The following is a 112,957-nucleotide window of genomic DNA, read 5'->3' on the forward strand; positions in this document are numbered from 1 at the left end:
ACAGGGCCCGAACCGGGCCGGAAACAGGCGAAATCCGGACTCGGGCGGCGTCGGGTGGGGTGCCGCCCGACGCTCTGGCGGTCGGGACGCCGTGACGACGCGGTGCGATCCCGATTCGCCGCGGACCGAATGCTGGACGGCGTGTCGCGGGGCACCGCATCCGAACAAAGGGGTGAATGAGCACCTTCCGCCATTATTCGAACATACAGTCCGTTCTCGGGCGCGGCAGATCTCTACCCACAGAAGTTATCCACAGGCTGTTGATAAGATGATTCGCTCGAATGGCGGACACGCACGGGTCTGCGCGCCCTTTCGGGCTCGAAGCCTCCTCCGGACGGGGACGAGCGTCGGCGGTGAAGCCACGAATAGGGCTGACGGCCGGTTATCCGGCGGAATGCGCACGGAAAGCCGACGGAAAGCGGGCGGGCAAACGCTCTGCGTATCGCTCCCGACACTGTCGGGAGCGCACCGGACGGCACCGGGAAACCGGCTGACCCCATTTGCACGAGGCCGAATCGCGCGCTGATCACCCGCCGGTAAACTGACGGCATGACAGGACAAGTTCGCACCGTCGACGGCCGTGTTGCCGGTCGTCGAGGACAGGCGACGCGGCAGAAGCTGCTCGACTGCCTCGGCGAGATGCTCAGCACCTCGCCGTACCGGGACGTCAAGGTCATTGACGTGGCCCGGATGGCGGGCACCTCCCCCGCAACGTTCTACCAGTACTTCCCCGACGTCGAGGGCGCGGTCCTCGAACTCGCCGAGGAAATGGCCAAGGAAGGAGCGAGCCTCACCGATCTGGTCGCGGGACGCTCCTGGATCGGCAAGTCCGGCGCCCTGGCGGCGGAGGAACTGGTCGACGGCTTCCTCTCCTTCTGGCGGAAGAACGACGCGATTCTGCGCGTCGTCGACCTTGGGGCGGCGGAAGGGGACAAGCGGTTCTACAAGATCCGCATGAAGATCCTCAACGCTGTCACCAACTCCCTCACGGATTCCATCAAGGATCTGCAGAGCAAGAACAAGGTCGACAAGGAGGTCAGCCCGGCCGCGATGGCCGGCTCGCTGGTCGCCATGCTGGCCGCCGTCGCCTCGCACCAGAAGGGGTTCACCAGCTGGGGCGTCAAACAGGCCGAGTTGAAGCCGAACCTCGCGCTGCTCGTGCATCTCGGCGTTACCGGGAAGAAGCCCGCCAAGTAACCCGTCGGGGCCCAAGGGGCCCTTGGCTCACGCCATTTGAGGCGTTCCATCTGTCCGTCCTGCCACGTCACGCCCAACGCGGGCGCCGTCCGGTCCTCGGGGGAGGTAGCCGGTACGGCGCCCGCGTTCTCGTGCGGGGGGAGGTGCGGGAAGGTGACGGGTTGGCGGGGATTCAGGCGTGCTCAGGCGGTTTCGGGCCGGGTTCGGTTCCGCCGGGGCCGCGCGGAACGAGGCGGAAGAGCCGTATCTGCCGGTCCACGCGCTCCGCGTAGGACGCGTAGGGCGGCCAGAAACGCAGGACCGCCGTCCAGGCCGCCTCACGCTCGGCGCCTTCGAGGAGCTGGGCGACGACGCGCAGGTCGTTTCCCTTCCAGTTGATCTCCGCGTCCGGGTGCCGGATCAGATTGCTGGTCCACGCGGGGTGGTCGGTCCGCCCGAAGTTGCTGCCGACGAGGATGAACGTGCCGCCGTCCTCGGGCATGCACGCCAGGGGCGTACGGCGCGGCTGTCCGCTCTTCGCACCCGTCGCCGTCAGGACGACACCGGGCAGCATCTGGGCGCTGAGCAGCACCTTTCCCTTGGTCAGCCGGTGCACGACCTTGTCCATGGCCGGGACGACGTACGGCGCGACCTTCGCGAACCCGCGGGTGGACGACACCTTCTGCACGAGCGGCTTCGAACGCTCCATCAGCGACTTCTTCATGCCGCGCTCCCTGCGGTCGTCGACTGGGCGGGGGCGGGCATGGGTTCGGATGCGGGCATGGGTGTGGGTGTGGGTGCGGGTGTGGGAACCGCCGGGCCGAAGAGCCCCGCCCGGTCGGCGGCGCGGGCGCGCAGCAGGTGCACCGGGCCGAAGAGCAGTTCGTCGGACGCGGCGCGCTTGAAGTACAGGTGCGCGTGGTGCTCCCAGGTGAAGCCGACGCCGCCGTGCAGCTGGATCGCCTCGCCCGCGACGGACCGCAGCGCCTCCAGCGCCTGTGCGAGCGCGAGCGGTCCGGCGACCGGCAGCTCGCCCTCGGAAGCGGCGGCCGCCCATGCGGCGTAATACGCGGCGGACCGTGCCGCCTGCACCTGGACGTAGAGGTCGGCGAGCCGGTGCTTGACGGCCTGGAAGGAGCCGACGGGACGTCCGAACTGCTCTCTGACCTGGACGTATTCCACGGTGGAGGCGAGTGCCTGGTCCGCGGCGCCGACCGCCTCCGTCGCCAGCGCGGCGGCGGCGAGTTCACCTGCTCGGGCGAGCGCGGGCCCCGGGTCGGCGGCCTCGTCGCCCCCGAGCGGCACGGCGACGACGTCACGCAGCTCGATCCGGGCCTCGGGGCGGGTCTCGTCGAGCGCGGTGAGGCGGTTGCGTACGACGCCGGCCGCGTCGCCCTCGACGAGGAAGAGCCGGGTGCGGGCGGCCGCGTAGCCGCCGGCGTGGGCGGCGACGAGCAGCAGTCCGGCACTGTGCCCGTCCAGCACCTGGTCGGCCTGCCCGTAGAGCCGCCAGCCCGGCCCGTCCGACTCCTGGCGGGCCTGGATGCCGCCCGCGCGGCCGCCGCCCGCCCAGCTGCCGTCGTTCGGCCCCGTCAGGCCCAGGGCCGTGCCGAGGCCGCCCGGCAGGGCGAGCGCCACCGTGACGGCGCCTGCGGCGATCCTGGGCAGCAGGTCGGCGCGCTGCCGCTCGGTACCGAGGTCGGCGATGAGCGGGGCGGCCAGCACCGCGGTGCTGAGCAGCGGGGACGGCAGCAGCGTGCGGCCGGCCTCCTCGCAGGCCAGCACCAGTTCGGTCGGCCCGCAGCCGGCGCCCCCGTACTCCGTCGGCAGCCCGAGGCCGGGCAGGCCGAGCTGTTCGGCGAGCTGCCGCCACAGAGGCTCGTCGTATCCCGCGGTGGTGCCGACGGCGGCCTTGACCTCGTCCGGCCCGCAGCGTTTCCGCAGCACCTCGCGCAGGGTGCGCCGGATCTCGTCCTGCTCCTCGGTGAACGCGGCATCCATCGGCGGGCTCCTCACAGCTCATCTGACGGTCCGTCATCTTAGGGAGCGGCAGTCCAGATGCACAGGGTCGGGGAGCACCCATTCCCGACCGGGCATGATGTCCGGCATGAGCCAGAACCCCAGCCAGGACCCCCGCCGGAAGTCCGGCCAGAATCCCGCCCCGGGCGACAGGGCCACCGGCCCGAAGCCGCAGCGCCCGCGCGGCACCACGCTGCGCTTCCTCTCCCCCGGCCCCGACACGTCGACGACCCAGCTCAAGGTCTACCTCGGGATCTGGGCCGCGCTGCTGGTCCTGTGGATCAGCGCGCAGTTCTGGATGAGCGACATCTCGGGCTTCCAGCGGGCGCTGTACGTCCTGCTCGCGCTCGTCGCGCTGACGCAGATGTCGTCGGCGGCCGCCCAACTGCGCAAGAGGCACTGAGCCCCCCGGAGCTCACGCACGGAGCGCGGAGCACGGGACACGGAGCGCGGAGCAGGGGGACGCGGGGCACGGGACAGCGCGCGCACCACACCCTCGCCGCATCCACTGTTCCGGGCTTCCGAATCTGATGTACCGTCAGATTTATGGCTGCTGCTGCTCGCAAGGTCGCCGTCGTCGGCGTCGCGCTGTCCGACTGCGGACGGGTCGACGACGCCACCCCGTACGCCCTGCACGCCCAGGCCGCCCGCCGGGCGCTGGCCGACTCCGGACTCGACCGCTCGGTCGTCGACGGGCTCGCCTCGGCCGGCCTCGGGATCCTCGCGCCGGTCGAGGTCGCCGAATACCTCGGCCTGCGCCCCACCTGGGTGGATTCCACCGCCGTGGGCGGCTCCACCTGGGAGGTCATGGCCGCGCACGCCGCCGAGGCGATAGCCGCCGGCCACGCCAATGCCGTGCTGCTCGTCTACGGCTCGACCGCGCGCGCCGACCTCAAGGCGAAGCGGCGCACCGCCAACCTCTCCTTCGGCGCCCGCGGGCCGCTGCAGTTCGAGGTTCCGTACGGCCACACCCTCATCTCCAAGTACGCGATGGCCGCGCGCCGCCACATGCACCAGTACGGCACGACACTGGAGCAGCTCGCCGAGGTCGCCGTACAGGCCCGCGCCAACGCCGCCCGCAACCCCGACGCGATGTACCGCACCCCGATCACCGTCGACGAGGTGCTGTCCGGGCCGACGATCGCCGACCCGTTCACCAAGCTGCACTGCTGCATCCGCTCCGACGGGGGCGGCGCGGTGCTGCTGGCCGCCGAGGAGTACGTGCCGGACACCGCCCGGACCCCCGTCTGGATCCTCGGCTCGGGCACCGCGGTGTCGCACACCGCGATGTCCGAGTGGGAGGACTTCACGGTCTCCCCGGCGGCGGTCTCCGGCCGGATCGCCTTCGAGCGCGCCGGCGTGACCCCCGCCGACATCGACCTCGCCGAGATCTACGACGCCTTCACGTACATGACGCTGGTGACGCTGGAGGACCTCGGCTTCTGCGCCAAGGGCGAAGGCGGCGCCTTCGTCGAGAAGGGGCGGCTCACGATCGACGGCGATCTGCCCGTGAACACCGACGGCGGTGGCCTGTCCGCCTGCCACCCCGGGATGCGCGGCCTGTTCCTGCTCATCGAGGCAGTCCGGCAACTGCGCGGCGAGGCGGGCGACCGGCAGGTGCGCAAGTCCGGCGGGCGGCTGCCGCGGCTGGCCGTCGCCTCCGGAACCGGCGGCTGGTTCTGCTCCTCGGGAACCGTGATCCTCGAGCGCGGATAGGTCGCGGGTGGGACGCGGCTAGGGCCTGTCGTCACCTTCGCACCTTGCCCGGCACGACCCGGCCCGAGCATGCGGGCAACGGCAACCTCGCGGACCGGATGGGTACGCTGGGCCGGTCAGTGGATCTACGGGCGGCCCGGAGAGGGGTATCGCGTGGTCAAGCGGTTCGCCCTGCCCCTGGCCTGCACACTCGTGCTGACCTCCGCCGCGCTGTGGATGCCGTGGGCCGCCTCCTCGCCGCCGGACGGCCGGGGGAGCTGGACGAACCAGGACGCCGCCCGGTTCTGGACCCCCGAGCGGATGGCGAACGCCATGCCGCAGAGCGCTCCGTACGGGTCGGAGGAGCTGCCCGCCCCCAACGCGAACGTCAGCACCACCATCGCCCCGGCCGGCGCCGCCCGGCACATCAGCGGCATTCCGACCGTCGGCGTGCTCTTCTCCGTCGACGAGTCGGCCGAGGCCCATTTCTGCTCGGCGAGCGTGGTCCACAGCCCGTCCCGCAGCCTCGTGCTGACCGCCGCGCACTGCGAGGCGGGCACGGACGTCGTGTTCGTCCCCGACTACGCCAAGGGCGCGAAGGCGCAGCCGTACGGGACCTGGGCCGTCGACCAGGTCTTCACCGACCCCCGCTGGGGCGATTTCGGCACCGGGTCCGACTACGACTTCGCCTTCGCGCGGGTGAAGCGGAACGACCAGGGCAAGAGCATCGAGGACGTCACCGGCGCCAACATCCTGACGCGGACGCCCGGCTGGACCAACAAGGTCACCGTGATCGGCTACCCCGGCGAGGCCTTCGACCCGACGGGCCGGGCGATCAGCTGCACGACGGCCACCTCCCGGCTGTCCGGCATGCGGCAGCTGCAGATGGACTGCGGCGGCTACTACGACGGGACGTCCGGCAGCCCGTGGCTGCTGGACTTCGACCCGAAGACGCGGACCGGGAAGGTCATCGGCCTGGTGGGCGGCCTGGACGGCGGCGGTCCGGACGACAGCGTCTCGTACAGCCCGCTCTTCGAGGACGCCCTCTTCACGCTCTACGGAACGGCCGGCGGCTGACCGGCGGCGTCGACGGGCTTCGCCGGAGCGAAGACGGCTACCGCGACGGCCGGGGCCTCGGCAGCGGCGTCGTCCGTGCGGAAGCGGACCCGCAGCTCCATGCCGATCCGCAGGGCGGACACCTCGCAGTCGACGACCTCCGTCATCATCCGCGGACCCTCGGCGAGATCGACGACCGCGGCGACGTACGGCACCCGGGTTCCGAAGGGCGGCAGGTCGTTGAGGTGGACGACCGACCACGTGTAGAGCGTGGCGCGGCCGCTCGCCTGCTCCCAGCCGACGTCCTCGCTCCAGCAGGACGGGCAGAACTCGCGCGGGTAGTGGTGGGCTGCCCCGCAGGCGGCGCAGCGCCGGATCAGCAGGCGTCCTTCGGTGGCGGCGTCCCAGTACGGCCGGGTGAAGGCGTCGATGTCGGGGAGGTCGAAGCGCTGCGCCGTCACAGGAACAGCCCCCACAGGTTGTCGAGCGACCACGCCTGCCAGCTCATGGCGAAGAGCGCGACGAGCGATATCAGCGCCATCATCGCGTTCTGGCCCTGCTCGGCCCAGTCGTGGATCATCAGGACGAGATAGAGCAGGTTGAGGAGCAGTCCGCCGACGAGCGCCACCGGTGTCAGCAGGCCGACCGTCAGGCCCAGCCCGAGCGCCAGCTCGGCGTACACGACGACGTGTGCCATCAGCTTGGGCCGTGGCGCGACGACCGTGGTGAAGCCGCCGCGCACAAAGCCCCAGCGGTGCTTGTCCGCGACGCTCTTGGCCCAGGCGATGCCCGTTCCGCGCTCGAACCAGCCCTTCTTGTCCTTGTGCCGCCAGCTCTCCAGCCACCACAGACCGAGGCCTATGCGCAGCACGGCGAGCCATTCGGCTCCGGTGAGCCAGATCGTCTGCATGGCGGGCCTCCCTCTCGATATCTGACGGTACGTCAGTTCATCGGATGGAGACAGATCCGCGCAAGAGTCCGGCGCCAAACGCCCTCGGATTGATCGCTGCCGGGACTACTCTCACTCCCACGCCACTGCCACCTTCCGGTACGTCCCTCCGACAGCCCCTCCGACAGGCCCCGGGAGCACCACATGGTCGACCGCCCCACCCCTTCCGTTCCGTCGGGGTCCACCGCGCCTGCCATGCCGACCGCGTCCCCCGACGCGATCGTCATCGGCGCGGGACCCGGCGGCCTCGCCGCGGCGGCGGCGCTGAACCGGCGTGGCGTGCGCACGCTCGTACTGGAGCGGTCGGACGCGGTCGCCGCGTCCTGGCGCGGCCATTACGACCGGCTCCATCTGCACACCACGCGACGGCTGTCCGGCCTGCCCGGCTTCGCCATCCCGCGCGCGTACGGACGCTGGGTCGGTCGCGACGACGTCATCCGCTACCTGGAGCGGTACGCCGCACACCACCGGATCGACGTCGCCACCGGCATCGAGGTGTCCCGGATCGACCGCGTCGACGCCGGCACGGGCACGGGCACGGGCACGGGCACGGGCGAGGGCACGGGCAGCGGTACGTGGCAGCTGCCCGCCACGGGCGGACGCCTGCTCACCGCCTCCGTCGTCGTGGTCGCCACCGGCACCAACCACGTGCCGCACGTCCCGGACTGGCCCGGCCGCGACAGCTTCTCCGGCGAACTGCTGCACGCCGCCCACTACCGCAACGCCGAGCCCTACGCGGGCCGTGACGTCCTCATCATCGGCGTCGGCAACACCGGCGCCGAGATCGCCGTCGACCTCGTCGAGGCGGGCGCCGCCCGCGTGCGGATCGCCGTCCGGACGCCGCCGCACATCCTGCGCCGCACCACCGCCGGCTGGCCCGCCCAGGCCACCGGCATCCTCTGCCGCCGGCTGCCGACCGGGCTCGTCGACCGCATCGCCCCGCACGTGGAACGCCTCAGCGTCCCGGATCTGTCCTCCTTCGGACTCGCCCGCCCCACCACCGGCCTCTACTCCCGCGTCCGCGACGACGGAGCCATCCCGGTGCAGGACGTCGGCCTCATCGACGCGATCCGGGCGCGACGGGTGGAGCCCGTCGCCGCCGTGAAGAGCTTCGACGGTGACAAGGTCGTCCTGGCCGACGGTTCGCGGATCAGCCCGGAGGTCGTCATCGCCGCCACGGGATACCGGCGCGGTCTCGAACCCCTCGTCGGCCACCTGGGCGTCCTCGACGGCAACGGCCGCCCCGTCGTCCACGGCCCGCACACCCCGCCCGGCGCTCCCGGCCTCTACTTCACCGGCTTCACCAACCCCATCAGCGGCATGTTCCGTGAGCTCGCCATCGACGCCCGGCGCATCGCCCGCGCGGCCGCCCGGACCCCCCGGCGGGCGTGACCGCCCCCGCCGACCGCGTCCACCTCGCCAGCCGCGTCCACATCGTCCATCTCGTCAGAGTTTCCGCATATTCCTCCACTCTCCTCCCCGGGCCCCGCGCTGACCTCTTCCGGCCAAAGAAGCCACCGGCGGGGCCCGGCGGCGTCGGTTCGCCCACCCAAAACGCCCTGAATGGCGGCCCGCTCGGCCTCCTTCACATCTTTCACATGCCCGAACTGTTCCTGACAGGTCGTCAGTTCAGTAATCTGACTATGCGTCAGTTCTGTATACCTTCGAGCAGGAGCGGGCGAGACCGATGCTTGGATCGACATACAGCACCCGTAGCCCCGGCCCCGGGCCCGCCGCACGCGGCGCGTCCGACACCGACGTCGGTGGCCGTCCGCTGCACAACACCGTCCCGGACCTCGACCGGTTCTTCCGGCCGGAGACCGTGGCGGTGGTCGGCGCGTCCGACACGGAAGGGCGTCCCAACACCGGCATCACCAGACAGCTCATCGCCTGGTCGCAGCGGGTCGGGGCCCGGCTCTTCCCGGTCAACCCCGGCCGCGAGACCGTCTTCGACCTGCCCTGCTATGCCTCGGTGGCGGATCTGCCGGAGACGGTCGATCTCGCGGTGCTCCTCGTCGGTGATCCCCTTCCCGTCATCGAGCAGTTGGGCGAGGCCAAGGTCCGGTTCGCCGTCGCCTTCGCCTCCGGATTCGCCGAGACGGGCGAGGAGGGCGCCGCCGCACAGGCCCGGCTCGCCGAGGTCGTCGCCGCCTCCGGCATGCGGCTGCTCGGCCCGAACACCAACCTCAACGCCTTCGAGAAGTTCCGCGAGGACCTCACGGGGCCGGCCATCGCCCTGATCACGCAATCCGGTCACCAGGGACGGCCCCTCTACACGCTGCAGGAACTCGGCATCCGGATCAGCCACTGGGCACCGACCGGCAACGAGGCTGACCTCGAAACCGCCGACTTCATCTCGTACTTCTCCGAGCAGCCCGAGGTCGGGGCCATCGCCGCGTATGTGGAAGGGCTCAAGGACGGCCGCTCGTTCACCCTCGCTGCCGACCGCGCGGCCCGCAACAAGGTGCCGGTGGTGATGGTGAAGGTCGGCCGCACCGAGACCGGCGCCCGCATGGCCGCCTCCCACACCGGCAAGCTGACCGGCTCCGACGCCGTCGTCGACGCGGCCCTCAAGCAGTTCGGCGTCATCCGCGTCGACGGACTCGACCAGCTCCAGGACACGGCGACCCTGCTCGCGCGCGCCAAGCCGCCCACGGCCGACGGTGTCGTCGTCTACTCCATATCCGGCGGCACCGGCGCCCACTTCTCCGACCTCGCCACCGCCGCGGGACTCGACATCCCGCTGCTGTCCGACGAGAAGCAGACCGAACTGCACCAGTGGATCCCCGACTACCTCAACGTCGCCAACCCGATCGACAACGGCGGCCACCCCGTGGGCGACTGGCGCGGCCGGAAGATCATCGACGCGATCCTCGCCGACCCGTCCGTCGGCGTGCTCATCTGTCCGATCACCGGCCCATTTCCACCCATGAGCGACAAACTGGCCCAGGATCTGGCCGACGCAGCGGAGAGCACCGACAAGCTGGTGTGCGTGGTGTGGGGCTCGCCGCTCGGCACCGAGGACGCCTATCGCACCACCCTCCTCGGTTCGTCCCGGCTCGCAACCTTCCGCACCTTCGGCAACTGCGTCAGCGCCGTCAAGGCCTACCTCGACCACCACCGCTTCGCCGCCGCCTACCGATCCCCCTTCGACGAGGCCCCCCGCACCCGCTCCTCCTCCGCACGCAAGGCCCAGGCCCTGATGCGCGCGGGCCACCAGCTCAGCGAGCACGCGGCGAAGCAGATGCTGCGGGCGTACGGGATCCGTGTGCCGCGCGAGCAGTTGGTCACCAGCGCGGCCGGCTCCGTCCGCGCCGCCGGCCTCGTCGGCTACCCGGTCGTCATGAAGGCGTCCGGCGCCCAGCTCGGCCACAAGACCGAACTCGGCCTGGTGAAGATCGGACTGACCTCCGCCAGCCAGGTCCGCGACGCCTATCGCGACCTGACGGACATCGCCCGCTACGAGGGTGTGGACCTCGACGGCATCCTCGTCTGCCAGATGGTCGAGCGCGGCGTCGAGATGGTTGTCGGCGTCACCCACGACCCGCTCTTCGGCCCGACCGTCACCGTCGGCCTCGGCGGCGTCCTCGTCGAGATCCTTGCCGACGCCGCCGTCCGCGTGCCCCCGTTCAGCGAGGACACGGCCCGCGACATGCTCGGCGAGCTGCGCGGCCACCGGCTCCTCGAAGGGGTCAGAGGGGCGCCGCCGGCCGACGTCGACGCGCTCGTCGATGTCGTCATGCGGGTGCAGCGGATGGCGATGGAACTCGGCGGCGATCTCTCCGAACTCGACATCAACCCACTGATGGTGCTGCCGCGGGGCCAGGGAGCGGTGGCACTCGACGCCCTCGCGATCTGCCGGTGAGCGGCCCGCGCCGCCCAGGCCGCCCGAGGTGTCCGAGCCGCCCGAACCGTCCGAAGGGCGGGGCGGGCACGGGCCGCGCGGCCGTAACGATCCGCTCGACGGCCGGGCCCGCGCTCCGGCCGGCCCCGCGGTCCGCGTACCGCTCAGCGCCGTGCGCGCAGCCCTCCGTACGACAAGGAGCCACTCCCCCATGACGACCACCCTCCGTGACGATTCCGTTGGTTCCGGTGACTCATTGGTACTGCACGCCACTGACAACGGCGTCTCGTGGATCACTCTCAACCGCCCGGAAGCGATGAACGCCCTCACCTGGGACCAGCGCGAACGCATCATCGCGCTGCTCGACGCGGCCTCCGCCGACCCCGCCGTCCGGGCCGTCGTCATCACCGCCACCGGCCGCGCGTTCTGCGCGGGCGCCGACCTCAGCGGCGGCGCGGCCGCACCCGGTGAGCGCGTCGCGGGTGATGTCGCCCGGACGATCCGGCGCGGCGCGCAGCGCCTCGTCTCCGCCGTCCTGGACTGCGAGAAGCCGGTGATCGCCGGGGTGAACGGCACCGCGGCCGGCATCGGCGCACACCTGGCCTTCGCCTGCGACCTCGTCCTCGCCTCCGACCGCGCGAAGTTCATCGAGGTCTTCGTCCGTCGCGGTCTCGTGCCCGACGGGGGCGGCGCGTACCTGCTGCCGCGGCTCATCGGCCCGCAGCGGGCGAAGGAGCTGATGTTCTTCGGCGACGACCTCCCGGCGCCCGCCGCGGAACGTCTCGGCCTCGTCAACCGCGTCGTCCCCGCCGACGATCTGGAGAAGACGGCCCGCGAATGGGCCGAACGCCTCGCCGCCGGCCCGACCCGTTCCATCGCTCTGACCAAGCAACTGGTCAACGCCTCGCTGGACGCCGACCGCGCGACGGCGTTCGCGGCGGAGGCGGCCGCCCAGGAGATCAACATGACGACGTACGACGCGCAGGACGGCGTCCGCAGCTTCGTGGAGCGCCGGCCCCCGGAGTTCAGAGGGCGGTGAACGGCGGCGGGGGTGCCGCCTGGCCGGGACCCCCGCACAGACCGCCGACGAATTCCCCTTCCCATCTGACGCATCGTCAGGTTCAATGGCTGTTGTGATGGGACACGCAGGGATGGCGGCCACCGCCGTCCGATACCTCAGGTCGGTCGGGGCCGCCACGACGGCGGAGCCCGTGGAACCGCTGCCACGCCCGGACTTGCGGGCCGTGGGGCCGGACGAGCGGGCACCGGTCGATCCGGGGATGTTCCGCAAGGTGCTGGGCACCTTCGCGTCGGGGGTGACGATCGTCACCGCACCCGGTGCGGAAGGTCCGACGGGCTTCGCCTGCCAGTCGTTCGCGTCGTTGTCGCTCGATCCGCCGCTGGTCGCTTTCATGGTGGCGCGCACGTCCACGACCTGGCCGAAGATCGCGCGCGCGGGCGTCTTCTGCGTCAACATCCTCAGCGACGAACAGGGCGCCCTGTGCCGCGGCTTCGCCGTGAGCGGGGCCGACAAGTTCGCGGGGGTCGACTGGACGCCCACGCCCGTCACGGGGTCGCCGCGGCTGGCGGGCATAGCCGCGTGGATCGACTGCACGATCCACGCGGTGCACACCGGCGGCGACCATCTGATCGTCGTCGGACGGGTCGATGAACTCGGCTGCACGGAGCCCGCCGACGCGGACGACGCCACACCCGAGGCCGGACCGCTGCTCTTCTACCGTGGAGGCTTCGGGCGGTTCGCCCGGTAGCTCACGCCGGCACGGCGGCCGTGATCCCCTTCGGCCGTCCCCGCCGGATGACCAGGACCATCAGCGCGGCGACCGCGCACAGCGCGCCCGAGCTGTACCAGACGACGTCATACGAGCCGAAGGCGTCACGCGCGACACCGCCCAGGAAGGCCACGACGGCGGCGCCGATCTGGTGCGCGGCCAGGACCCAGCCGAAGACGATGGCGCTGTCGTCACCGTAGTACTCACGGCAGAGGGCGATGGTCGGCGGAACCGTGGCGACCCAGTCGAGTCCGTAGAACACGATGAAAACGATCATCGGCGGGTGCACGGTGTCGGCCATCAGCTGGGGCAGGAACATCAACGACAGTCCGCGCATCCCGTAGTAGACGGCAAGCAGCCGGCGCGGCTCGAAGCGGTCGGTGAACCAACCGGAGGCGATGGTTCCGGCGATGTCGAAGATCCCAATGACGGCCAGGAGTGACGCCGCCGCCGTGACCGGCATCCCGTGGTCGTGGGCGGAGGGCACGAAGTGCGTCCTGATCAGGCCGTTCGTCGAGGCTCCGCAGATCGCGAATGATCCCGCGAGCAGCCAGAAGGGGCCCGTGCGGGCGGCGACGGACAGCGCCTTGAGCGCACGCCGGGCGGCCCCCCGCGCCGGGATCGGCTTCGGGGTGAACTCCGGCGCCCCGTAGGCCGACAGGCCGACGTCGGCGGGGTGGTCGCGCAGCAGCAGCCAGACGAAGGGGACGACGGCGAGCGCCGAGAGGGCGACGGTCGCGGCGGCGGGCCGCCAGCCGTGCTGCTCGACGATCCAGGAGAGCAGCGGCAGGAAGACCAGCTGTCCGGCCGCGCCGGCCGCCGTCAGGATGCCCGTGACCAGTCCCCGGCGGGTGACGAACCACCGGTTGGCGACGGTGGCGGCGAAGGCGAGCGCCATGCACCCGCTGCCGATGCCGACGAGGATGCCCCAGCAGAGGATCAGCTGCCAGGTCTGCGTCATGAAGATGGTGAGGCCGGCGCCGAGGGCGATCGTGGTGAGCGCGACGGCGACGACGCGGCGGATGCCGAATCGATCCATCAGGGCGGCGGCGAAAGGCGCGGTGATTCCGTACAGCGCGAGATTGATGGAGACGGCGAAGCCGATCATGCCCCGCGACCAGCCGAACTCCGCGTGCAGGGGTTCGATCAGCAGACCCGGCAGGGAGGCGAACGCGGCCGCGCCGATGATCGTCACGAAGGTGACGGCCGCCACGGACCAGGCGCGGTGAACCCTGGACCGGCGGCCGGGGGCGGGCGGGACCGTTGAGGATTCGAGGGCTGCCGGTATCGGATCCTGCGGAGGAGCTTGAGGTGTCTGCGTCACACGGCCAGCTTCGGGCCTGCGGTGATGCGGAGCGAGTGGCCGGATGGCCATGATGTGAAAGGATCGGGCCATGACGCCTTCGGAGGACGCCGCAAGGACGGCCGGCACGGGGGACGAGGCGGCCGGCACACCCGCCCCCACCCCCGCAGGACCGTTTCAGCACCAGGACCGGCACCGGGTGGCGGTCCTGGTCATGCCCGGCGTGATCCCCTTCGAGCTGGGGATCCCCGCCCGGATCTTCGGCGGCGCCCGCACCCAGGAGGGCAGGAAGCTCTACGAGGTCGTGACCTGCTCGGCCGTACCCGGGCTCGTCCAGACCGACGCGGACTTCCCGATCCTCGTCGAGCACGGACCCGAGGTCCTGGAGGCCGCCGACACCGTCGTCGTCCCCGCCACGCACGAGCTCGACGACATCTACGTCTCCGGCCGGCTGAGCGGCCCGCTGGCCGCCGCCTTCGCGCGCATCAGGCCCGGCACCCGCGTCGTGTCGATCTGCACGGGCAGCTACCTGCTGGCCGCCGCCGGCCTGCTGGACGGCCGCCCCGCCACCACCCACTGGGACAGCGCCGATCACTTCCAGCGTCTCTTCCCGCAGGTCAGGGTCGATCCCGACGTCCTGTACATCGACGACGGCGACATCCTCACCTCCGCCGGCGTCGCCTCCGGAATCGATCTCTGCCTGCACATCGTGCGCCGCGACCACGGCACCGCGATCGCGAACGCCGTGGCCCGCCGTACCGTCGTCCCGCCGCACCGCGACGGCGGCCAGGCGCAGTACATCCAACGGCCGCTCCCCGAACCGCAGCTGGCCAGCACCACGGCCGCCCGCGCCTGGGCGCTGGGCCGTCTCGACCAGCCGCTCACCCTGCGCGAACTCGCCGAGCGCGAGTCGATGAGCGTACGGACCTTCACCCGGCGGTTCCGTGAGGAGGTCGGGATCAGCCCCGGGCAGTGGCTCGTGCAGCAGCGCGTCGAGCGCGCCCGCCACCTGCTGGAGTCCAGCGACCTGAGCGTCGACCAGGTCGCGCACCAGGCCGGGTTCGGTACGGCGACGTCCATGCGGCAGCACCTGCACGCGGCGCTGGGCGTCTCACCGTCCGCCTACCGCCGCACCTTCCACGCGGCACCCACCGCCTGAACCCCGCCACACCGCCCGAGGACGGACCCGTCAGAACGTGAGCACCCCCCGTGCCACCCGACCGTGGTGCGCGTCGTCGGCGGCCTTCGCGAAGTCCTCGACGGGGTAGGTCTCCGTGACCAGTTCGTCGAGCAGCAGCCGGCCCTGCCGGTACAGCTCCGCGTAGAGCGCGATGTCGCGCTGGGGGCGGGACGAGCCGTAACGGCAGCCCAGGATCGACTTGTCCAGATACATGGACGACACCAGGAAGCCGGCTTCGGCGTCGACCGGCGGAACACCCAGCAGGACGGCCTGGCCGTGCCGGTCCAGGAGGTCGATGGCCTGGCGGATGAGTTTGACGTTGCCGACGCATTCGAAGGTGTGGTCGGCGCCAGTCGGCAGCAGCTCGCGGACGGCCGCGACGGTGTCGTCCACGGCGGACGCGTCGATGAAGTCGGTGGCGCCGAACTGCCGGGCCACGTCCCCTTTGGCGGGGTTGGCGTCCACGGCGACGATCCGGGTGGCGCCCGCTATCCGGCACCCCTGGAGGACGTTGAGACCGATTCCACCGGTGCCGATGACGACGACCGTGTCACCCCGGTCGACCTTCGCGCGGTTGAGCGCCGCGCCGACGCCTGTCAGGACACCGCAGCCGATCAGTGCGGCGGAGGTGAAGGGGATCTCCTTCGGGATCTTGACCGCCTGGACGGCCTTGACCACGGTCTTCTCCGCGAAGGCCGAGTTCGAGGCGAAGTTGAACAGGTCCTTGCCCTGACGGGAGAAGGGCCTTCCGGGGTAGCCGATCGCCTTGCGGCACATGGTCGGGCGGCCGCGGTCGCACTGCGCGCACGTGCCGCAGTTGGCGAGGGTCGACAGCGATACGTGGTCGCCGGGCTCGACGTGGCTGACCCCGGGGCCGATCGCCTCGACGATGCCGGCACCCTCGTGGCCGAGGACCACGGGGACGGGGAACGGGATCGTGCCGTCGATCACGGAAAGATCGCTGTGGCACAGGCCCGCGGCCTGGATGGCGACCAGCACCTCGCCGGGGCCGGGTCCGCGGACCTCCAGGTCGTCGACCACCTGGGGCTGCTTGCCGTCGAAAATGACACCTCTCATGAACTGTCCTGTTCCCTCAGAGGCCTTCACGTTCAGGAAGGCCAGACGACCGATTGGAGTTCGCTGTACGCGTGCAGTCCGAACGAGCCGCCGTCCCGGCCGACCCCGCTCTCCTTGAAGCCGCCGAACGGCGTCTCCGGGTGGCGCTGAACGGTGTTGATGCCGATGTTGCCGCTGCGCAGTCGGGCGGCCAGGGCCCAGGCACGGCCCGCGTCGTCGGAGAACACGTAGTCGTAGAGCCCGTACGGGGTGCCGTTGGCGATCTCGACGGCCTCGTCCTCGGTGTCGTAGGCGAGGGCGACGACGACCGGGCCGAAGAGCTCCTCCTGGGCGACGGTCATGTCGGGGGTGACGTCGGCGATGAGGGTGGGGGCGACGTAGAAGCCGGGCTTGAGGTCCGGACGCTCCCCGCCGGTGACGACACGGGCGCCCTGGGCGCGGGCGCCGGCGATGTACGCCTCGACGCGATCGCGCTGGGCCGCGCTGATGAGCGGGCCGACGACGGTCGAGTTATCCACAGGGTCCCCGGTGGTCAGCGCTCCGGCGTACTGTGCAAGGGCGGAGATCACCTGCTCGTACTGGTCGCGGTGGACCAGGACGCGGGTGGGCGCCGTGCAGATCTGACCGCTGTGGAAGGCCCAGGTGGAGGCGACCGCCCCGACCGCCGCCTTGAGGACCGCTCCACCCGATTCCGGCAGGACGATCGCCGCACCCTTGCCGCCGAGTTCCATCAGCGTGCGCTTCAGCGTTCGGCCGGACGCTGAAGCGATCGCCTTACCGACCGCCGTCGACCCGGTGAAGCTGATCATGTCGACGTCCGGGTGCGCGACGAGCGCCTCGCCCGCCGCCGCTCCCGAGCCCCCGATCACGTTGAACACGCCGTCGGGCAGGCCTGCCTCCTTGAAGATCTCACCGAGCAGCAGGCAGGTCAGCGGGTCCTGCGGGGCGGGCTTGGCCACCACCGTGTTGCCCATCGCCAGGGCGGGGGCGACCTTTCCCGCGAGGTTCGCGAGCGGGAAGTTGTACGAGGTGACGCAGCCGACGACGCCGACCGGGCGGCGTACGGCGGCGGCGCCGATCAGTCCACCAGGTGCGAGAGGAGAGGCTTTTACGGGTTGCGGAGGAAGCGGGACGACATCGGGCTCGACCGCGCCGCGGGCGTAGCGGCGGAAGCGGTCGGCGGCCGGCGGGAGTTGCAGGGCGGAGGCGACGCGGGCGGTGGCACCCGTCTCGGCCTGGAGGAGGGGGACGAGGTCGGCGGCGCGGGCGGAGATCGCGTCGGCTATCCGGTCGAGGACGGCGGCACGGTCGCGCGGGGCGGTGCGCGACCAGCCGTCGAAGGCGGCGCGGGCCGCCCGGACGGCCGCGTCCACGTCGTCGGCGGTCGCCTCGGGGGCGTGCCCGACGATCTCCTCGGTGGCCGGATTGATGATCGCGTAGTGGCCTTGGGCGGGCTCGTGCCACCGCCCGTCGATCCAGTGCGCGTAGGTCGGGGGTACAGGTCGGCTCATGGCCGCTGCTCCTTCGGGAGGCCGAGCACCCGCTCGGCGATGATGTTGCGCTGGATCTCGTCCGAGCCGCCGTAGATCGTGTCGGCCCGGCTGAAGAGGAACCTCCGCTGCAGCGCGTCGAGTTCGTAGGGCCGGGACGGGGTCCAGGCGGAGGGGCCGGTGGCGGCCTCCGTGCCCCGGACCGCCATGGCCAGTTCGCCGAGCCGCTGGTGCCAGCCGCCCCAGAGCAGCTTGGCGACGCTGGGGGCGCCGGGCGAGTCGGTGCCCAGGGTGCGCAGGGCGTTCCAGCGCATCGTCCTGAGCTCGGCCCACTGGCGGACGATCCGGGCCCGCAGGACGGGTTCGGTGTCGGCGCCGGTGGTCCGGGCGAGGTCGGTGATCTCGCGCAGCTCCTGCTCGAAGCCGATCTGCTGGACGAGCGTGGACACCCCGCGCTCGTAGCCGAGCAGGGACATGGCGACGGTCCAGCCGCCGCCCTCCGTCCCGACGAGGTGTTCGGCGGACGCGCGCGCGTCGTCGAAGAACACCTCGTTGAACTCGGCTTCGCCCGACATCTGGCGGATCGGCCGGACCTCGATCCGGCCGGGCTGGTCCATCGGCACCAGCAGGAAGCTGAGGCCGTGGTGCCGGCGCGAGCCGGGTTCCGTACGGGCCAGGACGAAGCACCAGTCGGCGTCCTGGGCGAGCGACGTCCAGATCTTCTGGCCGGTGATCCGGTAGCCGCCGTCGCTGTCCCGGACCGCTGCGGTGCGGATCCCGGCCAGGTCGGATCCGGCGTCCGGTTCGCTGTACCCCTGGCACCACAGTTCCGCACCACGGGCTATCGGAGGGAGGAAGCGGTCCCGCTGGGCGGGAGTGCCGTGGGCGAGGAGGGTGGGAGCGAGCAGGTTCTCGCCGATGTGGCCGGAGCGGCCGGGGGCGCCGGAGCTCGCGTACTCCTCACCCCAGACCACCTGCTGGGCGAGGGTCGCCCGGCGGTTGCCGTAGTCACCGGTCCAGCCGAGCCCTATCCAGCCGGCCGCGCCGAGGGTGCGCTCCCAGCCCCGCCCGCCCGCCGCCCACCCGTCACGGTGTTCGGCGAGCCAGGCCCGCGCCTGGGCACGGAAGGAGTCGGCCTCCGGGCCGAACGTGAAGTCCACGGATCCTCCGGTCATCGGGTCGGTCATGGAGAGCCGGACGTTCGTCATGCGTCGGGTCGCCTGCGCGCCGAGCCGCTGGGCGTTGGGCGCTAGGCGTTGGGCCGTTCCGCCGCGGCCGCTGCCGCGCGCATGGCCTCCAGTTGTTCGAGCATCGGCATCGGGTCGACGCCGATGGTTCCGGGCAGGACGTCCGCGATGCGCTCCGGCGTCCAGGGCCCGTCGCCCCAGGCCGACCGCAGTTCCCGCGGCTGCGCCCAGACGGCGATCTTCGGTCCGGCGACGGTGTAGACCTGCCCGGTGATGTCGCCGGCGCGATCGGAGAGCAGGAAGACGACCATGGCGGCCACGTCCTCCGGTTCGCCGATCTCCTTCAGCTCCATGGGCACGTTCGCCGACATGCGGGTGCGCGCGACCGGGGCGACGCAGTTCGCCGTCACCCCGTACTTGTTGAGGCCGAGTGCGGCGCTGCGCACCAGCGAGATGATGCCGCCCTTCGCCGACGAGTAGTTCGCCTGCGAGACGCTGCCCTGGTGGTTGCCGCTGGTGAAGCCGATCAGGGTGCCGGCTCCCTGCTTGCGCATCACCGCGGAGGCGGCCCGGAAGACGGTGAAGGTGCCTTTCAGGTGGGTGGCGATGACCGGGTCCCACTCCTCCTCACCCATGTTGAACAGCATCCGTTCGCGCAGGATGCCGGCGACGCACACGACGCCGTCGATGCGCCCGTACGTCTCGACGGCCGTGCTGACGATGCGGGCGCCGCCCGCCATCGTCGACACGTCGTCGGCGACGGCGACGGCCTCGCCACCCGCCGCCTGGATCTCCTTGACGACCGACTCCGCGATCTCGCTCGCCGGCTCGCTCGCACCGTCGATCGAGACGCCGTAGTCGTTGACGACGACCTTCGCCCCCTCGGCGGCGCAGGCGAGCGCCACCGCGCGGCCGATGCCACGCCCGGCACCCGTAACAGCGATGACTTTTCCGGTCAGGAAGTTGCCCACGTCCCGCCCCTTCTCATGGTTTCTGACGGACCGTTAGATTCTAGGAGTGAGTACACACCCCAGCACAAGCCCTACGACCAGGAGGCCGCTGTGACGCTTCCCGCCGAGTTCCACGACATCGCCAAACGGATCAACAACTGGGGGCGGTGGGGCGAGGGCGACGAGATCGGCACGCTGAACCTGATCACCGACGAAGTGGTGCGCGTCGCGGCCGGGACCGTACGCAGTGGCCGGCGCGTCCCGCTGGCCCTGCCGCTGCAGCAGGACGGGGTGCAGACCGGCATGATCCCCGGCCGGGTCAACCCGCTGCGCACGATGGTCGCGCTCAACCTGGAGATATTCGGCCCGGGGACCATCGCCACCAGCGACGACGCCGTGACGATGGGCTTGCAGGCGGCCACCCACTGGGACGGTCTGACCCACGTCTCGCACTCCGGGAAGATCTACAACGGCCGCCCGGCCGACTCCGTCACCGCGCACGGCGGCGCCGCCTTCAGCGGCATCGAGAAGGTGACGACCCTGGTCTCACGCGGCGTGCTGCTCGACGTCGCCGCCGCCAGAAAGCTGGACCGGCTGCCCGGCGACCACGCGGTCACCCCCGAGGACCTGGAAGCGGCCGAGGAACTCGCGGGCACCACGGTCCGTGCCGGGGACATCGTGCTGGTCCGCACCGGCCAGATGCGCTCCTACCTGGGCGGCGACAAGCACGGCTACGCCTTCCCGTCCCCCGGGCTGTCCATCAGGACGCCGGAGTGGTTCCACGCCCGCGATGTGGCGGCGGTCGCCAACGACACGCTCACCTTCGAGATCTTCCCGCCCGAGATCGAGAACCTCTGGCTGCCCGTGCACGGACTCGATCTCGTGGAGATGGGGATGCTGCAGGGCCAGAACTGGAATCTGGAGGAGTTGTCAGAGGCCTGCGCCGAGGCGGGGCGGTACGAGTTCTTCCTTGATGCCACGCCCGAGCCCTTCGTGGGCGGGGCAGGCAGTCCGGTCGCACCGGTCGCAGTGCTCTAGACGCTTCAGGCTGATCCGCGGGTCCGTACGGGCCCGGTCCCCGAGCGCCCGGTCCATCGCCGTCCGGTCCATCGCGGTCCGGTCCATCGCCGTCCGGTCGACCGCAGTCCGCTCCCTGGTGACCCGGTGCGTCGTGCCCTGGCGCTCGGCGGGCTGCTGGTCGCCGGTCTCCCGGCAGGCGATCCGCTCGGCGCGGTCCACTTCGCACCAGATCCGCTTGCCGCCACCCTCGGGCTGCCAGCCCCACCGGTCGGCCAGCCCGTCCACCAGCTCCAGGCCCCGCCCCCCGGTCTCGTCCCGGTGCGCGTGCCGCGGGGTGGGCGGGCAGTCGCTGGCGTCCGCCACCTCGACCCGGACCGTCGTGTCGGAGGAGTCGGGGAAGAGCATGCGCAGCACGGCCGGACAGCCGGTGTGCACGACCGCGTTCGTCACGAGCTCGGAGATCAGCAGGATCAACGTCTCCGCGAGCGGTTCGTCGGCCCCTATACCGGAGCCCAGGAGCCGTGAGCGCGCCCATCGCCTGGCCCGGCCCACTTCCGCGGGATCAACGCCGACCTCGAGCTGAACCTGAAGCACCTGCACCGCTCACACCATCCGAACCGGCGGACACATCGCCTCGCGCCACGGGAGAGTCACCGTACGTGACGCCCTTGAAGCACAGCATGATTGACCTACAGTCACCACAACAAGCGCTTCGGGCATATTCCAGCGGAAAGGAGTATGCGTACCGCATACTGCGCGAAGCACATCGCGGGCCGTGCGGGGAGGATTCGAACGCCCAGACGTCCCACGTGCGGCGCCCGCCCGGCTCCGCCGGGCGGCGACCACTCGGCGCCTCTGTACCTCTCGCACCCGATGGAGCGTACCCGAGCCGGACGCCGACTCCGGTCCGTCACGAGTAACGCCTAGGACACAACCCGATATCAACGCAGTGTCACCGTGCGCTCACCGGACCTCCCGCGCCGTCACCCGAGGAGTCCCGCCGCCAGCTCCTCCTTCTGGCGCTCCGCTTCCCCGCGTCCCGCGGCGAGCACCCAGGACCGCTTGATGTGGAGGTGTACATCGGCCTCCCACGTGAAGCCCATCCCCCCGAAGACCTGCAGACAGTCCCGTGCGTTGCGCGCCGCCGCGTCGTCGGCGAGCAGCCGCGCCGCGGCCGTCTCGAAGCCGTCGCCGGACACCGCCGCCGCGTAGACGGCGGTACGGGCCATCTCCACCCGCACGAGCATGTCCGCGCACAGGTGTTTCACCGCCTGGAACGCCCCGATCGGCCGCCCGAACTGCTCCCGTTCCCGCGCGTGTTGCACGGCCATCGCCAGAGTCCTGCCCGCGCTGCCCACCTGCTGCGCCGCGGTCAGCAGCGCGGCCTCCCGCCGCAGTGAGGCCACGTCGACGCCGGTACTCCCGCCGGCCCCGCCGTCGAGAGCCCGAGCCCCGCTCAGATCGCTGCCGGGCAGGTGGAGGGGGGTGAGCGGGTCGGCGGAGCGGATCGCCGCGGCCGGGAATCCGTCCGCCGCGAAGAGCCCGGCGCGCGCGGACGAAGCCCCCGGCTCCCCCAGCGCCAGCACGGCGTCCGCGCCGCCCAGGTGCCCGATCGGGGCGGGCGGCAGCGCCAGGGCCACCAGCAGCTCCCCGGCCGCCGCGCCCGCCGCCACCGGCCCGGTCAGATGGGTCGCCGCCAGCTGCGTACCGACCAGCGGACCCGGCAGCAGGACGCGGCCGGCCTCCTCGAGGACGAGCACCGCCTCGGGCAGTCCGAGGCCCACGCCGCCGGCAGCACCCTCCGGCAGCCTGAGCGCGAAGAACCCGGCCTCGCCCAGCTCACGCCACAGCGCCCGGTCGACCACCCGCGGACCGCCCGCGACCCAGCCGTCCCCCGCGTCCACCGCCGCGCGCAGCGCCTCGCGCGGGAACCGCCCGGCGAGCAGCTCCCGCACGCCCGTCCGCAGCGCCTCTTGATCCTCTGTGGGTTGGAAATCCACGGTCAGCCCCCGTTCCCCGGCTCTCAGCCCTTCGGAAGGCCGAGGATGCGCTCGGCCACGATGTTCTTCTGGATCTGCGAGGTGCCGGCCGCGATCGTGTAGGAGAGCGACGACAGCCGCTCCGCCGTCCACGGGTGCCCGGCGTCCTGCGCGAGCGGCCCCAGCACCTCGGCGGCCGCGTCGTACAGCTCCTGCCGGGCGTGCGAGTAGCGCAGCTTGAAGACCGACCCGCCCGTCCCGGGCACGCCCGTGCCGCCCGCCCGCAGCGAGCGCTCCGCCTCGCTGACGTTCCACTGGGTGAGCCGCCACAGGACGGAGAACTCCGCCGCGAGCCGGCCCAGCCTGCGCCGCAGCGCCGGATCGTCCCAGCTGCCGTTCTCCTTCGCGGCGCGCGCGACCTCGCCGAGCACGCGGCGGCAGGCGACGACCTCGCCGACGAAGGCGGTGCCGCGCTCGAAGGAGAGGGTGACCATGGTGACGCGCCAGCCGTCGTTCTCCTCCCCCACCCGGTTGGCGACCGGTACCCGCACCTCGTCGAGGAACATCTCGGCGAACTCCGTCGACCCGGCGAGGGTGCGCAGCGGCCGTACCGTGACGCCCGGGGCGTCCATCGGCATCGCGAGCCAGGAGATGCCGCGGTGCTTGGGCGCCTGCGGATCGGTGCGGACCAGCAGCTCGCACCAGTCCGCGACCTCCGCGTGCGAGGTCCAGATCTTCGAGCCGGTCACCACGTAGGCGTCGCCGTCGCGGACCGCGCGCGTCCGCAGTGAGGCCAGGTCGGAGCCGGCGCCGGGTTCGCTGAACCCCTGGCACCACACGTCGTCGCCGCGCAGCACCGGCGGCAGCCAGCGCCGCCGCTGCTCCTCGGTGCCCTCGGCGGCGATGGTGGGTCCGGCGTGCAGCAACCCCACGAAGTTGGCGCCCACGTAGGGCGCGCCCGCCTTCTCCGTCTCCTCCAGGAAGATCAGGTGCTGCACCGGCGTCGCGCCGCGCCCGCCCGCGTCGACCGGCCAGTGCAGGCCCGCGTACCCGGCGTCGTACAGCGTTCGCTGCCAGCCGGCGTCGTACGCGCGCCGCCCCGGCCAGTCGCGGGGGTCGGGGCGGGGCGGCAGCTTCGGCAGGACGTCGCGGAGCCAGGACCGCAGGCCGGCCCGGAACTCCTCCTGCTCGGCGGTGTACGTCAGATCCACGCGCGCCTCACCTGCCGGCCTTCACGAGCGAGGAGAGGTCGAGCCCCCGGTCGAAGTCGAGGTCGAGCATCCGGATCGCGTTGCCGCGCATGAGCTTGTAGACGGTCTCGTCGTCGATCCCCTTCATGTGGTCCTCGGCGACCGCCTTGGTGTGCGGGAAGGTCGAGTCCACATGCGGGTAGTCCGTCTCGAAGGTCGCGTTGTCCCGTCCGACGACGTCCAGCGACGCGACCCCGTGCTTGTCGCGGAAGAAGCAGCAGAAGATCTGCCGGTAGTAGTACGTCGACGGCGGCTCGGGGATGATGTCGCGCACCCCGCCCCAGGCCCGGTGCTCCTCCCAGACGGTGTCGGCGCGCTCCAGGGCGTACGGGATCCAGCCCATCTGGCCCTCGCTGTAGGCGAGCTTGAGGGTCGGGAACTTGACGAGGACCCCGCTGAAGAGGAAGTCCATCATCGAGGCCATCGCGTTGTTGAAGCTGAGCGCGGCCTGGACGGCGGGCGGCGCGTCCGGTGAGGCCGCGGGCATCTGCGAGGACGAGCCGATGTGCATGTTCACGACCGTGCCGGTCTCCTGGCACACCGCGAAGAAGGGGTCCCAGTAGCCGGAGTGGATGCTCGGCAGGCCCAGGTGCGTCGGGATCTCGCTGAAGGTGACGGCCTTGACGCCGCGAGCGGCGTTGCGGCGGATCTCGGCCACGGCCAGGTCGATGTCCCACAGCGGGATGATGCAGAGCGGGATGAGCCGGCCGCCGCTGTCGCCGCACCACTCGTCGACCATCCAGTCGTTGTAGGCGCGCACGCAGGCCAGCGCGACCTCCTTGTCGTGCGCCTCGGAGAACGTCTGCCCGCAGAACCGCGGGAAGGTCGGGAAGCAGAGCGACGCCTCGACGTGGTTGAGGTCCATGTCCGCCAGGCGTTCCTTGGGGTCCCAGCAGCCGCGGCGCATCTCGGCGCGGGTGATGCCCTCCAGGGTCATGTCGTCGCGGTCGAAGCCGACGGCGGCGATGTTCCGCTTGTACGGGAACTTGAGGTCCTCGTAGATCCACCAGTCGGTGGGCGGTCCGTCCGGGTCCATCGTGATCTGGTACTTCCCGGCGACGTACGCCAGCTCACCGATACCTGCGGTCAGCGGCTTCGGACCCCGGTCGTGGTACTTGGCCGGCAGCCACTTCTCGAAGAGGTGCGCGGGCTCGATGACGTGGTCGTCGACGCTGATGATCCTGGGCAGTTCCATCGGCCTCTCCCTGCAGATCTGATGGATCGTCAGATTTAGAGTACGCACGCACACACCCCGCGTCCATCGGCGTCACACCCCTGGACCGGTGGGGCCCCGCCGCATACGCTGCGGCCATATCTGACGCAACGTCAGCTACGGTGACGGCACGGAGGAGACCGGCATGGACGCGACCATCGAGGCCCTCGGCGACTCCCCGACGCTCTGGGCGCTCGCCGCCCGCCGCGCCGAGCTCACCCCCGACGCCCCCGTCCTCCTCGACACCGACGGCCGCCGCCTCACCTTCGGCGAGCTGCGCGACCGCTCCGAGCGCGTCGCCGCCGGCCTCCACGACCTCGGCGTCCGGCCCGGCAGCCGGTTCGCCTGGCAGCTGCCCACCCGGATCGAGACGGTGCTGCTGACCTTCGCGCTCGCCCGGCTCGGCGCCGTGCAGACCCCGCTCATCCCCTTCTACCGGGACCGTGAGGTCGGCTACGCGCTGCGCGAGGCCGGGGCGGAGTTCTTCGCGATACCCGGCGAATGGCGCGGCCACGACTACGCGGCGATGGCCGACCGCCTCGCGCCGCGCCTCTCCCGGCCGCCGCTCCTGCTCACCGCGTACGACCAACTCCCCGACGGCGACCCGGCCGTGCTGCCGGAACCGCCCGCCGACGGCACGTCCGTCCGCTGGATCTACTGGACCTCGGGCACCACCTCGGACCCCAAGGGCGTTCTGCACACCGACCGCAGCCTCATCGCCGCCGGCGGCTGCCTCGCCCACGCCCTGCGCCTCACCCCCGACGACATCGGCTCCATGGCCTTCCCCTACGCCCATGTCGCCGGGCCCGACTACACCGTGATGCTGATGCTGTACGGGTTCCCCGCGCTGCTCCTGGAGCACTTCGCGCTGCCCGCCTCGCTCGACGCCTACCGGGCGCACGGCGTCACGGTCGCGGGCGGCAGCACCGTCTTCTACTCGATGTTCCTCGCGGAGCAGCGCAAGGACCCCGGCCGCAAGCTCATCCCCAGCCTGCGGCTGCTGGCGGGCGGCGGGGCGCCGATGCCGCCCGAGCTGTACTACGAGGTCACCCGGGAGATGGGCTGCCAACTCACCCACGGCTACGGCATGACCGAGGTCCCCATGATCACCATGGGCGCCCCCGACGACACCCCCGACCACCTCGCGACCACCGAGGGCCGCCCCCCTGCCGCGATGGAGATCCGGATCACGGACTCCGACGGCAAGCCGCTGCCCGCCGGCACCGACGGCGAGGTCAGGCTGCGCGGCGAGGCCGTCTGCCGGGGCTACCTCCACGCCGGCCAGACCGCCGAGGTCTTCGACCCGGACGGCTTCCTCATCACCGGTGACCTCGGCCGGCTCACCCCGGACGGCTATCTCGTCCTCACCGGCCGGCTCAAGGACATCATCATCCGCAAGGGCGAGAACATCTCCGCCCAGGAGATCGAGGACCTGCTCTACGAGCACCCCGCGGTCGCCGAAGCCGCCGTCGTCGGACTGCCCGACCCCGAACGCGGCGAACGCGTCTGCGCCGTCGTGGAACAACCCGCCGGCGCCCCGCCGATCACCCTCGCCGACATCACCGGCTACCTGCGCGACCACGGCCTGTCCGCCCACAAACTCCCGGAACAACTGGAGATCGTGGACGCCCTCCCCCGCAACGACGTACTCCGCAAGGTCCTGAAGTTCAAACTGCGCGAGCGCTTCGGCGGCACGGAACCGTCGTGAACCCACCCGCGACGCCGGCAAGCGGGCGAGGCCGCCGGAAGTGGGGGGGAGGTTTCGGAACGATGGTGACTTTTCCGGGTAATCTTCCTTTCGGGTTTGGCGGGGCGTGACAGGTGCGGACGGGGGTGTCGCGGTAGCCGCTACTCTGCGTCTGTTGACCACGTAACTTCCGGGACGCGTCGCCGAGTTGACGCGCGCAGTCGTCCGGCCACGTGGCGCGACCAGGGGCTTGGGAGGCGGACGTGGCGGACGCTACGGACAGCACGGTTGCGGCGCAGAGCGGTCCGCGGGACCGTCGGCCGGGCCGCGCACAGGCGCAGGTGCACGCGGCGCGGCGGCTGGGCGAGGCACGCATCGCACTGGCCGCGGGCGACGCGGCGACGGCCGCGGACCGGTTCCGCGCGGCGCTCGCCACCGCCGGGGACCACGACCTCGCGGACGAGCGCGTCTCGGCTCTGCTCGGGCTGGGCGACAGCGCACTGGAGACCGGTGAACTCACGCTCGCGCGCGAGCACTTCGAGGCCGTGGAGAAGCTGCTGCGCGATGAGCCGCTGCCGCGCCGGGCCGCCGCGATCCGCGGCCGGGCGGTCTCCCACCTACTGGCGGGCGAACTGCGGTACGCCTGCTACCTGCTGGAGACCGCGATCGACGGGCTGCACGCCGCCGGAACCCAGGACCCGGACGCGCTGCTGCTCCTGCACACCGCCGTGATCGCTCCCTACATGGACATGGGCGCCCACGCCCGCGCCGCCCAGGCCGCCGAGCTCGCCCTCGCGCTCGCCCCCAGCGCCACCGATCCCGCGCTGGTCGCCGGCATGCACCGCAGCGTGGCCCGCACCCTGATCGCCGAAGGCCGGATCGTCGAGGCCGACGCCTCGCTCGCCAAGGCGCAGGAGCTGTACCAGCGGCTGGGATTCCGCTCCGACCTGGCCAAATGTCACTGGATGCGCGGATATGTACATGCCCAGGACGGCAGCCTGGAGCAGGCGGAACAGGAACTGCGGCTCGCCCGCGACATGCTGGCGGCCCAGCAGTCCGAGCTCTTCACCGATCAGGTGGAGGTGGAACTCGCCGACGTCCTGCGCCGGCGCGGCAGCCACACCGAGGCGGGCGAACTGCTCGCCCGGCTGCTCGACCGCATCGGTCCCGAGCGCGGCGCCATCCACGCGGCGGGCGCGCACCGGCTGCTCGGTCTGATCGCGCAGGAGGACGGCGAGCTCGACGCCGCCGAGGAGCACTACGTCAACGCGCTGTCACTGCTGGAACGCGCCGGCGCCGCCGGCGATCTCGCCGACCTCTGCCGGCTGCTGGGTGATCTGCTGCGCAGCACCGGACGGGTCGAGGCCGCCCTGGACGCCTACCGCACCGGCCTCGGCCACCGGGCCGCGATCGGCACCACCACCCTGGGCCCGGCGCCCGCGAAGCCACCGGCCAGACCGTCGGCGTACTGAACCGGCCGACGTGGCAACGCTAAGCGGATATCGGCCGGGCCGAGTCGTCGGTCGCGGAGGCGAGGTCCGGGTAGACGTCGAAGAGGCGGCGGACACCGAGGGCCGCGAGCACCCGGTTGACGTGAGACCCGTCGTCGGCGGCACCCTGGTCGGGCAGGACGATACGGAGCCGGCCGGCGCAGGAACGCATCAGGCGGCGCGCGGCGATCAGCACGCCCACCCCGCTGGAATCGCAGAAGCGCACCTCCGCGAGGTCGAGGACCACGCTGCGCCGACCGTCGGCGACCGCCTCGTGCACGTGCTGGCGCACGGTGGGAGAGGTCAGGAGGTCCATCTCGCCCGTGACGATCACCACGGCCCAGCCGTCCTGTTCGGCCTGCGTTACTTCCACTGAGTCTCACCTCGCGACGTCGCTGGGAGCAGCCCGGCCACCCTGGCGGTCCGCGGAGGCCCGGAAGGCCGCTCCTCAAGGAATTGCGACAGCGTCATCATGTGAACCCTATGCCCGGAATCCCGTACGGCCGAGCAGTACAGCGGTCACACCCGCATAACACATCGCCAGAAGCGGTCCGAAACGGCGACAGGATGGCGCAAAGGGGCGTCTCACGTCGTAGGTGGCGGTTACATTCGAGCTGACGGGACCGAAAGCCGGGCGGAGACGACGCGGCCACCGGAACCGATGGACGGGCAGGACCGGCGCGCGGAACCGGCGGCGGCGAGGGGAAAGGGGCGGCGGCATGGCCACACCGGCACCACCCCGCTGGGACCGCAGAATGCAGCAGCGGCTGGCCCGCGGGGAGGAAGCCGCGCTCGGCGAGCTGTACGACCGGTACGCGTCGCTGGTGCACAGCCTCGCCCACCGCGTGCTCGACGACGACCAGGCCGCGAACGCCATCACCCGCGACGTCTTCGGCTTCATCTGGGAGAACCCCGACGCCTACGACCCCCGGCGCGGCTCCCTGCGTTCCTGGATCGCCGCACTCACCCAGCTCCGGGCCGTGCAGCAGCTGCGCCACGAGGAGGACCGCGGCCGCGGCAGCCAGGACGAGGTCGAGGCGAAGGTCCGCGATGCCAACACCGCCGCCCGCGCCGACTTCATCGTCACGTCCATGCCGGCCCCGCTGCGCGACGCTCTCGAACTCGCCTACTTCCGGCGGCGCGACTACCGGCAGACCGCCGCCGACCTGGGCGTGACCGAGGACGAGGCCCGGCGCAGGCTCCGCCTCGGCCTGCAACTGCTCTCCACCGCGATGACACCCACCGCGCACCCGGGTCACGAAACGGGCCACCACGCAGGCCTCCCAGCGAGCCTCCACACAGGCATCCGCGCGGGCCTCGACGCGGGTCCCGACGGGCGACAGCGGTGACCGCCGGGACGGCGGGCGCCGGGCGGGGAGAGCTCTCCCCGTACGACCACAGCACGCTCAAGTCACTGCTCGGGGCCTGGGCGCTGGCCGCCTGCTCACGCGACGAGTCGCTCGCCGTCGAGGTACACCTGACGGACTGCGCGGCCTGCGCGGACGAGGCGCTGCGGCTGCGCGACGCCGTCGGTCTGCTGCACCAGGAGGAGACGCTCGACCTCGATCCGCTGCTGCGGTCCCGGGTGCTGTCGGACTGTCTCGACCGCCGCCCGGCGCGCGTTCCCATGCCCCGGTGGGCGGCCCCGTACGACGCGGAGACCGCCCGGCTGGACGCGCTGCTGCGCGATCTCGGCGACGGCTACTGGGACGCCCCGGTGGAGCTGCGCTGGTACGAGGACAAGCGGGTGGCCCGCGAGGTCTCCGTCGCGCAGGTCATCGGCCACCTCTGCGCGGTGGACGGCCTGGTGGCGTCCGCGCTCGGGCTGCCCCTCGATGAGCTGCCGCTCGATCCCGCGCAGCGCACCGAGAGCTACTGGGCCACCGCGCACGACATGCCGGGCGCACCGCTGCGCACCAAGTGGCGCGAGCAGGGCCGGACGCTGGTGCGCACGGTGTCCTTCGCCGGTCACGGGACGGGCGGACTGGACGTGGGATACGGCGGGTTCACGCTGCCGCTGCGGGACGCGTTCCTCGACCGGGCCTTCGAGTGCTGGATCCACGCCTGGGACATCGCCGAGGCCGTCGACTACCCGTACGATCCGCCGGCGCCGCGCGATCTCCACCCCATGATCGACCTGGCGGCCCGGATGCTGCCCACCGCCATCGCGGGGCGCCGCCGCGCCGGGCTCGCGGCCTCCCCGGCCCGGCTCACCACCGCCGGGTCACCCGGCCGTTCGGTGCACCTCGAGGTCGAGGGCCTGGGCGGGGGCGACTGGTACATCGCCCTGGACTCGCCCGGCGCGCTCGCCACCGCCGAGGAGGCGGTGGCCCATGTCGCTCTCGACAGCGTCGAGTTCTGCCAGCTGGCCGCGGGCCATCTGGAGCCCGAGCGGATAGCCGTGGGTCAGGACGGGGACCGCGGGGTCATCCGCGACGTGCTCTTCGCCGCGGCGAGCCTGTCCCGGCTCTGAGCGGCCCGCGCCGCACGGGCACCCGCCGCACGGGCCCCCACCACCCCTGCGCCGACCGCCCGCAGGCCGGCCGCCCGTACGCCGAGCGCCCGTGCACCGACCAGTGCACGGGCGCGACGAGGGTCCCCCGCCGGGTCACATGTTGTACTTGAAGCGGCCCGTCGGGCGGGCGTACGTGTCGTAGTTGTCCACGGCCGGATGGGCCTTGGCGGCCGGTCCCGCCTGGAAGGCGCTGATTATGTTCTCGGCGACCTTGGTGGCGAATTTGCCGGTGACCTTGGGCAGCTTGCCCCAGCACGGGTTCGCGTCCACGGCACACGTCCAGCCCAGGGTTCCCGCGCTGAACACCCCCGCACCGGAAGTCGCCGTGTAGTACACCGAATTGGCGAAGCTCTTGTCCTTGCCGTTGATGACGACCGGCGAATTCGAGAGGATCTGGATGGGCCGCGGCGTATCGGCGTCCGAGAAGACCCGGTCGAATTCACTGCGGACGAGTCCCGGGTACTGCGAACCGGCGCGGGCGCCGGTCCCCTTGTAGATCCAGACGTTCGGGTCGGTGACCACGTACGGGGCGAGCACGCCGGCCCATTCGTACTGGATGCCGAGGAACGCGGCCTCGGGACGCGGGTTGGGCGCCTGCCGCCACTGCTTGGTGGCCTCGTCGGCGTCCGTGAGGCTCATCGGGTCCTCGGAGGCGTCCTTGTAGCAGGTCACGACGCGCTCGCGGCCCAGCGGGGAGGCCTCGAACCGGACGTGGCGGTACGCGTTGTTCGCACCGAAGAACGCCAGGTTGACGCCCTTGTCGCGCAGGGCGATCGTGTTGGTCCGCATCCCCGACGACCAGTACTCGTCATGGCTCGGAAAGATCATTCCGCGGGCGCCCCGGAAACGGCCCGGGTCGGAGTCCAGTTCCAGGGAGGTGCCGTAGGCCAGCGGGATGCCCATGCGCTCGGCGAGCGTCAGCATCGGCAGCTCGTGCCAGCCGAACAGGCCGTCGCCGGCCCCCGCGTACGGGCGGTCGAAGCTCACCTTGCGCGCCCGGTCCCCGTAGCCCTTGACGCCGCCGTAGATGTTGGCGCCGCCCCAGGAGTTGTACGCGGCCCAGGTGGCGACCGCGTTGATGAAGACGCTGCGGCCCTCGGCGGACCTCGAGCGCACCGTGAGCGGCACCCAGCGGTCGTGGCCGGCGGCGGAGACGAGCTTCAGCCGGTAGTCGCCCTCGGGCCAGCCCTTGGTGGAGATCTCCAGGGAACGCTTCCAGGGAGCGCGTGCCATGTAGATCTGCGGCGTCATCTCGCCGTCGGCCTGCCGCTGGCCCCGGATGTGCGACGAGGACCAGACCAGCCGGCCCTGCTTACCGCTGTACCAACCCATTCGGTACGCCTCCACCCGGAAATCGCGCGCGGGGGTGGAGACGTACAATCCGAATTTGTCGCCCGGGTCGACACTCACCCGATCGGCATAACCCTCGATAGCGTTTTGCGGACCGGGACTCTTCAGTTTCCAGTCGGTCGTGCCCTCAAGGGTGTTCTCTTTGACGACATTGATTCCGGCGGTATTCCCCGGACCGCCCTTCTCCGGCGGCGGGGTCACCACCTGCACCGGTGGGCGCCCCGGCGTCGGGAGCGCGGTCACCGTCTCCTTGGCACTGTCCAGCAGGTTGGTGCCGTACTGAACGCACACTGCGACAACTACGCCTAGGGCGGCGACAAGGAGAGCTATACGGCGCAGATTCATGATTTTACGATCATACAGGCGTGCGGGTTCGGAGAATGGGAATTCTCCGAACCCGACGAAGAACGCCGATAACGATTCGTTCACCGGAATGGTGCAGCTGAGTAACAATCAGGTGCTGGGACCCCTGCCGATGGAACCGAACGCGTGCCGAATCAATCCGCGGGTGCTCCCCCGGGGTCCGCGGCGGGCCGCAGCGGGCAGCAGGGTGAGCGCGTGCAGCCGTGAGGACCAGTACCGGCGCGAGGCCTTCGCTGCACGGTGCCACCCGTGGGCCGACAGCCGGTGGGCGGTCTCCCGGAAGAACCGCCGTGCCTCGTCGAAGCGGTCCCCCGAAAGGGCCTTGGCCGACGACTCGCTGACGGCATGTCGGCGGTACTGGAAGGACACGGTGTCCGTGACGACCAGTGAGGCCCCGTCGAGCAGCAGGTCGACGACGAGCGCCAGGTCCTGGATCACCCCGAGGTCGGCCTGGAAGCGGAACTTCCGCATCACCTCGGTACGCCAGCAGATGGAGGGGAAGTAGAGCCAGTTCCCGCGCAGCAGGCTCACCGCCAGATCCTCGCCGCCGAGCGTGAGGGGACGCGGGCCCTTCGGCGCGTAGAGCTTCTCCTTGGTGGTGTCCACCAGGGTCCGGGAGAGCTTTCCCTCGCCGTCGATGACGTCGACGCCGGGCTGCACCATGGTCGCCTTGGGCTCATGGTCCAGGGCCGCGCGCACGGTGCGCAGGTAGTTGGGCAGCAGCAGGTCGTCGCAGCCCATGAGGACGGTGTACTCGCCCTCCGACAGCTCCAGGCACCGGTTGAAGTTGCCCGTCACCCCGAGGTTGTGCTCGTTGCGGAGGTAGCGCACACGGTCGTCGGCGAGGGCGGCGAACCACTCCGGTACGCCCGCCTCCTTGCCGTCGTCGACCACGGTGAGCCGCCAGTCGTCCCCGTCCAGGGCCAGCACGCTGCGGACGGCGTCCTGCATGAGGGCGACGTCGCCGTAGTACGGCATCAGGATGTGGAAGCGGGGTCCGGCGGAACCGCCGCCGGCCGGATCCTGGTCCGTCACGCCGACACCATCGTGTGCGGCGCCTCGGTCGGCACCCGGCGGATCAGCGCGAGCAGCAGGACCAGGCCGGCACGGGCCAGGTAGACCATCGCGCGCAGCGGCGAGTGGCTCGGCTTGCCGGTGGTGCGCGGCCGCATCGCGACCGGGACCTGCCGGACCTTGTAGCCGCAGCGGATCGCGCCGACGGTGCTCTCCACCGTGTCGCCGAGGTACTCCACCGGGTACCAGCCGGCGAAGAACTCGATCAGGTCGCGGTTGCAGGCGCGGAAGCCGGAGGTGGCGTCGGTCAGCCGGGCGCCGGCCAGCCGGGACATCACTCCGGACAGCAGCCGCATCGCCCAGCGGCGCGGGCCGCGGGCCTGGTAGTCGCCCTCGCCGCCGAAGCGGGCACCGACCACCAGGTCGGCGTTGTCGAGTTCGCGCAGCAGGGCCGGCACATAGCTCGGGTCGTGCTGGCCGTCCGCGTCGATCTGGATCGCGACGTCGTAGTTGTACTCCAGCGCGTAGCGGTAGCCCAGCCGCATGGCGCCGCCGACGCCGAGGTTGTAGGGCAGGCGGGCCACGATCACGCCCTCCGCGGCGGCGACCTTCGCCGTGCGGTCGGTGGAACCGTCGTCCACGACGAGGATGTCCGCGTCGGGCAGTTCCTTGCTGATCTCACCCAGGGTCGTCGCCAGCCCGGCGTCCTCGTTCCAGGCCGGCACGATCACCAGCACCCGTCGGCCATCGATCATGCCCGGGCCTCGCGATCATCCGAAGTGGCGGTGGTGGTGTCGTCCGTGCTCTCGTCGGCGCCCGGGCCGGGAGTGCCGCCGGTGCCCGGCGTACCGGCGACCGGCTTCACCGCGTTGGCGGGCATCGGGTCGGCGCTCTGCGCCAAGTGCGCCCGGATCAGGGCCACTTCCTCGGCCAGGGTGCGCGTCTCGGCTTCGAGACGGCTGGACTCCCAGCTCAGGTGCAGTGTGACGAGCAGCACAAGGACGAAGCCGGCGAAGAGCACGAGGCTCACGCCGGAGGCGACGCCGAGCTTGTTGGCGATCGAGTCGAGCCAGGTCGGGAAGAAACCGAGCGGAGCGATGATCAGGCCGATGAGCAGCCACAGGGCCGCATACTTCTCGCGCAGTTGCTGGCGACGCAAGAGCTCGACGATGCATCCGAGCACCGCCAAGCCGGTCACCGAAGTAAGTACGGACAATTGCACGATTCAGCCGTCTTTCCGGTCGAAGTACGAGGCCGCCGCGCCATACCGACGTCGTTGACGTCCAGGGAATGACCGGCTACCTGGCAGAGGGCGAAGAAGACGTCCCGCCAACCCGCGACTGGGTGGCGACGTCACACACGCTGCCGGACACGGCGCTCATGGTACCCCCTGGCCACAAGAGCCGAAAGCCGGGCGGAGGCCCGCAGCGCGGGGGCTCCGGCATACCAGGCCGACGAGTACCTGTCAGGGCCTCCGGGGTATTCTTGCGGCCACATGAAGTCGCCCACTGCACTCCTGCGCACGCTCCCTTCCGGGACCCTTCTCGTCGGGGCCGGGGTGGCGGCGAACGCCGGCGCCTCGTACATCTTCCTGGCCCTGGCCGGACGGACGCTCGGCCATGACGACATGGCCCAGATCTCCGTCCTGTGGTCGGTGATCGCCTTCGCGGGAATCGGGCTGTTCTTCCCGGTCGAGCAGGAGCTCACCCGGGTGGTGGCCGCGCGGACCGCCTCCGGGCTGGGCGCGGGGCCCGCCATCCGCCGCGGGATACTCACGGCGACGGCGATGCTGACCGTGGTCCTGGCCGCGCTGGCCGCGGCCTCGGGCCCGCTGGCGGATCTGCTCTTCAACGGCGACCGGTCGATGGTCGCGGTCCTGGGGGCGGCCTTCGTGGGCTGGGCCGCGCAGCACACCGCGCGCGGCATCCTCGCCGGGTACGGGGACTTCCGCTGGTACGCCGTCCAGCTGACCGCCGACGCGGTCCTGCGGGTGGGCGCCGCGGTCGCACTGCTGGCCGCGCACGGCTCCTTCCTCGCGTTCGGCCTGGCGATGGCGCTGGCCCCGCTGCCCGCCGTGCTCCTGTGCGTGCCCGCGATGCGCCGGGCGTCCCGGCCGGGACCGGCCGCCGAGGCGAGTGAGATCCACAACGGTTTCGCGGTCCTGGTCGTCTCCACCACGCTCATGCAGGCCGTGGCCAACGCTCCGGTCGTCACCGCCAAGCTCCTCGACCCGGACAACGCCCCGCTGGTCACCGCCCTGGTCTCGGCGCTCATCCTGGTGCGGGTGCCGCAGTTCCTGGTCAGCTCGATGCAGGCGTCCCTGCTGGTGGAGCTGACCGGACGGCACACCGCGGGCGACAAGGCCGGATTCCTGCGCACCCTGCGCGGCAACCTGCTGATGGTGTCGGCCCTGGGGGCCGGCTGGGCGGTCGTCTGCGCGGTGATCGGCCCCGCCCTGAACGAGACGGCCTTCCACGCGCCGCCGGCCCTCAGCTCCCTGGACTTCGGCCTGCTGGGCCTCGGCGCGGTGGCCCACCTGGCGGCGATCGTGCTCAGCAGCGGCACCCTGGCCACCGGCGGCCACCGCATACTGTGCGTCGCCTGGACGATCGGGGCGCTCGCCCTGGGAACCGCCCCGCTGCTGCCCGGCGGCACGGCGCTGCAGGTGGAACTGTCCTACGCGATCGCGGCCGGCGCCGCGGCCATCGCCCTGCTCTTCGGACTCCGCGTCGGCCTGCGCAACTTCGACCGTCCGTTCGATCCGACGACCCGGACACTCGTCGGGGACGCCGAGGCCATCGGCACCGTCAAGCCCGGCTGACAGCCGCCCGCCCAGCGCCCATGGGCCCGCCCGGCGGCAAACCCCCAACGGTATTCCCGTACGATCTGGAACGCTGTGCCGCCGGATCCCATCCGTATCGGTGTGTGCAGCACACCTCACACGTGAAGACGGCGGTCTGCACGCTAGCCGCCCTACCCGTCCGGCTCCGGCGCACGAACACCGACCTCGAAGACGGTCACGCCGTTGCCTGGGCGACCGACCGGATCGCTGGAGCTGACTGAGATATGACACCGACCGACGCGCCGAGCGCGCCAGGAGCAGCAGGGGTGCTCAGCACCGCCGCTGCCGCGTTCAAACCCTGGCGCAAACGGCTGGCGATGATCGCGGCCGAATTCGCTGTCGCGATCGGGGCCGCCCTCGCCTTCGCGCGGTGGAGCACCACCATCGCGGTCAACCCGATGACCCGGATCGGTCAGGTCAGCGGGCTGGCGGCACTGCAGTTCCGGCTCATCGCGGTGGCGCTGCCGCTGCTCGCGCTGGTGGTCTGGTCGGTCTTCCGGGCCAGCCCCCGCGTGCACCGGATCGTGCTGCGCCTGGTCTGCGCCGCCATCGCCGGACTGGCGACGGGCATGACGGCCGGCGGACAGGTCGTCGCCCTGCGCGGCACCCCCTGGCCGCTGAACGGCCAGAGCGGCGACAACGGGCGGCTGGAGGCCTGGGCCACCCAGATCCAGCACACCGGCCACATGGTCAACATCTACCCGCCGGTGCTGCCGCACCTGACGGCCTTCTGGGCCGACCACTTCGTCGACAACCACCAGACGGCGTTCGCCCTCAAGTGGATCCTGATCATCTCGATCGCGCTCACCGGTCCGGCCGCCTACCTGGCCTGGCGGATGTTCCTGCGTCCGCTGCCGGCCCTCGGCGTCGGCATGCTGGCGGGCATCCCCTCCGTCGTGGTCTACAAGCCGTACAGCCCGCTGGTGCTGGTCGTCCTCATCCCGCTGCTCGCCAAGCTCCTGCAGTTGCTGCGCAATTCACCGCGCCGGCCGTACCCGGCCGTGGCCTGGCGGGGCGCGGCCGTCGGCGCGATGCTCGGCGTCCTGTTCATCGTCTACTCCGGCTGGCACGTCTGGTCCGCGCCCGGAATAATCGTCGCGGTCCTCGGGCTCTTCCCGTGGCGCTCCGGGCGGGACGGGATGCTGCGGGCCGGCGCGTTCCTCGGAACGGCCCTGCTGGCATTCCTGATCATCGGCGGCAAGTACGGCTACATGCTGCTGTCGGCCGCCGACAGCACCAAGGACCGCTTCTGCTCGACGCTGACCCTGGTCGACCCCGGCTACATCGCGATGACGCCGTTCTACACGCGCAACGGCAACCTGCCCGGCATGTGGCCGCCGCCGGGTGAACTCGGCGGCGTCGGGGTGTTCACCGCGCTGATGATGGTCGGCGTCGCGGTGGCGCTCACCGTCGGACTGCGCCGCTCCGCCGTCATCGGCGTCGTCGCCTGCTTCGGCAGCGCGTGGGCGATCCGGTTCTTCTTCGCGTCGCACATGGAGCGCGACCAGGCGGTCCAGCTCTTCCCCCGCACCTATCAGACGCTCCTGTACTGCGGTCTCGCGCTCTTCGGCCTCGCCTGCGTCCTGACCGGCGAGCGCGTCAAGGAGCGGCTGGCCGCGATCCCCGCGCTGCAGTCGCCGACCTCGTCCCGCAACGCGGGCCGGTACGCGGCCGTCGGCGTGCTGACCGCCACGGTGGTACTCACCGGCATGGCGGCCTCCGCCCAGTCGGACCCGTTCTTCCCGGAGAACCCGAAGGGCGTCAGCACCATGGGCCGGCTCGCCTACCAGGCGCACCGGCTCGCCAAGCCCGACGGCACCTGCTCCAAGTTCGCCCCGCACGGCGTCTGCGACAAGCCGCGCAAGCTCAACCCGGTCTCCCCGCCGGAGACGGACCAGCTGCTGCACGGCTGCGAGTACGCCTGGCGCAAGGACCAGCCGTAGCCCCGTCGAACGGCGCACGACGAAGGAGGGGCACCCGCTCGGGCGGGTGCCCCTCCTTCGTCGTTCCCGTGGTGCCGCTGAGCCAACTCAGGCCTGGGCGGCGAACGTTCCCGCCGCGACCGCGGCCTCCAGCTCGTCCCGCCAGCCGGCCATCGCCGGGAGCCCGGCGGCGGACCAGCGGTCGTGGCCCAGCACGCTGTAGGCCGGGCGCACGGCCGGCCGGACGAACTTGTCGGCCGTGGTGGGGCGGATCCGCTCGGGGTCGAGCCCCGACAGCTCGAACGCGGCCCGTGCCAGGTCGTACCAGGTCGCCTGGCCGGAGGCCGTGCCGTGGTACGCGCCGGCCGGCGCCTCGCCCGCGAGCGCGGCACGCCCCAGCTCGGTGAGCCGGACGGCCAGCGCGCGGGCCCAGGTGGGCTGGCCGAGCTGGTCGTCGACGACGTCGAGCGTCTCGTGCGTGGCGGCGAGCTTCAGCATGGTCGCGACGAAGTTGCGGCCGTGCGCGCCGTACAGCCACGCAGTGCGGACGGTGTAGCCGGTCTCCGGCAGCAGCTCGGCGACCGCGAGTTCACCGGCGAGCTTGCCACGCCCGTAGGCGTTGACCGGCCCGGTCGGATCGTCCTCGCGGTACGGCTCCTTGGCGTCGCCGGGAAAGACGTAGTCGGTGGAGACGTGGAGGAGCAGCGCCCCCGCCGCGGCGCAGGCGGCAGCCAGGTGGCGCACCCCGTCACCGTTGACGACGGTGGCGGCGGCCTCGTCGGCCTCCGCGCCGTCGACGTCCGTCCAGGCGGCCGCGTTGACCACGATGTCGTGGCCGCGGACCGCCGCGAGCAGCGCCTCGGGGTTCGTCAGGTCCAGTTCGGCCCGGGTGGCGGCGGTGACGGAGGCGGCCGGATCGGCGGTCAGCGCCGCCACGACCTCCCGGCCGAGCATGCCGCCCGCCCCGGTCACCAGCCAGCGGGTGGTGTCCGCGGTGCCGGAAGCGCTCATGAAAGCGCCGCCTTGGCCTTGAGCGGCTCCCACCAGGACCGGTTGTCGCGGTACCAGGCGACGGTGTCGGCGAGGCCCTGGTCGAAGCCGATCAGCGGCTCGTACCCCAGCTCGGCGCGGGACTTGCCGATGTCCAGGGAGTAGCGCAGGTCGTGGCCCTTGCGGTCCTCGACGTAGTCGACCATGTCCCAGCCGGCGCCGCAGGCTTCCAGCAGCCGCCCGGCCAGCTCCTTGTTGGTCAACTCGGTGCCGCCGCCGATGTGATAGACCTCACCGGCCTTGCCGCCCTGCAGCGCGAGCGCGATGCCCCGGCAGTGGTCGGAGACGTGCAGCCAGTCGCGGATGTTGCTGCCGTCGCCGTAGAGCGGGACCTTCTTGCCGTCCAGCAGGTTGGTCACGAACAGCGGGATCATCTTCTCGGGGAAGTGGTGGTGCCCGTAGTTGTTGGAGCAGCGGGTGACCACCACGTCCATCCCGTGCGTGCGGTGGTAGGCGAGCGCGATCAGGTCGGAGCCCGCCTTGGCCGCGGCGTACGGGGAGTTGGGCGCGAGCGGCCAGTCCTCGGTCCAGGAGCCCTCGCTGATCGAGCCGTACACCTCGTCCGTGGAGACGTGCACGAAGCGGCCGATGCCGAGCCGGTGGGCGGCGTCCAGCAGGGTCTGGGTGCCGAGCACGTTGGTGGTGACGAACGCGGCCGCGCCGGTGATCGACCGGTCGACGTGCGACTCCGCGGCGAAGTGCACCACCGCGTCATGTCCGGGCAGGACCGAGGCGACGAAGTCCGCGTCGCAGATGTCGCCCAGCGCGAACCGGTAACCGGGCTGGTGGGCGACCGGAGCGAGGTTCTCCGGATTGCCGGCGTAGGTGAGTTTGTCCAGTACGGTGACGGAGGCGTCCTCGAGCCCCGGCATCTCCCCTGACAGGACTGCGCGGACGAACTGCGAGCCGATGAATCCGGCGCCACCGGTAACAAGAATGTTCATGAGTGCCAGAGTCCAGTCAGGCCCCTACTGGGGGGCGGCGTAAGATGGTTTGCTTCGCCGTAACTCTAGCCGTTCCCCGAGTGCGGGGGCGATGCCGAGCGGTCATCGGCCGCCTGCCAGCGGAGAAAGTAGAAACAACATGCGTGGTATCCTCCTCGCCGGCGGGACCGGGTCCCGGCTGTGGCCGATCACCAAAGCGGTCTCCAAACAGCTGATGCCGGTCTACGACAAGCCGATGGTCTATTACCCGCTGTCGACGCTCATGATGGCGGGAATTCGCGACATACTGCTCATCACCACCGAGCAGGACCAGGAGCAGTTCCGCCGACTGCTCGGCGACGGATCGCAATTCGGCATCAATATCGAATACCGCACCCAGCCGAATCCCGGCGGAATCGCCCAGGCATTCCAGATCGGTGCGGACTTCATCGGCGGCGAGCCGGTGGCGCTGATTCTCGGCGACAACATCTTCCACGGCGCCGGCCTCGGACGGCAATTGCAGGACCACAGCTCCCCCGACGGCGGTGTGATCTTCGCCTATCAGGTGAAGGACCCGACCGCGTACGGCGTCGTCGAGTTCGACGAGCACGGCAACGCGCTGTCGATCGAGGAGAAGCCGGAGCGGCCGAAGTCGCGCTTCGCCGTCCCCGGCCTGTACTTCTACGACAGCCAGGTCGTGGAGATCACCAACGGCCTCAAGCCCAGCGCGCGCGGCGAGCTGGAGATCACCGAGGTCAACGCCACCTACCTGAAGCAGGGCAACCTCCGCGTCTCGGTACTGGACCGCGGCACCGCCTGGCTGGACACCGGCACCTTCGACTCCCTCGTCCAGGCCTCGGAGTACGTCCGGGTCATCGAGGAGCGGCAGGGGCTGAAGCTCGGCTGCGTCGAGGAGACCGCCTGGCGGATGGGGTTCATCGACGACGAGCAACTGCGCGCCCTGGCCGAACCGCTGCTGAAGAGCGGCTACGGCGACTACCTCGTCAACACGCTCGCCCTCGAGGAGGACCTCCCGCGATGAACATCCGACCGCTGTCCTTCCACGGCGCCTGGGAGATCACCCCCCAGCAGCACGGCGACCCGCGCGGCCTCTTCCTGGAGTGGTACCGCTTCGACAAGCTGGAGGCCGAGGTCGGCCATCCGATGCGGCTCGCGCAGGCGAACATGTCGGTGTCGTCGAAGGACGTCGTGCGCGGCATCCACTTCGCCGACGTCCCGATGGGCCAGTCCAAGTACGTGACGTGCGTACGCGGCGCGGTGCTCGACGTGGTCGTCGACCTGCGGGTCGGCTCGCCGACCTTCGGTCAGTGGGAGGGCGTCCGGCTGGACGACGTGGACCGCAAGGCCCTCTTCATCGCGGAGGGCATGGGCCACGGCTTCTGCGCCCTCAGCGACGACGCCACCCTCTCGTACCTCGTCTCGGACGTCTTCCGTCCCGACAAGGAGCACGGCGTGCACCCGCTCGACCCGGAGCTCGGCATCGACTGGCAGACCGGCGCGCCCCAGCTGTCCGCCCGTGACGCGGCCGCCCCGGGCTTCGCGGAGATGCGGGACGGCGGCCGGCTGCCGGACTTCGGCGTCTGCCAGGCCCGCTACAAGGAGCTGGGCGCCGGCGCCTGACCGGACCGGGTGGGGTCCGGGGCACCGCGCGTCAGGCGAAGACGACCGTGCGGTGCCCGTTGATCAGGACGCGGTGCTCGCTGTGCCACTTCACGGCGCGCGCCAGCGCCTGGCACTCGACGTCGCGGCCGATCGCCACGAGCTGCCCGGGGGTGACCTCGTGCCCCACCCGCTCGACCTCCTGCTCGATGATCGGCCCCTCGTCGAGCGCCGCTGTCACGTAGTGCGCGGTCGCGCCGATCAGCTTCACCCCGCGCGCGTGCGCCTGGTGGTAGGGCTTGGCGCCCTTGAAGCTCGGCAGGAACGAGTGGTGGATGTTGATGATCCGGCCGGGCAGCCGCTTGCACAGGTCGTCGGAGATGACCTGCATGTAGCGGGCCAGCACCACCAGGTCCACGCGCTCCGCCTCGACCAGTTCCAGCAGCCGCGCCTCCGCCCGGTCCTTGGTGTCGGCGGTCACCGGGATGTGGTGGAACGGGATGCCGTAGGAGCCGGCGAGCTCCTCGAAGTCCGTGTGGTTGGAGACCACGGCCGCGATCTCGACGGGCAGCGCGCCGATCCGGGTACGGAACAGCAGGTCGTTCAGGCAGTGCCCGAACTTGCTGACCATGAGGACGACCCGCATCTTCTGGTCCGCGGCGTGCAGCTGCCACTCCATCTGGAAGGCGCTGCCGATCGCCGCGAAGCTCGCCCGCAGCTTGTCCGGCTCCACCGGCGGATCCGCCGTGAAGTGCACGCGCATGAAGAACAGCCCGGTGTCCTGGTCCCCGAACTGCTGGCTGTCCACGATGTTGCAGCCGGTCATGAGGAGATAACTCGACACGGCATGCACGATGCCCTGCTTGTCGGGACAGGACAGCGTCAACACATATTCGGGCTCGTTCACCCGGCCACCCTCGCATATCCGGCGGCCCCGGCGGCGAAGCCGTCCGCCAGACGGTACGGGTGCCGTCAGGCGGTACGCGTGTAGATCGCCAGGACGTCGAGGGAGCGCGGCGGCGCGTCCACGTCGTCCCCGTCGGCGGTCGCCAGCTTGACGTGCGCCTCCCGGGCGGCGCGGACCGCCTCCGGCCAGGCGTGGTGCTCCAGGTACGTGCTGACCGGCGCGTCCGCGCCCACCTGGTGCAGGATCTTGAGCACGCGCAGCACCGCGACGTCGACGAGCGCGGCCTCCTGCGAGTCGCGGAAGATCGTCCCGACGTACTTCTCGGCGGACCAGTTGTCGAGCCAGGTGTCCTCGACGAGACGGTAGACGGCGTCGGTGACGTCGCCGAAACCGGGCACCCCGGCGAGCCAGCACTCCTGCTGGAACACCGGGTCGCTGATCATGTGCAGCGCCGAGCGCACATTGCTGCGCCAGCGCCACCAAGGCATGTCATTGAGCGGCATGCCCCCCATCGTGGAGGAGCGGGCACCGCGGCGGGAAGTCTTCTCCGAAGTCTGCACGATGACCGATCGTACGTTCCCTCCGATCCGCACTTGTAATTCACCTGAACGTGACGGTGCGTTCTCTTGCGGTCACCCCGGCGTTGGCGGCGGAACGGAAACGTCCATGTTCATGACTGAGCGGCGTTCGCGCATGGCTGTCCTGTTGGCTGTATCGACGACATGCGTGGCGCTGATCAGCGGCTGCGGTGTGCTTCCGGGGAGCGCGGGGGGCTCCCCGGACCCCGTGGTCGTCATGACCTGGGCACCGGACGGCACGAAATCGACGAACATGCCCGGAATGCCCGCCATGGCGCAGGCGTTCGCGGCCCATATCAACGACACCGGCGGGCTGAACGGCCACGAGCTGCAGGTCATCACCTGCAACGACCACAACGACACGGTCGAGGCCGCGAAGTGCGCGCAGCAGGCCGCGGACGAGGGCGCGGTCGCCGTCCTCGGCTCGTACAGCGAGCACGCGGGCAACTTCACCTCCGCCCTGGAGTCGGCCGGCATCCCGTACGTCGGGGGCTACGGGCTCACCCAGGAGGAGTTCCAGAGCCCGATGTCCTACCCCGTCAACGGCGGCCTGCCGGCGCTGCTGACGGGCAACGGGAAGCAACTGGCCGGCTCATGCTCCAAGGTCAGCCTGGTACGGCCGGACACCATAGTCGGCGACCAGTTCCCGCTGTTCCTCAACGCCGGTCTCAAGGCCGGCGGCCGGCCCGCCGCCTCGGACCTGCCGACGGCCGACGACTCCACCGAGTACACGGGCGTCGCCCAGCGGGCGATCGGCAGCACCCCCACCGGCTCGTGCGTCGCGGCCGTGCTCGGCGACCGTACGGACACCTTCGTCGACTCGTTCCGCCGGCTCGGCGACGAGGTGCCGAAGGTGCGGCTCTCCTCCGTGATCGGCAGCGTGCAGCAGTCGCTCATCGACAGCACGGGCGGGAAGAGCAGCCCGCTGGAGAACGCGTTCGCCACCGGCTGGTACCCGCCGACCTCGGACCCCAAGTGGGACGGGATGAAGGCCGTCGTGAAGAAGTACGCCTTCGCCGACAACCGGATCGACGTCGCCGACCCCGGCGTCCAGACGACCTGGATCGCGTACTCGGTCTTCACCGAGGTCGTCCGGGCGATGGGCGGCGAGGAGGTCACCGCGACGTCGCTCAAGCGCGCGCTGGACAAGGCGACCGGCGTCTCGACCGGCGGCCTCACCCCGGACCTGGGCTGGCGCACCGAGAACATGCTCCCGGTGCCGGGCCATCCCCGCATGGTGAACGCGAAGGTCGTCTACCAGGTCGTCCGCGACGGGCAGCTGGTCGCCGCCCGCACCGGTTTCGTCGACATGGCGGCGACGCTCGGCCGCCCGGTGAACCAGGACGGGCGCTGAGTCCGTCCTGACACCGGGCGCCCGTTCCCGGGCCGGAGCCCGGGTCAGAGCTGGGAGTACTCGCGCTCGGTCAGGCCGTGCTGCTTCGCGATCGCGTTCCAGAGGCGCACGGCGCGCTTCTTCTGCGTCGTCGCGCTGCCGCTCTCACGGTCGCCCACGGACTTCTGCGGGGTGCCCTTCGCCTTGCCGCTCTTGCAGGTCTTGCCGTCGCTCGCCGCCTGGTCCGCCCAGGACGCGTACGCGTTGTCGGCGGCGGCCGACGCCGCCCACGCCTTGTTCAGCGCCTCGGTCAGGTCCCCGTGCTGCGGCAGGCTGTCCACCTGGAGGGCCGCGAGGCGGGTGACGAGCGAGCCGCGCTGGCCGGCGGCCGCGCGCAGGTCGTTCGCCGCCTGGGGCAGGTTCTTGCAGGACTTGATCGACTCCACCGCGCTGACCACCGAGGAGCGGCTGCTGCCGCTGTCCTTGAGCAGCGCGTCCAGGGCCTTCGCCTGCTTCGTCACCGCGTCGTCCGCGCCGGTCCCCGGCTGCGCGGACGCGCCGGTCGACGCCGGCGGCTTGGTCGTCGCGGCCGAGTCCTTGCCGTCGTCGCCGCCGCCCATGCTGAGCGCGGCACCCGCGGCCAGCCCGGCCAGGGCGCAGCCGCCGACGACGATGCCGATCACCGCGGCCCGCGAGAGCCGGCGACGCGATCCGTTCCCGCCGCTGCCGCCGTCGTAGGGGTCGGCGTAGCCGGGGGCGGGCGCCGGGGCCGGGGGCGCGGACTGGACCCGGTACTGCGGCTGACGGGCCGGCTCGGGCCGCGGCTGCTGCCGGGGGCCGTCCTGCCGGTACAGGTGGTCGTAGTCGGCCGACGGGGCGGACTGGGGCTCGTCGTACGACTGGTCGTACGAGGGCGCTCCCTGCGGCTGGTCGTAGGACGGCTCGTCGAAGATCGACAGCGACAGGTGGCGGGTGGCCTCCGCCTCGCTCTCGGCGGGGTACCCGCCCGGCCCGGTCCCGGCCCCGAACTGCTCGGGCGGGAACTGCGCGGGCGGGTAGGACCCCGGCGTGTGGGCCTCCGGCGCGTACGGCTCGGGCGGGAACGGCTCCGGCCTGAACGGGTCAGGGGTGAACGGCTCCGGGGGCGGCGTCGAGCCCGGGTACGGGGGCAGGAACTGGGTGGCGTCCGCCTCCGGCACGGGTGCGGCGGGAGGCGCCTGGCGCACCGGTGGCGTCGGGGGCATCGCGGGCGCCGGCGGGGTGGCCTGCGGATACGGCGGGAACATCATCGTCGCGTCCGCCCCGGCACCGGCCTCGGGCGGCAGCGGCTGCGCGGCGCCCGGCGCCTGGTTCCACGGCTGACCGCCGGCGGGCCGCACGTGGTCGTCGTAGTGCTGCGGCGGCTGCTCGGGCGGCAGCACCACACCCCTGTGGGGCTCGGGCGTTCCCGGGTTCTGCCGGTACTGATCGTCCGGCGTCTCGTCGCCGTGTCCGCTGTGCATCGCCGGCACTCCCGCCTCTACCCCTCGTCGGACCCGTCATCGGACTCGACGGCTCACGCTACCGGGTCAGCCTGAGAACCCACCACGTACCCGATCGGGTGAGGGCCGGACAGGACCGGGTTGACGACGGGGAAGGGCCGAATGGCGAGGTTTCGGCCGTCTCTTGGGCCGTTGTGCACGGCGATGTCGTTCCGGTAACGATTCCGGCGGACGGTGGCGTCCGCCGGCCTCGCGAACGCCCGGGCAGCCCGGCCGGCCCGCCTTCGGGGCGACCATCCAGGCCGCCCCGCCTACGCGGCGGCCTCCTGCTCCTGCAGGCGGCTGCCGAACTCCCGTACCGACGGCTCCGCTCCGTACGGTTCGAGGCGGCGGCGGAAGTCGTCCAGGTACTCGGCACCGCGATGGGAGCGCAGCCCGGACAGCAGGGCGACCGCCTCGGTGCCCGTGTGACAGGCCTGTTCGATCTCGCGCTGCTGCACCTGGGCCTCCGCGAGGAGGAGCAGACCGATCGCGCGGCGGCGCACCCGTGTCACCGGGTGGCCCGCGAGGGACTCCTCGGCGCGCCGGGCGGCCGGGACCGGCTGGCCGAGATCGCGGTGTCCGTGCGCCAACTCGTCCGCCAGGTAGGCCTGGTCGAAGTGGGCGATCCACTCGGGGTCGTCGTCCGCGTTGGAGTGCTCCAGCGCGTCGACGGCCTGGCCGGCCACGGAGGCGAACGTCCGGGCGTCGCCGAGCAGCGCGTGCCCGCGGGCCTCCGCGGCGAAGAACATCGCCTGTGCGGTGGGGGTGACCTGCCCACGCGCGCCCTCCTGCGCGGCCCGGGCGAGTTGGGCGATCTCCCGCGGGTTGCCGAGCGCCTCGGCGAGGTGGCTCATCCCGGCGGCCAGCACGTAGCCGCCGTAGGCACGGTCGCCCGCGGCCTGCGCGAGCCGCAGCGCCTGGATGTAGTAGCGCTGCGCGAGCCCCGGCTGCCCGGTGTCGACCGCCATGTACCCGGCGAGCTCGGTCAACCGCGCGACGACGGCGAAGAGCTGACGCCCGGTCGCCTCCCGGTACGAGCCGGCCAGCAGGCCCGAGACGACGCTGTTGAGGTAGTGCACGACGACCGGTCGTACGTGGCCGCTGCCGAAGCGGTGGTCCAGGTCGACCAGCGCCTTCGTCATGGCCCGCACCGCTTCCACGTCCGCCTTGCCGACCCGTGAGCCGCCCGCGCGGGCGACGGCGGCGTCGGGGCGGGTGATCAACCAGTCGCGGCTGGGCTCGACGAGGGCCGAGGCGGCCACCGTCGACCCGGTGAGGAAGTCCCGGCGGCCGACGTCGCTGCGCCACAGCTCGCAGACCTGCTCGATCGCTCCGACGACGGTGGGCGCGAAGTGCAGCCCGATTCCGGTGGCGAGGTTCTTGCCGTTGGCCATGCCGATCTCGTCGATGGAGACGGCGCGGCCCAGCTTGCGGCCCAGCGCCTCGGAGATGATGGCCGGTGCCCGGCCGCGCGGCTGCTGACCTCGCAGCCAGCGGGCGACGGACGTCTTGTCGTACCGCAGGTCGAGACCGTGCTCGGCCCCGCACAGGTTGACCCGGCGGGCCAAGCCGGCGTTGGAGCAGCCGGCTTCCTGGATGAGCGCCTGCAGCCGTTCGTTCGGCTGCCGCGCCACCAGTGGTCGTGCGGCCATGTCGTGCCCCTCCTTCATCGCGGAACCCACGGGCGTGCGCCCGGTGCTCCGCCCCCCTTGGTGGCTCCGGTGATCTTCGATAGGAGATCAATGCCCAGAGCACGTGACGTGGATTCGCCGTTTTGACAGCATTTATTCCTGGGTGTTCGTCACCGCGCCCACCGGGGGCTACCCGCATCCGTGCCCCCTCTCTCGCACGCGCCCCCCGCCATACACCCGTGCGCCCGCGATGAGCCGCGCCCCCACCCCGTAACCCTTGGTGACCGGCGTAGTTGTGCAGCGCGTGGAAGACACCATCGGAGCCCCCCCGCAGCAGCTCACCGACCAACTGCTCGACACAGCGGTCCGATACGCGGAGGAGCGGCACTGGGAGGTGCTGCCCGGCTCCTGGCTCGAGGACGACGGCGGCGGGACACGCTGCTCGTGCGACTCCCCCGCCTGCCCGGCACCCGGCGCGCACCCGACCCGCCCCGACTGGCCGACGCAGGCCAGCGGGAGCGCCGTCGCGGTGCGCCGGATGTGGTCCCAGCAGCCGCGTGCGTCGATCCTGCTGCCCACCGGACGCACCTTCGACGCGATCGACGTCCCCGAGGGGGCCGGCTGCCTCGCCCTCGCCCGCATGGAGCGCATGGAGCTGCCGCTGGGCCCGGTGCTCTGCACCCCCAACCGGCGGCTGGTCTTCCTGGTGCTGCCCGGCGCGTCGGTCAAGGTCCCCGACCTGCTGCGCAAGCTGGGCTGGCTGCCCGCCTCCCTGGACCTCCTGGTCCGCGGCGAGGGCGACTTCATCGCCCTCCCGCCCACCCGCACCGGCACCGGCGGCTCCGTGCAGTGGGCGCGCCACCCCACCGCCCGCAACCGCTGGCTCCCGGACGTCGAGGAACTGCTGAGCCCGCTGGCGTACGCGTGCGGCCGCGAAGCCGCGGCGAGCCGGGCCCGCTGAGAGCTGTCACGGCCTCCTCTAGGCTTCCCCGTGGATCAGCGGTCTCCACGGTCTCCACGGGGAAGGACGGCGCAACGTGCCGAAGACATTCGAGCCGGGGGCATCGGACGCATCGGGCGCTCCCGCCCAGGGCTACGCCGTCAGCGTCCACAGCCTGTGGAAGAGTTTCGGCGAGCAGGTGGCCGTGGCCGGCATCGACCTCGAACTCCCGGCCGGGCGGTTCATCGGCCTGGTCGGCCCGAACGGGGCCGGCAAGACCACCACGCTGTCCATGGTCACCGGCCTGCTCCGCCCCGACGACGGCACCGTCCTGATCAACGGCCATGACGTCTGGGCCGACCCCGTCGCCGTGAAGTCCCGGATCGGCGTGCTCCCCGAGGGCTTGCGGCTCTTCGAACGCCTGTCGGGCCGTGAACTCCTCGCCTACACCGGCCGGTTGCGCGGCCTGCCCGGCGCCGAGGTGGACAAGCGCGCCGCGCAGCTGCTCGACGTCCTCGACCTCTCCGCCGCGCAGAACAAACTGGTCGTCGACTACTCGACCGGCATGCGCAAGAAGATCGGACTGGCCGCCGCCCTCCTCCACAACCCCGAAGTGCTCTTCCTCGACGAGCCCTTCGAGGGCGTCGACCCGGTGTCCGCGCAGGTCATCCGCGGTGTTCTGGAGCGCTACACCCGCTCGGGCGCCACCGTGGTCTTCTCCTCGCACGTCATGGAACTCGTGGAGAGTCTCTGCGACTGGGTCGCGGTGATGGCCGCGGGCCGGATCGTCGCCCAGGGCCCGCTCGACGACGTACGGGGCGAGGCGGCCTCCCTCCAGGACGCGTTCCTCTCGCTCGTCGGCGCCACCGAACGCGACGGCCAGGACCTCGACTGGCTGGGCGGCGCACGATGAACGCGCCCCTCGCCGGGCCGGCCCCGTCCATCACTCCGGTATTCATCCGCCTCAAGCTCGCCATCATCCGTAACGGGCTGCGACAATCCACGGGCCGCACCATCGGCTGGATCGTCGGCGTCGTCTTCGCGGTGCTGTACGCGCTGGCGATGTGCGCCGGGATGATCGCGCTGCGCGACAGCGAGTACGGGCCGGCGGCCGCTGTCGGGCTGGCCGTCGTCCTCATCATCGGCTGGGCCGTCATGCCGCTGTTCCTCTTCGGCGGCGACGACACCCTCGACCCCACCCGCCTCGCCATGCTGCCGCTGCTCCCGCGGCCACTGATCACCGCCCTGCTGATCTCGTCGCTGCTGGGCGTGGGACCCGTCTTCACCGTCGTCGTGACGGCGGGCGCGGTGTCCGCGCTGGCGGGCAACGCGGCCTCCATCGCCGTCGCGGTCGTCGCCGTCGCCCTCGTGCTCCTGCTGTGCGTGGCACTGTCGCGCGCCGTCGCCGCCGCCAACACCCGCCTCCTGACCAGCCGCAAGGGCCGCGACCTCGCGCTGCTCAGCGGCCTGTTCGTGGCGGTCGGCGCGCAGCTCGTCAACCTCGGCGCCAGCTCGCTGGCCTCGTCCGACGGCCTGGAGCGCGTCAAGTCCCTCGCCTCCGTCCTCCGCTGGCTGCCGCCCGCCCCCGCGATCGACGCGGTCCGCGCGGCGGACGAGGGCTCCTACGGGCTCGCCGCCGTCGAACTCCTCTACGTCGCGGCCGTGCTGGCCCTGGTGATCCGCTGGTGGCACCACAGCCTGTACCGGCTGATGGTCTCCCCCGACGCCTCCACCCTCCAGGCCGCCGAGAAGGAGGCCGGCACCGGCGGCGGCCGGCTGACCGCGCTGCTGCCCGGCGGCCGCACCGGCACCGTCATGGAACGCCAGTTCCGCTACGCCTGGCGCGACCCGCGCTCCAAGGCGGCCTGGGCGACGGCGCTGGCCGTCGGCCTGCTGCTGCCGATCGTGGCCGCCGTCCAGCACGGCAGCGTCTACTCGGCGTGCTGGGCCGCCGGGCTCCTCGGCATGCAGATGTACAACCAGTTCGGCGTCGACGGCTCCGCCTTCTGGACCGTCGCCTCCACCATCTCCACCCGCGCCGACGCCCACACCGAACTGCGCGCCCGCGCACTGGCCCTGGCGACCGTCGCCGTCCCCTACGTCACGATCGTCACCATCGGCGCGGCCCTGCTCCTCGGCCGCCCGGACGCGGTCCCCGAGACCCTGGGCCTCTCCTTCGCCCTCCTGGGCGCCCTCATCGCCGCCGGCGCCTTCGCCAGCGTCCGCTTCCCCTACGCCCTCCCGCAGGACAACCCGTTCGGCAGCTCAGCCCCCGGCCAGGGCGGCCTCGCCGCCATCAGCCTCTTCGGCGGCGGCCTCACCGGCGCCGCCTGCTGCCTCCCCCTGGTCGGCCTGACGATCTACCTCCACGTCGCCGACCACCACGCCTACCTCTGGACCCTCCTCCCGACCGGCGCCCTCTACGCCCTCACCATCGCCACCGCCTCCCTCCGCCTCACAGCCCCCCGCCTCCTCAACCGCCTCCCAGAAATCCTGGCAGCAGTGGCAAAGGGCTGACGGGCCGCCCGGCCGACGGCTCAGTCGTCGTCCTCGATCTCCGGATCGTCGTCGTCATGGCGCACCCGGAACCCGCGGACGAGTTCGTCGATGTCTTCCAACGCGGCGAGTACCCGACCGGGCGCCGGGGAAGCGGTGAGCACGACCACGTCCCGCCCGTGCTCGACGCTCCGCCACGCGTAGCGCAGACCGACCATCAAGTCCGCGCTCCCCGGCACCGTCGCGTACCGCAGCGAACGCAGCCCGCCCACACCCGCGGGCACCGCGAAGTCCTCGACGATGGGCGGCTCCACGGCCTCCGGGTCATCGGCGAGCACGAAGGCGCGGAGCGCGGCGGAACTCTCGCCCTGCGCCCTCCGGTCCGTCACGTACACGGGCAACGGCATCTCGCGCGGATCGGGCAGATGCAACAGAACGCGGCACCCGGGATGCGCCTTCGGGAAGTCCCTGGCACAGGCGACCAGCGTCCTGGTGAGCAGCTCCACTCCCGTCTCACCGGGGTCCGCGGGGAAATCGCCCCACCACGCCTCGGCCATGTCGGCCGCCCACTCCTCCGCACCGGCCCACTTCCCCACCGGCCACCGATCGGAGGCCTCCAACCAGGTGTTGTAGTCGTAGGGGGTGTCCAGCCAGCTCATGTCCTGCTCCAGCGGAAGGTGGTCACTACGGCGTCGAAGAGCTCGACGAGCACATCAGCCAACTCGTCCGACGGATCACCACCACCGAGCGTCGAGAAGGAGACGGCGAGCCAACGGTCGGGATCCTCCGGAACGGGGACGATGTAATCCACCCGCCGCGACGGCAACTCCGCTTCCACCGCGGCACCCCCTCCAGCGATGGCTTCCCGCCGGACGCCGACGCTGCCGTCCACCACCGCCACCTCGAACGGCCCGGTTCTGTCGCCCTCCCCGACCAAACGGGCAAGAACCTCGACGGGGTCGACCTCCCCGCCGCCGTTCATCCGCATCTCCGCCACGATGAACGAGGCCGCCACGATGGACGCGCCGGAGCCCGCCCCGGGCAGGTATAGATCCAGGCCCGAGCCCGACTGTGCCTCTTTCGCTCCCTTTCGCAGCCGCCGGAGCAGCTCCATCCGGTAGGGCGTCACCTTGTCTCGCGGAAAATCGCCGGGCAGTTGCTTGCAGGCACGATCTGCCAGCTCCAGAACAGCCTGCTCGGTGCCGCGCCGCAGCGGGATCCTGACCCATGCGGGCGGGAGCACCAGGGAGTAGCCGTTGGGCAGGTCGGTGCCCGCAGCCTCGACGGCACCGTGGAACGCGAGGTCAGGACTCATCGGACGCCCCCGTTCCCGGGACGGCGGCCGCGGCTGCGGCTGCGGCTGCGGCTGTCCGGCGTTCACGCATCGTCGTGAACCAGAGCGCCAGGGGCGGAAGCAGCGGGAGAGCCATGATGGCTGGGTTGCCCGTCATGAACCCGGAACCCGCGGCGAACACCGCGCCGAAGTAGACCGTGAATCCGAAATCGCTGTCACGGTCCTGCGGCGCACGCCACTTGAAGATCGCATAGCAGGTCGCAACGGTACCGATCACGATGACCGACCCCACCAGCCAGATCAGGATGTCCTTCCGGGCCGAGCGCGTGAGATCCCAATTCACCGAGACAGCGGCGGTCAGGATGATGGTCAAGCACACGCTCCCAAACGGGCCCACGGCACCGACGCGGGCCAGGTTGAGACCGGTCCGGCGTCGCCGCTCCGACTCCTCGCGCCGCGTATCCTCCAACGCGGCATTCACCCGCGCCATGCGCACCGCCTCCTTCTTCTCAGCTTTGGAGTGTGTCGACAATCCTGCCCGGGCAGCCCTCTCCGGCCTCACCACTTTGAACCCACCTCGTGGGTGAACTGATCCTTGAAATCCGAATACGCCGGGACACTGAACTTGTCGGGAATGAGGTCGCTGCTGCCGGCGGCCTTGTCCACGCTGTCCGCGGCGGTCCCCGCCCCCCACGCCCTCTTGTAGATCGCGTTGTACCGCTCGGCTCCAGCGCTGGCTTCGTGCAGGGCAGCGTTGTCCGGGTACTGCTGCCGCATGCGCTGAATGTCCTTGTAGTAGCCCACCGCCTCCCGGTCCCCACCCGAGGAGAGCGCATCTCGCGAGGTGGCCTCGGGCATCTCCTGGTCTCGTTCCGCACGCCTAGCCCGCTTGGCGGCCTTGCGTTCCTGCACCCTCAGCTGATCCCGTGCCTTCTCCGCGCCACGTCTCTGAGCAGCGCTGGTGGTACGTGACTCCGTCTGGCTCGCCTTCGCAGCGCGGCTGGCGCGGTTCGCCGCGTGAGCGGTCTTCTCGGCGGCCTTGCCGGCCGCCTTCGTCGACACGCCGCGCATCGCACTCTGAATGCCCTTCAGACCCTTCAGGGCAATCTTTCCCGTGCCGAATGTGGCCAGGGCGAAGACGTCCATTCCCACGTCCATCCATGAGCCTTCACCGGCCAGGGCGAGCACCGTGTGTCCCACGAGGACCAGCGCGGTGGCCGCGATGGCTGCCATGGCCACCCAACCGACCGGCGTGCAGAACAGCGCCACGATGGCGACAATCGTCGCGGCATAGCTGAGAACGTCAATGGCCACCTTGATCCAGCCGGCGTTCTCGCTGACCGTGTCCTTGAAGTTCTCCCACCTGCTGTCCTTGATCTTGTCGTTCAACTCATGGCGGATCTTTCCCGCGAAATGGCCTGCTCTGTCGTCCCGCCGAGCGACGATCTTCTCCAGGGAGACCCGGTGCTTGACGGCCGGATCGTCCTCCTGGCCGGTGGTGGTATCTCCGGCGCTGCTGCCGGAGCTCTCCTGGGGTGCCTTCGCGGCCGCCGTATCCGCCTGGGCCGTCTTCAGGAGGGTGTCCGCCTCGGTCTGGAGGTCCTCCAGCTCACCCGCCCAGCCGGTCAGATGACCCTGCACCCGCTCGTACCGGCCGGCCGTCTCGCGGAGGTGCACCTCCAGGTCGCGCGACGCGTCCCGCAGTTTGTCCGCGTACCTGCCCCGCAGTTCGGTGTCACCGGCGATGACCTTGAGATCCTTCGCCTGATCGCGAAGCATTCTGGCGGTCTGCTTCATATGGGAGACCTCGTCCCGGATGTCCTCCGGATCACCGGGGACCGGGTCGGCCTCCGCCAGCGGGTGCCAGTCGCCCGGGCGTCGCTTGCTCCTGGTCGACATTCCCTGTCAGCCCTTCCCCGCCATGCTCTTCTGCAGGTTCTCGTCCGTCGCCTTGAAGGTCTCGCGGGTGCTGGACACCATTTCACCCACCGACTGGATTCCGGAATTGAGCTTCTTCCGGTAGTGGTCCCAGTTGTTGACGAAGTCACCCATCGCATCGGCAACAGCGCCGGAACCCCAGATGTGACGCAGATCGTCACGCCGACCGCTGATGTTGCCTTCGTCGAATTCTCTTCGCAGTCGGTCGAGTCGCCCCTCGGTCTCCGCGAGGAGGTCATCCTTTACCGTCAGGTCCGGGGTGGGCATGAACAGTCGCTCCTAGGGCGATAGGCGTTCGTGAGCGAACGACCCCATGGGTCGCTCTGTGCTCTTCCCACCCTGGGGTATCTCGCGAAACGGCCGACGGCTTCCGGCCATTTCTGCCCCGGGATTCACCCTTCGGAGTCCCGCTACGGCCCGCCCCCGGGACGTCAGTTGGCGATGCTGCCCCGCCAGGTGGGGAGGAGTTCGTCGAGGAGGGCTTCGACGCGGGGCGGTAGGCCGCGGGCGGCGCCGTTCAGGGAGTGGTTGCGGGCCAGGAGGGATTCGGCGGCGGCTTCGAGGCGGGCGGGGTCGCCGGTGGCGTGGGTGGCGTTCAGGAGGGCGATCCAGAGGCGCTCGTCGGAGCCGGTGACCGCCAGGGCGGTCTGTACGGCGGCGACGGCCGCCTTCGGCTTGTTCGCGTCGAGGTGCAGGCCCGCCAGGGCCAGGGCGACCTCGGCGACGAGGACCGGGTGCTGGGCGTCGACGATCTCGTGGGCGAGCCAGCCGTAGCGGCCGGGGGTGCGGTCCTCCAGGAGGGAGCCGCGGGCCAGGGCGAGCGCGTCGGCCAGCAGGCGGCGACGGGTCTGCGGGTCGTCGGCGCCAGGGCCCTCGGAGGCCGCGTGGTGGAGGGTCTGCAGGACGTCCCAGTCGGAGACGACCGTGCTGGACAGCACCAGGCGGCCGGTGGCGTCGAACGACATCCGCGACGAGCCGTCGGCGTCGGTGCCGAGCCAGTCGCGCAGCCGGTCGATGAGCGCGTCGCGCACGTCGTCGGTGACGCCGCGCGGCCAGAGCGCGGACGCCAGGACCCGCGGGTGGACGCCCTCGCGGTGCAGCAGCAGGAGCGCCAGCGCCTCGTGCAGAAGCAGGCTGCGCCCGGCCTCGGGGGTTTCGAGGCCGATGAGTTCGAACGGGCCGAGGAGGCGGGCGTACACCCCGGGCCGGCCTTGGTCGGTGAGGTCGACCATGAACGGCGGTACGGAGGCCGACGGTTCGCCGTCCGGGTCGGCCGCCGCGAACAGCCCGAGGATCGCCTCGTACTGCGCGGCCGGGAGCAGCTGTGCCTCCAGGTCCAGGCCCAGGAGCGGGGCGAGCAGCCGGCCCGCGGAGGTGACCTCGAGCGCCCAGGCGGCGCCCGGCAGGTCGTCACGTTCCGACGCGACGAGGTAGCCGATGCCCAGCCGGCCGGAGTCGGCGGCGAGTTCGGCGAGCCGGTCGGCCTCCTCCTCGGTGGGCTCGGTGGCGATCAGGACCAGGTGCGGGGAGCGCTGGGTGTGCTGGGCGCTGCCGGTCCGGCCGGTCAGGACGTTGTCCTGGCCCGCGGTGCGCAGGGCGCCGGAGCGCTGCGCGGTCTCGGCGGCCATCGTCTCGATGACCTCCGGGACGTCCGCGAGGTGCCGGATCCTGGCCGGCGCGAGGGCGGTGAGGTCCTCGGCGAAGCCCACGAGCGTCACCGTCATGCGGTCCGACCAGCCGTTGGTGGCGAGTTCGGCGGCGACGGAGGCGAGGACCGCCTCGCGGTCGGCGCGGGCGCCGGTCAGCGACACGATGCCGGGCACCGCTTCGAGGTTGAGCATCAGCCGGGCGCCGTCGAGGGTGCCGAGGGCGGCCAGGCCCGGGTACGGGGCGCTGGCGGAGACGTCCGCGTCGGCCGCCAGGTCCGCCCGGTCCAGCCGCCAGAACGTCTGGTCCTGGCCGAGCTGCCAGGGGGCGGGCGGCTGGCCCTCGGGCCAGGCCAGCTGGAGGTGCAGCGCCTCGTAGGTGAGCCACGCCGCGTAGACCGTCGGCAGCTTGCCGCCGTCCGAGGCGAGCCGCGCGGACAGGGCGCGCAGCGCGCGGTCGAGGAACGCGACGGTGTCGGCGTCCGCGCCGATCCGCAGCGCGTCGGCGGCATCCGCCTCGGGCCCGTTGGGGGTGCGGGGGGTGCGCACCCTGCCCGCGGTGACCGACTGCCACAGCGCGGTACGGCGGCGCCTGCCCAGCGCGGCGAGCAGGCCCGCCGCCAGCAGCGGGGCTCCGATGAGCGCCTCGGGCAGGCCGAAGCCATGCCCGAAACCATGGGATTCGGACGGCGCGGCCACGGCCGGTCCCACCGGCGCCTGCTCGGCGTGGGCGGGCGTCTGGGCCGGGGCCTCGGCCGGGGTCTGCGTGGGTGCCTGGGCCGGGGCCCGGGCCGGAGTCTGAGCGGGAGCGGGTGCGGCGTGCGCCGCGTGCGCGCCCTCGGCCGTGGTGTCCTTGGCCCCGCCGCGCTCCGCGTAGTGCTGCACGTCGGGAGCGGGCTTCGGCGCCGCGACGGGCATCTCCACGAGGTCGCCGCCGCGCGCGTCGGCGGGCATCTCCATGATCCAGCCGGGCCGGATCAGGCTCGCCTTGGAGAGCTTCGAGCCGTCGGGTTGCTCCCGGTCCTTGTTGAGCTGGTAGATCTCGTTGTAGCGGCGGCCGTCGCCGAGGTGGCGTTCCGCTATCTCCCACAGCGAGTCGTGGTGGCGGCCCTCGGGCGGCTGGATCCGGTAGAACTTCGTCGCCGCCTCGGCGGCCTTCGCGGCGGCGGCCGAATCCGGCGTCACCGTCGTGGAGGCGGGCCCGCCCGCCTGCTGCTGGGCGGCGGCCGCGCTCTGCTGGTGCTGCTGCACCTGCCCCGGCGTCTGCTGGGCGGTCACGGCCGGACCGCCGCGGTGCGGCTGGTCGTTCAGGTTGCCGAGCTGCGCGAGCCCCGGGGTGAGGCTGGCGGCGCCCGCGCCGATCAGCAGCAGCGCCGCGATCAGCTGGCGCGCCAGCAACTGGCTCGGCCCGGACGCGGGCACCCGCGACGGCATGCCGATCCCGGAGATCGCGGCCTTCGTCTCCACGATCACGCACGCCGCGAACTGCGCCCACGCCAGCCACACCACGACCGCCAGCACGTTGACGAACGTCTTCGTCGTGATCGGCTCCCGCAGCACGTCCATCGAGAAGTCGTCCGGGAACGGCGAGCCGACGAGGCGCAGCAGCGCGAGCGGCACCCCCACCACCAGGACGGCGAGCGCGAGGAACGCGGTGAGCGCCCGGACCACGTCCCCGAACGTACGGCGGCGCCGGGGCGGCTGCGGCCGGCCCGGTTGCGCCGGTTGCGCCGGTCGCCGGCTGGCGGTCGTGCGTGCCATGGGCTGGTTCCTCTGCCTTCTGCCTTCGGTGGTGCGGTGGACGGGGAGACCGGTGTTGGGGGGACTCGTGCGGACGCGTCAGCCGGTGGCGATCTCGGCCGCCGCCGTGCCGCGCACCGTGAGGTCCTTGCTGTAGAAGAAACCGGTCAGGGTGGGACTGTAGGTGAGCTGGATCCTCACCTCTACATGTTGGTCGGTGGTCTTCGCCATGTCACAGCCGGAGGCGGCGGTGTCCTGGATGCTGAGCCCGGACTGCCGCGCGAAATCCCTGACCCGGCCGTCGCAGTTCGCGGTGTTGATGCGCGGCGCGGTCCCGGCGGGCGCGTTCCGCAGCGCCTCCACGTCGATGTCCTGGGCCGCGTAACGGGCCGCCTGCTCGGCGATGTCCGCGGCCCGCTCGCGCTTGTGGATCGACAGGCCGCCGTCCACGACGAAGGCGGCGAGCGTCATGAACACCAGGGCGAACATGAGCACCGCCGCGGTCCCGGAGCCGCGGTCGTCGCGCGCCGCGGTCGTCGCCCTGGTCGTCACCATGGTCGTCGCCGCGCTCCATCGCGCCTTCAGCCACGTCACGGTGCCGCCCTCCGGTACGGGTCGAGCGGCGAGGCGCTCGTGGAGGTGATCGTGTTGGTGATGTCGAGCCCCAGGATCCCGAATCCGCGGATCTTGCAGCTCACCTCGACGGCGAAGGGGGTACCGGCCGCGAAGCCCCTGCTGGTCTTCGTGACCGTGGGGTGACCGATGCAGGTGCCCGCGAGGTCCGCCTCGGCGGCGGCCCGGGCCTGGCTCATCGCCGTCCCGCCGTCGCGCTGCAGCGAGCCGGCGCGAGCCGCGTCGCGCGCGGCACCGTCCACCGCGCCCCGGCCGTCGACCAGTTGCCCGAAGGCGACCAGGACGAGGATGAAGAGGATCATGACCGGCGCGAGGATCACCACCTCGATGGTGGAGATCCCCTCATCGCCGGAGCGGCCGGCCGCCCTAAGGGCCGCATCCCGCCCGTCCAGCCCGTCCAGCCTGTTCCGCAGCCAACTGCGCATGCCGGCCTCAGCCCCCGATGTCCGGTACGAAGCGTTCGATCGGACCCTGCGACTGCTCGTTCACCGTGAACGTCATCCCCGGGAAGACCGTCGGCACGGTCGCGGTCACCCGGACCCCCACGGTGTTGTTGGCCGGTCCGGACGACGTCACCGTCGGCCCTTCCAGCAGATTCGGCCCGAGCTGCGCGATGTAGCTCAACGCCGTCGATCTGGCCTTCGCCTCCCAGCCGCCGGGGTTGGCGTCCGCCTCGGACCGCGCCTTGCGGGCACCCGCCTGGGCGGCGGCCTGCGCGACGTGGTCGGCGAAGTAGAAGAGCCCGAACTGCACGGTCGCGAAGATCATGAAGAAGAGCACGGGGGTCAGGAAGACGAACTCGATCGCGGTCATGCCGCTGTCACCGGCGGCATTGCTGCCGACACCGCTGTCGCCGCGGGCGGCGTCCAGCCTGCGGCGTACGAAAGACCCTGATCGGGTGCTCATCGACCTGTTCCCCGTTGTCGTGTCGCTGTTCGCGGTCGGGCCTGCTAGCAGGTCTTGCTGTCGGTCGTTCCCTTGATGCAGTTGCCGACGTCGGTGGCCTTGCCCTTGAGCGCGTTGTTGATCAGTGCGGCGACCACGCCGACGATGGTCACCACCACCGCCGAGATGATGACCCACTCGACGGCCGAGGCGCCGCGGGAGGTCTCCTCCGCACGGGCACGCTGCACGCGCCCCTGGATGAACGTGACGAGGAAATCGATCGCGGGGTGACTGATGGGCAAACGGTTCATGGTTCAAGTCCTCTCGACTCGGTGACTACGTGGATCAGACTCTGTACAGCAGATGATTCGGATGTTCAGGCGCCATCAGACTTTGAAGACGCGCATCGCGGCCGGGAAGATCAGGAACACCAGGAAGCCCGCACAGAGCAACAACTGGGCCACGAGCATGGACTGCGACTTCTCGCCTGCCCCGCCCTCGATCTCGGCAAGCTCCCGGTGCCGCATGGTCTCCGCGCGCGAGGCGAGCGATTCGCGCACCTTCGCACCGTCGTCGGCGACCAGCCCCAGTGTCACCGACAGGTCCTTCAGTTCCTCGACCCCCAGCTCGTCGCCGAGCCGCCCCAGGGCGACCCATTGACTCGTACCGGTGATCCGCGCGTCCGCGAGGGCGTTGCGTATGCGCAGCAGCGCCCAGCCGTCGCCGATCTCGGCGGCGGCCATGAGCGCCTCCGGCAGGCCGCGGCCGCCGGCGAGGTTCATGGAGACCAGGTCGAGGTACGCACCGATGACGCGCCGCAGGTCGCGGCGCTTGTCGACGGCGTCGCGCCGTACTTCCAGGTCCGGCAGGAAGAAGAAGAGGCCGCCGAAGAGCAGCGCCATCCAGAGCGGGATGACCGGGTTGCTGCCGACACCGAGCTGCCAGGCGATCGCGAAGAGGAAGGGGCCGAAGAACACGCCGACCGCGGACAGCATCACCTTCGTGGCGAGGAAGTTGTCCCAGCTGCGGTCGAGCACGGCGAGGTCCGCCCGCAGCGAGCGCTGTTCCCAGCCCTGCTGCAGGTAGAAGGCGGAGACGCGCTGGCCGATGCGCCCCTTGACGTCGGTGGCGCGGGGCGCGGGACCGCTCGACGGCCCCGCCGCGCGCAGCGCGTCGATCTGCGCGACGGTCGCGACGGCGCCACGGCGGTTCGGGATCAGTGCCCGGACGAGGGCGAAGATCCCCAGACCGGCGATGGCGCCGACGGTCACGGTCAGGAAGATGCTGTTCATCGGGCTCCCATCTCCTGTCGCTCGGGTGCGTTCGTCAGGAACCGCTCCGGGGTCTCGATCTTCGAGAGGTTGCGCAGCCACCAGAACCCGGCGGCGAACAGCGCGCACACGACGCCCAGCACCAGCTGGCCGACGGCCGTCCCGTACGGCTCGACGAAGCTCCGGTTGAAGATCGCCAGCCCCAGGACGAAGGTCACCGACACGACGATGACGATCTGCACGCTGCGCCGGGTGCTCGCGCGCTGCGCCATGACGCGCTGCCGCATGTCGACCTCCTCGCGGGCGGATTTGGCGAGGGCGCCGAGGACCTCGCGCAGACCGGGGCCGCGGAGGCGGGAGTTGAGGATGAGGGCCGCGATGATGATGTCGGCGGAGGCGTCGTTGATCTCGTCGGCGAGGTGTTGCAGCGCCTCCGGCAGGGGCGTACGCGACCGCAGCCGGTCGACGAGCGCCTCCAGGTGGGCGCGCAGCGCGGGGGCCGCGGCCCGTGCCGAGGCGGGGATGGCCTGCTCCAGGCCGACGGCGCCGGCGATGGTGTCACGCAGCGACTCGGTCCAGGCGGCGAGCGCCTCGACGCGCTTCATGGCGGCGCGCTCCTCCGCGGCGCCGCCGAAGAGGCGGTCCCAGGTGAAGACGAGGATGCCGGTGGCGGCGCCCATCACCATCCACCGGGTCAGCGCCAGGACGACGAGTCCGCCGCCGATGGCCAGCGAGCCGCGCGTGGACAGGAAGCGGGCCACCTCGGCGGCGCGCTTGCCGTTGTCCTTGCCGCCCGGCTTGGGCGCCCAGCCGCGCAGCGCGACGAAGAACAGCGCGATACCGCCGCCGACGGCCGTGCCGGCCAGCAGTCCGTACAGCACGGGCAGGGAGAACACACCGGTCATCATCATCGCCACACCCCCGAGGGCTGGTAGCCGTTGGCGAGGAGTTCGTCCAGGCAGGACAGGGGCGCGTGCGGGTAGGCCCGCCCGTCCTGGCCCTCCGCGAAGACCTCGCTGGACAGGACGCGGCCGTCGATGCCGTTGACCTCCCGGATGGACGTGACGACACGGCGCAGGGTGCCGCCGCGTTCGAAGTCGTTGCGCCGCTGCACGAAGACGACGAAGTCGATGGCGCCCGCGACGAGCATCTGCGACGCCTCGACGGGCAGCCGCTCCTTCGCCTGGAGGGCGTACGTCGAGATGCGGTTGAAGACCTCGGCGGAGCTGTTGGCGTGGATCGTGGAGAGCGAGCCGTCGTTGCCCTGCGACATCGCGTTGAGCATGGTGACGATCTCGTCGCCGAGCACCTCACCGACGATGACGCGGGAGGGGTTCATACGCAGCGACCGCCGGACCAGTTCGGCCATCGAGATCGTGCCCTGGCCCTCGGAGTTGGGCAGCCGCTCCTCGAACGCCACGACGTTCGGGTGGAGTTCGGGGAACTGGTCGAGCCCGAGTTCCAGCGCCCGTTCGACGGTGATCAGGCGCTCGGTCGGGCCGATGACGTTGGCGAGCGCGCGCAGCAGCGTCGTCTTCCCGGCGTTGGTGGCGCCCGCGATCATGATGTTCTTGCGGGCGAGCACGGCGGCGCTGAGGAACGAGTGCAGCTCCGGAGTGAGGGTGTTGTTGCCGACCAGGTCCGAGAGGAACACCTTGCCGAGCCGGGCCCGGCGGATGGAGAGCGCGGGGCGGCGCGTGACGTCCATGACGGCGGACAGACGTGAGCCGTCCGGCAGCCGCAGGTCGAGCTGCGGGTTGGCCGAGTCGAAGGGGCGCGACGACAGGCCCGAGTACGCGCCGAGCACCTGGATGAGCTCGACGAGCTCCTCGTCGGACTCGGCCACGGGGTCGGCGCGCAGTTCGCGGCCGTCCGCGTACCCGACGAACACCTGGTCGCAGCCGTTGATGTCGATGTTCTCGACCTCGGGGTCGTCGAGCAGCGGCTGCAGCCGTCCGACGCCGAACAGCGCGGCGTGCACGGCCGCCGCGTACGCCTCCTCCGCCTCCGCGTTGGGCGGTGTGCGGCCGAGGTTGATCTCGGCGCGCGCGTAGTCCTCCAGGATCTGCGCGATGACGGCGCGGGCGAACTGCCGCTCGTCCTCGGGGGACATCGCGGGCACGCTCGACACCTGGTCGAGGCGGCGCTGCTCGGATATGCGGTCGCCCGCGTCCTGCCGGAACCGCTTGACGAGCTGGTGGTCCATCGCGCTCATCGAAGGACCCCGTACCGGTGCGGCACGTCGGCGGTGATCTGCCGGGCCGACCGGATCAGGAGCGACTTGTCGAGACGTCCGCGGCGGCGGCCGGCCAGCTGCTCGGCACCCGCGGGGTCGTGCGCGAGCGTGCCGACGACGCGGGCGGCGATCTGCGACGCGACGAGCATGTCGTTGACCTGGCTGACGATACGGGCGCTCTGTCCCGGTTCCGCGACCAGCAGCACGCCGATCGGCGGGAATCCGAGCGCGGCCCCGCCGCGCTGCGAACCGTGCAGTTTGGCGGAGAGCGCCGCGGCCCGGTCCCGCACCCTGGCGAGCTGCTCGGGCTCGGTCCGGGACACCAGCAGGACGAGCGCGGCGTGCGAGAACAGTTCCAGCGAGGGCGAGTCGGCCCCGATCCGGCCGCAGTCGGCGAGCACGTCGGCCGCGCCGTTCGGCGACTCGGCGAGCGTCGAGAACGCCCGGCCCAGCGTCGGCCACAGGCCGACCAGGCCGGCCGCCTGCTCGGACCCGCCGAGCCCGACGACGACGTCCAGGCCGCCGGCCAGCGGCTGCGCGTGGTCCCAGAGCTGTTCCGCGGCGAGCCCGCGGCGGGCTGTCGCGGCCAGCGACAGCATGCCGGTGTTCGGGTCCAGCACGCCGCCGTGCGCGGCCTGGCTGCGGTAGACGAGGTCCCCGCCGGACGGGTCCGCCTCGACGAGCAGCGCGCGGCGCGGCCAGACCGCGGCCAGGGCGACGGCCGTCGTCGTCACGCCGGGCGATCCCTTGTCCGCGGCGATCGCGATAAGTGCCATGGCGGGCCTCAGCCCTTGCTGGCGGGTACGAGCACGAGCGAGACCTCGCCGGCGGACGCCGCCAGCGTCAGCGGGCCGGCGTCACTCTGGTCGACGATGATCGAGTACGAGTTGCCGCTGCTGCCGAGCGAGTCGCCATCGCCGCTGGGCAAGGTCTTGATCCTGGCGTTGTCGGCGAGCAGCGTGTTCGCACCGCCGCCGGAATTGCCGGAGTTGCCCGCGGCGGGCTTCGCGGCGTCGTTGCCCACGCGGTAGGCCGCGACCGTGTCGCCGACCTTCAATCCCTCAGGGAACTGCCCGCCCTTGAGGGAGAGCCCGATGATCGCTTTGCCCGGCTTGAGCTGATTGTCGCCCTCGGTGAGCATCGCCCCGACGAGAACGCTGCCTTTGACGATGTCGGTGACGGCCCGGTACTTGCCCAGCAGGTGCTTCTCGCTCCAGGGGACGTAGTCAATACTTGAACCATCGGCGACCTCGACTTCGCGGATCGCGGAATCCTTGATTACCTCTCCCGCGGCCACGGGCGCCGTGATCTCGATCGCCGAAATACGGTCTCCGGCGCGCATGACCAGCAGGGTCGCACCCAGCGCCCCGACGAGGATGAGCAGAACCGCCAGCGCGGCCAGCGCCGGCTTCCGCTCCCGCGGCGCGACCGGCAGCCGCTCACCCGTCGGCCCGCCCATCATCGGCCCGGGCACAGACGGCCTACCACCGCTGCCACCTGCAGCGGAACGTTCCCTGATCTTCACGTCGATGCCCCCGTCGAGCTGGCGTGCTTGGACTCCCGGCAGCATGGGGAGAGGTCGTCGCGCTCCGGATGGCGACAGCCCGCAGGCCGGTGTCAAGTCACCGCACGCTATCAGCGCCGCATAAACACCCTCAAGGCGCGTCGTGTGACAGGAGACTCACGAATCCGCAACAGGACTGTCCGTGATCATTCAATGAACGACGCCTCCCGCTCAATAATGTGACACCGGCGTGCGGACCCGGTCACAGAACGGGCAGGGTCCCTATAACCGCTCAGCCATCACAGGTAGCGTCGAACCTCAACGCTCTGTCCGCGCATCACACGGGGGACCCCATCGTGACCCGCAGCACGCCGCCCATCGCCGCCGCCCTCGTCATGGCCACGGCCCTGGCCCTGACCGCCTGCGGCGGCGACGACAACTCCTCCAAAACCATCCCAGGCGCCCAAACCACCCCCCCAACCCCAACCGCGACCACCACGACCGCCGCGCCGACGGCTTCAGCGCAGCGCCCGACAATCACCCTTCCGAGCGATGTGAAGGACGTCTTCGAAGGCGGACAGACCGGCGACCCCGTGAAGGACGCCGTTCTGCTCGACAACGCCGAGGGCATCAAGGCTGTTGACGCGGCGATCGTTGCGGGCAAGGCCACCACACCCGATGTCCGCTTCTACTACGAGGGCGAAGGCGCCGTCACGATGGCCGAATGGGTCCAGTCCTTCCTCGCGCACAAGAACACCACGACCGGCACCGTCCGCTACTACAAGCGGGATGTGACGCTGAAGGGCGCCGGCAGCGCGACGCTGATCTACTGCGCGGACGAGAGCAAGGCCTTCAACAAGAGCCGAACGACCGGGAAGATCGCCGTCACTCCGGTCACCAAGAACTCGTACACCGTCTACAACAGCCGTCTGGAGAAGAACAAGCAGGGCGTCTGGCAGACCATCAAGGTCATTTCCCAGAGGGGAGCGGCTCAGTGCCAGCCATAGGAAGCCGAGTCCTCAGGCTCGGCACAGTCGCCGCACTGGCCCTCGTCACGGTCCTGCTGCCGGGTACCGCGCACGCCGACCGCGGCGACCCGCCCCCTCCGGAGGGCGGCAGCAACGGCCAGGACCTGTGGGCCCACGCCGGCGGGGTCTCCTACGACGAGTCGAAAAACGGCAGCGGCAACACGGTCGGAGCCGTCACTCCAACCGCCGCGTGGAATCCGCCTCCCTGCTGGTACTCGCCGAGATGGACACCCGCGCAGTTCAAGACATACGTGGAAGCCATCTGGAATGCCGGGTCGACCGGCCCCGAATGGGACGCCACGCAACGGGACCGCTATGAGAAGGGCAACCCGTACACGAACTTCAACCTGGACAAGACCGGCAAGGGCGCCTGGTGGACGTCGTACGTCCCGCAAGGAGGCGCGGGCGTCCCTGGCGCACTCGACTGCAACGAGCCCTACTTCTGGGTCGACCAGGGCGACACTCCGCCGCCGACGATCAAGAACGCCATCACGACCGAGATCCTGGCGGAACTCGCCTACGCGAGGATCCGTGTTCCCGACACGGACATCAGCCTCAGCCCGGAGACCAAGCAGACGGTCAATCTCGCCACCTGGGCCTGGCTCGACAAGGCCGTCTTCAAGCCGGTCTCGGTCACGGCGACCGCAGACGTCCTCGGCATCTCCGCCACGACGACCGCCACGCCCGTGAGCCTGCACATCGATCCCGGCACGAAGGACGCGGACTTGTATCCGGCTTCGGGTGACTGCCTGATCAACAAGGACGGCAGCGTCGGTACCCCGTACTCGAAGGGTCGGCAGGACAATCCTCCGTGCGGCCTCAACTACCGCCGTGCCTCCACCGGTGGAACCTTCCCGCTCAGGGCCACCATCACCTGGCAGATCGAGTGGGTAGGCACCGGGCACCCGCAGCCGACGCGACTTTCTGACGGCACGTTCGGCCGCACCACCGATGTGACGGTCCAGGAGATCCAGACCATCGTCCGCTGAACCGCGCATTCTTCCGACACCTATCCGATCGGCACCGCCCGGATGTGCGGCGGGGCGCAGCCCTCGTACGTCGTCAGGGCCTGGGCGACGTGGCGGATCACGTCCTGCGGGGTGTGGCGGAGTTGGGCGGGTGTGAAGGCCAGGGGGTGGAGGCCGTGGGAGGACAGGAGGTTGCGGCGGTCCATGGTGCGGTGGCAGCCGGCGGGGCTGAGGTGGTACTCGCGGGAGTCAATCTCCAGGACCACGCCGGTGTCCGGCCAGTAGCCGTCGGGGGTGGCGAGGAAGGTGCCGTCGGCCAGCAGCAGGGTGGCGTTCCAGAGTGGTTCCGGCAGACCGCCGGTGCGCAGCACTTCGCGGGCCTGGGCCTTGGAGACGAGCGGACTCCGGCGAGCAGCTCCTGTATGACGGCACGGATCGGGGCGATGCCGCGGGCCGAGGTGCCGAGGATCTCCTCGGTGAGGGCTTCGACGGAGCAGCGGCCGCGCTGGACCGCCTCGGCGCAGGCCGCCCGGACCTGCTGGAGATCGGCGCCGAGCCGGGTGGTGTCCACCAGCGCCCGCGGCAGTGGCGCGGTGGGGAAGCCGGCGACGTTGCGGGGCCGCGGCACCGTGACGAAGTCCCGGCTGCCGGCGTACCGGTTGTAGGGACGAGTACATGCGTCCCCGGCAGCGGCGGGATGTAGCGCAGGCCGAAGAGCCGTAACGCCTCGGGCCCGGTGAGCATCGCGCCCTCACCCGCGTACAGGAGCGCCGCTCTGACCCGTTGCCGCGCGGTCGGCGGGCCGTTGTGAAAGAGGTAGGTACGCGGAAGCAGCCGCTGCCACGGACCACCGGGACGGCAGCGGCGGGCAAGGGCCCCGCTGGTCACGCCGAGGGCGCGCAGCTGGCAGACGGTCGCGACGCCGTCCTGGCGAAGGTGCGCCAGGGTGCGGCCATCGTGAGGAGAGGTGCGAGCGGTGCGGGGGCGGGTACGCGGGGAGACTGGGTTCGAGGTCATGCACTGATGATGGCCCGTCCTTCTCTCCTCCCGGATGTGCCTGTGGATAACTTTCTGTGGACCAACCTTCCGACTGCCCTACCAGCGGCGCAGCGCACTCGTACCCCCGGCGCGGCTGCCGCTGGGGCTCGTGGGGCGGATATCGTCCGTATGACTTAATCGGAGCCCCGGAGGACGATCGTGCGACTGACACTGACCGTGGTGGATCCGCTCGGCGGGAACCGGGCGGATGTCGTGCTGGACGCCGACGCGGCGTCGACGGTGGCGGACATCGCGCGGGAGCTGGACCGGCAGGTCGGTGGGGACGGCGCGGCGATCATCTCGATCAGCGGCGGAACGGCCCGGCAGCCGGGATCGCCGGCGTTGTACGTCGACGGGTACGCCGTGGACCCCGCCAGGACCGTGGCCGAGTCGCCGCTGCGCGAGGGCGCGGTCGTGAGTCTCTACGACCCGGCGGGCTGCCTGCCGGGCGAGCCGGCCGGCGTGGTCGAACTGCGGGTGGCGGGCGGGCCGGACGCGGGGGCGGTGCACCGGCTGGGCATCGGCCGGGTGGAGATCGGGCGCGGCACGTCCGTCCGGATCCGCGTAGAGGACTCGGAACTGGCGGAGCGGGCGGCCGTCCTCGCCGTCGGCATGGGCGGCACGTGCCAGGTCACGATCGACGGCGAGACCCGCGACTGGCCGCTGGGCGAGCAGATCGCGCTCGGCAACTCGCTGCTGGAACTGGGCCCGTACATCCCGCCGAACGCCGCCCTGCACCCCGGCGACGACGGCAGCACCCTCGACTACAACCGGCCGCCGCGCATGCTGCCGCCCGAGCGCACCACGCTGTTCCGGCTGCCGTCGCCCCCCGGGGACGTGCCCACCCGTCCGCTGCCGTGGCTGATGGCGCTGATGCCGCTGGTGATGTCCGTGACGATGGCGTTCATGATGCACCGGATGATGTACCTGCTCATGGCAGTGGTCAGTCCGATGGTCATGATCGGCAACTACTTCATGGACAAGAAGAACGGCCGCAAGTCGCACACGAAGACCGTCACGGAGTACCGCGCTCACAAGGAGCGCATCGAGAAGGACGCGCAGGAAGCCCTCCAGGCCGAGCGGCAGGACCGGGCCGCCGCGTCCCCCGACCCGGCTACGGTGCTCAACACCGCGACCGGGCCGCGCACCCGGCTCTGGGAGCGCCGCCGCAGCGACAACGACCACCTGCTGCTGCGCGTCGGCACCGCGAAGCTCCCCTCGGAGGTCGTGCTGGACGATCCCGAGCAGGACGAGCACCGCCGGCACGTCGCCTGGGAGATCGACGACGCCCCGGTCTCGGTCGAGTTGCGCCGGCTCGGCGTGATCGGGTTCGCCGCGCCCGGCGACAGCGTGCGCGCGATGGGCCGGTGGGCGGTGGCGCAGGCCGCGGCCCTGCACAGCCCGATGGACGTGCAGTTCTACGTACTGACCGACGCGTCGGGGCAGGAGAGCTGGGACTGGGTGCGCTGGCTGCCGCACTCGCGGCCGACCGACGGTCAGGACGCGAGCGCGCTGCTCGGCACGGACGCCGAGACGGTGGCGGCCCGGATCGCCGAGCTGACGGCGATACTCGACGGACGGCAGAAGGCCAAGCAGAAGGCGGGCAGCGCCGCCAACCACGCCGCGTTCTTCAAGGACCCGGACATCGTGGTGGTCTTCGACGGATCACGCCGCCTGCGGTCGCTGCCGGGCGTCGTGGCCCTGCTGCGGGAAGGTCCCGCGGTCGGTATGTACGCGCTGTGCCTGGACTCGGAGGAGCGGTTCCTGCCCGGCGAATGCCAGGCCGTGGTGATCGCGGAGTTCGAAACGCCCAGCGAGAGCCCGAGCCAGAACCGGGTCCCGGCCCAGGGGCAGGCGCCCGTCGGGCAACCGGCGCCCCAGCAGGGCGGCTTCCCGTCGCTCAACGCCTGGTATGAGGGCAGTCAGGCGTCCACGGCCACCGCCGTGGAGCCGGCCGCCGGCTCGTTCCGGCTGCGCGTGGACCAGAGCAGCGCCGCACGGCTCCGCAAGGTCCGCCCCGATCTGGTGTCGGCCGCCTGGTGCGCGCGGCTCGCCCGCTGCCTCTCCCCCATCCGCGACATCAGCGGCGACACGGAGGACTCGGCGATCCCCGGCTCCAGCCGCCTGCTGGACGTACTGGAGCTGGAACCGCCGACCGGTGACGCGATCGCCGCGCGCTGGCGGATCAGCCCCATCTCGACGCAGGCGGTCGTCGGGGAGTCCTACGACGGGCCGTTCGCGATCGACATCCGCAAGGACGGCCCGCACGGGCTCATCGCCGGCACCACCGGTTCGGGCAAGTCGGAACTGCTGCAGACCATCGTCGCCTCGCTCGCCGTCGCGAACACCCCGGAGGCGATGACGTTCGTCCTCATCGACTACAAGGGCGGCTCCGCGTTCAAGGACTGTGTGCAACTTCCGCACACCGTCGGCATGGTGACCGACCTGGACGCGCACCTCGTGGAGCGCGCCCTGGAATCGCTCGGCGCCGAACTCAAGCGCCGCGAGCACATCCTGGCCGAGGCCGGGGCCAAGGACATCGAGGACTACACGGACCTGATGAAGCGGCAGCCCGGCCTCAAGCCGATGCCGCGGCTCCTCATCGTCATCGACGAGTTCGCCTCGATGGTCCGTGAGCTGCCGGACTTCGTCACCGGCCTGGTCAACATCGCCCAGCGCGGCCGTTCGCTCGGCATCCACCTCATCCTCGCCACCCAGCGCCCCTCCGGCGTCGTCTCCCCCGAGATCCGCGCCAACACCAACCTCCGCATCGCCCTGCGCGTCACCGACGCCAGCGAATCGTCCGACGTCATCGACGCCCCCGACGCCGGCACCATCTCCAAGTCCACGCCGGGCCGGGCCTACGTCCGGCTCGGCGCGACCTCGCTCGTGCCGTTCCAGTCCGGACGCGTCGGCGGCCGGCGCCCCGGCGCCGTGGATCCGGCGGTCGTCGCCCCCTGGGTGGGCCTGATCGAGTGGTCGCAGCTCGGCCGCCCCGTCCCGCGGCGCCCCGCGGGCGCCAAGGGCGAGGAGGACGAGATCACCGACCTGAAGGTGCTCGTCGAGGCGGTCTGCGAAGCCAACGAGCGGCTCGGCATCCCGCCCCAGCACAGCCCGTGGCTGCCCGCGCTCCCCGACACCCTGCTCCTCGACGACCTGCCGGTACCCGCGGCGACGGGTGCGCTTCCGCCCGCGCCGTACGGCATCGAGGACCTCCCGGCGCTGCAGGCCCGGCGGCCGGTCGCCATCGACTTCAGCACCTTCGGCCACCTGCTGGTCGCCGGCGCCCCGCGCTCCGGACGCTCCCAGCTGCTGCGCACCATCGCCGGCTCGCTGGCCCGTACGCACAGCGTCCGGGACGTGCACATCTACGGCATCGACTGCGGGAACGGCGCGCTCAACGCGCTGTCCCGGCTGCCGCACTGCGGCGCGGTCGTCGGCCGCGCGCAGACCGAACGCGCGATCCGGCTGATCGGCCGCCTCAAGGCGGAGATGACGCGGCGCCAGGAGGTGCTGGCCGCCGACGGCTACGCGGACATCGGCGAACAGCGCGGCGGGGTCCCCGAGGAGGACCAGCTCGCACACATCGTCGTCCTGCTCGACCGCTGGGAGGGGTGGCTGCCCTCGCTCGGCGAGCTCGACCACGGCGCCCTGACCGACGACCTGTTCACGATGCTCCGCGAAGGCGCGAGCGTCGGCATCCACGTGATCATCACCGGCGACCGGACCCTGATGGCGGGCCGGATCGCCACCCTCACCGAGGACAAGATGGCGTTCCGGCTCTCGGACCGCTCCGACTTCTCCCTCATCAGCGTCAACCCCCGCAAGGTCCCGGACGAGATCGCCCCCGGCCGCGCCTACCGCGCCGAGTCCGGCATCGAGACGCAGGTCGCGCTGCTCGACCCGGACGCGTCGGGGCAGGGCCAGGCCGCCGCCATCACCGCCATCGGGGCGGCCGTCCTGGAACGGGACGCCGATGTGCCGCGCTCGCGGCGCCCCTTCAAGGTCGACGTGCTGCCGTCGAGGCTGTCCTTCGACGACGCGTGGGAGATGCGCGACACCGACGCCGCCCGCTCCCCCCTGTGGGGACTGGTCGGCGTCGGCGGCGACGAGATAACGGGCTACGGCCCCGACCTGTCCGACGGCCTGCCGGCGTTCGTCATCGGCGGCCCCGGCAAGTCCGGCCGCAGCACCGTCCTGCTGTCGCTCGCCCGCAGTTACCTCCGGCAGGGCGCGCGCATCATCGTCGTCGCACCGCGGCCTTCACCGCTGCGCGACCTCGTGGGCACCGAAGGGGTGCTGGGCGTCTTCACCGAGAGCGAGCTGTCCGCCGAGGATCTGACCACGGCGCTGGAAGCGGCGGGCGAGAGCCCGGCCGTCGTCCTCCTCGACGACGCCGAGCTGCTGCGCGACATCGACGCCAAGGACGTACTGCGCGACATCATCGCGCGCGGCACGGACCTGCGCCGGGCGCTCGTGCTGGCGGGCAGCGAGGAGGACATCTGCTCCGGCTTCTCCGGCTGGCAGGTCGACGCCAAGAAGGCCCGCCGCGGCGCGCTGCTCTCCCCGCAGCAGACGATGAGCGGCGAGCTGATCGGCGTCCGCCTCGCCCGCAGCAGCGCCGGCGGGCAGGTCACCCCCGGCCGCGCCCTGCTGCACCTGGGCGACGGCGAGCCGCGCACGGTGACGGTCCCGCTGGCCTGACGAACGGCCGACGGACACCCACCGGAGCCCGACGGACGGCTTCCTGAACGCCGCCGCACGCGGCGGCGTTCAGGCGGCGCCCCACGGCCCCGGACGGGACCTCAGATCGCCGGAAGGCCGAACACCTGCCCGCCGGCGGACGCCACGACCACGTCCTTGCCCGCGGCGAGCCGCCAGTCCGCGATGTCGTCCGTGAGCGTGGTGTGGAAGTTCCAGATCACGTTCCCGGCCTTCCGGTCGAGGGCGAACACACCCACCCCGCTGAGCTGGCTCGCCACGTACACACCGCGATCGGTCAGCACAGGTGATGATCCCGTCGACGTCGACGCGTAGATCTCGCGGATCCAGATGCGCTTCCCGTCGGAAGCGTTCAGCGCCCGGATACCGGTGTGCGTGTCCCCTACGTACACGACGCCGTCCGCGACCACCGGCGACCCGAAGTAGGCGTCGCTGCCCGCCGGTACGGTCCACTTCTCCTTGCTCGTCGCGACATCGAGTGCCCTGAGCTGCTTCCCGCAGAGGTAGAGCGTGTCACCGGACACCACCGGGCGCACCGATCCGGACTTGTCGCCCAGCTTCTTCGTCCAGACCTGGTGGCCGTCCTTGGTGTCCCGCACGGTCACGTTCATCGAGCTGTCCGCGTAGACGAGGTAGCGGCCGGAGACCGTTCCCTCGACGGCGTTGCTCAGCGTTCCCGCGTCCCGCTGCTGGCGCCAGCGCTCCTTGCGCGTCACGGTGTCCACGGCGATGAGCATGGCGGGGCCGTGCAGGGAGTCCTCGGCCGAGTGCGACCCCATGTAGTAGACGGCCGTCTCGTCCGCGGCGAGCAGCGTCTCGATCCCCTGGTACGGCGCGGGCGTGTAGCGCCAGGCCTCCTGGCCGCTTCGGGCGTCCACCGCGAGCATGTCCGAGGACTCGTCGAGGCCGATGACCGAGCCGCCGCTGACGACGAGACGCGCGTACCTGTCGATGACCTTGTCCCCCGACCACCGCTGCTTCCCGCCCTGTTCGAGCAGGGCGACGACCGGGTCGGCGGGCACCACCACGGAGCCCTCGACGACGAGCGGCGCATCCGAGTTCAACGCGGTGCCGGTGTACGACCACAGGGCCTGCGCCGCGCCGCCCGGCCACTGCGCCGCCCCGGACGCCTTGGCCGAGGTCTTCGTACCGCCGGTCGTGGGCGGCGGCTTCGGCGTACCACCGCCGTCCTTCCCGCCGAACGCCCACACGGCCCCGCCGCCCGCAGCCGCGACCGCGACGCCCGCGCCGAGCGCGAGGAACCCCCGGCGGGAGCGCATCCCGGAAGAACCGGAAGCACCGGACACCCGCGTAGCGCCGGAAGTACCCGCACCACCAGCAGTGCCCGCACCACCCGCCGCCGGCTCCAGCGCCGCCCCGTCCAAGGTGGTCGGAGTACGGTGCGGAACCGTTTCTCCGGGCGTCCCGTGAGCGGGAGTCTCCAGGTCCAGGATCCGCGAGGCGTGCTGCGCGATGGTCGAGGAGACCGGCCCCGGCAGCCAGTTGTGCAGCACGGCAGCGGCTCCGGCGGGGGCCAGTGCCTCGCTGATCTGCTGCGGAGTCGGCCGCTGCGCCGGGTCCTTCTGCAGGCAGGCCAGCACCAACGGCCGCAGCGAGGAGGGCATCTCGGTCAGGTTCGGGGTGCCGTGCACCACCTGATAGAGGAGCGAGGCAGCCGTACCGATCCCGAACGGCTGCTGGCCGGTGGCCGCGTACGCCAGCACCACGCCCAGCGAGAAGACGTCCCCCGGCGGCCCGGCCACCTCGCCGACCGCCTGCTCGGGCGGTATGAAACCTGGTGAGCCGACGACCACTCCCGTGCTCGTCATCCGGTCGCCGTCGACGGCACGTGCGATACCGAAGTCGATCACCCGTGGCCCGTCCGCGGCCAGCAGCACATTGGACGGCTTCAGGTCCCGGTGCACGAGTCCCGCGCCGTGGATCACCACGAGCGCCTCCGCCAGCCCTGCACCCAGCGCGCGCACGGACGCCTCGGGCAGCGGGCCGTGCTGCTCGATCACCTCGTCGAGCGGCGGGCCCAGCACGTACGCGGTCGCCAGCCACGGCAGCCGGCCCTCGGTGTCGGCGTCGACGACGGGCGCCGTGTAGGCCCCGGAAACCGCCCGCGCGATCTCCACCTCGTGCCGGAACCGCGTACGGAACTGCTGGTCCTCGGCCAGTTCGGGCCGGACCACCTTCACGGCGACCGTCCGGCCGCCCGGCGACCGGGCGAGGTAGACCCGCCCCATGCCGCCTGCGCCGAGTCGTCCCAACAGGCGGTATGCCCCTAGGTTCTGCGGGTCTTCCGGCTCCAATGGCTGCATCAACAGCCACCCCCGTCTCCTGTGTGCACATCCGTGACGTCGGGTCACCCCGACGTGGCAGCCTATTGCGCCGGTTTTCTCGCGGCCGATGTGGTCCCCTTCCCCTCGCGGCCCGTGCGTAGGGTGGGGAACCATCAGCCACACAGGTGACGTCGCACCCATCGGCAGATGCGTGCGAGGCAATGGAGCAACGGGGTGAACCATGGGTGATCTGCAGATCAACGGAACCGTGATGGGGGATCTGCGCAGAACGTTCTCCACCATCGCGCATCGTATGGAAGCCGTCAGCCGGACCATGGGCAACGCCAACGGCGAGGGTGTCGGAGCGCCCAAACTCATCGACGACGTGCACGACTTCGCGGACGAGTGGAAGTACGGCGTCAAGCAGATCGGCGAGCACGCCGACACCGCGGTCCAGATGATCGATCAGATCGGCAAGACCTTCGACGACGCCGATCTGCAGCTCGCCAACTCCCTCAAGCCGGAAGGCAAGTGCTCGTGACCCGTAGTTTCCCCCACCTCGGGTTCGATCCGACACCGGGTGACGTCGGGCAGACACGCTCCCTGTCCCGGCAGTTGGGCGATCTGACGACCGAGTTGTCGACGACGGTCAACGAGTTGCAGCAGATCGAGTGCGGCTACTGGAAGGGCGAGGCGGCCAAGGCCTTCAGCCGGCACATATCCCAGGACGTCACCCCGTTGATCAAGAAGGCGCACGACTCCTTCGGCCGGGCCGCCACCTCGATCGGCAACTGGGCCGAGCAACTGCATGGCTTCCAGGACGAGGCCGCCGCGCTGGAGCGCGAGGCCTCGACCAAGCAGGAGACCCTCGACGGCGCCAAGAGGGCCCTGGGCTCCGCCCCCACGGCCACCCCGAGCGGCACCGAGACCCCGCACCCCCAGCCGGGCGCGTCCCCCACCCCCACGGCCGCCGACGAGAACAAGAAGAAGCACAAGGACGTCACCGACGCCGACACCGCCCTGCAGGGTGTCCGGCACCGGGCCGAGGAACTGCACAATCGTTTCACCCGGGCCGCCCAGGCCGTCAGCCATGACCTCGACAAGGCCGGCGACATGGCGCCCGACAAGCCGGGCCTCTTCCACCGCATGGTCAGCGGTGTCGAGGGCGCGTGGAACGACACGGTCAAGTGGGTCCAGGACCACGCAGACATGATCAAGCTGATCGGTGACATCCTCGGCGACCTCAGCGGCATCCTCGGGATGCTCGCCATCATCACCGCCCCGTTCGAACCGCTGGGCGCGATCTTCGCGGGCGCGGCGGTGGCCACCAGCGCCCTCGCCCTGGTGGCGCATCTCGTCGCCAAGGCGGCCGGCGCGGACGTCAGCTGGATGTCCATCGGGCTGGACGCGCTCGGCGCGGTCCCCGGCCTCGGCGCGTTCTCCAAGGGCGTCAAGGTCGCCGACGGAGCCGTGGCGGCCGGGCGCGCGGCCGAACTCGGCGAGGGCTTCCGCGGTGTGACGACGATCAGCCGCAACATCGTCGGTGTGGGCGACCGGGTGGCCGGCGCCCTCAGCTTCACCGTCAAGGGGAAGACGATCGGGCTGTGGGGCTTCAAGAGCGGCGGTCTGATCAAGGCCGAGGGCACGATGGGCCGGCTCGGCCTCGTCGCCGAGCAGAACTACGCCAAGGGCCAGTGGCTCGGCACCCGCGGCCTGGATCTCATCAGCAAGGGCAAGTGGGCGATCAACCCGATGTCCGGTCTCGGGCGCGGGATCGACGCAGGCATCAAGATCGCGCCGAAGCTGTGGTCGGTGCCGCAGCACATCGGCGAGGCGCTCCACCCGGGCGACCGGTTCAACCAGGCGGCCACCGCGCACTGACCGACAGCACAGCCCCCCCACCGCGCACTGACCGGCAGCACCCCCCCCACTGACCGGCAAGCGCGAAAGCACTGAGGACGGCGAGACGATGGACTGGTATCCGGACGCGGGCGAGGCCTCGCTGTTCCGCACCACACTGCGCTTCGCGACTGGGATGGCCCCGCCCGTCTCCGGCTCGCGGTGGTACCGCGACACCGGCCGGCACGACATCCAGCCCGAGCTCGTGGCCGCCGGCTGGCCGCCCGGACCGGAGTTCACCCTCCGGAGCGGCACCGATCAGGCGACGCGGCGCGCCGGCCGCGCCGCCTGGCTGGGCATCCCGCTGCTGCTCAACCTCATCTCCAACGCGGGCGGCGCGCCGGGCTCGCCCTTCGGAGACGTCGCCCTGCGCGGCGACCCGCAGGACCCGGAGAACGAGGTCGAGGACTTCCCCGTCCTGTGGGCGGCGCCCGGCACGGCCGCCCGTACGCTGCCGTGGCAGCTCGACCCGGCCCGGCAGGCCAAGGGCTACCGCACCGACGCGGTGGTGACCGACCGGCGGCTGGTCGTCCTCGGCATCGCGTCCGTCACGGCTCCGGCGGACGTGCTCTGGGAGGCGCCGCGCGAGCGGATCGCGAAAGCGGAACGCCGTGAGTACGCCGAGACGAAGGCCGACCTGGTGATCACCTTCGCGGACGGATCCTGGGTCCGGGTGTCCGCCGGATCGGCCGACAACGCCGCCAAGGTGGTCCAGCATCTGAACGGCACGGTCCGCACGCTGACGGACGAGCAGCTGACCGGCGGGCAGCGCGAGCGCGTCGCCCGTTTCCTCGGCGAACTCCCGCCGAACGCCGAAGCCCCGGTCCTCACCGTGCTCCCGAGCGGCATCGTCCAGGTCGAGGCGCGCGTCCCGGCGAAGCTCGGCAAGGGCCTGTTCGAAACCCACACGATCCTGATGGACGACGCGGGCGCGCCCGCGCCTCCCCGACCCGGCGACCTGTGAGCGACACGACTCCATGAGCATCTCCGACATATCTCCCTCCGTCCCGACCGCTCTCGACGGCCCGGACATCCCTCCCCTGTGGTTCGTCGTCCCCGACGGCTTCCACCCCCTCCCGATCGCCGCCACCCCCGAGGAACGCGCCGCGGGCGCGGCCGACTTCGTACGCGAGCTGTTCCCCAACGGCGACGACGACCTGTGGACGCCGGCCGCGCTCTTCTACGCGGGCCTCGCCGAGCTGATGACCGAAGGAGGCCTGGCCTTCTCGGCGATGGGCCTGTTCGGAATCGACGACGGCGGCATCGCGCACTGCTCGTTCACCGTCTCCGCCGTCGCGTCCGACCACCCGTCGGTCGAGGTCGCGGCGCTGGGACTGCGCGAGATCATGACCCGCGACCCGCTCAACGACGCGCGCTGGCTGGACCTCCCGTGCGGTCCGGCCGTCTCCGCCGTCTCCATGCGCGAGATCACCATCGGCGGCGAGATGACCGCGACCGGCGAGGACGCCTCGCTGCTCACCGGCCAGATCCAGGTCTGGGTGCCGTTCCCCACCGGCCCGTTCACCGCCGTCTTCACGCTCGACACGGCCGCCGTGGACTACTGGGGCGAGATCAGCGACATGACGGTCGCGATCCTGCGCACGGTGAGCTTCACACCGCCGGAGGAGCGGGCGGCGGAGGAGCGGGTGACGGAGGAGCGGGTGGCGGAGGGCTCCTGACGTCTCCAGCCCCTCTGCCGACCGTCGACCCCGTCAGGTCGTCCCGGTCCGCTGCCGGGGTATCGCGGACTCCTCCAGGAAGCGCTCGACCGTCTCGTACCAGGCGGCGGGCTGCTCCCAGTGGAGGAGATGGCCGGCGTCCGGGATCTCGGCGTAGCTGCCGCGGGGCAGGACGCGGACCATCTCCTGGGCCTCGGCACGCCCCAGTTCGCCCTCCAGACCGCGGACGACGAGGGCGGGGCAGCGGACCTGGGTGAGCTCCTCCCAGTGGGCGTCCAGGATCCACGGGGCACGGGAGCGGAGCATGTGGCGGCGGGCGAAGACGGGCCGCCAGCCGTCACCGCGCTCTTCCATGATCTCGGTGTAGAAGTCGCCCCTGGCGGGGCGCGGAGGATCGACCCAGGGGTCGTCCTCACCGAACCATTTGCGCACGTCGGCGAGGCTGGCGAAGGGCAGCGGCCAGGATTCGAACCACGACTCCCAGTCGTGCTGGCTCGCCTCCCCGAGGGCCGCGGCACGCATGTCGCAGACGATGACGGCCCGTACGAGGTCCGGGCGGCGGGCGGCGAGCTGCCAGGCGGTGAGACCGCCCATGGAGTGCCCGACGAGCGTGACGGGGGCGAGGCCGAGCTGTTCCACGGCCGCCTCGGCGTCGGCGAGGTACGCCTCGCGGCTGTAAGGACCCTCGGGTTTGTCGCTGCGCCCGTGGCCGCGCTGGTCCAGGGCGATGGCACGGTAGCGGGGGGCGAGCCGGCGGGCGGTGCCGGCCCAGTGGGAGGCCCGGCCCATGAGCCCGTGGAGCAGCAGGACGCCGGGCCCGGCGGGGCCGTCCTCCTTGGCGTCGGCGGCATAATCCCAGGCCGCGAGCCGGACGGAGCCCGCTCCGGTCACCTCGATACGTCGGATCATGTGCCGCACCCCCCTGACGAACTGGTCGGGTCGTTCAGGTGCCTACGTTATCGAACTTTCATTCGATAAGACGGTCGGAACTCACAACATCGCTCTTTCGAGTGACATCACTCAAGGATTGACCGCCGCAGCCGAGGGGAGATCTCCTGCGGGGCGCGATGTGAAGGGGAAGCGGTCGCGCGGAGTACTCGGGAAGCTCGGGGTTCCGGGTCCTCCGAGGGGAGCACCACCAGGGGAGGGACAAGGGGAGGAGGGCCCCGGCGCCATCAGGCGCCGGGGCCCCGCCCTTTCCCACCAGGACAAACCGCGGGTCCTACCGCTTGGCCACGAAGACGTGCGAAGCGACCTCGGCGCCCAGCTCGGCGGCCTCGCCGCCGCTGCCCACGAGCACCCCGCCCGCTGAGGACGTCACGCTCACCACCGCGCCCGGCTGCACACCGGCCCGCCGCAGCGTGTACATCAGCTGGGCGTCGGTCTGGATCGGCTCGCCGATCCGCTTGATCACGACGCTGGCCCCGGCCGGGCCCGGCGACAGCTCCGCCAGACTGACCATGCCCTCCTCGAGGAAGGGGTCGGCCTCGGCCTTCTCGCCCAGCTCCTCGAGACCCGGGATCGGGTTCCCGTACGGCGACTCGGTCGGGTGCCGCAGCAGCTCCAGCACCTTGCGCTCCACCGCCTCGCTCATGACGTGCTCCCAGCGGCAGGCCTCGGCGTGCACCTGCTCCCACTCCAGGCCGATCACGTCGACGAGCAGGCATTCGGCGATCCGGTGCTTGCGCATCACGCGCGTCGCCGTCCGCCGGCCCTCGTCGGTCAGTTCCAGGTGGCGGTCGCCCGCGACGTGCACCAGGCCGTCGCGTTCCATGCGCGCCACGGTCTGGCTGACCGTCGGGCCGCTCTGATCGAGCCGCTCGGCGATTCGGGCGCGCATGGGGACCACACCCTCCTCTTCCAGCTCCAGGATGGTGCGGAGATACATCTCCGTCGTGTCGATGAGTCCGGACATGCGCGCCCCTCAATAGCTAGTGCGTGGCCCTGCACCAATTCTGACGCATCCCACCGACAACCGGCCCCGGCGCGGGATTCTTGACAGCGACGGCAGCCTGGCCGCACGGTGATCCGCATGAGTGAGCCCCGCGACGATCTGGCCGACGAATACTTCGATGCGGCCATCGCCCTCCTCCGGAGGGTACGGGACGAGGAGTCCGCAGGTATCACAGCGGCGGGCAGGGCCATCGCCGATGCCGTCGCCGCGGGCAACCGCATCTTCGCCTTCGGCGCCGGGCACTCCTCGCTCGCCGCCCAGGACGTCGTCTACCGCGCCGGCGGTCTCGCGGTCGTCAACCTCCTCGTCGTACCCGGCACCGTCGGTATCGACGTCATGCCCGCGACCCTGGGCAGCGCCCTGGAGCGGGTCGACGGCCTCGCGGGCGCCGTGCTCGACACCAGCCCGGCCAAACCCGGTGACGTCCTCATCGTCATCTCGCTGTCCGGGCGCAACGCCCTGCCGGTCGAGATGGCGCAGAACGCCCGCGCCCTCGGCCTCACGGTCATCGGCGTCACCTCCGTGGCCTACACCAAGGAGACCAAGTCCCGGCACGTCTCGGGCACTTTCCTCAAGGACCACTGCGACATCGTGCTCGACTCGAAGATCGCCGTCGGCGACGCGGAACTCGTCCGCGACGACGTCCCGGCGCCCTTCGCCCCGGCCTCGACCGTGGTGACCAGCGCCCTCATGCAGGCCGTCGTCGCCACCGCGGTCGCGGAGCTCGCCAGGCGCGGCATCACGCCGCCGCTGCTGCGCTCGGGGAACGTGGACGGCGGACACGACTGGAACGGCCGCATCTTCGAGGAGTACGGCTCGCGGATCTTCTTCCGCCACTGAAACCGCGCGTCCGGGGGCGCCTCAGCCCAACTGCTGCGCCAGATCCAGCGCCGCGGCCACCCGCACCGCCACGTCCTCCGCGTACGCCGCGTCCGCCCGGTCGAAGAGACGGCGCCCCCCGCCCCGCAGGAACGTGACTGCGCCCAGAGTGCGTCCGCGGCTCCGCAGGACCGTGGAGAGGCCGTGGACGGTCCCCTCGGGCCAACGGCGGGCCGCGGCCCACTCGTCGATCCTGGCCCGCGAGGCGGGCTCGGCCGCCGCGAGGGCGCCGAAGCTGGCGCGTACGGTGCCGATCCGCTCCACGGCCTGCAGCACGGGGTGCGCCGCCCCGTACGCCACCGGGATCGTGCCGACCAGGATGGGCAGACACGGCCCCGAGGACCCCACCGGGGTCGAGGCGGCGCGCACCAGCCTGCCGTCGTCACCCACGAGGTCGACGAGCGCGTGGTCGGCGAACCCCGGCAGGGCGAAGTCCAGATAGGTGGTCGCGGCCTCCACCGGGTCCTCGCACTCGGCCGCCGAGCGCCCCGCCCGGTGCAGCTGGTTGTGGCGGAAGCGCAGCAACGATCCTTCTTGCTCCGCGAGTTTGGCCTCCGTCACGTCCAGGAACAGCCAGCCGACGCCGAGCGGCACCGGTTCCTCGCCGAGCGGCGACCCCAGGCGGACGAATCCGCTGCGCCAGCACTGCCGCTTGGCGCTCTCGTCGCCGCGCAGGCTCACCCACAGCTCGGACGGGACCGGCGGGCTGCCCTCCGCGAGCACGTGCTGCAGGGCCGTCTCCAGCTCCTCCAGGCCCTGCTCGAGCAGATCCCCGAGCGGCCGGCCGAGCAGGGTGTCCCTGCCGGTGCGCAGCAGGCGGGCGGCGTGCGCGTTCACCACGGCGGGCCGCAGATCCGCGTCTATGAGCACGACGCCCCAGGAGGCGTCGTCGAAGAGCGCCTCACTGAGCGCGATGGAGCGCTCCAGGTCGATCTGGGCGTGCACCTCGGAGAAGGCGCAGTAGACCCCGGCGGGCCGGCCGTCCTGCCCCTGCACGGCCGCGGACTGGGTACGGACGAGCACCCGGTGGCCGTCCTTGGTCAGAAGCGCGAATTCGTGCACCTGCCGGCCGGGCGCCTCCATGGCGCCGAGCAGTCTCGTCTGTACGTCGGGCGCGTCGGCACTACGGGCCGCCCAGCCCGAAAAGCCGCGGCGGCCGATCGCATCGTCCGCCGACCAGCCGAGGATCCGTACGGCTTCTGAATTCCAATGGGTGATGACACCCTCGCGGTCGAAGGCGCACAGGCCCGCCTCCATACCGTCGAGCAGAGCGGCGAGTAGCTGCTCGTCGCCATCACTGAGCGGCTTCGCATCGAATGGCTGCACGTCGAATCATTCAACCCCGGTGTGACCCAGCCCACACGGCGTTTCGATAAATCGGTTGTGCCTCCCGAGGCCGGTTCCTAATGTTGCGGTCACACATGAAGGGAGGTGGTTCGCAGCATGATGTGCAGTCGGACACGTGAGGTGACTGCGGGCTAGTCCCGCGCGTCACGCTCGTCGCGCAGACTCCGTGCACGGGGTCGAGGGGCGGGCCAATTCCACGCAGTCACCCGACCCGCGGGCTCGTCGGACTTGTCCGGCCGGTGCCTGGAGGAAACTCCAGGGAGCAGCCCGCGGGTCGTTCGCGTTTCCGGGAGTGGACCCGCGGCGGTGCGGTAAGTGGTGCGGCTCTTGGCAGGCAATCCTTACGGGGCCAGCCGTACGACGTTCCAGGCGCCCGTCTCACCGCTCTCCCCGTCGGCGCGTTCGTAGCGCAGCCGGTCGTGCAGCCGGTTTTCGCGCCCCTGCCAGAATTCCACGCTCCGGGCGCGCACCCGAATGCCTCCCCAGTACGTCGGCACGGGGACGTCGGTGCCCTCCGGGTACCGCGCCTCCAGTTCGGCGTAACGCCGTTCGAACTCCTCCCGGGAGTCCACCACCGAGGACTGCGCGCTGGCCCACGCGCCCAGCCGTGAGCCGTGCGGACGGCTGCGGAAGTACCTGGCGGTCTCGTCGGGCGAGACGCGTTCGACCGTGCCCGAGACGATGACCTGGCGGGCGATGGGATGCCAGGGGAAGAGCAGCGAGATCTGCGGGTTCTCGACCAGATCGCGGCCCTTGCGGGACCCGTAGTTCGTGTAGAAGACGAAGCCGCGCGGGTCGAAGCCCTTGAGGAGCACGGTCCGCGAGCTGGGGCGGCCCTCGGCGTCGGCGGTCGAGACGATCATCGCGTTCGGCTCGGCGAGGCCGGCGGTTACGGTGTCCGCGAACCAGCGGGTGAACTGCGAGTAGGGATCGGCGGCCAGCTCGGCCTCGGAGAGACCCTGGGCGCGGTACTGCTCGCGCATGACGGCGGGATCGACATGATGCTGCACGCAGACATCTTGCATCCCTCGGGACCCGTACGTCCCGGGGGCGGGCAGACGCGGCCCGTCCCACCGAAGGTATGAGGGGTCGGCGCGGGGTCCGGCAGGGGTCCGCGCCGGTGCGGGGCCGCCACGGACCGAAGAGTGTGCCGCACCTCACGCTTCCCGTCATGTGCCAGAACCGACAGAATTGCGGGTCGGACGACTGTGGCCTCTTGACATCAAGAGATACCGTTTCTGACTCCGGCATCGGGTCTCCGATGGAGCAGGGTGACCATCACCCGAGCGGGGCATTACCGGAATGGCCGTCCAAGCAGTCGGCCGGCCAAGCACCTGTCGACCACATCACGAGGAGCCGCCTGATGTCCGACTTCGTACCCGGACTCGAAGGAGTAGTCGCGTTCGAGACGGAGATCGCCGAACCTGACAAGGAAGGCGGCTCTCTCCGTTACCGAGGCGTCGACATCGAAGATCTCGTCAGCCACGTCTCATTCGGAAACGTTTGGGGCCTGCTGGTCGACGGCAAGTTCAATCCGGGCCTGCCGCCTGCCGAGCCGTTCCCGATCCCGGTGCACTCCGGCGACATCCGCGTCGACGTCCAGTCGGCGCTGGCCATGCTCGCCCCCGTCTGGGGACTGAAACCGCTGCTGGACATCGACGTCGACGAGGCCCGTGACGACCTCGCCCGCGCCGCTGTCATGGCGCTCTCCTACGTCGCCCAGTCGGCGCGCGGCCAGGGCCTGCCCATGGTGCCGCAGAAGGAGATCGACAAGGCGCAGACGGTCGTCGAGCGCTTCATGATCCGCTGGCGCGGCGAGCCCGACCCCAAGCACATTGCCGCCGTCGACGCGTACTGGACGTCCGCCGCGGAGCACGGCATGAACGCCTCCACGTTCACCGCCCGCGTCATCGCCTCCACGGGTGCCGACGTGGCCGCGGCCCTGTCCGGTGCCGTCGGTGCCATGTCGGGCCCGCTGCACGGCGGTGCCCCCTCGCGCGTCCTCGGCATGATCGAGGAGATCGAGCGCACCGGCGACGCGAGCGCCTACGTCAAGCGGGCGCTGGACAAGGGCGAGCGCCTGATGGGCTTCGGCCACCGCGTCTACCGCGCCGAGGACCCGCGTGCGCGCGTGCTGCGGCGTACGGCGAAGGAGCTGGGCGCCCCCCGCTTCGAGGTCGCGGAGGCGCTGGAGAAGGCCGCCCTCGCGGAGCTGCACGCACGGCGCCCCGACCGGGTGCTCGCCACCAACGTGGAGTTCTGGGCGGCGATCGTCCTGGACTTCGCCGAGGTTCCCGCGCACATGTTCACGTCGATGTTCACCTGTGCCCGGACGGCGGGCTGGTCGGCCCACATCCTGGAGCAGAAGCGCACCGGCCGGCTCGTCCGCCCCTCCGCCCGCTACATGGGCCCCGGGCCGCGCGACCCGCGCGACGTCGACGGGTTCGCGGGCATCGGGCACTGAGGCGGACCCGCTGAACAGCGGCTGCTGAATCGTTGGTCCTGTGGCCCGCTCCCACCCCGTAACGGGTGGGAGCGGGCCACCGCCGTACGCGGCCTGCCGTCCCCCGGGTTCAGTGTTCCCCCGGCTTCAGTCCCCCTGGCTTCAGGCGTCGGGAAGTGCCTCCGCCAGGAGCTCGGCCAGGTGCCGGCCCGCCGTGCCGGCCAGCTGTGCGAGCTGGGTGCGGCAGGAGTACCCGTCCGCCAGGACCGCGGCCCCGGCGGGTGCCTCCCGGACCGCCGGGAGCAGCTGCTCCTCGGCGCAGGCCACCGACACGTCGTGGTGGCCCCGCTCGAAGCCGAAGTTGCCGGCCAGACCGCAGCAGCCGCCGGCGAGGGAGCCGGTGAGGCCGGCGCGCTCGCGCAGCCGCCGTTCGGCGGTGTCGCCGAGCACGGCGTGCTGGTGGCAGTGCGTCTGCCCGACGACGGGACGGTCGAGACGGGGCGGCGCCCAGCCGGGCGCCAGTTCTTCCAGCGCCTGGGCGAACGTCCGGACGGAGGCGGCCAGCCGTGCCGCGCGGGGATCGCCGCTGCCGAGCAGTTCCGGCAGGTCGGCGCGGAGCGCCGCCCCGCAGCTGGGTTCGAGGACGACGATCGGCAGTCCGGCGTCGAGCGCGGGCGTGAGGGCGTCGACGGTGCGGCGCATGACCGTACGGGCCCGGCCGAGCTGCCCGGTGGACACCCACGTCAGGCCGCAGCAGACCGCCTTCGGCGGCAGGACCACCCGCAGGCCGGCCGCTTCCAGAACCTTCACCGCGGCCTGTCCGACCTGCGGTGACAGATGGTTCGTGAAGGTGTCGGGCCACAGCACGACGGTCGTTCCCATCGTGCTGGTGCGGGCGCGGCGGTTCCACCAGCGGCGGAAGGGTTCCCGCGCGAGCGGGGGGATGCCGCGTTCCGGAGCGATCCCGGCGACCCGCTTGGCGACCCCGGCCAGTGGCCCGCGGGCCAGGGCGTTCAGGAGGCGCGCGTACGGTGCGGCGGCCCTCAGCCAGACCGGGAGCCATCCCATCGAGTAGTGCGACCGGGGGCGCAGCCGCCCGGCGTAGTGGTGGTGCAGGAATTCGGCCTTGTACGTTGCCATGTCCACCTCGACCGGGCAGTCGCTGCGGCACCCCTTGCAGGAAAGGCACAGGTCGAGTGCGTCCCGGACCTCCGCGGACCGCCAGCCGTCCTCGATGATCTCGCCGGCGAGCATTTCGTGCAGCAGCCGGGCCCGTCCGCGCGTGGAGTGCCGCTCCTCCCCCGTCACGCGGTAGGACGGGCACATCACGCTGTCCCCGCCGGACGAGGTGGTCGCGGACGTACGGCATTTTCCGACGCCGACGCAGCGCCGCACGGCCGCCGTGAAATCGCCGCCGTCACCCGGATAGGTGAATTCGACGTCGACCGGATGTGCCGTGCGGGACGGCAGCACATCGAAGCGGAGGTTGCTATCCATAGGAGCGGGGCGGACGAGCATCCCGGGGTTCATTCCGCCCGCCGGGTCCCACAGTTCCTTGAAAACTCCAAAGAGAGCCACGAGTTCGGGGCCGTACATCTTCGGCAGGAGTTCCGCCCGCGCCTGGCCGTCGCCATGCTCGCCCGACAGCGAGCCACCGTGGGCGACGACCAGGTCGGCGGTCTCCTCGGAGAAGCGCCGGAAGCGGGCGATGCCCGCCAGCGTCAGCAGGTCGAAGTCGATACGGACGTGCACGCAGCCGTCGCCGAAGTGTCCGTACGGGGAGCCGCGCAGGCCGTGCTCCCGGAGCAGAGCCCTGAACTCCCGCAGGTACGCGCCGAGCCGGGCGGGCGGCACGGCGCAGTCCTCCCAGCCCGGCCACGCCTCACTGCCGTCGGGCATCCGGGTCGCGGTCCCGGCGGCGTCCTCACGGATCCGCCACAGGGCACGCTGCCCGGCCGGCTCCGACAGGACGGCGTGGTCCAGGGCGCCGTCGGCGGCGTGGCGGCACAGCTCCGAGGCGCGGGCCCGCGCCTCGGCCGCGGTGGCGCCACCCACCTCCACGAACAGCCACGCGGCACCGCGCGGCAACGAGTCCCGGGCGGCGCCCACCAGGTCGGCCGCCATGCCCTCGACGGTCAGCGGGCGGAGGGGCAGCAGCAGGTGCGCGGCGTCGGCGGCGGCGCTCTCGTCCCCGTAGCCGAGCACAGCCAGTGCTCGGGCCGCCGGCGGCTCCACCAGCCGTACGGTCGCGCGCGTCAGCACGCCGAGGGTGCCCTCGCTGCCGGTGAAGGCACGCGCCAGATCCCGGCCGTGCTCGGGGAGGAGCCGGTCCAGGGCGTAGCCGGAGATCCGGCGCGGCAGGTCGGGGAACCCGGTGCGGAGCACGGACAGCCGCTCGTCGGCGAAGGCGGCGGTCCGGTCGTGGAGCGGTCCCGGCAGGCCGCGGCCGAGTGTGGCCCGCTCCCCGCCGTACGTCACCACGTCCAGCTCGTGCACGTTGTCGGCGGTCGTCCCCCAGGCGACCGAATGCGACCCGCACGCGTTGTTGCCGATCATGCCGCCGAGCGTGCAGCGGCTGTGGGTGGACGGGTCGGGGCCGAACGTCAGCCCGTGCTCCGCGGCGGCCGCCCGCAGATCGTCGAGGACCACACCGGGCTGCACGACCGCGGTACGCGCCTGGGGGTCGATGTGCTCGATCGCCCGCATGTGGCGGGTGAAGTCCAGCACCACTCCGACCCCTGTCGCCTGCCCGGCGATCGAGGTGCCGCCGCCGCGCGGCACCACCGGCACGCCGTGCTCCCGGCATACCGCCAGTGCCGCCGCCACGTCGTCCGCGTCGCGGGGCGCCACCACACCCAGCGGGACCCGCCGGTAGTTCGACGCGTCCATCGTCACCAGCGCCCGCGCGCCGGCGTCGAAGGCGACCGTGCCCCGTACCGCCGCCCGCATCGCCTGCTCAAGATCCATGCATCTCACCTTGTCTCACCGGGTGGACCGGTAGCGAGACCGGCTTCAGGACGGATTACGCTTCGCCCGTGGCTGATATCCAGATTCCCGCTGACATCAAGCCCGCCGACGGCCGTTTCGGCGCGGGCCCCTCCAAGGTACGGACGGAGGCGGTCGAAGCGCTGGCCGCGACCGGCACGTCCCTGCTCGGCACCTCTCACCGGCAGGCTCCGGTGAAGAACCTGGTGGGCCAGGTCCGTGAAGGTGTCCGACAGCTGTTCTCCCTGCCCGAGGGGTACGAGGTCGTCCTCGGCAACGGCGGGTCCACCGCGTTCTGGGACATCGCCACCCACGGCCTGATCCGGCAGAAGTCCCAGCACCTGTCGTTCGGCGAGTTCTCCTCCAAGTTCGCGACCGCGGCCAAGCTCGCGCCGTGGCTGGACGACCCGTCGGTCGTCAAGTCCGACCCGGGCACGCACCCGGTGCCGGTCGCCGAGGCCGGTGTGGACGTCTACGCGTTCACGCACAACGAGACCTCGACGGGTGTCGCGGCGCCCATCAAGCGCGTACAGGGTGCCGACGCCGGTTCACTCGTTCTGGTGGACGCCACCTCCGGTGCGGGCGGCCTGCCGGTCGACATCACCGAGACGGACGTCTACTACTTCGCCCCGCAGAAGTCCTTCGCGGCGGACGGCGGCCTGTGGCTGGCCGCGTTCTCCCCGGCCGCCCTGGAGCGCGCCGCCGAGATCGCCGGGTCCGGCCGGCACATCCCCGCGTTCTTCGACCTGCCGACCGCGATCGACAACTCGACGAAGAACCAGACGTACAACACCCCGGCGCTCTCCACGCTCTTCCTGCTCGCGAACCAGCTCGACTGGATCAACGGCCAGGGCGGGCTGGACTGGGCGGTCGCCCGCACCGCCGACTCGTCGTCGCGGCTGTACGGCTGGGCCGAGAAGTCGTCGTACGCCTCGCCGTTCGTGGCCGACCCGGAGCAGCGCTCGCAGGTCATCGGCACCATCGACTTCGACGACGCGATCGACGCCACCCAGATCTCGAAGGCGCTGCGCGCCAACGGCATCGTGGACACCGAGCCGTACCGCAAGCTGGGCCGCAACCAGCTGCGCGTCGCGATGTTCCCGGCGGTCGACCCGGCCGACGTCGAGGCGCTGACGGTCTGCATCGACTACGTCATCGACAAACTCTGACCCAGCTGCTGCGGCAGCACACGAGACGGCGCCGCGAGGCAGCGGCGCACGCATGACGAGAGGGGTCCGGCCGGTGACGGCCGGGCCCCTCGTCAGTCAGCGGCGGCGGCGCAGGACCCGGCGCAGGCCGGTGGCCGCGACGAAGATCGCGGCGAGCACGGCGAATCCGACGAGGACCGTGCCGTGGCCGGACGAACCGTCCTTGGCGGTGTCCGCACCGGCGGCCGGCCCCCTGCCGCCGGACGTTCCCGCGCCCGGGGATCCGGTGGCTTCCCGGGCGGAGTCCGGCAGGTCCTCGCCCTTGAGCGGCGCCTTCCAGACCTCGCTGTTCCTGCCCTCGCTGCCGTACATCAGCGCCCGGCCGTCCGGGGTGAAGGCCACCGACTCGCCCTGCCGCTGCATGGGCACGTCGAGGCTGCCGATCTTCGTGGGGGCGTCGCCGGCCCACCGCCACGCGGTCGCCCAGAAGTAGCCGCGCAGCACCAGCCGGGTGCCGTCGGGCGAGAACGAACCGTCGGTCACCCACGGCACCTCGGCTATCCGCCGGAAGACGTTCACCCCCTTGGAGCTGAGCTTCTTCGGGCCCGCGTACAGACCGCCGCCGTCCTCGCTCTTGCTGGCGATGTAGACCCGCCCGGTCTTGGGGTGGACCATCAGCGCCTCCGCGTTCCGCGGGCCGCCCTCGTACTGGACGGTGTAGCGGACGACGTCCACCGTCGAGTTCCCCAGCCGCTTGGGCTCGGCGAACCGGTAGATCCACACATGCGGCCAGGTCCCGCCGAGGTTGTCGCCGATGTCACCGACGTAGATGTCGCCGTCGGGGCCGAGGGAGATCGCCTCGACGTCCCGGGGGTCGATGCCGCGCATCGTGACCCGGGCGACGGTCTTGCCGGTCGCGGAGTCCACCCCGTAGACGTACGGGCCGTCGTCGCTGTCGTTGTGGGTCCAGTACACGCCCTTGTGGAGGCGGCTGGCGGCCAGCCCGCTGGACTCGGTGATCCGCGGGTCGCCGATGGTGAACGCGACGGCGGTCCCGTCGTCGGCGGCGGCCCCCGGCACCGGTCCGAGAACGGCGAACGCCGCGGCGGTGACTGCGGCGGCGAGGGCGGTACGGAAGCGCGGCATGCCCCAAGCCTGCCATCCCGCCATGTGTCGGGCTTCACGCCTCCGGGCATCGCGGCCGGGGCCGGGTATCCGCGATGATCTCTGCGTGCGTTATATGTTCGTCGGCGATTCCATGACCATCGGCAGCGCGGGCGACTTCACCTGGCGTTACCGCATGTGGCAGCACCTGTGCGCGCTCGGCGAGCCGTTCGCGGTGGTCGGCCCGCGCACCGCGCTCTACGACAAGGAGAGCGGCGGGCCCGTCTCGCACGCGTACGCCGGCCCGGACTTCCCACCGGACGCCCGGCGGCACCTGGCCGGCTGGGGCGAAGGCTGGCTGCACATGGCCCCGCTGATCGGGGACGCGGTGCGCGCGCACCGACCCGACCTCCTGCTGATCTCGCTCGGTCTGATCGACCTCGGCTTCTACACGACCGCCGAGCAGACCGCGGAGAACCTGCGCGGCTTCGTCGGCGAGGCACGGGCCGCCAACCCGCGGATCCGCATGGTGCTGCTGCCGGTGATACCCAACGTCCGGGCCGAGCACGACCTCCCCTTCGCCGAGCAGTGCGCGGACCTCAACGTCCGGATGTCCAAGGCCGTCGCCGACCTCGACACCGGCGCATCGCCGCTGCTGCTCGCCTCCCGGCCGGACGGCTACGAGCTGCTGTCCGACACGTACGACGGCACGCACCCCAACCCCTCCGGCGAGCACCGCCTCGCGGCCGCGTTCGCCGACGCGACGCACCAGGCCTGGGGGGTCGGCGGCCCGTATACGCGGCGGTAGCGGCGGCGCCCGCCGGCACCGCCGTCCCAGCGGGCGAGCCGCCCCTTGCTTCGAGCGCACTCGAAGAGCTTGGCTTGGGTGTCATGGAGTACACGCAGCTCGGACGCACGGGTCTCAAAGTCAGCCGCCTGGTGCTCGGCACCATGAACTTCGGTCCCCAGACCGATGAGAACGACAGTCACGCGATCATGGACTCCGCGCTCGGCGCGGGCGTCAACTTCTTCGACACCGCCAACGTGTACGGGTGGGGTGAGAACAAGGGCCGCACGGAGGAGATCGTCGGCTCCTGGTTCGCCAAGGGAGGCGGGCGCCGCGAGAAGACCGTTCTCGCGACGAAGGTCTACGGCAACATGGCCGCCGAGGGCGACGCCTGGCCGAACGCGGACCGGCTCTCCGCCCTCAACATCCGCCGCGCCGCCGACGCGAGCCTGAAGCGGCTCGGCACGGACTACATCGACCTCTACCAGTTCCACCACATCGACCGGAACACGCCCTGGGACGAGATCTGGCAGGCCATCGACGTCCTCGTCCAGCAGGGAAAGATCCTGTACGCCGGCTCGTCGAACTTCGCGGGCTGGAACATCGCGCAGGCCAACGAGGCGGCCGCCCGTCGCGGTTCGCTGGGCCTGACCAGCGAGCAGTGCCTGTACAACCTGGCCGAGCGGCGTGCCGAGATGGAGGTCATCCCGGCGGCGCAGGCGTACGGCCTCGGGGTCATCCCGTGGTCGCCGCTGCACGGCGGGCTGCTCGGCGGGGCGCTCCGCAAGGAGCGCGAGGGCGGCGGGGCGCGCTCGACGTCCGGTCGCAGCGCGGACGCGCTGAAGAGCGCGAAGCAGCGCGAGCAGATCCAGGCGTACGAGGACCTGTGCGACAAGCACGACCTGGCGCCCGGTGACGTCGGTCTGGCATGGCTGCTGACCCGGCCCGGCGTGACCGGCCCGATCGTCGGCCCGCGGACGCAGGCGCAGCTGGACTCCGCGCTCAACGCGGTCGAGGTGAAGCTGTCGGAGGAGTTCCTGTCCGCACTGGACGAGGTCTTCCCCGGCCCGGGGCCGTCCCCGGAGGCCTTCGCCTGGTAGTACCCGGCCGGAGTCGGGCCCGGTAGGTTCCGGGGCCCGCGGGCGGGGCCGGTGGTCGCGGGCGCTCAGCGCAGCAGCGCGCCCGCGACCACCACGACGAGCATCAGGACGAGGGCGGCGGTCACTACACGGCTTCGGGTCTTGGGGTCCACGTGTCGAGGTTAACCGGCCGGGGTCATCGACCCAGCGGCCAGGTCTCCACCGTCTCGTAGCGGGCGTCCGGCGCCGGGTGGCTGCGCACCAGCGCGAGGGTGCCGGCGGACCAGGGTGTCCCCAGGAAACCGTCGAGCGCGGCGGCGTACGGGGCGAGAGCCACGCCGCCCCGGCTGCGGGCCAGCGTGAGGTGCGGGGTGTACGCGTGCTCCTGCGCCGGATCGACGCCGGCCTGCCGGGCGGCGCTCTGCACGGAGTCCGCGAGTTCCGCGAGCCGGCCGGTCTCGCCCGCGGCGCCGGCCCACAGCGCCCGGTCGCCGAACCGGCCGCCGCCGGACAGCCGCAGCTCGCAGGGCTCGTGCAGGCGCGCGGCGGCCGCGAGGCGGTCCCGCAGGGCGGGGCGGGTCCGGTCGTCGACCTCGCCGAGGAAGGCGAGCGTGAAGTGCCATCCGGCGCGTTCGGTCCAGCGCAGCCGGCCGGCTCCGGGGAGCCGGCGCAGCGCGGAGACGGCCGGGGCGAGTTCGTCCGCCGCCCCGGGGGGCGGCAGTACCGCGGCGAACAGTCTCATGCCGAAGGCCTCACGCGGCCGTCACCAGTGGGGCGGCCGCGCCCTCACGGGGTACGAACTCGATCAGCCGGTGGTCTTTTCCCCGGTGCAGGTCCACCTTGAGCCGCAGCCCGCCGATCCGGGCCAGCACCAGGCCGACGCCGACCGCCGCCAGGGCCGCGACGAGGCCGCCGGACAGGAACCCGACACGGGCCCCGTAGGTGTCCGTCACCCAGCCGACGAGCGGGCCGCCTATGGGGGTGCCGCCGACGAAGACCATCATGTACAGGCTCATGACGCGGCCCCGCATGGCGGGGTCCGAGGCGAGCTGCACCGACGCGTTGGCCGAGGTGTTGAACGTCATCCCGAAGACGCCGATCGGCAGCAGCAGGAGCGCGAACATCCAGAAGGACGGCGCCAGCGCTGCCAGCACCTCCAGCATGCCGAAGGCGAACGCGGCGGCCACCAGCAGCCTCAGCCGGGTCCGTCCGCGCCGGGCCGCGAGCAGCGCGCCGCCGAGGGAGCCCAGCGCGATGATGGTGTTCAGCAGCCCATAGGTGCTCGCACCGGAGTGGTACACGTGGTTGACGAAGCCGGTGAGGATGATCGGGAAGTTGAAGCCGAAGGTCCCGATGAACCCGACCAGCACGATCGGCCAGATCAGCTCGGGGCGCCCGGCGACGTAGTGCAGGCCCTCCCGCAGCTGGCCCTTGCCGCGCGGTACGCGTTCGACCTTGTGCAGCTCGGCGGTGCGCATCAGCAGCAGGCCGGCGAGCGGGGCGAGGAACGACAGCCCGTTGAGCAGGAACGCCCAGCCGCTGCCGACCGCGGTGATCAGGACACCGGCGACGGCGGGGCCGATCAGCCGGGCGGCCTGGAAGTTCGCGGAGTTCAGCGAGACCGCGTTGCGGATCTCGCCGGGGCCGACCATCTCGACCACGAAGGTCTGACGGGCCGGGTTGTCGACGACGGTCACCATGCCGAGGGCGAAGGCGATGACGTACACGTGCCAGACCTGGACGTGTCCGCTGAGCGTCAGCGCGGCGAGCAGCAGCCCGAGCGCGCCGAGCGCGGCCTGGGTGCACAGCAGGATCTGCCGCTTGGGGTAGCGGTCGGCGATCACACCGCCGAACAGGCCGAAGAGCAGCATCGGCAGGAACTGCAGCGCGGTGGTGATGCCCACCGCGAAAGAGGAACCGGTGATGCTGAGCACCAGCCAGTCCTGGGCGATCCGCGACATCCAGGTGCCGGTGTTGGACACGACGGCGCCGGTCGCGAAGAGCCGGTAGTTACGAACCCTGAGCGAGCTGAACATGCCGCCGCGCTGCGTGGTCGTATCGGGTTCTTGTCCGGGTGCGGTGTCCGATCCGGCTGCCGAACTCAATCTAGGTTCGCCTCCCCTGTGTGGCGTTGCGTTTCACTTACGGTGTTCCAGGTTTTCCTGCGGTGTCACACGGTTTTGCCCGCGATGTCACACGGTCGTCCCCACCCGACGTCCGCCGGTCGGGCCTCACTACAGTCGGGCTTCACTACAGCTGAGCGAGCTTCTCCAGGACCGGCGCCGCGGCGCGCAGCACGGCGCGCTCGTCGTCGCTCAGTCCTTCCGTGAGCTGCGCCAGCCACACGTTGCGCTTGCGGCGGCTCTCCTCGAGCATCGCCTCGGCCTGCTCCGTCTGGCTGACGACCACCTGTCGGCGGTCGTCGGGGTGCGGGTCCCGGCGGACGAGGTCCTTGGCCTCCAGCATCGCGACGATGCGCGTCATGGAGGGCGGCTGCACGTGCTCCTTGCGCGCCAGCTCCCCGGGGGTGGCGGAGCCGCAGCGGGCGAGGGTGCCCAGCACGGACATCTCGGTCGGGCTGAGCGACTCGTCCACCCGCTGGTGGCGCAGTCGCCGCGACAGTCGCATCACTGCGGAGCGCAGAGAGTTCACCGCAGCGCGGTCGTCCTCGGACAGTTCGGTCACATTCATTAGCGTAGCTCATTACCTAGGCTAAGTAAAACTCACCCATATGAGTGAGTTAGCGCCGGAAAACGACACGCGGAACCGCCCTCGCCGAGGACCTTGGGCACATGGCATCGCGAGTGCTCAGCCTGCGTATAGACGCCGACCTGCTGGATCGGCTCCGTGACCACGCCGCCAAATGCGGAACGAGCGTCCAGGACTACGTGGTCCGGACGCTCGTTCGCGACGACTTCGACGAGCGGTTCAAAACCGCCGTCGACGAGACGGAGCGCTTCTACGCGGCTCCGCCGGGGTGACACCGCCCCGCATCAGGGCAGGCCAGGCCGGCTCAGGTCAGGCCGAGGGCCGGCATCAGGTAGTAGAAGCCGAAGACCGCCGCGACCGCGTAGAGGGCCACCGGCACCTCACGGCCGCGCCCCGCGGCCAGCCGCAGCACGCAGAAGCTGATGAAGCCGATGCCGATGCCGTTGGTGATGGAGTAGGTGAACGGCATCATCACCATGGTCAGGAACGCCGGGACGGCGATCGTGAAGTCGTCCCAGTCGATGTCCCGCACGCTGTTCGCCAGGATCAGGAAGCCGACCGCGATCAGCGCGGGAGTGGCCGCCTGGGCCGGGACCATCGTGGCGAGCGGCGTGAAGAACAGCGCAAGCACGAACATCAGGCCGGTGACGATGCTGGCGAGGCCGGTCCTCGCACCCTCGCCGACTCCGGCCGTGGACTCCACGAAGCAGGTGTTGGCGGAGCTGGAGGTGGCGCCGCCGAGGGCGGTGGCGATGCCGTCGACCATCAGCACCTTGTTCATGCCGGGCAGGTCGCCCTTCTCGTCCAGCAGGTGCGCCTCGTCGCTGACGCCGAGGATCGTGCCCATCGCGTCGAAGAAGCAGGACAGCAGCACGGTGAAGACGAAGAGCACCCCCGTCAGGATGCCGACCTCGCCGAAGCCGCCGAAGAGGCTCACGTTGCCGATGAGGCCGAAGTCCGGGCTGGCCACCGGGTTGCCGGGCCACTCGGGGACGGTCAGCCCCCAGGCCTGGCCGGGGATGTCCGCGACCGCGTCGATGATCAGGGCCAGCACCGTCATCGCGACGATGCTGATCAGGATCGCGCCCGGCACCTTGCGGATGATCAGGGCCAGCGTGAGCAGCACGCCCAGGATGAAGACGAGCACCGGCCAGCCGTTGAGGTGGCCGTCCGAGCCCAGCTGGAGCGGGACCGTCGTGTGGGCGGCGTCCGGGATGCGGGTGACGAAGCCCGAGTCGACCAGGCCGATCAGCAGGATGAACAGGCCGATGCCGATCGCGATGCCCTTGCGCAGCCCCAGCGGCACCGCGCTCATCACGCGCTCCCGCAGCCCGGTGGCGACCAGCAGCATGATCGCGAAGCCGGCGAGGACGACCATGCCCATCGCGTCCGCCCAGCTCATCCTGGGTGCGAGCTGCAGGGCGACGACGGTGTTCACGCCGAGGCCGGCAGCGAGCGCGATCGGCACATTGCCGATGACGCCCATCAGGAGGGTGGTGAAGGCGGCGGTCAGCACGGTGGCGGTGACCAGTTGGCCGCCGTCCAGGTGGTGGCCGTACTTGTCCACACCTGAGCTGAGGATGATCGGGTTCAGCACGATGATGTAGGCCATCGCGAAGAAGGTGGCGAGCCCTCCCCGGACCTCGCGCGAGATCGAGGAACCGCGCTCGGAGATCCGGAAGAAGCGGTCGAGACCGTTCTGGGGCGGCGCGGGGGACGGGTTCTGGGCGTCGACCGAAGCGGTGGCCGAGGGGGACATGTGGGTCCTCTATTTGTGCGTTCGTACGACTGAAACCAGTCACCGGGGGGACGGTTTCAGTATGAACAAACAAGTAATCAAGCGCTATCTCCGCGCGTAGACCCTTGCGGCGACCGGCTGCACCCCATCAGAGGGCAGCCACCGGCACCCCGTACCCTGGCCGCATGAGCAAGTGGAAAGCCACCCACGAGACGCCCGAGCCACTGGAAGCGAACGACGTCGCGACCGTCCTGGTCGGCACGGCCGTCTGGTTCGCGCTCTTCCTCGGGCAGCTCCCCTTCTACGGCTGGTACTCCGACCACGGCCACGCCTGGTGGATCTGGACCTGCCTCGCCGGCGCCCTGCTCGGCCTCTTCGGCCTCTGGTACGTCCGGGGACGGAACGCGGCCCTGCTCACCCGGAATGCTCCCTCCGGGGGGTGAAGCGGACGGCGCGCACGTAGCGTCTGTGCCATGACGGATCGCACCGACACCCAGGCCGTTGCCCGCAACGCTGGACTGACCAGCGGTGAGGTCGCCGAGCGGGTGGCCCGGGGCGAGGTGAACGACGTTCCGGTGCGGTCGTCCCGCTCGACCACCGAGATCGTCAAGGCCAACGTCTTCACCCGGTTCAACGCCATCATCGGCGTGCTCTTCCTCGTCATCCTCGTGGTCGGCCCCATCCAGGACGGCCTCTTCGGATTCGTCATCGTCGCCAACACGGCGATCGGCATCTTCCAGGAGATGCGCGCGAAGCGGACCCTCGACAACCTCGCCGTCATCGGCGAGTCCAGGCCCACCGTGCGACGTGACGGCGCGGCCGTCGAGATCCACACCTCCGCGATCGTGCTCGGCGATTTCATCGAGCTGGGCCCGGGCGACAAGGCCGTCGTCGACGGCGAGGTCGTGGAGGCCGAGGGGCTGGAGATCGACGAGTCCCTGCTCACCGGCGAGGCCGACCCGGTGCTGAAGAAGGCGGGGGACCCCGTCATGTCCGGCAGCTTCGTCGTCGCGGGCGGTGGCGCGTTCACGGCCACCAAGGTCGGCCGGGAGGCGTACGCCGCGCAGCTCGCCGAGGAGGCGTCCCGCTTCACCCTCGTCGACTCGGAACTGCGCAACGGCATCAGCCAGATCCTCAAGTACGTGACGTGGATGATGATTCCGACCGCGATCGGGCTGATCATCAGCCAGCTGGTGCTCGAACGGAACGACTGGCGCGAGGCGGTGCGCCGCACGGTCGGCGGCATCGTCCCCATGGTTCCCGAGGGCCTGGTGCTGCTCACCTCCGTCGCCTTCGCGATCGGCGTCGTCCGGCTCGCCCGCAAGCAGTGCCTGGTGCAGGAACTCCCCGCCATCGAGGGCCTGGCCCGCGTCGACGTCGTCTGCCTGGACAAGACCGGCACGCTCACCGAGGGCGGCATGGATGTCACCGGGCTGCGGCTGCTCGACGGCGCCCCGGAGCCGTACATCCAGCAGGCGCTCGGCGCGCTCGGCGCCTCCGACCCGCGGCCCAACGCCAGCCTCCAGGCCATCATCGACGCCTACCCGGCCTCGGCGAACGGGGACGGCTGGCACTGCAACGACGCGCTGCCCTTTTCCTCCGCGCGCAAGTACAGCGGCGCCGCCTTCGCCGAGCCCGGCGGCGACAGCAGCACCTGGCTGCTCGGCGCACCCGACGTCCTGCTGCCCGACGGCCACACCGCCCTCGCCGACATCGACGAACTCAACAACCAGGGCCTGCGGGTGCTGCTGCTCGCACGCACCCACCGCGCGCTGGACGATCCGTCCCTCGCCTCCGACGTCGTCCCGCAAGGGCTGGTCGTCCTCGAACAGCGGCTGCGCCCCGACGCGGCCGACACCCTGCGCTACTTCGCGGAGCAGGGCGTCCAGGCCAAGGTCATCTCCGGCGACAACGCGATCTCGGTGGGCGCGGTCGCAAGCAAGCTCGGGCTGCCCGGCGCGGAGCACCCGGTCGACGCCCGCCGGCTGCCCACCGACCGGGACGCGATGGCGGAGGTCCTGGAGAACGGCACGGTCTTCGGCCGGGTCACCCCGCAGCAGAAGCGCGACATGGTCGCCGCGCTCCAGTCCCGGGGCCACAACGTCGCGATGACGGGCGACGGCGTCAACGACGTACTGGCCCTGAAGGACGCCGACATCGGCGTCTCCATGGGCTCCGGGTCCGAGGCGACCCGGGCCGTCGCGCAGATCGTGCTGCTCAACAACAGCTTCGCCACGCTGCCTTCGGTGGTCGCCGAGGGCCGGCGCGTCATCGGGAACATCACCCGGGTGGCGACGCTCTTCCTCACCAAGACCGTCTATTCGGTGCTGCTGGCGCTGCTGGTCGTCTTCTGGCAGGTGCCGTATCCGTTCCTGCCCCGCCATCTGACGCTGCTGTCCACCCTGACCATCGGCGTCCCGGCGTTCTTCCTGGCGCTCGCCCCCAACAAGGAGCGGGCCAAACCGCACTTCGTACGGCGGGTGATGCGGTACTCGGCGCCGGCGGGCGTCATCTGCGCGGCGGCGACGTTCGGGGAGTACCTGCTGGCCCGCCACCACTACACGGGCGACGGGGCGCTGGACGCCGAGACGAGCAGCGCGACCCTCACCCTGTTCCTGATCTCCCTGTGGGTGCTGGCCATCGTCGCCCGCCCGTACACGCTGTGGCGGGTCTGCCTGGTGCTGGCGATGGCCGCGGGCTTCCTGATCGTGCTGGTCACGCCGTGGTTGCAGGATTTCTTCGCGCTCAAGCTGGTGGGGACGGAGGGCCCGTGGGTGGGGGTGGGCGTCGCCCTCGCGGCCGGGCTCGTTCTGGAACTGGTCTGGAGAACGCTCCGCGTCCGCGACACCGACTGACACCCCCACCCACCGACCGGCCCCCCGCCAGGGGTTCTACTCGATGAAGGCGGCGGCGTTCTCGGCGGCCCACACCGCGAAGCCGCGCGCCGGGTGGCCGGTCAGCTCGTCGACCCCGGTGGTGAGGTCGACGGGCTTGCCGTCGCAGGACCGCCAGTACGCGAGCAGGCCGTCGGCGAAGCTCGCGGGCACGTGGTTCGCCATCTCCGCCTTCCAGACCTCGGGGGTGACGGCGTCGAACGTGAAGGGCCGGCCGGTGGCACGGGCGAGCAGATCGATCTGCTCGGCGAAGGTGAACGAGGCGGCACCGGTCAGGGTGTACGCCCCACCGCGCAGCGCCGGATCCTTCAGGACGGCGACCGCCGCTTCGGCGATGTCCGACTCGTGGATGGCGTCGGTGTGCGCGCCGGGGTACGGCAGGCTCACCGTGCCGGTGTTCTTCAGCGGCCAGGACCAGTAGAGCGTGTTGCTCGCGAAAGCGCTGGGCCGCAGGAACGTGCACGGCAGGGCGGAGGAGGAGAGGGCGTCCTCGACCTCCACGTGCTGGCGGGCGATGGGGTCGTTCTTCGCGTCGGGGTTGAGCACGGCGGACGAGGAGAGCAGCACCACGTGCTGCACGCCGGCGTCGTTGGCGGTCTTGATGAACTCCTCGATGTGCGAGGAGCTGGCGTACAGGAAGACGGAGTCGACGCCGGCCAGGGCGCCGGGGAACGTATGTGGTTCCGCGAGGCTCAGCTTCACGTCGGGTACGCCGTCCGGCAGGACGAGCTCGTCGGGTTCGCCGGACGCGGCCCGGACTTTGTAGCCCTGTTCGTGCAGCAGGCTGATGAGCGTAGTGCCGACGCGTCCGCGGCTTCCGGTGACGAGGATGGTCATGTCGTGGTCCTTCCGGTTCGGGCGCCCGGTGCGGGCGCCCCTGGTGGTGGTGGGGTGCGGAGACGGTGGGTCAGTGGTGGTCGTCGGGCTGGGCGTTGCGCGGCATGAGCCACACGAGGCCGATGCTGAGGAGCGCGACGCCGGCGACGACGATCAGGCTGTAGGTCATGGCGTGGGCCTCGTCGTCGGAGGCGAGGGTCTTGAAGTAGACCGTGGTGACGACGGCGGCGCCGATGGCGTTGGCGAGCTGCTGGACGGCGCTGAGGGAGCCGCTGGCGCTGCCGGCTTCCGAGGGGTCGATGTCGCCGATGGTGACGTCGTAGATGGTGCCGAAGCAGGTGCCCATGCCGACGCCGATGATCAGGATCGGGGCGAGGAGCGTCCAGGTGCCGAGGTCGGTGCCGTAGGCGTGGACCAGGGCGAGCAGCCAGCCGGTGCCGATCAGGGTGATCACCAGGCCGATGAGGACGAGGTTGCGTCCGAGCTTGCCGACGAGCTGGTAGCAGGCGATGGAGGCGACCACGATGCCCGCGGCGACGGGGGCGAGGCCGAGCGCGGCGCGCATCGGGGAGTAGCCGAGACCGTTCTGCAGGAAGAGCGAGAGGACGAAGAGCAGGCCCGCGTTGGCGGCGAAGAAGACGATGCCGAGGATGAGGCCGGAGGTGAAGCCGCGGTTCTTGAGCAGCGACGGCTGGATGAGCGGGCTGGCGGCGGTGCGCTGGCGGTGGCAGAACAGGCCGAAGAAGACGAGGCCGGCGGCGAGGGAGGCGAACGGGACGAGGGTCCAGCCGTTGGAGGAGCCCTCGATCAGGCCGTAGAGCAGCCCGAGCATGGTGCCGGCGAGCAGGCCGGAGCCGATGCCGTCGACGGCGGTGGTGGGGTCGCCGGTGTCCTTCGGCAGGAGCTTGACGGCGGCGATGATCGCGAAGCCGCCGAGCAGGATGTTGATGAGGAACATGGAGCGCCAGCCGGCGCCGAAGAGGTCGGCGTCGATGAGGAAGCCGGCGAGGATCGGGCCGCCGACGGCGGAGATGCCGAGGGTCGGGCCGAAGGCGCTGAACGCCTTGCCGATCTGGTCACGCGGGAAGACGGCACCGAGGATGCCGAAGCCCTGCGGGATCAGCAGGGCGCCGAAGGCACCCTGGACGAGGCGGGCGACGATGATCGAGGCGGGGCTGAAGGACAGTCCGCAGGCGACGGAGGCGACGGTGAAGCCGATGAGGCCGACGAGGAAGACGCGGCGGCGGCCGAACTTGTCGCCGAGGCGTCCGCCGACGACGAGGAGGACGCCCAGGGAGAGGGCGTAGGCGGCGCCGAGCCACTGGATGAGGGCCGCGCCCCCGTTGAGGTCCTTGCTGATGGTGGGTGCGGCGATGTTGGTGATCGTCGCGTCCAGGAGGTCCAGGACGTCGGCGATGAGGATGACGGCGAGGATGGCCCAGCGCCGGTTCGGGGAGACGGCCTCGGCGGCCGTGGCAGGGGGAACTGTGAGAGTGGACATCAGAGCTGGTCTTTCGGAGAGAAGGGCGCGGTCGTTGCCGCGTAGGATGCAACCGCGGCGATCAGATTGCGCCGCGCAGATGTTGCGTCACACACATAAATTTGGAGCATGAAGGACCCGATGTCAAGCCGAAAAGAACTGCTCGCCCGAATCGCCGACGAGAGCCAGCGCCATTACGCCGCCTGGACGCTCTTCAACCAGGCCATGGCCGACCACCTCGGCCTGCACCCCACCGACCTCCAGTGCCTGGGGCTGCTCGGCATGGAGCCGGAGCCGCTCAGCACCGGGCGGATCGCCACCCTGACCGGCCTCACGGCCGGTTCCGCGACCCGGCTCGTCGACCGCCTGGAGAAGGCCGGCCTCGTCGTCAGGACCGCCGACCCCGGCGACCGCAGGCGCGCCCTGGTCGCCCTCGCGCCGGAGGCGCTGCCCAGGTTCGCGGAAGCCTGGGACGAGCCCGGGGAGGCCTTCACCGAGCTGCTCGACGGGTACAGCGACCGCGACCTCGACGTCATCGCCGACTTCCTGGGCCGCGCCACCGAAGTGGGGCGGACCCAGGCGGCCAGACTCAGCGCAGGCCGGTGAGCCCTCCGTAATCCCTAATCGAACCAGCGTGCGCGGGCCAGCTCCTCCGTGCGCGACGAGTCCTCCAGCAGCGCCGCGAGTTCGAAGCGGCGCTGCCACTGCCCCGCGGCCCACGCCAGCCCGGCCGCGACCCCCTCGACGGTCGCGGCGTGCAGGACGCCGTCCACGTAGCGCCAGTCCAGCTCCGTGCCGCCCGCCACCACGAGCTCCTCGTGCTCGACGTACGACCGGGGAGCCGTCGGCAGCAGCTCGCGCACGGCCGCCGGGACCTCATGGACCTCCCCCTCGGAGACCACCCGCGCGTCGAACGCCTCGCTCAGCCGGCGGACCTGGAACAGCTCCGCCAGATCGCCCGCCCGGTACGGCGGCACCGGCAGCAGCGGCTGCCCCGCGGCCAGCGGCAGCAGGTCCGGGGCGTCCGCGACCAGCGCGTCACCCGCCTCCACGACGCGCACCTCACCGTCGACGACCGCCCGCAGCTCGTCCGGCAGCGTCACCTGCTCCGGGTCGAGCGCGGCCAGCGCCGCGTACAGCCGCAGCAGCTGGGCGGCGGTCACCGGCCGGTCCGGGTCGGCCAGCCGCGCCAGCAGCTCGGCGCCACCGCCCGGCTCGTCGAGCAGCGCGGACACCGTCGTACGGACACCCAGCGCCCGCAGCACCTGCTCGTCCACATCGACGTCGGCCTCGTCGTACAGCCCCGCCAGCAGCGGATCGCCGCCGGCGGACCGCAGGCCCACCGGGCGGCGGCCGTCCAGCACCGGGTGGTCGCGCAGCCACCAGGCCGAGTAGGCGCGGACCGAATCGGTCGTACCGTCCGGCAGCAGCACCCGCACGGGCGCGGTGATCGCGTCCCGCAGCGGCGGCCGGGACAGCATGGCCAGCGCCTGCGGCCACGCGTCGTCGTCGACGAGGTCAAGGTCCCGGACCGCGACGATCTCCGTGGCGACCGGCGGGACATCCGTCTCCGGCAGCCGGTCGAGCACGTCCTCGCACCACACGTCGACGGCGTCCAGCAGGCCGACGTCGTCCGGCTCGGCCCAGTCGCTCTCGCGCGGCTCCAGCTCGTCCGGATCCAGCACCACGTCGGCCGCCCGCACCAGCGCGAACGTCGCCAGCACGCCCACGGCCGTCAGCGGCTGCTCCCCCCAGCGGTCGGCCAGCTCCTGGTCCACGGGGGCGAGTTCGCCCTCCCGCAGCACCTGCTCCAGCGCGCTGCCCGGCAGCACCAACTCGCCCGCCGGGGCCAGCTCGCCCTCGTCGTCCGGCAGCGCGAGCGCCCCGAGCCACGGCTCCTCCCCCGGCGCGAGACCCGCCGCCTTCACCAGCCCGAGGACGACCTCCGCCAGCTCCTCGGCGTCCAGGCCGTCCTCGTCCCAGATCTCCCCGGAATCCAGCGACCCGGCGACGGCCGCCCGCACCTGCGGGGTCGTCAGCACGGCGTTCGGCGTCGCGGACAGCGCGCCCAGCTTCTCCAGCAGCGGATGCACCGCCTCCGGGTCGGCCACCTTCAGACCCAGCCGGGCCAGCGGCGCGAGGTCCACCTCGCCGTCGGGCAGCGGCAGCAGCACCTGGCGCGGGCCGACGACCGTCCGGCCGTCCGCCAGCGGCACCGGCAGCCCCGTCAACCGGTCGGGATCCGTCCCGGCCAGCGCGTCGTACAGCCTGCGCCACCAGGCCGCCGGGCGCTCGGCGCCCGCCAGCCGGTCGATGGCGTCGGCCAGCGACAACCGCGCCACGCCCAGCGCGCGCAGCTCGGGGCGGCGCTCCAGACCTGCCGGCAGCAGCGTCGGGAACACCTCGGCGAGCACGTCGACGGCCTCCGCCTGCGCACCCTCCACGACCTCGGCGTCCACCGGCCGCAGCGCCTCGCCCTCGACCACCGGGCCGCCGACCCCGCCGTCCCACCGGCCCTCCGCCACCTCGGGGGCGTCGCGACCCACCGCCACCGCCACCGCGCGCGGCAGGAACGCCGTACGCGGCAGGCCGTCCAGCACCTGCCGGCGCAGCTCCGCGTCCAGCTCCCCCTTGCCCAGCGGCCCCGGCACCAGGTCCACGATGCCCACGCCGACCGGCTGCCAGTCCCGCAGCAGCCCCACATACGTCTCGGCCGCCCGCGCGACCAGGAAGTCCGTCAGCGGACCCGGCGCCGCGTGCCGCCGGCTCGGATCCATCGGGAACGACGCGATCAGCAGCGCCGGCAGCCCCAGCGGCTCGTCCGTCGGCGTCGGGGCGTGCACCACGCCCGCCGTGCGCGGCCGGCCCGGCGAACCGTCCCCGTCCACCGGCACCGCCCAGGTCACCGACCACACCGGCCGGAGCCGCTCCTCCACCGGCCGGTCCGCCAGCAGCCCCGCCTCCAGCGGGCCCGCCGCGGACGCCACCCGCCACCGGGTCGCGGCGGCCGCCGCGCTGTCCTCCACGAGGACCGTTCCGTCATCCTGACGTTGCGTCAAAGTCCTTACGCCGTCCGGCGTGTCGACCACGACCTCGGACAGCCCCGGCAGCGTCAGCAGCAGCGCGTCGTCGATCCCGGCCAGCAGGCGCTCCGCGAGATCCGCGGCGGCCCCGTCCCGCAGCGGCAGCACCACGACCGTGTCGTACCCGTCCGGCGCCGAACCCTCCGCCGGGAACGGCAGCCGCAGCAGCGGCACGTGCCCGTCCCTGCGCCGCAGCTCGTCCGCGAGCCCCGGTGTCTCCGTCGCCAGCGCCCTGGCCTCGGCCAACGACCACCGCACACCCCCGGTGCGCCCGACCACCGCCGGCTCGTCACTCACCGCAAGCACCGACGCGAACCCCACGCCGAACCGGCCGACGGCGGTCTCCGCGTCCTCCCGCTTCGCACTCGCCCGCAGCGTCGACAACGACTCCACACCGGCCGCGTCCAGCGGTGCCCCGGTGTTCGCCGCCGCCAGCACGGCGGGGCTGTCGCCCTCCGCCGCGTGCAGCGTCAGCCGCAGCCGGCCCCGCACCCCGGCCCGCACCGCGGCGTCCGCCGCGTTCTGCGCCAGCTCGACGACGAGCCGGTCCCGGTAGCCGCCGAGCGCCAGGTCCTCCTCGGCGTTGGCGTCCTCCCGGAACCGCGCGGCCGACGTCCCCCACGCGTCCAGCACTCCGCGGCGCAGCCGCCCCGTCCCGAACGGATCCGTCGCCCCACCGGTTTCCCGTACCGCCGCTGCGCCGCTCACGTCGGTGTCTCCCTCGCCTCGCGAAATCCCCTGCCTGGGGAAGTGTCCCGCCTCCGGAGGAGGTACGGGAAATTCGCCGCCGCGAGGCGGACACGACGACGCCTGCGGCGCGCTCGTCGCCTACCGGCGGGGTGGGCGCGCTCACCGCGGGTCCGGATACGTCGGCACCCGCAGCGCCGTCACGCCTGCGGCGGGCCTTCCCCCACCCGCCCGCCCTTTTCGCCTACCGGCGGGGTGGATGGGGCCCAGCCCTTCTCGCCTACCGGCGGGATGGGTGAGCCCGACTCTTTCGCCTACCGGCGGGCTGGGGACGGGGCCCGGCCCCGCGGGGCTGGGACGCGTGGGGACGGGTCCGGAGGGGTGGGGTGTGTCGGCCCGTGCGGGCCGACGTCCGGTGCCCCCAACGGCCTAGGAGTGACCCAGCTCCTCCGCCGGCGTCGACTCCTCCACCGACCCCTGCCGGTCCGGATGCAGCACCAGCGGGTCGACCTCGTTGATCTCGTCCAGCGTCATCGGCGCCGGCACCGGCGGCTTCGGCATCACTGCCGCCTCCGAGTGGCCCCCGCACCCGTACCCAAGCGAGACGACACGCCCGTCCGCCGGCGAGAACTCGTTCGCGCAGATCCCGAACGCCTGCCGCAGCGAGCCCGCGATCGGGACGAAGAAGCCGCAGCTGAGGCAGTTGGCCGGGGCGGCCTGGGCCATCGGCGTCTTGGGGCCGAACTCTTCCTCCCAGCGGTCGGCCGCGCCGTGCAGCCCGTAGCGCGAGAGGACACGCCGACGGCCCATCCCGATTTCCCCGGCGATCGCACCGATGCTGCCGATCGCGGGAAGCGCGGCCGCCGGGCCGGACAGCTCGGCGTCCTCGGCCTCGACGACGTCCGCCAGCTCCTCCGACACCACGGAGTTCGGCAGCGGCGCGTCCTCGCCGCTCCAACCGGGTTCGAGCCGGAGATCGTCGGACTCCGTGGGCAGGAGGTCCCCCGGACCCATGTCACCCGGTCGGAGCCGCTCGCTCCACGGCACCCACTCGGGGGCCAGGATCGAGTCGTCGCCGGGCAGCAGCACGGTCTCGTCGATCGTGATGTTCTTGGCGCGCGACGCCCTGGTGAGCGTCGTCGCCCAGCGCCACCCGCGGTAGGCGGGCTCCTTGCAGGCGAAATAGTGGGTGACGACGCGGTCGCCCTCGGCGACGACGCCAAGATGCTCGCCGACCGATTGCGGCCCGGCGGCCTCCTCTGTCACAGCCAGCGCGACATCGACCGCCTCGGCGCACAGGCGGTCTGGGGTACGGCTTCGCATCGCAGCACTCACAAGAATCGATTCTCTCCGTTACGCCGTCTCACGTGTGCGCCGCCGGAGGCGGGCGGGGGCCGAAACGGAGCGGACCTGCGGACCGCGTCAACGCTTCTTTCCCTACCCGAACGACCTCGGGCGCACCTGTTGGCACCCATTCTGCGCGATCGCACGCTACCCGTGCGCACCGCGTGCGCAAAGGAGGGGGTGAGAGGCAGCTCATTTGGGGCAGGATGGCCCTCGTGGCAAGCGCAGTGACGTCCGGTCCGGGGACCCTTCGCAGGGCAGGACGCGCCCTGGTGAGCGCGGCGCAACGGTCCGGTGGGGCCGTGCGCCGCCGCATTCGGCGGTCCACGCACGCCCATGGGGCGGGCGAGTCCGGACTCGCGAAACTGATCGAACTGCACGCGGTGAATTCTGCGGGCGACATGCTGATCACGATCGCTCTCGCCAGCACTGTGTTCTTTTCGGTACCGACCGGCGAGGCGCGCGGCCGGGTGGCGCTCTATCTTCTGGTCACCATGGCGCCATTCGCGTTGCTCGCGCCGGTGATCGGCCCGCTGCTCGACCGGATGACGCACGGCCGCCGGGCCGCCATGGCGATGGCGATGCTGGCGCGGGCCGTGCTCGCCTGGACGATGGCGTCGGTCGTGACGACGGCGGGCCTCGGCCTGTATCCGGCGGCGCTGGGCGTGCTCGTGGCGTCGAAGGCGTACGGCGTGGTGCGCAGCGCCGTCGTGCCGAGACTCCTGCCGGGGCGGACCACGCTCGTGAAGGCGAATTCGCGGGTCACGCTCGCCGGGCTGCTGGCCACGGCGATCGCGGCGCCGATCGGCGCCGGGCTGCACATGATCGGGCCGCAGTGGCCGCTGTACGGGGCGTTCGTGGTGTTCGCGGGCGGTGCGCTGCTGTCGATGTCGCTGCCGCACAAGGTGGACTCGGCGAAGGGCGAGGCGAAAGCGCGGTTCGCCGAGCTGAGGGCCGCCGACCGGGGCGGTACGGGCGACGGCGTCGACCCGCCCGGGGCCGGCCTGCCGGGTGACGGCGTGCGCGAATCGGGCCGCAAACCGGGGCTGCTGGGTGTCGGATCGTCCGTGCTGCACGCGCTGCAGGCCAATTCCGGGCTCCGGGCGCTCTCCGGCTTCCTGACGATGTTCCTCGCGTTCCTGCTGCGCGAGCACCCGCTGGAAGGGCTGACCCCGGCGTTCTCGCTGGGCATGGTGGCGGTCGCGGCGGGCGGCGGCAACGCGCTGGGGACCGCGCTCGGGTCGTGGCTGAAGTCCCGCGGCCCGGAGATCATCATCGTGATGGCGCTGATCGCCGCGGTCACGGCGGCGACGGTGGCCGCGCTCATGTACGGCACCGTGACGCTCGCGGTGGTCGCGGCGGTGGCCGGTATCTCCCAGGCGCTGGGCAAGCTGTCGCTCGACGCCCTCATCCAGCGCGACGTCCCCGAAGTGGTGCGCACGTCGGCGTTCGCCCGTTCGGAGACCGCCCTGCAGTTGTCGTGGGTGGTCGGCGGCGGGCTGGGGATAGTGCTGCCGCTGATCGGTTCGCTGGGGATGGCGGTGGCGGCCGGGCTGGTGATGGTGGGCTTCCTCCTGTCGGTGCGCGGCCTGCTGGGCGCGGCTCGCGGCGGAACGGCCCGCGCGCGCGTGGCGTGACGCCCGCACCACGGACGACGCCCGCACCACGGCACGACGCCACGCCGTACCCCCGCGCGGCGGGAAGCCGACCGCCCGGTAGCCTCACCTTCATGAGCATTCGCCGCGCTGCCGCCGCCCTCGGTGCCGTGTCCCTCGGGCTGGTCCTCCTCACCGCTTGTGAGAAGCCGACCCCGCTGGCGACCGTGACCGTGGGCACCAAGACCGTGACCACCGAGGCCACTGACAAGTGCTACGCCGACGGCAAGAAGCTGCCGAGCGCGATCTTCATCGCGTGCCTCAGCGCCGCCCCCAAGCACACGATCACGGTCAAGCCGGGTGAGAAGGTGCGGGTCGGCGTCGACCCGTCCATCGGTGAGAAGGGCTGGCTGATCGCCTCGGGCGTGAACCAGAAGACGGACGTCCTGAAGGACGAGACGTACTGGACGATCACCGAGTCCGCCGGCATCTTCACGGCGAGCGACCCGCAGACCGGCTCCTCGATGCCGCTGAAGAACGCCACGCTGAACATCGTCGGCAGCCCGGACGCCAGTTCCGACAACGTCTTCGGTGTCTGGCAGTTCAAGCTGGTGAAGGCCGCGTAACGGGTCTGCGGACATGCGCGTGCTGGTGGTGACCGCGGTGGCGGCGGAGCGGGATGCCGTCTCCGCCGGGCTGAACACGGCCGCGCACCCCGCGGTGCACTGCGACGTGATCGCCGCGGGGGTCGGCCCGGCCGCCGCGGCGGCCGGCACGGCCACCGCCCTGGCCCGCGCGGAGCCGCCGTACGACCTGGTGGTCTCCGCCGGGATCGGCGGCGGCTTCCAGCCCGCCGCCCCCCTGGGGTCGGTGGCCGTCGCGCGGACGATCGTGGCGGCGGACCTGGGCGCGCAGACGCCCGAAGGGTTCCTGCCCGTCGCGGAACTGGGCTTCGGGGTGAACGAGCACCGCCCGCCCGCCGCGCTGGGCGCGGCCGTGGCACGGGCGCTCGGCGCGGTCCACGGACCGGTGCTGACGGTGTCCACGGTGACCGGAAGCGCCGCGCGCGCCGCCGAACTGGCGGACCGCCACCCCGGCGCCGTCGTCGAGGCGATGGAGGGGTCCGGCGTAGCGGAGGCAGCGGCGGCGCACCGCGTGCCCGTGCTGGAGATCCGTACGGTGTCCAATCCGGTGGGCCCGCGCGACCGCGCGGCCTGGCGGATCGGGGAAGCGCTGGCAGCGCTGACCGAGGCGTTCGGGAAACTTCCGGCGGCGCTCGACAGCGAAGACCCGAGGACCTGGGGATCTGAGGACCTGACATGAAGATCGCGTATTCGCCCTGCCCGAACGACACCTTCGTGTTCCACGCGTGGGCGCACGGCCTGGTGCCGGGCGCGCCCGCCCTGGACGTGACGTTCGCGGACATCGACATCACCAACACCCTGGCCGAGCAGGGCGCGGAGTGCCCCTACGACGTGCTGAAGGTGTCGTACGCCGTGCTGCCGTGGGTGCTGGACGAGTACGCGCTGCTGCCCTGCGGCGGCGCCCTGGGCCGCGGCTGCGGCCCGCTGGTGCTGACCCGCGAGCCCATGAGCCTGGCGGGGAAGACCGTCGCGGTGCCGAGCGAGCGCTCGACGGCGTACCTGCTGTTCCGGCTGTGGGCGGCGGCCGAGGTGCCGGGAGGTGCCCCCGTCAAGGTCGTGGTCATGCCGTTCCACGAGATCATGCCCGCGGTGCGGGACGGCCGGGTCGACGCGGGCCTGGTCATCCACGAGGCGCGCTTCACGTACCAGGAGTACGGGCTGCACAAGCTCGCCGACATGGGCGAGCACTGGGAGGCCACCACGGGCCTGCCGATCCCGCTCGGCGCGATCATCGCCAAGCGGTCGCTGGGGGCCGAGAAGCTGGGCGCACTCACGGACGCGATCCGCACGTCGGTGCGCGCGGCGTGGGACGACCCCGCGGCCTCACGCGACTACGTGCTCGCGCACTCCCAGGAGATGGATCCGGCCGTCGCCGACCAGCACATCGGGCTCTACGTGAACGAGTTCACGGCCGATCTCGGCGAGGACGGCTACGCGGCGGTCCGCGGACTGCTCACCCGCGCGGCGGCCGAGGGACTGGTACCGCCCCTCGGCCCCAACGCGCTGACGTACTGACCGTTACGGGCTCTCAGACGTCCAACTGGTCGGCCACCGCGCGCAGCACGCCCGCGATCTTGTGGCCGTGGGTCTTCTCCGGGTACCGGCCGCGCTGCAGCGAGCGGGCCACCTCCTCCAGGAGCGTGGTGAGGTCCTGGACGATGGGCAGCAGTTCGTCCGGTTTGCGGCGCTGCGCGGCCGCGACGGACGGTGCGGGTTCGAGGAGGGTCACGGAGAGCGCCTGTTCACCGCGCTGGCCGTTGACGACTCCGAACTCCACACGCTGGCCGGGCTTGAGCGCGGCCACCCCGTCGGGCAGTACCGACGAGTGCACGAAGACGTCGCCGCCGTCGTCGCGGGAGAGGAAGCCGAAGCCCTTCTCGCTGTTGAACCACTTGACCTTGCCGGTAGGCACGTCCGACCTCGTCCTCATCGCTCGTAAAGCCCTGGGAAGGGCCCTGGATAGCAGTGCGGCAGGCCCGTTCTGACCAGACCTGCTCGTGCTACCAGCCTATTGGCCCGGTGGCCGGTGACAAGACGCCGTGGTCCCCCATCTCTCCGGACCGATCTACCCTGGTCGGGTGACCAACACACCTCACTCCCGGGGGACGGCCCCCGCAACGTCCGAAACCCGCGGGGCGGGCGACGTCCTCGTGCGCGTCGGCGCGATCGTCTTCTTCGTGGGCGCCGTGAGCACGATGGCCACCATGGTTCCGCTCCTCCTCGGTACCGACCCGCTGCCGACGCCCGCGTACTTCGTCTCGATGCTGATGGGCGCCGGTCTGGCGCTCGCGCTCGGCGGGCTGCTGCGCTCCGCCCTCGCGCAGAAGCGCGCGGTGCGGGAGGCTCAGGCGGCCACGGGCGCGTAGCCCGCGAACCAGGCGGGGAACTCGGTCAGGCTGTCCAGCACCACGTCCGCGCCGGCCGCCCGCAGCTCCGCCGCGTCGCACGGCCCGGTGGCGACGGCGACCGAGAGCGCGCCGGCGGCGCGGGCGCCGCGCACATCGCCCGTGTGGTCGCCCACGTAGACCGAGGCGCCGTACTCCAGCAGCGCCGCCGCCTTGGCCTCGGCCCACAGCCAGCCGCGCACCTCGGCGTCGATGCCCAGGTGGGCCAGGTGCAGCTTGGCGTTGGGCTCGTGCTTGGCCGTGACGACGACCGCCCGGCCGCCCACCGCGCGCACCGCGTCGACGGAGGCCCGGGCACCGGGCAGTGCGGGCGTCGGCGCGATCGCGTAGTCCGGGTAGAGGGCGCGGTAGCGGTCGGCGGTCTCCGCGATGGCGGCGGCCGGGAACCAGTGGGCCAGTTCCTCGTCGAGCGGCGGCCCGAGCCGGGTGACGGCCAGCTCCGAGTCGATGTGGACGCCGGTCTCCGCGGACAGCCGGTCGTAGGCGGCCTTGATGCCGGGCCGGGAGTCGATGAGGGTCATGTCGAGATCGAATCCGACCGTGATCGTGGGGATGCCGGGAGCGGGGGAAGCGGTAGTCATACCGCCATTCTCGCCCCGCGCGGCCCGTGCTCCCGGCGGGCCCGAGCCCGGCGGTCAGGCCCGGCGGCCCCGCCAGAACAGGTACAGCGCGGAGCCGACGGCCGCCACTCTGACGACCACCGGAAGGCCGTCCCGGAGCGCCTGCCCCATCGTCCCCTGCGGGACCGGCTCGCCCCACTTCCCCGCGGTCCGCCCCCACAGCCAGACGAGCAGGCCGGCCGCGGCCGTGCCGGGAATGCCGAACACGGCGAACTTCGCCTGATTGCGGGACAGCCGCCGCGCGAAGTACGCGACCAGCCAGCCCAGCCCCAGCGGGACCCACGAGCCCAGCACCGCGCCCGTCACCAGCAGGGCCCCGGCCACCAGCAGCATCGGGCTGGCCCGCCCGAGCGGCTCCGCCGCGACCCGGCGCCGCCGCAGCAGCCGCCTGCGCGGCGCGGCCTCCTCGGCCTCCTCCGCCGGCGCCTCCTCCGGCGCCTCCGCCTCCGCCTCGGGTTCCTCCTCCTCGTCCTCCTCGTCGAGGTCGAAGTCGAAGTACACCCGGCCCGTCATCCCGGGCAGCCCCGCCAGCTCGTCCCCCGCTGCGACCGGGGGCCCGCCCGGGATGTCCGCCCGCTGCTGCGGGATCTTCCGGAACGACGCCGGCTGCGCCTGCGGCCTCCCGGCCGCGGCCTCCACCACCTCGTCGGGCGACCCCAGCCGCCCCAGAATCCGCCGCACCGCCGCCGGACTGTCCCCGGCCCCGGCCCCCGACCCGCTGACGCGCTCCCGGTCGATGTCACTCCGCAACCGCGCCACGAGCCGCATCCGTTGGGCAGCGGGCAACGTCCTCTGCGCCAGGTCACCCACCCGGCTCAAGTAGTCGAACACGAGCTGATCGCTCTCGACACCCATCCACCCCACCCGCCCAAACGCCGTGCGCCACCGCTCAGTCGACGGTACCGTGCCGCCTCCGGCGGAGGTCCGCATATCAACGGCGCCGACCCCCACGGGTGTACGGCCCCGCGGCCGCCGGGCTTCCTCCCACCCGCCCGCCCTCATCGCCTACCGGCGGGGGCTCGGGGCACGCGAGCCGGATGGGGGCACCGTCACGCCTGCGGCGGGCT

Annotated in this window: 101 protein-coding genes and 1 pseudogene; 44 read left to right on the plus strand and 58 right to left on the minus strand. The window is 71.6% G+C overall.

The features are described 5' to 3' along the window. The first annotated feature begins 549 nt into the window (after positions 1 to 549). Positions 550 to 1,197: a TetR family transcriptional regulator gene (locus O3X23_RS03910; protein WP_269269672.1), complete on the plus strand. Its 648-nt coding sequence runs from the start codon at positions 550 to 552 to the stop codon at positions 1,195 to 1,197. Between the two features lie 172 nt (positions 1,198 to 1,369). Here the strand turns inward: O3X23_RS03910 and O3X23_RS03915 are convergent, their stop codons facing one another. Both O3X23_RS03915 and O3X23_RS03920 read right to left on the minus strand, forming a co-directional pair. Continuing rightward, complete coding sequence (locus O3X23_RS03915; RefSeq protein WP_269269673.1) at positions 1,370 to 1,900, minus strand: nitroreductase family deazaflavin-dependent oxidoreductase; 531 nt, start codon at positions 1,898 to 1,900, stop codon at positions 1,370 to 1,372. Beyond that, entirely contained in the window at positions 1,897 to 3,177 is a 1,281-nt protein-coding gene (locus O3X23_RS03920) for an acyl-CoA dehydrogenase family protein (RefSeq protein WP_269269674.1), read from the minus strand. The genes O3X23_RS03915 and O3X23_RS03920 overlap by 4 nt, the downstream gene beginning before the upstream one ends. A gap of 106 nt (positions 3,178 to 3,283) precedes the next feature. On the opposite strand from O3X23_RS03920, the gene O3X23_RS03925 reads away from it, so the two are divergent. The 3 genes from O3X23_RS03925 (at position 3,284) to O3X23_RS03935 (ending at position 5,967) form a co-directional block, all read left to right on the plus strand. Continuing rightward, positions 3,284 to 3,598: a hypothetical protein gene (locus tag O3X23_RS03925; protein WP_269269675.1), complete on the plus strand. Its 315-nt coding sequence runs from the start codon at positions 3,284 to 3,286 to the stop codon at positions 3,596 to 3,598. Between the two features lie 143 nt (positions 3,599 to 3,741). Continuing rightward, positions 3,742 to 4,911 carry a thiolase C-terminal domain-containing protein gene (locus O3X23_RS03930; RefSeq protein WP_269269676.1) on the plus strand — a complete coding sequence of 390 codons (1,170 nt, stop codon included), beginning with the start codon at positions 3,742 to 3,744 and terminating at the stop codon, positions 4,909 to 4,911. Between the two features lie 153 nt (positions 4,912 to 5,064). Then, a complete protein-coding gene (locus O3X23_RS03935; RefSeq protein ID WP_269269677.1) occupies positions 5,065 to 5,967 on the plus strand; it encodes a trypsin-like serine peptidase in 903 nt (300 codons plus the stop codon). Here O3X23_RS03935 and O3X23_RS03940 read toward each other — a convergent pair. Together O3X23_RS03940 and O3X23_RS03945 are read right to left on the minus strand one after the other, a co-directional pair. Next, positions 5,946 to 6,407: a Zn-ribbon domain-containing OB-fold protein gene (locus O3X23_RS03940; RefSeq protein ID WP_269269678.1), complete on the minus strand. Its 462-nt coding sequence runs from the start codon at positions 6,405 to 6,407 to the stop codon at positions 5,946 to 5,948. The two genes, O3X23_RS03935 and O3X23_RS03940, sit on opposite strands and share 22 nt — an antisense overlap. Next, positions 6,404 to 6,856, minus strand: coding sequence for a DoxX family protein (locus O3X23_RS03945; protein WP_269269679.1), 453 nt, complete (start codon positions 6,854 to 6,856; stop codon positions 6,404 to 6,406). The genes O3X23_RS03940 and O3X23_RS03945 overlap by 4 nt, the downstream gene beginning before the upstream one ends. 234 nt (positions 6,857 to 7,090) lie before the next feature. On the opposite strand from O3X23_RS03945, the gene O3X23_RS03950 reads away from it, so the two are divergent. From O3X23_RS03950 to O3X23_RS03965, 4 genes are all read left to right on the plus strand, one after another. Further along, entirely contained in the window at positions 7,091 to 8,287 is a 1,197-nt protein-coding gene (locus O3X23_RS03950) for a flavin-containing monooxygenase (protein ID WP_269269680.1), read from the plus strand. A gap of 295 nt (positions 8,288 to 8,582) precedes the next feature. Next, positions 8,583 to 10,760 carry an acetate--CoA ligase family protein gene (locus O3X23_RS03955; protein ID WP_269269681.1) on the plus strand — a complete coding sequence of 726 codons (2,178 nt, stop codon included), beginning with the start codon at positions 8,583 to 8,585 and terminating at the stop codon, positions 10,758 to 10,760. Positions 10,761 to 10,950: 190 nt separating this feature from the next. Further along, entirely contained in the window at positions 10,951 to 11,778 is an 828-nt protein-coding gene (locus tag O3X23_RS03960; protein WP_269269682.1) for an enoyl-CoA hydratase/isomerase family protein, read from the plus strand. Between the two features lie 85 nt (positions 11,779 to 11,863). Beyond that, positions 11,864 to 12,508: a flavin reductase family protein gene (locus tag O3X23_RS03965; RefSeq protein ID WP_269269683.1), complete on the plus strand. Its 645-nt coding sequence runs from the start codon at positions 11,864 to 11,866 to the stop codon at positions 12,506 to 12,508. A 1-nt stretch (position 12,509) separates the two neighbouring features. Here the strand turns inward: O3X23_RS03965 and O3X23_RS03970 are convergent, their stop codons facing one another. Beyond that, positions 12,510 to 13,853 carry an MFS transporter gene (locus O3X23_RS03970; RefSeq protein ID WP_269269684.1) on the minus strand — a complete coding sequence of 448 codons (1,344 nt, stop codon included), beginning with the start codon at positions 13,851 to 13,853 and terminating at the stop codon, positions 12,510 to 12,512. 193 nt (positions 13,854 to 14,046) lie between these two features. Here O3X23_RS03970 and O3X23_RS03975 point away from each other — a divergent pair, with 193 nt between their 5' ends. Beyond that, positions 14,047 to 14,991 carry a GlxA family transcriptional regulator gene (locus O3X23_RS03975; RefSeq protein ID WP_269269863.1) on the plus strand — a complete coding sequence of 315 codons (945 nt, stop codon included), beginning with the start codon at positions 14,047 to 14,049 and terminating at the stop codon, positions 14,989 to 14,991. 30 nt (positions 14,992 to 15,021) lie between these two features. On the opposite strand, the gene O3X23_RS03980 is transcribed toward O3X23_RS03975, so the two are convergent. The 4 genes from O3X23_RS03980 to O3X23_RS03995 all read right to left on the minus strand — a co-directional run bounded on the left by O3X23_RS03980 (position 15,022) and on the right by O3X23_RS03995 (position 19,737). Then, on the minus strand, positions 15,022 to 16,089 hold the full coding sequence (locus O3X23_RS03980) for a Zn-dependent alcohol dehydrogenase (protein ID WP_269269685.1): 1,068 nt from the start codon (positions 16,087 to 16,089) through the stop codon (positions 15,022 to 15,024). Positions 16,090 to 16,121: 32 nt separating this feature from the next. Beyond that, the gene (locus O3X23_RS03985) at positions 16,122 to 17,600 is read right to left on the minus strand and encodes an aldehyde dehydrogenase family protein (RefSeq protein WP_269269686.1); all 1,479 of its coding nucleotides are present in this window, start codon (positions 17,598 to 17,600) and stop codon (positions 16,122 to 16,124) included. Then, the gene (locus tag O3X23_RS03990; protein WP_269269864.1) at positions 17,597 to 18,739 is read right to left on the minus strand and encodes an acyl-CoA dehydrogenase family protein; all 1,143 of its coding nucleotides are present in this window, start codon (positions 18,737 to 18,739) and stop codon (positions 17,597 to 17,599) included. Before O3X23_RS03990 ends, O3X23_RS03985 begins: the two co-directional genes overlap by 4 nt. An 89-nt stretch (positions 18,740 to 18,828) precedes the next feature. Next, positions 18,829 to 19,737 carry an SDR family oxidoreductase gene (locus O3X23_RS03995; protein ID WP_269269687.1) on the minus strand — a complete coding sequence of 303 codons (909 nt, stop codon included), beginning with the start codon at positions 19,735 to 19,737 and terminating at the stop codon, positions 18,829 to 18,831. A gap of 90 nt (positions 19,738 to 19,827) precedes the next feature. On the opposite strand from O3X23_RS03995, the gene O3X23_RS04000 reads away from it, so the two are divergent. Beyond that, positions 19,828 to 20,754, plus strand: a complete 927-nt coding sequence (locus O3X23_RS04000; protein ID WP_269269688.1) for a cyclase family protein — start codon at positions 19,828 to 19,830, stop codon at positions 20,752 to 20,754. 192 nt (positions 20,755 to 20,946) lie between these two features. On the opposite strand, the pseudogene O3X23_RS04005 reads toward O3X23_RS04000, so the two are convergent. The 4 genes and pseudogenes from O3X23_RS04005 to O3X23_RS04020 form a co-directional block, all read right to left on the minus strand. Next, positions 20,947 to 21,336 (minus strand): annotated as a pseudogene (locus O3X23_RS04005) (ATP-binding protein); the annotation flags it as partial. A gap of 383 nt (positions 21,337 to 21,719) precedes the next feature. After that, positions 21,720 to 22,736: an acyl-CoA dehydrogenase family protein gene (locus O3X23_RS04010; protein ID WP_269269689.1), complete on the minus strand. Its 1,017-nt coding sequence runs from the start codon at positions 22,734 to 22,736 to the stop codon at positions 21,720 to 21,722. Positions 22,737 to 22,759: 23 nt separating this feature from the next. After that, positions 22,760 to 23,926 (minus strand): acyl-CoA dehydrogenase, encoded by a 1,167-nt coding sequence (locus O3X23_RS04015; protein WP_269269690.1) that lies wholly within the window; start codon positions 23,924 to 23,926, stop codon positions 22,760 to 22,762. 7 nt (positions 23,927 to 23,933) lie between these two features. Next, positions 23,934 to 25,160 (minus strand): amidohydrolase family protein, encoded by a 1,227-nt coding sequence (locus O3X23_RS04020; RefSeq protein WP_269269691.1) that lies wholly within the window; start codon positions 25,158 to 25,160, stop codon positions 23,934 to 23,936. 163 nt (positions 25,161 to 25,323) lie between these two features. Here O3X23_RS04020 and O3X23_RS04025 point away from each other — a divergent pair, with 163 nt between their 5' ends. Together O3X23_RS04025 and O3X23_RS04030 are read left to right on the plus strand one after the other, a co-directional pair. Beyond that, positions 25,324 to 26,886, plus strand: coding sequence for a class I adenylate-forming enzyme family protein (locus O3X23_RS04025; RefSeq protein WP_269269692.1), 1,563 nt, complete (start codon positions 25,324 to 25,326; stop codon positions 26,884 to 26,886). Between the two features lie 242 nt (positions 26,887 to 27,128). Then, a complete protein-coding gene (locus O3X23_RS04030) occupies positions 27,129 to 28,337 on the plus strand; it encodes a tetratricopeptide repeat protein (protein ID WP_269269693.1) in 1,209 nt (402 codons plus the stop codon). Positions 28,338 to 28,356: 19 nt separating this feature from the next. Here the strand turns inward: O3X23_RS04030 and O3X23_RS04035 are convergent, their stop codons facing one another. Next, positions 28,357 to 28,728: an STAS domain-containing protein gene (locus tag O3X23_RS04035; protein ID WP_269269694.1), complete on the minus strand. Its 372-nt coding sequence runs from the start codon at positions 28,726 to 28,728 to the stop codon at positions 28,357 to 28,359. A 346-nt stretch (positions 28,729 to 29,074) separates the two neighbouring features. On the opposite strand from O3X23_RS04035, the gene O3X23_RS04040 reads away from it, so the two are divergent. Further along, positions 29,075 to 29,704, plus strand: a complete 630-nt coding sequence (locus O3X23_RS04040; protein ID WP_269269695.1) for a sigma-70 family RNA polymerase sigma factor — start codon at positions 29,075 to 29,077, stop codon at positions 29,702 to 29,704. Further along, positions 29,701 to 30,828, plus strand: a complete 1,128-nt coding sequence (locus O3X23_RS04045) for a maleylpyruvate isomerase N-terminal domain-containing protein (RefSeq protein WP_269269696.1) — start codon at positions 29,701 to 29,703, stop codon at positions 30,826 to 30,828. The genes O3X23_RS04040 and O3X23_RS04045 overlap by 4 nt, the downstream gene beginning before the upstream one ends. A gap of 135 nt (positions 30,829 to 30,963) precedes the next feature. Here O3X23_RS04045 and O3X23_RS04050 read toward each other — a convergent pair whose 3' ends face one another. The 4 genes from O3X23_RS04050 to O3X23_RS04065 form a co-directional block, all read right to left on the minus strand. Beyond that, a complete protein-coding gene (locus tag O3X23_RS04050) occupies positions 30,964 to 32,565 on the minus strand; it encodes a N,N-dimethylformamidase beta subunit family domain-containing protein (protein ID WP_331283875.1) in 1,602 nt (533 codons plus the stop codon). Positions 32,566 to 32,673: 108 nt separating this feature from the next. Beyond that, positions 32,674 to 33,618 (minus strand): glycosyltransferase family 2 protein, encoded by a 945-nt coding sequence (locus O3X23_RS04055; RefSeq protein ID WP_269269698.1) that lies wholly within the window; start codon positions 33,616 to 33,618, stop codon positions 32,674 to 32,676. After that, positions 33,615 to 34,352 (minus strand): glycosyltransferase family 2 protein, encoded by a 738-nt coding sequence (locus tag O3X23_RS04060; RefSeq protein WP_269269699.1) that lies wholly within the window; start codon positions 34,350 to 34,352, stop codon positions 33,615 to 33,617. The genes O3X23_RS04055 and O3X23_RS04060 overlap by 4 nt, the downstream gene beginning before the upstream one ends. Next, positions 34,349 to 34,795 carry a DUF2304 domain-containing protein gene (locus O3X23_RS04065; protein WP_331283876.1) on the minus strand — a complete coding sequence of 149 codons (447 nt, stop codon included), beginning with the start codon at positions 34,793 to 34,795 and terminating at the stop codon, positions 34,349 to 34,351. The genes O3X23_RS04060 and O3X23_RS04065 overlap by 4 nt, the downstream gene beginning before the upstream one ends. 297 nt (positions 34,796 to 35,092) lie before the next feature. On the opposite strand from O3X23_RS04065, the gene O3X23_RS04070 reads away from it, so the two are divergent. Together O3X23_RS04070 and O3X23_RS04075 are read left to right on the plus strand one after the other, a co-directional pair. Beyond that, positions 35,093 to 36,418 carry a hypothetical protein gene (locus O3X23_RS04070; protein ID WP_269269701.1) on the plus strand — a complete coding sequence of 442 codons (1,326 nt, stop codon included), beginning with the start codon at positions 35,093 to 35,095 and terminating at the stop codon, positions 36,416 to 36,418. Positions 36,419 to 36,705: 287 nt separating this feature from the next. After that, complete coding sequence (locus O3X23_RS04075) at positions 36,706 to 38,382, plus strand: hypothetical protein (RefSeq protein ID WP_269269702.1); 1,677 nt, start codon at positions 36,706 to 36,708, stop codon at positions 38,380 to 38,382. A gap of 87 nt (positions 38,383 to 38,469) precedes the next feature. Here O3X23_RS04075 and rfbD read toward each other — a convergent pair whose 3' ends face one another. Both rfbD and rfbB read right to left on the minus strand, forming a co-directional pair. Continuing rightward, a complete protein-coding gene (gene rfbD / locus O3X23_RS04080) occupies positions 38,470 to 39,372 on the minus strand; it encodes a dTDP-4-dehydrorhamnose reductase (RefSeq protein ID WP_269269703.1) in 903 nt (300 codons plus the stop codon). Then, positions 39,369 to 40,355, minus strand: a complete 987-nt coding sequence (rfbB, locus tag O3X23_RS04085; RefSeq protein ID WP_269269704.1) for a dTDP-glucose 4,6-dehydratase — start codon at positions 40,353 to 40,355, stop codon at positions 39,369 to 39,371. The genes rfbD and rfbB overlap by 4 nt, the downstream gene beginning before the upstream one ends. Before the next feature lie 139 nt (positions 40,356 to 40,494). Between rfbB and rfbA the strand changes: the two genes are divergently transcribed. Continuing rightward, a complete protein-coding gene (gene rfbA, locus O3X23_RS04090) occupies positions 40,495 to 41,376 on the plus strand; it encodes a glucose-1-phosphate thymidylyltransferase RfbA (RefSeq protein WP_269269705.1) in 882 nt (293 codons plus the stop codon). Between the two features lie 2 nt (positions 41,377 to 41,378). After that, a complete protein-coding gene (locus tag O3X23_RS04095; protein WP_443047768.1) occupies positions 41,379 to 41,975 on the plus strand; it encodes a dTDP-4-dehydrorhamnose 3,5-epimerase family protein in 597 nt (198 codons plus the stop codon). 31 nt (positions 41,976 to 42,006) lie between these two features. Here the strand turns inward: O3X23_RS04095 and purU are convergent, their stop codons facing one another. After that, on the minus strand, positions 42,007 to 42,861 hold the full coding sequence (gene purU, locus O3X23_RS04100; protein ID WP_269269707.1) for a formyltetrahydrofolate deformylase: 855 nt from the start codon (positions 42,859 to 42,861) through the stop codon (positions 42,007 to 42,009). A 65-nt stretch (positions 42,862 to 42,926) separates the two neighbouring features. Beyond that, the gene (locus tag O3X23_RS04105; protein ID WP_187145299.1) at positions 42,927 to 43,373 is read right to left on the minus strand and encodes an SCO4402 family protein; all 447 of its coding nucleotides are present in this window, start codon (positions 43,371 to 43,373) and stop codon (positions 42,927 to 42,929) included. 160 nt (positions 43,374 to 43,533) lie between these two features. Here O3X23_RS04105 and O3X23_RS04110 point away from each other — a divergent pair, with 160 nt between their 5' ends. Then, positions 43,534 to 44,793: an ABC transporter substrate-binding protein gene (locus tag O3X23_RS04110; RefSeq protein ID WP_443047739.1), complete on the plus strand. Its 1,260-nt coding sequence runs from the start codon at positions 43,534 to 43,536 to the stop codon at positions 44,791 to 44,793. A 44-nt stretch (positions 44,794 to 44,837) separates the two neighbouring features. Here the strand turns inward: O3X23_RS04110 and O3X23_RS04115 are convergent, their stop codons facing one another. After that, on the minus strand, positions 44,838 to 46,274 hold the full coding sequence (locus O3X23_RS04115; protein WP_269269709.1) for a hypothetical protein: 1,437 nt from the start codon (positions 46,272 to 46,274) through the stop codon (positions 44,838 to 44,840). Between the two features lie 290 nt (positions 46,275 to 46,564). Then, entirely contained in the window at positions 46,565 to 47,947 is a 1,383-nt protein-coding gene (locus O3X23_RS04120) for a transcriptional regulator (protein ID WP_269269710.1), read from the minus strand. Positions 47,948 to 48,230: 283 nt separating this feature from the next. Between O3X23_RS04120 and O3X23_RS04125 the strand changes: the two genes are divergently transcribed. The 3 genes from O3X23_RS04125 (at position 48,231) to O3X23_RS04135 (ending at position 51,383) form a co-directional block, all read left to right on the plus strand. Then, positions 48,231 to 48,887: a bifunctional DNA primase/polymerase gene (locus O3X23_RS04125; protein ID WP_269269711.1), complete on the plus strand. Its 657-nt coding sequence runs from the start codon at positions 48,231 to 48,233 to the stop codon at positions 48,885 to 48,887. A gap of 76 nt (positions 48,888 to 48,963) precedes the next feature. Further along, positions 48,964 to 49,779, plus strand: a complete 816-nt coding sequence (locus tag O3X23_RS04130) for an ABC transporter ATP-binding protein (RefSeq protein WP_443047740.1) — start codon at positions 48,964 to 48,966, stop codon at positions 49,777 to 49,779. Continuing rightward, positions 49,776 to 51,383: a transporter gene (locus O3X23_RS04135; protein ID WP_269269712.1), complete on the plus strand. Its 1,608-nt coding sequence runs from the start codon at positions 49,776 to 49,778 to the stop codon at positions 51,381 to 51,383. The genes O3X23_RS04130 and O3X23_RS04135 overlap by 4 nt, the downstream gene beginning before the upstream one ends. Positions 51,384 to 51,403: 20 nt before the next feature. On the opposite strand, the gene O3X23_RS04140 is transcribed toward O3X23_RS04135, so the two are convergent. The 15 genes from O3X23_RS04140 to O3X23_RS04210 form a co-directional block, all read right to left on the minus strand. After that, entirely contained in the window at positions 51,404 to 52,021 is a 618-nt protein-coding gene (locus O3X23_RS04140; RefSeq protein WP_269269713.1) for a hypothetical protein, read from the minus strand. Beyond that, the gene (locus O3X23_RS04145) at positions 52,018 to 52,677 is read right to left on the minus strand and encodes a hypothetical protein (RefSeq protein ID WP_269269714.1); all 660 of its coding nucleotides are present in this window, start codon (positions 52,675 to 52,677) and stop codon (positions 52,018 to 52,020) included. Before O3X23_RS04145 ends, O3X23_RS04140 begins: the two co-directional genes overlap by 4 nt. Continuing rightward, complete coding sequence (locus O3X23_RS04150; protein ID WP_269269715.1) at positions 52,667 to 53,146, minus strand: hypothetical protein; 480 nt, start codon at positions 53,144 to 53,146, stop codon at positions 52,667 to 52,669. Before O3X23_RS04150 ends, O3X23_RS04145 begins: the two co-directional genes overlap by 11 nt. A gap of 68 nt (positions 53,147 to 53,214) precedes the next feature. Then, positions 53,215 to 54,453: a hypothetical protein gene (locus O3X23_RS04155; protein WP_269269716.1), complete on the minus strand. Its 1,239-nt coding sequence runs from the start codon at positions 54,451 to 54,453 to the stop codon at positions 53,215 to 53,217. Between the two features lie 108 nt (positions 54,454 to 54,561). Next, a complete protein-coding gene (locus O3X23_RS04160) occupies positions 54,562 to 54,861 on the minus strand; it encodes a hypothetical protein (RefSeq protein ID WP_269269717.1) in 300 nt (99 codons plus the stop codon). A 164-nt stretch (positions 54,862 to 55,025) separates the two neighbouring features. Continuing rightward, positions 55,026 to 58,001 (minus strand): LysM peptidoglycan-binding domain-containing protein, encoded by a 2,976-nt coding sequence (locus O3X23_RS04165; RefSeq protein ID WP_269269718.1) that lies wholly within the window; start codon positions 57,999 to 58,001, stop codon positions 55,026 to 55,028. 78 nt (positions 58,002 to 58,079) lie between these two features. Beyond that, positions 58,080 to 58,535 (minus strand): pilus assembly protein TadG-related protein, encoded by a 456-nt coding sequence (locus O3X23_RS04170; protein ID WP_269269866.1) that lies wholly within the window; start codon positions 58,533 to 58,535, stop codon positions 58,080 to 58,082. A 35-nt stretch (positions 58,536 to 58,570) separates the two neighbouring features. Further along, positions 58,571 to 59,038 carry a TadE/TadG family type IV pilus assembly protein gene (locus tag O3X23_RS04175; protein ID WP_269269719.1) on the minus strand — a complete coding sequence of 156 codons (468 nt, stop codon included), beginning with the start codon at positions 59,036 to 59,038 and terminating at the stop codon, positions 58,571 to 58,573. Between the two features lie 7 nt (positions 59,039 to 59,045). Further along, positions 59,046 to 59,519 carry a TadE family protein gene (locus O3X23_RS04180; protein ID WP_269269720.1) on the minus strand — a complete coding sequence of 158 codons (474 nt, stop codon included), beginning with the start codon at positions 59,517 to 59,519 and terminating at the stop codon, positions 59,046 to 59,048. A gap of 44 nt (positions 59,520 to 59,563) precedes the next feature. Beyond that, on the minus strand, positions 59,564 to 59,809 hold the full coding sequence (locus O3X23_RS04185; protein WP_269269721.1) for a hypothetical protein: 246 nt from the start codon (positions 59,807 to 59,809) through the stop codon (positions 59,564 to 59,566). Between the two features lie 75 nt (positions 59,810 to 59,884). Continuing rightward, complete coding sequence (locus O3X23_RS04190; protein WP_269269722.1) at positions 59,885 to 60,790, minus strand: type II secretion system F family protein; 906 nt, start codon at positions 60,788 to 60,790, stop codon at positions 59,885 to 59,887. Further along, entirely contained in the window at positions 60,787 to 61,674 is an 888-nt protein-coding gene (locus tag O3X23_RS04195) for a type II secretion system F family protein (RefSeq protein WP_269269867.1), read from the minus strand. Before O3X23_RS04195 ends, O3X23_RS04190 begins: the two co-directional genes overlap by 4 nt. A gap of 2 nt (positions 61,675 to 61,676) precedes the next feature. Then, complete coding sequence (locus tag O3X23_RS04200) at positions 61,677 to 62,984, minus strand: CpaF family protein (RefSeq protein WP_269269723.1); 1,308 nt, start codon at positions 62,982 to 62,984, stop codon at positions 61,677 to 61,679. After that, entirely contained in the window at positions 62,981 to 63,781 is an 801-nt protein-coding gene (locus O3X23_RS04205) for a hypothetical protein (protein ID WP_269269724.1), read from the minus strand. Before O3X23_RS04205 ends, O3X23_RS04200 begins: the two co-directional genes overlap by 4 nt. A gap of 8 nt (positions 63,782 to 63,789) precedes the next feature. After that, on the minus strand, positions 63,790 to 64,479 hold the full coding sequence (locus O3X23_RS04210; RefSeq protein WP_269269725.1) for a hypothetical protein: 690 nt from the start codon (positions 64,477 to 64,479) through the stop codon (positions 63,790 to 63,792). Positions 64,480 to 64,865: 386 nt separating this feature from the next. Here O3X23_RS04210 and O3X23_RS04215 point away from each other — a divergent pair, with 386 nt between their 5' ends. Beyond that, complete coding sequence (locus O3X23_RS04215; RefSeq protein WP_269269726.1) at positions 64,866 to 65,516, plus strand: hypothetical protein; 651 nt, start codon at positions 64,866 to 64,868, stop codon at positions 65,514 to 65,516. Further along, positions 65,504 to 66,526 (plus strand): hypothetical protein, encoded by a 1,023-nt coding sequence (locus tag O3X23_RS04220; protein ID WP_269269727.1) that lies wholly within the window; start codon positions 65,504 to 65,506, stop codon positions 66,524 to 66,526. The genes O3X23_RS04215 and O3X23_RS04220 overlap by 13 nt, the downstream gene beginning before the upstream one ends. 20 nt (positions 66,527 to 66,546) lie before the next feature. On the opposite strand, the gene O3X23_RS04225 is transcribed toward O3X23_RS04220, so the two are convergent. Next, a complete protein-coding gene (locus O3X23_RS04225) occupies positions 66,547 to 66,876 on the minus strand; it encodes a hypothetical protein (protein WP_269269728.1) in 330 nt (109 codons plus the stop codon). A 51-nt stretch (positions 66,877 to 66,927) separates the two neighbouring features. On the opposite strand from O3X23_RS04225, the gene O3X23_RS04230 reads away from it, so the two are divergent. Both O3X23_RS04230 and O3X23_RS04235 read left to right on the plus strand, forming a co-directional pair. Next, complete coding sequence (locus O3X23_RS04230; protein WP_269269729.1) at positions 66,928 to 67,170, plus strand: hypothetical protein; 243 nt, start codon at positions 66,928 to 66,930, stop codon at positions 67,168 to 67,170. A 532-nt stretch (positions 67,171 to 67,702) separates the two neighbouring features. Further along, complete coding sequence (locus O3X23_RS04235; RefSeq protein ID WP_269269730.1) at positions 67,703 to 72,247, plus strand: FtsK/SpoIIIE domain-containing protein; 4,545 nt, start codon at positions 67,703 to 67,705, stop codon at positions 72,245 to 72,247. A 101-nt stretch (positions 72,248 to 72,348) separates the two neighbouring features. Here the strand turns inward: O3X23_RS04235 and O3X23_RS04240 are convergent, their stop codons facing one another. Further along, positions 72,349 to 74,538, minus strand: coding sequence for a protein kinase domain-containing protein (locus O3X23_RS04240; protein WP_269269731.1), 2,190 nt, complete (start codon positions 74,536 to 74,538; stop codon positions 72,349 to 72,351). 253 nt (positions 74,539 to 74,791) lie between these two features. Between O3X23_RS04240 and O3X23_RS04245 the strand changes: the two genes are divergently transcribed. From O3X23_RS04245 to O3X23_RS04260, 4 genes are all read left to right on the plus strand, one after another. Next, entirely contained in the window at positions 74,792 to 75,091 is a 300-nt protein-coding gene (locus tag O3X23_RS04245; protein ID WP_269269732.1) for a hypothetical protein, read from the plus strand. Then, positions 75,088 to 76,431, plus strand: coding sequence for a putative T7SS-secreted protein (locus tag O3X23_RS04250; RefSeq protein ID WP_269269733.1), 1,344 nt, complete (start codon positions 75,088 to 75,090; stop codon positions 76,429 to 76,431). Before O3X23_RS04245 ends, O3X23_RS04250 begins: the two co-directional genes overlap by 4 nt. A gap of 88 nt (positions 76,432 to 76,519) precedes the next feature. Further along, entirely contained in the window at positions 76,520 to 77,413 is an 894-nt protein-coding gene (locus tag O3X23_RS04255; RefSeq protein ID WP_269269734.1) for a hypothetical protein, read from the plus strand. A 13-nt stretch (positions 77,414 to 77,426) separates the two neighbouring features. After that, on the plus strand, positions 77,427 to 78,128 hold the full coding sequence (locus O3X23_RS04260; RefSeq protein ID WP_269269735.1) for a hypothetical protein: 702 nt from the start codon (positions 77,427 to 77,429) through the stop codon (positions 78,126 to 78,128). 33 nt (positions 78,129 to 78,161) lie between these two features. Here O3X23_RS04260 and O3X23_RS04265 read toward each other — a convergent pair whose 3' ends face one another. Both O3X23_RS04265 and O3X23_RS04270 read right to left on the minus strand, forming a co-directional pair. Next, on the minus strand, positions 78,162 to 79,037 hold the full coding sequence (locus tag O3X23_RS04265; RefSeq protein WP_269269736.1) for an alpha/beta fold hydrolase: 876 nt from the start codon (positions 79,035 to 79,037) through the stop codon (positions 78,162 to 78,164). 313 nt (positions 79,038 to 79,350) lie between these two features. After that, a complete protein-coding gene (locus O3X23_RS04270; RefSeq protein ID WP_269269737.1) occupies positions 79,351 to 80,043 on the minus strand; it encodes a metal-dependent transcriptional regulator in 693 nt (230 codons plus the stop codon). Between the two features lie 117 nt (positions 80,044 to 80,160). Here O3X23_RS04270 and O3X23_RS04275 point away from each other — a divergent pair, with 117 nt between their 5' ends. Then, positions 80,161 to 80,922, plus strand: coding sequence for an SIS domain-containing protein (locus tag O3X23_RS04275; RefSeq protein WP_269269738.1), 762 nt, complete (start codon positions 80,161 to 80,163; stop codon positions 80,920 to 80,922). Positions 80,923 to 80,943: 21 nt separating this feature from the next. Here the strand turns inward: O3X23_RS04275 and O3X23_RS04280 are convergent, their stop codons facing one another. Together O3X23_RS04280 and pdxH are read right to left on the minus strand one after the other, a co-directional pair. Next, complete coding sequence (locus tag O3X23_RS04280) at positions 80,944 to 82,287, minus strand: PAS domain-containing protein (RefSeq protein ID WP_269269739.1); 1,344 nt, start codon at positions 82,285 to 82,287, stop codon at positions 80,944 to 80,946. Positions 82,288 to 82,649: 362 nt separating this feature from the next. Beyond that, positions 82,650 to 83,291, minus strand: a complete 642-nt coding sequence (pdxH, locus tag O3X23_RS04285; RefSeq protein ID WP_331283878.1) for a pyridoxamine 5'-phosphate oxidase — start codon at positions 83,289 to 83,291, stop codon at positions 82,650 to 82,652. A 380-nt stretch (positions 83,292 to 83,671) separates the two neighbouring features. On the opposite strand from pdxH, the gene O3X23_RS04290 reads away from it, so the two are divergent. Further along, positions 83,672 to 84,772, plus strand: a complete 1,101-nt coding sequence (locus O3X23_RS04290) for a citrate synthase 2 (RefSeq protein ID WP_269269741.1) — start codon at positions 83,672 to 83,674, stop codon at positions 84,770 to 84,772. A gap of 141 nt (positions 84,773 to 84,913) precedes the next feature. Here the strand turns inward: O3X23_RS04290 and O3X23_RS04295 are convergent, their stop codons facing one another. Then, positions 84,914 to 87,718, minus strand: coding sequence for an FAD-binding and (Fe-S)-binding domain-containing protein (locus O3X23_RS04295; RefSeq protein WP_269269742.1), 2,805 nt, complete (start codon positions 87,716 to 87,718; stop codon positions 84,914 to 84,916). Between the two features lie 68 nt (positions 87,719 to 87,786). On the opposite strand from O3X23_RS04295, the gene serC reads away from it, so the two are divergent. After that, positions 87,787 to 88,905: a phosphoserine transaminase gene (serC, locus tag O3X23_RS04300; protein ID WP_269269743.1), complete on the plus strand. Its 1,119-nt coding sequence runs from the start codon at positions 87,787 to 87,789 to the stop codon at positions 88,903 to 88,905. A gap of 96 nt (positions 88,906 to 89,001) precedes the next feature. On the opposite strand, the gene O3X23_RS04305 is transcribed toward serC, so the two are convergent. Then, the gene (locus tag O3X23_RS04305) at positions 89,002 to 90,030 is read right to left on the minus strand and encodes a hypothetical protein (protein WP_269269744.1); all 1,029 of its coding nucleotides are present in this window, start codon (positions 90,028 to 90,030) and stop codon (positions 89,002 to 89,004) included. A gap of 94 nt (positions 90,031 to 90,124) precedes the next feature. Here O3X23_RS04305 and O3X23_RS04310 point away from each other — a divergent pair, with 94 nt between their 5' ends. After that, entirely contained in the window at positions 90,125 to 90,796 is a 672-nt protein-coding gene (locus tag O3X23_RS04310) for a GDSL-type esterase/lipase family protein (RefSeq protein ID WP_269269868.1), read from the plus strand. 83 nt (positions 90,797 to 90,879) lie between these two features. Beyond that, entirely contained in the window at positions 90,880 to 91,875 is a 996-nt protein-coding gene (locus O3X23_RS04315; RefSeq protein WP_269269745.1) for an aldo/keto reductase, read from the plus strand. Between the two features lie 175 nt (positions 91,876 to 92,050). On the opposite strand, the gene thpR is transcribed toward O3X23_RS04315, so the two are convergent. From thpR to O3X23_RS04330, 3 genes are all read right to left on the minus strand, one after another. After that, entirely contained in the window at positions 92,051 to 92,596 is a 546-nt protein-coding gene (thpR, locus tag O3X23_RS04320; protein ID WP_269269746.1) for an RNA 2',3'-cyclic phosphodiesterase, read from the minus strand. Between the two features lie 10 nt (positions 92,597 to 92,606). After that, complete coding sequence (locus O3X23_RS04325; RefSeq protein WP_269269747.1) at positions 92,607 to 93,959, minus strand: MFS transporter; 1,353 nt, start codon at positions 93,957 to 93,959, stop codon at positions 92,607 to 92,609. Between the two features lie 145 nt (positions 93,960 to 94,104). Continuing rightward, positions 94,105 to 94,545, minus strand: coding sequence for a MarR family winged helix-turn-helix transcriptional regulator (locus O3X23_RS04330; protein WP_138353501.1), 441 nt, complete (start codon positions 94,543 to 94,545; stop codon positions 94,105 to 94,107). A 101-nt stretch (positions 94,546 to 94,646) separates the two neighbouring features. Between O3X23_RS04330 and O3X23_RS04335 the strand changes: the two genes are divergently transcribed. After that, a complete protein-coding gene (locus O3X23_RS04335; protein ID WP_138353500.1) occupies positions 94,647 to 94,835 on the plus strand; it encodes a ribbon-helix-helix protein, CopG family in 189 nt (62 codons plus the stop codon). 32 nt (positions 94,836 to 94,867) lie between these two features. Here O3X23_RS04335 and O3X23_RS04340 read toward each other — a convergent pair whose 3' ends face one another. After that, on the minus strand, positions 94,868 to 96,322 hold the full coding sequence (locus tag O3X23_RS04340; protein WP_269269748.1) for an NCS2 family permease: 1,455 nt from the start codon (positions 96,320 to 96,322) through the stop codon (positions 94,868 to 94,870). A gap of 164 nt (positions 96,323 to 96,486) precedes the next feature. Here O3X23_RS04340 and O3X23_RS04345 point away from each other — a divergent pair, with 164 nt between their 5' ends. Together O3X23_RS04345 and O3X23_RS04350 are read left to right on the plus strand one after the other, a co-directional pair. After that, positions 96,487 to 96,744: a DUF2530 domain-containing protein gene (locus O3X23_RS04345; protein ID WP_269269749.1), complete on the plus strand. Its 258-nt coding sequence runs from the start codon at positions 96,487 to 96,489 to the stop codon at positions 96,742 to 96,744. 30 nt (positions 96,745 to 96,774) lie between these two features. Next, positions 96,775 to 99,156, plus strand: a complete 2,382-nt coding sequence (locus tag O3X23_RS04350) for an HAD-IC family P-type ATPase (protein ID WP_269269750.1) — start codon at positions 96,775 to 96,777, stop codon at positions 99,154 to 99,156. Between the two features lie 36 nt (positions 99,157 to 99,192). Here O3X23_RS04350 and O3X23_RS04355 read toward each other — a convergent pair whose 3' ends face one another. Both O3X23_RS04355 and O3X23_RS04360 read right to left on the minus strand, forming a co-directional pair. After that, positions 99,193 to 100,032 carry an NmrA family NAD(P)-binding protein gene (locus O3X23_RS04355; protein ID WP_269269751.1) on the minus strand — a complete coding sequence of 280 codons (840 nt, stop codon included), beginning with the start codon at positions 100,030 to 100,032 and terminating at the stop codon, positions 99,193 to 99,195. A 70-nt stretch (positions 100,033 to 100,102) separates the two neighbouring features. After that, positions 100,103 to 101,533, minus strand: a complete 1,431-nt coding sequence (locus tag O3X23_RS04360) for an MFS transporter (RefSeq protein WP_269269752.1) — start codon at positions 101,531 to 101,533, stop codon at positions 100,103 to 100,105. A 120-nt stretch (positions 101,534 to 101,653) separates the two neighbouring features. Between O3X23_RS04360 and O3X23_RS04365 the strand changes: the two genes are divergently transcribed. After that, on the plus strand, positions 101,654 to 102,118 hold the full coding sequence (locus tag O3X23_RS04365; protein ID WP_269269753.1) for a MarR family winged helix-turn-helix transcriptional regulator: 465 nt from the start codon (positions 101,654 to 101,656) through the stop codon (positions 102,116 to 102,118). A gap of 14 nt (positions 102,119 to 102,132) precedes the next feature. Here O3X23_RS04365 and O3X23_RS04370 read toward each other — a convergent pair whose 3' ends face one another. Together O3X23_RS04370 and O3X23_RS04375 are read right to left on the minus strand one after the other, a co-directional pair. Beyond that, the gene (locus tag O3X23_RS04370) at positions 102,133 to 105,303 is read right to left on the minus strand and encodes a sacsin N-terminal ATP-binding-like domain-containing protein (protein WP_269269754.1); all 3,171 of its coding nucleotides are present in this window, start codon (positions 105,301 to 105,303) and stop codon (positions 102,133 to 102,135) included. 408 nt (positions 105,304 to 105,711) lie between these two features. Continuing rightward, positions 105,712 to 106,605 (minus strand): DUF3027 domain-containing protein, encoded by an 894-nt coding sequence (locus O3X23_RS04375; protein ID WP_250976419.1) that lies wholly within the window; start codon positions 106,603 to 106,605, stop codon positions 105,712 to 105,714. Positions 106,606 to 106,832: 227 nt separating this feature from the next. Here O3X23_RS04375 and O3X23_RS04380 point away from each other — a divergent pair, with 227 nt between their 5' ends. The 4 genes from O3X23_RS04380 (at position 106,833) to O3X23_RS04395 (ending at position 110,380) form a co-directional block, all read left to right on the plus strand. After that, a complete protein-coding gene (locus O3X23_RS04380; RefSeq protein WP_269269755.1) occupies positions 106,833 to 108,263 on the plus strand; it encodes an MFS transporter in 1,431 nt (476 codons plus the stop codon). Positions 108,264 to 108,355: 92 nt separating this feature from the next. After that, complete coding sequence (locus O3X23_RS04385) at positions 108,356 to 108,847, plus strand: hypothetical protein (protein WP_269269756.1); 492 nt, start codon at positions 108,356 to 108,358, stop codon at positions 108,845 to 108,847. Positions 108,848 to 108,860: 13 nt separating this feature from the next. Beyond that, the gene (locus O3X23_RS04390; protein ID WP_269269757.1) at positions 108,861 to 109,544 is read left to right on the plus strand and encodes a futalosine hydrolase; all 684 of its coding nucleotides are present in this window, start codon (positions 108,861 to 108,863) and stop codon (positions 109,542 to 109,544) included. Continuing rightward, positions 109,541 to 110,380: a 1,4-dihydroxy-6-naphthoate synthase gene (locus tag O3X23_RS04395; RefSeq protein ID WP_269269758.1), complete on the plus strand. Its 840-nt coding sequence runs from the start codon at positions 109,541 to 109,543 to the stop codon at positions 110,378 to 110,380. Before O3X23_RS04390 ends, O3X23_RS04395 begins: the two co-directional genes overlap by 4 nt. Before the next feature lie 13 nt (positions 110,381 to 110,393). Here O3X23_RS04395 and O3X23_RS04400 read toward each other — a convergent pair whose 3' ends face one another. Next, positions 110,394 to 110,777: a cold-shock protein gene (locus O3X23_RS04400; protein WP_138358916.1), complete on the minus strand. Its 384-nt coding sequence runs from the start codon at positions 110,775 to 110,777 to the stop codon at positions 110,394 to 110,396. Positions 110,778 to 110,943: 166 nt separating this feature from the next. Between O3X23_RS04400 and O3X23_RS04405 the strand changes: the two genes are divergently transcribed. Continuing rightward, a complete protein-coding gene (locus O3X23_RS04405) occupies positions 110,944 to 111,231 on the plus strand; it encodes a hypothetical protein (RefSeq protein WP_269269759.1) in 288 nt (95 codons plus the stop codon). Here the strand turns inward: O3X23_RS04405 and O3X23_RS04410 are convergent. Together O3X23_RS04410 and O3X23_RS04415 are read right to left on the minus strand one after the other, a co-directional pair. After that, on the minus strand, positions 111,210 to 111,851 hold the full coding sequence (locus tag O3X23_RS04410) for an HAD family hydrolase (protein ID WP_269269760.1): 642 nt from the start codon (positions 111,849 to 111,851) through the stop codon (positions 111,210 to 111,212). The genes O3X23_RS04405 and O3X23_RS04410 overlap by 22 nt on opposite strands. A gap of 54 nt (positions 111,852 to 111,905) precedes the next feature. Next, a complete protein-coding gene (locus O3X23_RS04415; RefSeq protein WP_269269761.1) occupies positions 111,906 to 112,745 on the minus strand; it encodes a hypothetical protein in 840 nt (279 codons plus the stop codon). Between the last annotated feature and the right edge of the window lie 212 nt (positions 112,746 to 112,957).

The sequence above is a fragment of the Streptomyces sp. H39-S7 genome (assembly GCF_027158205.1).
Lineage (GTDB): Bacteria > Actinomycetota > Actinomycetes > Streptomycetales > Streptomycetaceae > Actinacidiphila.

Bases quoted from the DNA above. Each gene is read 5' to 3' on its own strand.
- O3X23_RS03910 (WP_269269672.1), top strand. From the start codon at position 550: ATGACAGGACAAGTTCGCACCGTCGACGGCCGTGTTGCCGGTCGTCGA.
- O3X23_RS03915 (WP_269269673.1), bottom strand. From the start codon at position 1,900: ATGAAGAAGTCGCTGATGGAGCGTTCGAAGCCGCTCGTGCAGAAGGTG.
- O3X23_RS03920 (WP_269269674.1), bottom strand. From the start codon at position 3,177: ATGGATGCCGCGTTCACCGAGGAGCAGGACGAGATCCGGCGCACCCTG.
- O3X23_RS03925 (WP_269269675.1), top strand. From the start codon at position 3,284: ATGAGCCAGAACCCCAGCCAGGACCCCCGCCGGAAGTCCGGCCAGAAT.
- O3X23_RS03930 (WP_269269676.1), top strand. From the start codon at position 3,742: ATGGCTGCTGCTGCTCGCAAGGTCGCCGTCGTCGGCGTCGCGCTGTCC.
- O3X23_RS03945 (WP_269269679.1), bottom strand. From the start codon at position 6,856: ATGCAGACGATCTGGCTCACCGGAGCCGAATGGCTCGCCGTGCTGCGC.
- O3X23_RS03950 (WP_269269680.1), top strand. From the start codon at position 7,091: ATGCCGACCGCGTCCCCCGACGCGATCGTCATCGGCGCGGGACCCGGC.
- O3X23_RS03955 (WP_269269681.1), top strand. From the start codon at position 8,583: ATGCTTGGATCGACATACAGCACCCGTAGCCCCGGCCCCGGGCCCGCC.
- O3X23_RS03960 (WP_269269682.1), top strand. From the start codon at position 10,951: ATGACGACCACCCTCCGTGACGATTCCGTTGGTTCCGGTGACTCATTG.
- O3X23_RS03965 (WP_269269683.1), top strand. From the start codon at position 11,864: ATGGCTGTTGTGATGGGACACGCAGGGATGGCGGCCACCGCCGTCCGA.
- O3X23_RS03975 (WP_269269863.1), top strand. From the start codon at position 14,047: ATGCCCGGCGTGATCCCCTTCGAGCTGGGGATCCCCGCCCGGATCTTC.
- O3X23_RS03980 (WP_269269685.1), bottom strand. From the start codon at position 16,089: ATGAGAGGTGTCATTTTCGACGGCAAGCAGCCCCAGGTGGTCGACGAC.
- O3X23_RS03985 (WP_269269686.1), bottom strand. From the start codon at position 17,600: ATGAGCCGACCTGTACCCCCGACCTACGCGCACTGGATCGACGGGCGG.
- O3X23_RS04020 (WP_269269691.1), bottom strand. From the start codon at position 25,160: ATGGAACTGCCCAGGATCATCAGCGTCGACGACCACGTCATCGAGCCC.
- O3X23_RS04025 (WP_269269692.1), top strand. From the start codon at position 25,324: ATGGACGCGACCATCGAGGCCCTCGGCGACTCCCCGACGCTCTGGGCG.
- O3X23_RS04040 (WP_269269695.1), top strand. From the start codon at position 29,075: ATGGCCACACCGGCACCACCCCGCTGGGACCGCAGAATGCAGCAGCGG.
- O3X23_RS04050 (WP_331283875.1), bottom strand. From the start codon at position 32,565: ATGAATCTGCGCCGTATAGCTCTCCTTGTCGCCGCCCTAGGCGTAGTT.
- O3X23_RS04060 (WP_269269699.1), bottom strand. From the start codon at position 34,352: ATGATCGATGGCCGACGGGTGCTGGTGATCGTGCCGGCCTGGAACGAG.
- O3X23_RS04070 (WP_269269701.1), top strand. From the start codon at position 35,093: ATGAAGTCGCCCACTGCACTCCTGCGCACGCTCCCTTCCGGGACCCTT.
- rfbD (WP_269269703.1), bottom strand. From the start codon at position 39,372: ATGAGCGCTTCCGGCACCGCGGACACCACCCGCTGGCTGGTGACCGGG.
- rfbB (WP_269269704.1), bottom strand. From the start codon at position 40,355: ATGAACATTCTTGTTACCGGTGGCGCCGGATTCATCGGCTCGCAGTTC.
- rfbA (WP_269269705.1), top strand. From the start codon at position 40,495: ATGCGTGGTATCCTCCTCGCCGGCGGGACCGGGTCCCGGCTGTGGCCG.
- O3X23_RS04105 (WP_187145299.1), bottom strand. From the start codon at position 43,373: ATGGGGGGCATGCCGCTCAATGACATGCCTTGGTGGCGCTGGCGCAGC.
- O3X23_RS04110 (WP_443047739.1), top strand. From the start codon at position 43,534: ATGACTGAGCGGCGTTCGCGCATGGCTGTCCTGTTGGCTGTATCGACG.
- O3X23_RS04115 (WP_269269709.1), bottom strand. From the start codon at position 46,274: ATGCACAGCGGACACGGCGACGAGACGCCGGACGATCAGTACCGGCAG.
- O3X23_RS04120 (WP_269269710.1), bottom strand. From the start codon at position 47,947: ATGGCCGCACGACCACTGGTGGCGCGGCAGCCGAACGAACGGCTGCAG.
- O3X23_RS04135 (WP_269269712.1), top strand. From the start codon at position 49,776: ATGAACGCGCCCCTCGCCGGGCCGGCCCCGTCCATCACTCCGGTATTC.
- O3X23_RS04140 (WP_269269713.1), bottom strand. From the start codon at position 52,021: ATGAGCTGGCTGGACACCCCCTACGACTACAACACCTGGTTGGAGGCC.
- O3X23_RS04145 (WP_269269714.1), bottom strand. From the start codon at position 52,677: ATGAGTCCTGACCTCGCGTTCCACGGTGCCGTCGAGGCTGCGGGCACC.
- O3X23_RS04150 (WP_269269715.1), bottom strand. From the start codon at position 53,146: ATGGCGCGGGTGAATGCCGCGTTGGAGGATACGCGGCGCGAGGAGTCG.
- O3X23_RS04155 (WP_269269716.1), bottom strand. From the start codon at position 54,453: ATGAAGCAGACCGCCAGAATGCTTCGCGATCAGGCGAAGGATCTCAAG.
- O3X23_RS04160 (WP_269269717.1), bottom strand. From the start codon at position 54,861: ATGCCCACCCCGGACCTGACGGTAAAGGATGACCTCCTCGCGGAGACC.
- O3X23_RS04165 (WP_269269718.1), bottom strand. From the start codon at position 58,001: ATGGCACGCACGACCGCCAGCCGGCGACCGGCGCAACCGGCGCAACCG.
- O3X23_RS04170 (WP_269269866.1), bottom strand. From the start codon at position 58,535: ATGGTGACGACCAGGGCGACGACCGCGGCGCGCGACGACCGCGGCTCC.
- O3X23_RS04175 (WP_269269719.1), bottom strand. From the start codon at position 59,038: ATGCGCAGTTGGCTGCGGAACAGGCTGGACGGGCTGGACGGGCGGGAT.
- O3X23_RS04180 (WP_269269720.1), bottom strand. From the start codon at position 59,519: ATGAGCACCCGATCAGGGTCTTTCGTACGCCGCAGGCTGGACGCCGCC.
- O3X23_RS04185 (WP_269269721.1), bottom strand. From the start codon at position 59,809: ATGAACCGTTTGCCCATCAGTCACCCCGCGATCGATTTCCTCGTCACG.
- O3X23_RS04190 (WP_269269722.1), bottom strand. From the start codon at position 60,790: ATGAACAGCATCTTCCTGACCGTGACCGTCGGCGCCATCGCCGGTCTG.
- O3X23_RS04195 (WP_269269867.1), bottom strand. From the start codon at position 61,674: ATGACCGGTGTGTTCTCCCTGCCCGTGCTGTACGGACTGCTGGCCGGC.
- O3X23_RS04200 (WP_269269723.1), bottom strand. From the start codon at position 62,984: ATGAGCGCGATGGACCACCAGCTCGTCAAGCGGTTCCGGCAGGACGCG.
- O3X23_RS04205 (WP_269269724.1), bottom strand. From the start codon at position 63,781: ATGGCACTTATCGCGATCGCCGCGGACAAGGGATCGCCCGGCGTGACG.
- O3X23_RS04230 (WP_269269729.1), top strand. From the start codon at position 66,928: ATGACGGCACGGATCGGGGCGATGCCGCGGGCCGAGGTGCCGAGGATC.
- O3X23_RS04245 (WP_269269732.1), top strand. From the start codon at position 74,792: ATGGGTGATCTGCAGATCAACGGAACCGTGATGGGGGATCTGCGCAGA.
- O3X23_RS04255 (WP_269269734.1), top strand. From the start codon at position 76,520: ATGGACTGGTATCCGGACGCGGGCGAGGCCTCGCTGTTCCGCACCACA.
- O3X23_RS04260 (WP_269269735.1), top strand. From the start codon at position 77,427: ATGAGCATCTCCGACATATCTCCCTCCGTCCCGACCGCTCTCGACGGC.
- O3X23_RS04265 (WP_269269736.1), bottom strand. From the start codon at position 79,037: ATGATCCGACGTATCGAGGTGACCGGAGCGGGCTCCGTCCGGCTCGCG.
- O3X23_RS04270 (WP_269269737.1), bottom strand. From the start codon at position 80,043: ATGTCCGGACTCATCGACACGACGGAGATGTATCTCCGCACCATCCTG.
- O3X23_RS04275 (WP_269269738.1), top strand. From the start codon at position 80,161: ATGAGTGAGCCCCGCGACGATCTGGCCGACGAATACTTCGATGCGGCC.
- pdxH (WP_331283878.1), bottom strand. From the start codon at position 83,291: ATGCGCGAGCAGTACCGCGCCCAGGGTCTCTCCGAGGCCGAGCTGGCC.
- O3X23_RS04290 (WP_269269741.1), top strand. From the start codon at position 83,672: ATGTCCGACTTCGTACCCGGACTCGAAGGAGTAGTCGCGTTCGAGACG.
- O3X23_RS04295 (WP_269269742.1), bottom strand. From the start codon at position 87,718: ATGGATCTTGAGCAGGCGATGCGGGCGGCGGTACGGGGCACGGTCGCC.
- O3X23_RS04305 (WP_269269744.1), bottom strand. From the start codon at position 90,030: ATGCCGCGCTTCCGTACCGCCCTCGCCGCCGCAGTCACCGCCGCGGCG.
- O3X23_RS04310 (WP_269269868.1), top strand. From the start codon at position 90,125: ATGTTCGTCGGCGATTCCATGACCATCGGCAGCGCGGGCGACTTCACC.
- O3X23_RS04315 (WP_269269745.1), top strand. From the start codon at position 90,880: ATGGAGTACACGCAGCTCGGACGCACGGGTCTCAAAGTCAGCCGCCTG.
- thpR (WP_269269746.1), bottom strand. From the start codon at position 92,596: ATGAGACTGTTCGCCGCGGTACTGCCGCCCCCCGGGGCGGCGGACGAA.
- O3X23_RS04330 (WP_138353501.1), bottom strand. From the start codon at position 94,545: ATGAATGTGACCGAACTGTCCGAGGACGACCGCGCTGCGGTGAACTCT.
- O3X23_RS04335 (WP_138353500.1), top strand. From the start codon at position 94,647: ATGGCATCGCGAGTGCTCAGCCTGCGTATAGACGCCGACCTGCTGGAT.
- O3X23_RS04340 (WP_269269748.1), bottom strand. From the start codon at position 96,322: ATGTCCCCCTCGGCCACCGCTTCGGTCGACGCCCAGAACCCGTCCCCC.
- O3X23_RS04345 (WP_269269749.1), top strand. From the start codon at position 96,487: ATGAGCAAGTGGAAAGCCACCCACGAGACGCCCGAGCCACTGGAAGCG.
- O3X23_RS04350 (WP_269269750.1), top strand. From the start codon at position 96,775: ATGACGGATCGCACCGACACCCAGGCCGTTGCCCGCAACGCTGGACTG.
- O3X23_RS04355 (WP_269269751.1), bottom strand. From the start codon at position 100,032: ATGACCATCCTCGTCACCGGAAGCCGCGGACGCGTCGGCACTACGCTC.
- O3X23_RS04360 (WP_269269752.1), bottom strand. From the start codon at position 101,533: ATGTCCACTCTCACAGTTCCCCCTGCCACGGCCGCCGAGGCCGTCTCC.
- O3X23_RS04365 (WP_269269753.1), top strand. From the start codon at position 101,654: ATGTCAAGCCGAAAAGAACTGCTCGCCCGAATCGCCGACGAGAGCCAG.
- O3X23_RS04375 (WP_250976419.1), bottom strand. From the start codon at position 106,605: ATGCGAAGCCGTACCCCAGACCGCCTGTGCGCCGAGGCGGTCGATGTC.
- O3X23_RS04380 (WP_269269755.1), top strand. From the start codon at position 106,833: ATGGCCCTCGTGGCAAGCGCAGTGACGTCCGGTCCGGGGACCCTTCGC.
- O3X23_RS04385 (WP_269269756.1), top strand. From the start codon at position 108,356: ATGAGCATTCGCCGCGCTGCCGCCGCCCTCGGTGCCGTGTCCCTCGGG.
- O3X23_RS04390 (WP_269269757.1), top strand. From the start codon at position 108,861: ATGCGCGTGCTGGTGGTGACCGCGGTGGCGGCGGAGCGGGATGCCGTC.
- O3X23_RS04395 (WP_269269758.1), top strand. From the start codon at position 109,541: ATGAAGATCGCGTATTCGCCCTGCCCGAACGACACCTTCGTGTTCCAC.
- O3X23_RS04410 (WP_269269760.1), bottom strand. From the start codon at position 111,851: ATGACTACCGCTTCCCCCGCTCCCGGCATCCCCACGATCACGGTCGGA.
- O3X23_RS04415 (WP_269269761.1), bottom strand. From the start codon at position 112,745: ATGGGTGTCGAGAGCGATCAGCTCGTGTTCGACTACTTGAGCCGGGTG.